This is a genomic window from Yersinia ruckeri ATCC 29473 (assembly GCF_000754815.1).
In the GTDB taxonomy this organism is placed as follows: domain Bacteria; phylum Pseudomonadota; class Gammaproteobacteria; order Enterobacterales; family Enterobacteriaceae; genus Yersinia; species Yersinia ruckeri.
The window spans coordinates 1130594-1245936 of record NZ_KN150747.1; the positions used below are offsets into that span (position 1 = coordinate 1130594).

The following is a 115343-nucleotide window of genomic DNA, read 5'->3' on the forward strand; positions in this document are numbered from 1 at the left end:
TTTTCCAAAGTGGTGGTAAACAACACCGAGTAAGCGAAGGTCAAACCGTTCGCTTGGAAAAGCTGGACATCGCAACTGGTGAAACAATTGAGTTTGACCAAGTTCTGATGATCGCTAACGGTGAAGAAATCAATATCGGCGCTCCTTTAGTCAATGGCGGTCTGGTCAAAGCTGAAGTAGTTGCTCACGGTCGTGGCGACAAAATCAAGATCGTTAAGTTCCGCCGTCGTAAGCATTACCGTAAGCAGCAAGGTCACCGTCAGTGGTTCACTGATGTTAAAATCACCGGTATCAGCGCTTAAGTTTTAGGAGAGCGGACAAATGGCACATAAAAAGGCTGGTGGCTCGACTCGTAACGGTCGTGACTCCGAAAGTAAACGTCTGGGCGTTAAGCGTTTTGGCGGCGAAGCAGTATTGGCTGGTAGCATCATCGTTCGTCAACGTGGTACTAAATTCCACGCTGGCATCAATGTGGGTTGCGGCAAAGATCACACTCTGTTTGCTTTGGCTGACGGTAAAGTCAAGTTCGAAGTTAAAGGCCCGAAAAACCGTAAATTTATCAGCATCGAAGCTGAATAAGTTTTTCGCGTCCTGCTAATAGATGTAAGCCCTGCAATTTTGTTGCGGGGCTTTTTACATTTCTGGGTTGACCTCACCTGAGCGAAGTAATGAATACGAAACAGCAGGCTGGTTTGGGCATTCTTCTGGCGTTAACGACTGCCGTATTCTGGGGGGTTTTGCCAATAGCGATGAAGCAAGTACTTGAAGTGATGGATCCTTTTACCATCGTCTGGTACCGCTTTACTCTCGCGTCTTTGGGGCTGGGGTTTATTCTGGCGTCAAGGCGGCAACTGCCTTCTCTTACTCTGTTCCGTCAACCTAAATGGTTATTACTGTTAGTCGTTGCCACTTGCGGTTTGCTGGGGAATTTTCTCTTTTTCAGTTCATCGTTACAATATCTTAGTCCGACAGCATCTCAGGTTATTGGGCAGTTATCACCGGTTGGGATGATGCTTGCCAGTGTGCTGATTTTAAAAGAGCGCATGCGAATTACTCAGGTTATCGGTGCGATGATGCTGATTTGTGGTTTGCTACTCTTTTTTAACACCAGCCTGCTGGAAATTTTTACCAGACTAACGGATTACACCCTTGGCGTAGCATTAGGTGTTTGTGCCGCTATGATCTGGGTGAGCTACGGTGTATCTCAGAAAGTGCTATTAAGACGTATGGCATCGCAACAGATTCTCGTCTTGTTGTACACTTTATGTGCACTCGCTCTGTTTCCACTGGCTAAACCCGGCGTTATTTTTCAACTGAGTGGATGGCAATTGGCGTGCCTGCTGTTCTGTGGTGTTAACACTTTGGTGGGATATGGCGCGCTGGCTGAGGCCATGGCGCGTTGGCAGGCGGCACAGGTAAGCGCGTTAATCACGCTTACCCCATTATTTACCCTGTTTTTTTCAAATTTATTAGCACTGGCATGGCCAGATATGTTTGCCGCACCTCCCCTTAATGCTGTGGGATATGTCGGGGCGTTTGTGGTGGTGGCAGGTGCAATGTTTTCCGCGATTGGTCATCGATGGTGGCCACGGCGGACAGAAACAAATCGGGTTGCTCCGTTGAAGCAGCTCGGTGAATGATTTACGGAGAGAGAAATGAAGTTTGTAGATGAAGCTGCGATTTTGGTTGTGGCCGGCGACGGTGGTAACGGTTGTGTAAGCTTCCGTCGTGAAAAATATATTCCTAATGGTGGCCCGGATGGCGGCGACGGTGGCGATGGTGGCGATATCTATCTGCTGGCCGACGAAAACCTGAATACTCTAATCGATTACCGCTTTGTAAAATCTTTCCGCGCCGAACGCGGTCAGAATGGTCAGAGCCGTGATTGTACCGGTAAACGCGGCAAAGATATCACCATTAAGGTTCCTGTCGGTACGCGCGTACTGGATCAGGATACCGGCGAAGTTATTGGTGATATGACGCGTCATCAGCAGCGCCTGATGGTAGCTAAAGGCGGATTCCACGGCTTGGGTAACGCTCGTTTCAAGTCCTCGGTTAACCGCGCACCGCGCCAGAAAACGATGGGAACGGAAGGTGAAACTCGTGAGCTGATGTTAGAGCTGTTGCTGCTGGCTGACGTGGGTATGTTAGGCTTGCCAAACGCGGGTAAATCGACCTTTATCCGCGCTGTTTCTGCTGCTAAACCTAAGGTTGCCGATTATCCGTTTACCACTCTGATCCCAAGTCTGGGCGTGGTACGTATGGATTATGAGCAAAGCTTTGTAGTTGCAGATATTCCTGGTTTGATCGAAGGGGCTTCCGAAGGCGCAGGTCTGGGGATTCGCTTCCTGAAACATTTGGAACGTTGCCGAGTGTTATTGCATCTGATCGACATCGCGCCGGTTGATGAATCTAATCCGATTGAAAATGCTAAAGTCATTATCAATGAGCTACAGCAATATAGCGCAAACCTGGCTGAGAAGCCTCGCTGGCTGGTATTCAATAAGGTTGACCTGATAGACCAGGCTGAAGCTGAAGAACGCGCCAAGGCCGTTGTAGATGCTCTGGGTTGGGAAGGTAAGTACTACATGATTTCAGCCGCTAACCGCGAAGGCGTTAATGCGCTGTGCTGGGACGTCATGAACTTCCTCAATACCCAACCAAAAGCGATGGCGATAGCAGAAACTGCGCCAGAGAAAGTTGAGTTCATGTGGGACGATTACCATCGTGAACAACTGGCTGAAGTGGAAGAAGAAGCGAAAGACGAATGGGATGATGATTGGAATGAAGAAGATGACGATGGCGTCGAATTCATTTACGAGCGTTAATCTCAATGGGTTATAAGCTGAAAAACCTCGATCCTGCGATCTCTGTTGGGGAAGACCGGTAGAAGAGTCAAGCGTCCGCGCCAGGGATGGCGCGGAACGAGCCGACAAGGACGTATTCACGGCGTCTTGACGATCTGCCGGTTTTCACCGCAGCGAGCACTTTGTCATTAACCCCAAAAAGGCTGCCTATGGCAGCTTTTTTTGTTATTTTTTTATGCTTATTGCCGATTCGGCAACCAGCATTGAGCATGCAGCCCCTGACGATCGCCACGATTCACCAGTGATAATTTACCTTGATGCAGTTGAATAATTCGCAACACGATATTTAAGCCAAGCCCACTGCCACCATAACGCTGATCCATGCGGCGAAATGCCTGGGTTAACTCACTGATTTGGTGCTCTTTGATTCCCGGCCCTTCATCTAACACCTGCAACAGCACACCGTTTTCTTCAGTGGTGAGTTGAACAGTAATGGTACTGCCAACAGGACTGTATCTATGGGCGTTCTCGACAAGATTACGTAGCATTAAGCGAATTAACGCAGACTCCCCCTGAACTTGTGTATGTTCGGGTAGAATCCATTGAAGATGCTGCTTACGTTGATCTGTCAACTCGGTTAATTCTCCCTGTAGAGGGAGCACTACGTCACTTATCCAATCCAGGTTCTGATATTGTCCGCTGGCAAAGTTTTGCCCAGCGCGAGACAACATCAGCAACTGTTCAATCGTATGCATCAGTGAATCAAGGCGGTTGATTAGTACCTGACTTTCCTCAACGCCGTTTTTCTCCATCAGTTCTAAATGAAGACGAATACCAGCCAACGGCGTACGCAATTCATGTGCCGCGTCTGCTGTGAAGCGTCTTTCTTGCTGAATGGTGTTGGATAGCCGTGAAAATAGCTGGTTTAGCGTGCCAGTAACGGCCACGATCTCCTGCATATCACTATTGATCTCAAGGGGAGTCAGATTATCCGCTGAACGTTCTGACAGTTTTTGCTGCAATTGATCTAATGGCCGAATAATCCAGCTGATTGCCCAAAATGAGGCCAACAGCGTAATACCCATCATCACCAAAGAAGGGGCGAGCAGAGAGGCGATGGCCTCGGCGATTTCGGTATCAACTTTCTCGTTTCTGACTTTAGCGGTGAGCGTTTCGTCCAGTAGAAATTTAATTTGCTCCTGGCTTTCATGCCATAGCCATAACGCACTGATAAGTTGAGTGATCAACAGAATTAATGCCAGCATCAGGATCAAGCGGCGACGCATACTGATCATGATAAAGACTCCAGCCGATAGCCAATCCCTCGCACTGTGCGAATACGCTCTTTACCCAGTTTTCGGCGCAGATTATGAACATGCACCTCGAGTGTATTGGAGCCAAGATCATCCTGCCAAGTATAAAGGTCCTGCTGGAGCAGTTCGCGATTGACTGTATGGCCAGCGCGCATAATCAGGCGCGACAGGATGGCGAATTCTTTCGGGGTGATTTCCAAAGGCTGTTGTCGCAGATAAACCTGCTGGGTTGAGAGATTGAGGCTTAAATCATCCTGCTGGAGGAAATTATCGCTCTGACCCTGATAACGGCGAATTAGCGCTCGCACACGAGCCAACAATTCGGCCAGTGCGAAAGGTTTAATCAAATAGTCATCAGCTCCAGCATCCAAGCCATCTACCCGGTCTTCCAGCGCGTCGCGGGCGGTCAGTATCAGCACTGGCAGGCTGATACTCTGGCGACGCCACTGGCGTAGCAGCGTCGCTCCATCTTGATCAGGCAAGCCGAGATCAAGAATAACCATGCTGTACTGACTGGTGATTATCAGACTATTTGCCTCTGCTGCGGTTCCAGCACAATCGCAGGCATAGCCTTCACGAGTCAGTGCCAAAGCGACCCCTTTTTGCAGTAAATCATCATCTTCAACAATCAGTAATTTCATGATTCTCAGTTATTTTGATAAATATCTTTATAGAGGCGACTTTCAAAACGCACCAGCGGTGCACGGCGATTCTTCTGGTCTTCCGGTGGTACGGCATAGCCAGACAGGAACTGCACGAAAGCCATACGCTGACCACTGGCCGTGGTGATAAAACCGGCCAGATTGTAAACGCCTTGCAGAGCACCGGTTTTAGCCGACACTTTGCCATCGACACCCGCTTCATGTAAGCCGCCGCGATAGCGTAGAGTACCGTCATAACCCGATAGCGGTAACATGGAGATAAAGTTGAGTTCCTGATCGTGTTGAGCAATATATTGCAGCGCCTGCATCATGGTGGCCGGTGCAATCAAATTATGGCGCGATAAACCGGAGCCATCCACCACGATGCTGTTACCGAGATCAACACCGGCCTTTTGGCGTAAAACTTGCCTCACTGCATCGGCTCCGGCACGCCAAGTGCCCGGAACGCCAAAACGTTGATGACCGATAGTGCGAAAAACGGTATCGGCGATCATATTGTCGGATTTTTTCAGCATGATTTTTAACAGGTCATGCAATGGTGCCGATTGTGCCTGTGCCAACACGCTGCCCGCTGCACTTGGGGTCGTTTGGCGTCGCAGGTTCCCCTCAATCTGAATATCGGCTTTCTTCAGCTCGTCTTTGAGAATGGCTCCGGCGTAGCTGGCACCATTCTGCACGGCAAAAGCTAGCGGCAAAGGCTCGCTACGTTGGGTCAGGCAGCCTGTGAGGGTAAAACGGTTGAGTTCACCGGGTACCACGTCCAGCTCGCAATATTGTGCATCTGGGGAACCTTTCGCCAAGGTGCGGACTTCGCTAAACATGTGTACTGGATAATAAGAGGCGACACGGATAAATGCCATATCTCCAGGATTAGGTGCACTGTACAGCGATACCGAGAAGCAGTTGCGATCCACAATAGCCGCAGCAGGAGGAGCACTGAAGCACTGAGTCATATCATTCCACGGCCAACCCGGTGCTTTATCATGGCTGGCAAATACCGACGTATCAATAATCAAGTCCCCGGTAACCTGACGTAGACCGGATTTTTTCAGGTTTGCTACCATATTACGCAGTTGTTGGCGGGTGAGCGTTGGATCGCCACCAAAACGAGCCACTAAATTACCGCGCAGTACACCGTCAGTAATCGGAGCATGGCTTTCCAGGGTGGTAACAAAACGGAAGTCAGGACCAAGTTGTAAAAGCGCGGCCAGCGCTGTGAGCACTTTTTGTGTACTGGCAGGCAGCGCCATTTGCTGGGCGTGATAGTCTATCGCTGGACTGGTTGCGCCGATCTTTTGTACCACTAAAGCGAGATTTGCTCCATCGGGTAGATATTGAGTGTAATCTTCCACCTGCGCCGCATGGGCATTAAATACGCTGATACTGATCGCAAAAACGCAGGCCAATTTACTGACAATTCGTGAAAAATGCATAATTTCGGTATAACTGCTGGGTAACGTACAGCCATACTACGGTGCAACGAGGGCGAAAGTAAACGATGACCCTAAAGGAACTCTACGTTAAAATGTTTATCAAAATGCAAAATTGATCCAAGCTCGGGGTTTTTGCTCCGAGAGTGGTTTTTTTTGTTAATCGCCTGGAGGCGGGTAGGATTGTAGGCTAGCCGTATTTTCATTCGAAAACGTCAGGATGACGATTATTTGAACAGGATAGATTTAGAGGTATTTAATAGATGAAACAGATTCCGATGACGATACGTGGCGCGGACCAATTGCGCGAAGAACTGGATTACTTGAAGGGTGTGCGCCGCCCAAAAATCATCGCCGACATTGCTGATGCGCGCGAACACGGTGATTTGAAAGAGAATGCCGAATACCATGCAGCCCGCGAGCAACAAGGGTTCTGTGAAGGGCGTATTCAGGAAATCGAAGCTAAACTTTCGAATGCACAGGTGATTGATATCACTAAGATGCCGAATAATGGCCGAGTTATTTTCGCTTCTACAGTGACGGTATTAAATCTGGACACTGAAGAACAGCAGACTTACCGCATTGTTGGTGATGACGAAGCTGATTTCAAACAAAATCTCATTTCAGTGAACTCACCCATTGCGCGCGGTCTTATCGGTAAAGAAGTCGATGATGTGGTGGTTATTCGTACACCGGGTGGTGATGTAGAATTTGAAATTCTGAAGGTCGAATATTTGTAATACGACCTGCTTTGAACAAAATATGCACATATTTTTGTAAAGAAAAGAAAAAAGGCCGCAAGCGGCCTTTTATCGGAACAAAGTGCATGGCACCTTTTCTTTAAAACGAGCGTCATTAACGCGGTAAAATAATCTTGCGCTCTTTCGCCGGGCGGTAGAGCACCAAAATATTACCGATGATTTGCACGTTAGCTGCACCGGTTTCACGCACGATGGCATCAGCGATCAAGGCTTTGGTTTCACGCTCTTCAGCAGTGATCTTTACCTTGATAAGCTCATGATGTTCAAGTGTTTGTTCGATCTCAGCCAGCACCCCTTCGGTCAAGCCGTTATTACCCAGCATGACGACTGGTTTTAACGGATGGGCCAAGCTTTTCAGGTGCTGTTTTTGTTTGTTATTCAGATTCATCGTCTTTTTTGCTTAAGTTGGGATTGAAAACGGTTCATTCTACCGCCATCTCATGTGTATCACCAAATCGGTCTTTCACCGGTTAGGGAGTCTACGCGAGCTAAGCAATAGATGCGCGGGCTCTTAATTAGGATAGTTGGAAAAAGAGATGGCCAATAAAAAGCGTTCAGCTAGCTCCAGTCGCTGGTTACAAGAACACTTTAGCGATAAATATGTGATTCAGGCGCAGAAAAAAGGGTTACGTTCGCGCGCCTGGTTTAAACTTGATGAAATACAACAAGGCGATAAACTTTTTAAACCGGGTATGACCGTTGTTGATCTGGGCGCTGCGCCAGGTGGCTGGTCTCAGTATGTTGTGACTCAAATCGGTGGCAAAGGTCGAATCATTGCTTGTGATCTTTTACCGATGGATCCTATCGTTGGAGTCGACTTCCTTCAAGGCGACTTTCGTGATGAACTGGTTCTGAAAGCGCTACTCGAGCGAGTCGGTGAGAAAAAAGTTCAGGTGGTTATGTCAGACATGGCCCCGAATATGAGTGGTACTCCGGCAGTCGATATTCCTAAATCGATGTATCTGGTTGAATTAGCGCTGGATATGTGTCGTGATGTATTAGCACCAGGCGGAAGTTTCCTGGTGAAAGTGTTCCAGGGAGATGGCTTTGATGAATACCTACGGGAAATTCGCTCCCTGTTTACGAAAGTTAAGATTCGTAAGCCAGACGCTTCTCGCGCACGATCGCGTGAAGTGTACATTGTAGCGACAGGGCGGAAACTGTAGTACCCTAACGCTGTTTGTTAACACAGTTGTAATATGAGGTTAATCCCTTGAGTGACATGGCGAAAAACCTAATTCTCTGGTTAGTTATTGCAGTCGTACTGATGTCTGTATTCCAGAGCTTTGGTCCCAGCGAATCGAATGGTCGTAGAGTGGATTACTCTACTTTCATCTCTGACGTATCCCAAGATCAGGTTCGTGAAGCGCGCATTAACGGGCGTGAAATTAATGTTAGTAAGAAAGATAACAGCAAATACACGACCTTTATTCCGGTTAATGACCCGAAGCTGCTTGATAATCTTCTGACTAAAAATGTGAAAGTTGTTGGTGAGCCACCGGAAGAACCGAGCTTGTTGACTTCTATCTTTATCTCCTGGTTCCCGATGCTGTTGCTGATTGGGGTCTGGATCTTCTTTATGCGTCAAATGCAAGGCGGCGGCGGCAAAGGGGCGATGTCCTTTGGCAAGAGCAAGGCTCGTATGTTGACTGAAGATCAGATTAAAACCTCTTTTGCCGATGTTGCTGGTTGCGACGAAGCTAAAGAAGAGGTAAGCGAACTGGTTGAGTATCTGCGTGAGCCAAGTCGTTTCCAGAAATTGGGCGGTAAAATTCCGAAAGGTGTATTGATGGTGGGTCCTCCAGGGACCGGTAAGACCTTGCTGGCTAAAGCCATTGCAGGGGAAGCCAAAGTGCCATTCTTTACCATTTCCGGTTCTGACTTCGTAGAAATGTTCGTTGGTGTGGGTGCATCCCGTGTCCGTGACATGTTCGAACAAGCCAAAAAAGCGGCACCATGTATCATCTTTATCGATGAAATAGATGCGGTAGGCCGCCAACGTGGCGCGGGTTTGGGCGGTGGTCACGATGAGCGTGAGCAAACTCTGAACCAAATGCTGGTTGAGATGGATGGCTTTGAAGGCAATGAAGGCATTATCGTTATTGCGGCAACTAACCGTCCGGATGTTCTGGATCCCGCGTTACTGCGTCCGGGTCGTTTTGACCGTCAGGTTGTCGTTGGCCTGCCGGATGTCCGTGGCCGTGAGCAGATTCTGAAAGTCCATATGCGCCGCGTGCCATTGGATATCGATATCGATGCGTCGGTCATTGCCCGCGGTACGCCAGGTTTCTCTGGTGCGGATTTGGCTAACCTGGTCAACGAAGCTGCGTTATTTGCCGCTCGTGGTAACAAGCGCGTTGTTTCAATGGTCGAGTTTGAGAAAGCCAAAGATAAAATCATGATGGGTGCAGAACGTCGCTCCATGGTGATGACAGAAGCACAGAAAGAATCTACGGCATACCACGAAGCTGGCCATGCGATTATCGGCCGCTTGGTACCGGAACACGATCCGGTACACAAAGTGACCATTATTCCTCGTGGTCGTGCGCTGGGTGTGACTTTCTTCTTACCTGAAGGTGATGCCATCAGTGCGAGCCGTCAGAAACTGGAAAGTCAGATTTCTACGTTGTACGGCGGTCGCCTCGCTGAGGAAATCATTTACGGCCCAGAGAAAGTCTCTACCGGCGCTTCAAATGATATCAAGGTCGCGACTTCCATTGCGCGCAACATGGTCACGCAATGGGGCTTCTCGGAAAAACTAGGCCCACTTCTTTATGCTGAAGAAGAAGGTGAAGTCTTCTTGGGACGCTCGGTAGCTAAAGCCAAGCATATGTCCGATGAAACAGCGCGTATTATCGATCAGGAAGTTAAATTACTGGTCGAGCGTAACTATGCTCGTGCCCGTAAGTTGTTGTTGGAAAACATGGATGTTCTGCATTCCATGAAAGATGCATTGATGAAATATGAAACTATTGATGCACCACAAATTGATGATCTGATGAATCGCAAAGAAGTTCGCCCGCCAGCAGGTTGGGACGATGCGGCGAAGAAAAAAACGTCAGATAGCGACAACACACCTCAGGCACCAACGTCTGCTGATGAGCCAGGCACACCAACGCCGGGTAATCCGCTGTCAGAACAGTTAGGTGATAAATAACCTGATTGTTGGCATCTATACCCAATAGACTTAGAGTTACGGCCAGAATAGCAGTGACTTGTAAGACGAAGGATATAAATGCGTTGTGATGAATCTAACCCCGGGCTTGCTCGGGGTTTTTCTTTTTGTCGCCAGTATGAATTGAAGCGCACAGCCACTTTTGAGGTAAATAACAATGCATCTCACTGTCAGAGATTTGACTCTTGATCTCTCCCATCCTCAGGTTATGGGGATTTTGAACGTGACTCCGGATTCGTTTTCCGATGGTGGTCGCCACAATAATCTTGAAAATGCCCTTCATCATGCTCAGGCCATGATTACTGCTGGTGCTACGTTAATTGATGTCGGTGGAGAATCCACTCGGGCGGGTGCTGCTGAAGTTAGCGAACAGGAAGAATTGGATCGGGTTATTCCGGTGGTAGAGGCTTTGGCCAAGCGCTTTGAGATTTTTATCTCGGTTGATACCTCAAAAGCCTCAGTGATGACCGAGTCTGCCAATGCAGGCGCTCATCTGATTAATGACATTCGTTCGCTGCAAGAACCTGGTGCTCTGGATGCGGCTGCGGCAACCGGTTTACCGGTTTGTCTAATGCATATGCAAGGGCAGCCACAGAGTATGCAACAGTCGCCTCATTACGATGATTTACTGGCGGATGTGAACCGATTTTTTGCCGATAACATTGAGCGGTGCGGTGCGGCAGGTATCGCAAAAAGTAAATTGTTACTCGATCCGGGATTCGGTTTTGGCAAGAATTTAGCGCATAATTACCAGCTATTGGCACGATTGGCAGAATTCCACCATTTTGGTCGGCCGTTATTGGTCGGGATGTCGAGAAAATCGATGATTGGTCAACTGCTTAATATACCGCCTCAGCAACGTGTTATTGGCAGCGTTGCCTGCGCTGTCATTGCAGCAATGCAAGGGGCGCAGATTATCAGAGTGCATGATGTCAAAGAAACCGTCGAGGCGATGCGTATCGTCGAGGCAACACTTTCAGCGAAGGAATAGAGATAATTATGAGTGACCGTAAATACTTTGGTACAGATGGCATTCGCGGAAAAGTAGGTGACAACCCGATTACGCCTGAGTTTGTATTAAAACTCGGTTGGGCTGCTGGGAAAGTCTTGGCTCGTCATGGCTCCCGCAAAATCATCATTGGCAAAGATACGCGAATTTCCGGTTACATGCTGGAGTCTGCTCTGGAAGCCGGTTTGGCAGCAGCGGGTTTGTCTGCATCATTTACCGGCCCGATGCCAACGCCTGCGGTGGCTTACCTGACTCGCGCTTTCCGTGCCGAAGCGGGCATTGTAATCTCAGCCTCTCATAACCCTTTTTATGATAACGGCATCAAGTTCTTTGATATTGATGGGGCTAAACTACCCGATGAAGTGGAAGAAGCCATTGAAGCTGAAATGGAAAAGCCACTGACCTGCGTCGAATCCTCCGAATTGGGTAAAGCGAGCCGTATTGTTGATGCAGCTGGCCGCTATATTGAGTTTTGTAAAGGTACTTTCCCGAACGAATTAAACCTCAATGGGTTGAAAATTGTGGTGGATTGCGCCAACGGGGCAACGTATCACATCGCCCCAAGCGTCCTGCGCGAATTAGGCGCGACAGTGATCTCCATTGGTTGTGAACCTAATGGGATGAACATCAACGAAGAATGCGGTGCTACGGATGTACGCATGCTGCAAGAGCGTGTATTGGCTGAAAAAGCACATGTCGGCCTGGCATTTGATGGCGATGGCGATCGTCTCATGATGGTTGATCATCTGGGTAATAAAGTTGATGGCGATCAGATTCTTTACATCATCGCTCGCGAAGGCTTGCGTCAGGGGCAGTTAAAAGGCGGTGCTGTTGGTACGCTGATGAGCAATATGGGGCTGGAACTAGCATTGAAACAGCTAGGCATTCCTTTTGCCCGTGCGAAAGTGGGTGACCGCTACGTACTGGAAAAAATGCAGGAAAATGGTTGGCGTATTGGTGCCGAAAACTCAGGTCACGTTATTCTGTTGGATAAAACCACTACCGGTGACGGCATTGTTGCAGGTTTGCAAGTGCTAACAGCGATGGTGCGTAATGACATGAGCCTGCATGATTTGTGTAGTGGGATGAAATTATTGCCTCAGATTTTAGTCAACGTTCGCTTCTCTGGTAATCATAATCCGTTGGAATCTGATGCCGTGTTAGCTGTCACCCAGCAGGTTGAAGCTGAGTTGGCGGGGCGTGGTCGTGTTCTGCTGCGTAAATCGGGTACAGAACCATTGATCCGCGTAATGGTTGAAGGTGACGATGAAGAAGAGCGGATCAAGTCTTTTGCTCATCGTATTGCTGATGCGGTAAAAGCGGCGGGTTAATGACTCTATGCGGGGAATATATTTCCTTTCCCCGCAAAATCACGCTTAAGTTTAATAACCTGGCTGTTTTTTCTGCAAATGAGCCGAGTTAATGAAATTGCTCTTGCGTGTATTAACCTCTTTGGTTAGTATTCACACCCGCTTAAGTGGGTGAATGAATTCCCGCTTGATGGGTGAAAAGCACTTTGCATGCGGTGACCCGCAAGGATACAGGTACAACTATGTACGAAGCTCTTCTGGTAATTTTCTTGCTGATTTCGATTGGGCTTGTGGCTCTGATCATGCTACAGCAAGGTAAAGGCGCGGATATGGGAGCCTCATTCGGAGCAGGTGCTTCTGCAACTCTGTTCGGTTCGAATGGTTCCGGTAACTTCATGACCCGTATGACGGCTGTATTGGCGACGTTGTTCTTCGTCATCAGTTTGATTTTGGGTAATATGAGCACCAACCAGGGCCGTCAAGGCAGCGAGTGGGAAAACCTGGGTCAGCCAGCTAAAGCTGTGCAGACTACAGCTCCGGTAGCACCAGCTAAACCGAGCAGCGATATCCCGCAGTAAGCAGTAACTTGTTGTAACGTCATAAGATAGTACAGAAAGAAAGTTATAGAATGGTTGTTGCACTTGGACAGTGAAGCAAGTCATTGATATCAGTGCCGTGGTGGTGGAATTGGTAGACACGCTACCTTGAGGTGGTAGTGCCCGATTGGGCTTACGGGTTCAAGTCCCGTCCTCGGTACCAAATAGATAGATAACTTGCTTTTTTATCGTTATCGACGTAGTATTTGCCACGTTTTCGGACGCGGGGTGGAGCAGCCTGGTAGCTCGTCGGGCTCATAACCCGAAGGTCGTCGGTTCAAATCCGGCCCCCGCAACCACTTTCCTAAAGTGTTTTTTTTCAAATAGTAGTATTCGCGGTCCTCAATACTTTCGATTTCAATTTGAAAAAAATACTTGTCAGAAAGTTGTACCGAAGCCGCTTAGCGGCAAACAGGGTCCAGTTGCATAAAGCCCCGAATTTCGGGGTTTTTTGTTATTTGGCAGCAGAATCACTGGGCTATTAAGCCCTTTTTTTATGTCTTGGGGGTGGGCTTGTCCACATTAGAACAAAAGTTAACAGAGATTATTTCAGCACCGGTCGAAGCATTAGGCTACGAATTAGTCGGCATCGAGTTCATCCGGGGGCGCCAATCGACGCTACGAATCTATATTGATAGTGAAGACGGGATCACTGTTGATGCTTGTGCTGATGTCAGCCACCAGGTCAGCGCTGTATTGGACGTAGAAGATCCAATTACAGTCGCTTACAACTTGGAAGTTTCCTCTCCGGGCCTTGATCGCCCTATGTTCACTGCTGAACACTATGCTCGTTACCTTGGTGAAACAGTCATCTTGGTGTTGCGTATGGCAATGCAAAATCGCCGGAAATGGCAGGGCATTATTAAAGCTGTTGATGGTGAAATGATCACGGTTACTGTGGATGGAAAAGATGAAGTGTTCGCGCTGAGCAACATCCAGAAAGCGAACCTGGTACCCCACTTTTAAAGTTTGGATGAGGCAACTAGGATGAACAAAGAGATTCTGGCTGTTGTAGAAGCAGTTTCCAATGAGAAATCCCTTCCGCGCGAGAAGATTTTTGAAGCGTTGGAAACCGCTCTAGCGACAGCGACCAAGAAAAAATACGAACAAGAAATTGAAGTTCGCGTCAGCATCGATCGTAAAACGGGTGATTTCGATACATTCCGTCGTTGGGTCGCTGTCGATGAAGTCACTATGCCAACGCGTGAAATCACGCTGGAGGCCGCTCAGTTTGAAGATCCAAGCACTCAACTGGGCGATTATGTTGAAGATCAGATTGAATCTGTCACCTTTGATCGCATCACTACACAAACGGCCAAGCAGGTTATCGTACAGAAAGTACGTGAAGCCGAACGCGCTATGGTGGTTGAACAATTCCGTCAGTATTTGGGCGAAATCGTTACTGGTACGGTTAAGAAAGTTAACCGTGACAGTATTGCTCTGGACTTGGGTAACAACGCTGAAGCGGTGATTGGCCGTGAAGATATGTTGCCACGTGAAAACTTCCGTCCGGGTGACCGTATTCGCGGTGTCCTGTACGATGTGCGTCCAGAAGCTCGCGGTGCCCAGCTGTTCGTCAGCCGCTCACGCTCTGAAATGCTGATTGAACTGTTCCGCATTGAAGTGCCAGAAATTGGTGAAGAGTTGATCGAAATTAAAGCCGCAGCCCGTGATCCGGGTTCTCGTGCTAAGATTGCGGTTAAAACCAACGATAAACGTATTGACCCAGTAGGTGCCTGTGTAGGCATGCGTGGTGCGCGAGTTCAGGCTGTTTCCAGCGAACTTGGTGGCGAGCGTATCGATATTGTATTGTGGGATGATAATCCAGCTCAGTTTGTTATCAATGCCATGGCACCCGCTGACGTTGCTTCAATCGTTGTTGATGAAGATCGACACACGATGGATGTTGCTGTTGAAGCTAGCAATCTGGCTCAGGCGATTGGTCGTAACGGTCAAAACGTCCGTTTGGCCTCACAGCTTAGTGGCTGGGAGCTGAACGTTATGACGGCGGATGATCTTCAGGCGAAACATCAGGCTGAAGCTCATGCGGCTATCGATACATTCACCAAACATCTTGATATTGATGAAGATTTCGCCACTGTATTGGTCGAAGAAGGTTTCTCTTCCCTGGAAGAATTGGCTTATGTGCCAATCAAAGAACTTTTGGAAATCGATGGCCTTGATGAAGATATGGTAGAAGCGCTGCGCGATCGCGCTAAAGCTGCATTGACCACGCTGGCCCTGGCACAAGAAGAAAGTCTTGGCGATCAGAAACCCGCAGATGACCTACTGAACCTGGAAGGTCTGGAACGTAGCATGGCATTTAAATTGGCTGCGCGCGGTGTGTGTACGCTGGAAGATCTTGCCGAGCAGGGTATCGACGATCTGGCAGATATTGAAGAGCTTAGCGATGAGCAAGCTGGCGAGCTGATTATGGCCGCACGTAATATCTGTTGGTTTGGCGATAACGCGTAATAAACTGTAGCAGGAAGGAACAGCATGACAGATGTAACCGTTAAATCGCTGGCAGCAGAGATTCAGACCCCGGTTGATCGCCTGGTACAGCAGTTTGCTGATGCAGGGATCAATAAATCTGAAGTAGACTCAGTTACCCAGCAAGAAAAAGAAACATTGTTGGCGCACTTGAACCGTGAACACGGTAGCGCGCCTAATAAACTCACGTTGCAACGCAAAACGCGTAGCACCTTGAATATTCCGAGCACCGGCGGAAAAAGTAAATCGGTGCAAATCGAGGTCCGCAAGAAACGCACTTATGTAAATACGCCGGAAGCTGAACAAGCGAAAGCGGAAGAGCAGGCACAGCGTGAAGCGGAAGAGCAGGCACAACGTGAAGCAGCAGCCGCAGCGCAGAAAATCGCTGAAGAAAATGCTAAACGTGCGGCCGAAGAACAAGCCAAACGTGAGGCCGCTGAAAAAGCTAAACGCCAAGCAGCGGAAAAAGAAAAAGTGACGAATCAACAAACCGACGAAAAAACCAAGCCAGCTCAGACTGATAAAGCACGCCGTGAAGCTGAAGCTGCCGAGCTGAAACGCTCTGTAGAAGAAGAAACACGCCGTAAGGTCGAAGAAGACGCGAAACGCGTTGCTGAAGAGGCCCGTAAAATGGCGGCTGAAAACGAAGGCAAATGGCCAGAACCTGTGACTGAACAGACTGAGTCTGCTGACTACCATGTAACCACGTCTCAACATGCACGCGCCGCTGAAGATGAAAACGACGCGAAAGTTGAAGGCGATCGCCGTAGTCGTACCCGTGGTGGTAAAGCGACCAAGCAGAAGAAAGGCAATAAACTCTCCGAGTCTAAAGCCGATCGCGAAGAAGCTCGTGCCGTTGGCCGTAAAGGCAAACGTAAGCCAAGTACTTTGCAGCAGAGCTTCAACAAGCCTGTTGTTGCGGTTAACCGTGACGTAGTCATTGGTGAGACTGTGACTGTGGCCGAACTGGCAAACAAAATGGCGGTTAAAGGCTCTCAGGTCATCAAAGCAATGATGAAGCTGGGTGCTATGGCAACCATTAACCAGGTTATCGATCAGGAAACAGCTCAGCTGGTTGCTGAAGAGATGGGCCACAAGGTTATCCTGCGTCGCGAAAACGAGCTGGAAGAAGCGCTGATGAGCGACCGTGATACCGCTACCGGTGTGGCAGCCGAGTCACGTGCTCCCGTGGTCACCATCATGGGCCACGTTGACCACGGTAAGACCTCTCTGCTGGATTACATCCGCTCCACTAAAGTGGCGTCGGGCGAAGCAGGGGGTATTACTCAGCACATCGGTGCTTATCACGTTGAAACTGAAAGCGGCATGATCACCTTCCTGGATACCCCAGGACACGCCGCGTTTACTTCAATGCGTGCCCGTGGTGCTCAGGCTACCGATATCGTTGTTCTGGTTGTTGCGGCAGACGATGGCGTGATGCCACAGACTATCGAAGCTATCCAGCATGCTAAAGCGGCGAAAGTGCCAGTTGTGGTTGCGGTTAACAAAATGGATAAGCCAGAAGCTGATCCAGACCGCGTTAAAACCGAGCTATCTCAGTACGGCGTCCAGCCGGAAGAGTGGGGCGGCGAGTCTCAGTTCATCAGCGTATCTGCGAAAGCCGGTACGGGTATCGACGAACTGTTGAACGCCATCTTGCTACAAGCTGAAGTTCTTGAACTGAAAGCGGTTCGCAGCGGTATGGCAAGTGGTGTCGTGATCGAGTCCTTCTTGGATAAAGGCCGTGGCCCAGTGGCTACCGTGCTGGTTCAACAAGGCACCCTGAATAAGGGCGATATTGTACTGTGTGGCTTCGAGTATGGCCGTGTACGTGCAATGCGTGACGAGTTAGGTCGCGATATCACTTCTGCTGGTCCGTCTATTCCGGTTGAGATCCTGGGTCTGTCCAGCGTTCCTGCTGCTGGTGATGAAGTGACGGTTGTTCGTGATGAGAAGAAAGCTCGTGAAGTTGCACTGTATCGTCAGGGCAAATTCCGCGAAGTTAAACTGGCTCGTCAGCAGAAATCCAAGCTGGAAAACATGTTCGCGAACATGACCGAAGGCGAAGTTTCTGAACTGAACATCGTGATTAAGTCTGACGTACAGGGTTCTTGTGAAGCAATCTGTGATTCACTGGAAAAACTGTCTACCGATGAAGTGAAAGTGCGCATTGTGGGTTCAGGCGTTGGTGGTATCACCGAAACTGACGCAACGCTGGCAGCCGCTTCTGGTGCTATCATCCTGGGCTTCAATGTTCGTGCTGATGCTTCCGCTCGTCGCGTAGTGGAAACCGAAGGTCTGGATCTGCGTTACTACTCTGTCATTTATAGCCTGATTGACGAAGTTAAACAGGCAATGAGCGGTATGTTGGCACCAGAATACAAACAACAAATCATCGGTCTGGCTGAAGTACGTGATGTATTCAAATCACCGAAATTTGGCGCCGTTGCTGGTTGTATGGTTACCGAGGGTGTGATTAAGCGTAATAACCCAATCCGTGTATTGCGTGACAACGTAGTTATCTACGAAGGCGAGCTGGAATCCCTGCGCCGCTTCAAAGATGACGTTAACGAAGTCCGTAATGGTATGGAATGTGGTATCGGCGTTAAGAACTACAACGATGTACGTACTGGCGATATGATCGAAGTATTTGAAATCATTGAAATCAAACGCACCATCGATTAACGACCTCTGATCTGCTTATATCCATTTGGGGGGCCTTGGCCCCCCAACTTGTCTGGAGAATCCAAATGGCAAAAGAATTCAGCCGCTCTCAGCGCGTTTCACAAGAAATGCAAAAAGAGATCGCAATCATTCTACAGCGTGAAATTAAAGATCCTCGTGTCGGTATGGCTACCGTATCTGGCATCGAACTTTCCCGTGATTTAGCCTATGCCAAGGTTTTTGTTACCTTTTTGAATGTATTAACTGACAACGCCGATCCTGATACGGTGAAAAATGGCATTAAAGCCCTGCAAGATGCTTCTGGCTTTATCCGTACCTTGTTGGGTAAAGCCATGCGTTTGCGCATTGTGCCAGAACTGACATTCGCCTATGACAACTCCCTGATTGAAGGGATGCGTATGTCCAACCTGGTTACCAACGTCATTAAGAATGATGTAGAACGTCAGGCTACTCCAGGCAGTGACGAGGAGAAGTAATGGGTCGTCCACGTCGTCGCGGCCGTGATATTAACGGCGTCCTGTTGTTGGACAAACCGTTAGGCCTTTCATCCAATGACGTTTTGCAGAAAGTGAAGCGTCTTTTCAGTGCCAACCGGGCCGGTCATACTGGTGCATTGGATCCATTGGCAACCGGTATGCTGCCAATCTGTCTGGGCGAAGCGACCAAATTTTCCCAATTCCTGCTGGATTCTGATAAACGCTACCGCGTAATTGCCCGCCTGGGCCAACGAACCGATACCTCTGATGCAGAGGGTGCGTTGATCAGTGAGCGAGATATCAATTTTACGCAGGAACAGTTGGATGCCGCACTGGAAAGTTTCCGCGGTGATACCCAGCAAGTCCCTTCCATGTACTCTGCGCTGAAACATCAGGGCAAACCGTTATACGAGTATGCTCGTCAGGGGATTGAAGTTGAGCGCGAAGCCCGTGATATCACGGTCTATGAGCTGCAATTTCTCCGTTGGGAAGGCACCGAGCTGGAGCTGGAAATCCATTGTTCCAAGGGCACCTATATTCGAACTATCATTGATGATTTGGGCGAATTGCTAGGTTGTGGTGCTCATGTCAGTTATCTGCGCCGCTTACAGGTGGCGACTTATCCGAGTGATCGGATGGTAACTCTGGAGCAGCTAAGCGCAATGGTTGCATTGGCTCAGGCCGAAGAGCGGTCACCTAATCCGGAATTGGATAAACTGCTGCTGCCAATGGATAGCGCAGTGTTGAATTTTCCGGAAGTGAATTTGTTGCCAATCGTTGCCGCTTATGTGAAGCAAGGCCAGCCAGTTCAAGTGGCAGGTGCACCAACCGAAGGTATGGTGCGGATGACGGAAGGTGAAGAGCGCAATTTCATTGGCATTGGTATTATTGCCGATGATGGCCGGGTCGCACCGAAACGTTTGGTCGTGGAATACACAGAGTAAGCCACCGTGGCCTATCTTGCGATTCCGCTGATCAAAGGGTAGAATAGTGCGGCTTACATATTGGGTTGCTGAATTAGAGATCGGCGCCTGTCTTATTTAATCTATTATTTGGAGTTGTATTATGTCTCTAAGTGTTGAAGCGAAAGCTAAAATTGTTGCTGACTTCGGTCGTGGTCCTAACGACACCGGTTCTAGCGAAGTTCAGGTTGCTCTGTTAACTGCACAAATTAACCATTTGCAGGGTCACTTCTCCGAGCACAAAAAAGATCACCACAGCCGTCGTGGTCTGCTGCGTATGGTATCCACGCGTCGTAAGCTGCTGGACTACCTGAAGCGTGAAGATGTAGCGCGTTATACTGCCCTGATCGAGCGTCTGGGTCTGCGTCGCTAAGTCTGCGAGTTTCAAGTAGAAAGGGGCCTATTTTGGCCCCTTTCTTCTAAGAATCGATGACAAAAAAAGTTAACGTATTGTTATTGTGTCTAAAATAGGATCTTCCGTTACAGCATTTCGCGCGGCTAATGAGAGACTTTAGCTTAATGATGAGTTAAGGATTGTCATTAGTCGCGAGGATGTAGTGTGAAGGTCGGTAAGTAACAGGCGGATCAGATCGTCAATACGATCGAGCGCCGATCAAGTTAAAGGATACTATTTTGCTGACTCCGATTATTCGTAAGTTCCAGTACGGCCAACACACCGTGACCATTGAAACCGGTATGATGGCTCGCCAGGCAACGGCTGCCGTTATGGTAAGCATGGATGACACTGCAGTATTTGTTACTGTTGTTGGCCAGAAAAAAGCCAAGCCAGGCCAAAGTTTCTTCCCTCTGACCGTTAACTATCAGGAGCGTACCTACGCTGCTGGTCGTATCCCGGGTAGCTTCTTCCGTCGTGAAGGCCGTCCGAGCGAAGGCGAAACCCTGACTTCTCGTCTGATTGACCGCCCGATTCGCCCTCTGTTCCCAGAAGGTTTCCTGAATGAAGTTCAGGTTATTGCGACTGTTGTTTCCGTTAACCCACAGGTTAACCCGGACATCGTTGCTCTGATCGGTGCTTCTGCGGCTCTGAGCCTGTCAGGTATTCCATTCAACGGCCCAATTGGTGCTGCACGTGTTGGTTTCATCAATGACCAATATGTTCTGAACCCAACGACCGATGAGCTGAAAGAAAGCCGTCTGGATCTGGTTGTTGCTGGTACTGCTGCGGCAGTATTAATGGTTGAATCTGAAGCTGACATTCTGAGCGAAGATCAAATGCTGGGTGCTGTTGTCTTTGGCCACGAACAGCAACAAGTTGTGATCGAAAACATCAATGCACTGGTTGCCGAAGCAGGCAAGCCTAAGTGGGATTGGCAGCCAGAAGTAGTTAACGAAGTGCTGTATGCACGCGTTAAAGAACTGGCAAGCGCACGTCTGGGTGATGCCTACCGCATCACTGAGAAACAAGAGCGTTACACTCAGGTTGATGCCATCAAAGCTAATGTAATCGAAGCGCTGTTGGCACAAGACGAAACTCTGGATACTTCTGAAATTCAGGACATTTTGGGTAGCGTCGAGAAAGACGTGGTTCGTAGCCGCGTTCTGCGTGGCGAGCCACGTATTGATGGTCGCGAAAAAGACATGATCCGTGGTCTGGACGTTCGTACTGGCGTATTGCCACGTACCCATGGTTCAGCACTGTTCACTCGTGGTGAAACTCAGGCGCTGGTTACCGCGACTTTGGGTACGGCACGTGACGCGCAAAATATTGATGAGCTGATGGGTGAGCGTACTGACTCATTCCTGCTACACTATAACTTCCCTCCTTACTCTGTTGGTGAAACAGGTATGGTCGGTTCACCGAAGCGTCGTGAGATTGGCCATGGCCGTCTGGCGAAACGCGGTGTATTGGCAGTTATGCCAAGCCCGAGCGAGTTCCCTTATACCATTCGTGTGGTTTCAGAAATCACGGAATCTAACGGTTCTTCCTCAATGGCTTCTGTTTGTGGCGCTTCTTTGGCTCTAATGGATGCCGGCGTACCAATTAAAGCAGCCGTTGCGGGTATCGCGATGGGTCTGGTTAAAGATGAAGAAAACTTTGTTGTCTTGTCCGACATCTTGGGTGATGAAGATCATCTGGGTGATATGGACTTTAAAGTAGCCGGTAGCCGTGAAGGTATTACTGCGTTACAGATGGACATCAAAATCGAAGGCATTACCCGTGAAATCATGCAAGAAGCGCTGAGCCAGGCCAAAGGTGCACGTTTGCACATTCTGGGCGTTATGGAACAGGCTATCAGCACACCGCGTGGTGATATCTCCGAGTTTGCTCCACGTATCTACACCATGAAGATCAACTCTGACAAAATCAAAGATGTGATCGGTAAAGGTGGTTCTGTGATTCGTGCGCTGACTGAAGAAACAGGGACGACCATCGAAATCGAAGATGATGGCACCATTAAGATTGCAGCAACTGATGGCGAAAAAGCGAAGCATGCTATCCGCCGTATCGAAGAAATTACTGCTGAAATCGAAGTGGGTCGTATTTACGCGGGTAAAGTGACTCGTATCGTTGATTTCGGTGCGTTTGTTGCTATCGGTGGCGGTAAAGAAGGTCTGGTTCATATTTCTCAAATCGCTGACAAGCGTGTAGAGAAAGTGACTGATTACCTGCAAATGGGCCAAGAAGTGCCAGTTAAGGTAATGGAAGTGGATCGTCAGGGTCGTATTCGTCTGAGCATTAAAGAAGCCACGACGCCTGATGCAGAAGCTCCAGCACCAGAAGCAGCAGAGTAATTAAGCATTTTTACCACTCTTTACCAACCAGGTAGGGAGTGGTACTTATCTCGAGGGCAGGATGCTCTTGTGTTAAACGAGCGGATGAAAGGATGTTTATCCAAATGTTTGTCTTCGGGAGTAGGAAATGAAGCCTTTCTTGCGCTGGTGTTACGTTGCGACAGCACTCATGCTGGCAGGATGCAGCAACCATGATTGGCGTAAGGACGAAGTTTTGGCTATCCCGTTGCAGCCTACGCTACAACAGGAAGTGATTCTGGCACGCATGGAACAGATCCTCGCAAGCCGGGCACTAACGGATGATGAGCGCGCACAGCTTTTATATGAGCGCGGAGTGCTGTATGATAGCCTCGGGCTACGGGCACTAGCGCGAAATGATTTTTCGCAAGCGTTAGCTATTCGTCCTGATATGCCAGAAGTTTTTAACTATCTGGGCATTTATTTAACGCAGGCAGGCAATTTTGATGCTGCCTATGAAGCGTTTGATTCTGTACTAGAGCTTGATCCAACTTACAATTACGCGCGTTTAAACCGGGGCATCGCACTTTATTATGGTGGTCGCTTCCCGTTGGCGCAGGATGATCTGCAGGCGTTTTATCAAGACGACCCAAATGATCCCTTCCGTTCGTTATGGCTGTACCTGGTGGAAAAAGAAATTGATCCCCAGGCTGCCGAAGTAGCGTTGAAACAGCGCTATGAAAAGTCGAACAGAGGGCAATGGGGATGGAATATTGTCGAATTCTACTTGGGGAATATCAGCGAGAAAACGCTGATGGAACGCCTCAAGATGGATGCAACGGATAACACTTCGCTCGCTGAGCATCTCAGTGAAACTGACTTCTATTTAGGTAAATATTACCTAAGTCTGGGGGACAAGAACACCGCTTCGGCGCTGTTCAAACTGACGGTAGCTAACAACGTTCATAATTTTGTTGAGCACCGCTATGCATTGTTGGAATTGGCGCTTTTGGGCCAAGAACAAGACGACCTATTGGAATCGGACCAGCAATAGCTGACGGACATCTATTAGCCTGATATACCTTGGTTTTTTGCCAATGTTTATCACCTTAACGGGTGATGGCCTTTTTGTTCGTTTTATAATCTAATTTGAGCCGGTTCACACTTTTCAATGAAAATGACTGAAAATTTTCTCGACGAGTTATGTAGACTGGCTGCCATTATTAATGAGGCACGTGTACATGACTACTGAGCTTGAAACCTCTTTTGCTGATCTGGGGCTGTCCGCTCCTATTCTTTCCGCCCTTACTGATCTGGGTTATGAAAAACCATCCCCAATTCAGTTGGAATGTATTCCACACCTGTTGAACGGCCGTGATGTTCTCGGCATGGCGCAAACCGGTAGTGGCAAAACAGCTGCTTTCGGGCTTCCGCTGTTGCACAACATTGATCCAACTCTGAAAGCACCACAGGTGCTGGTACTGGCTCCGACTCGTGAGCTGGCTGTTCAGGTTGCGGAAGCATTATCTAGCTTCTCTAAACACATAAGTGGCGTTAACGTGGTGGCCTTGTACGGCGGCCAGCGTTATGACGTTCAATTACGCGCTTTGCGCCAGGGGCCACAAGTTGTTGTCGGCACCCCAGGTCGTCTGTTAGACCACCTGAAACGCGGTACCCTTAACTTGTCCAACCTGAGCGGTTTAGTGTTGGATGAAGCAGATGAAATGCTGCGCATGGGCTTTATCGAAGACGTAGAAACCATCATGGCGCAGATCCCGGCTGAACATCAGACCGCGCTGTTCTCTGCAACTATGCCAGAAGCGATTCGTCGTATTACCCGTCGCTTTATGAAAGATCCGCAGGAAGTACGCATTCAGTCTAGCAATACAACTCGTCCAGACATCAGTCAGAGTTATTGGAAAGTTGGCGGTGGTTACCGTAAAAACGAAGCGCTGGTACGTTTCCTGGAATCTGAAGATTTCGATGCGGCAATCATTTTCGTGCGTACCAAAAATGCAACGCTGGAAGTGGCTGAAACTCTGGAGCGTAGTGGCTACAGCAGCGCAGCACTGAATGGTGACATGAACCAGTCCCTGCGTGAGCAGACTCTGGAGCGTTTACGCGATGGTCGCCTGGATATTCTGATTGCAACTGACGTGGCTGCTCGTGGTCTGGATGTTGAGCGTATCAGCTTGGTTGTAAACTATGATATCCCTATGGATTCAGAGTCTTATGTTCACCGTATCGGCCGTACTGGCCGTGCTGGTCGTGCTGGTCGCGCATTGCTGTTCGTTGAGAACCGTGAACGTCGCCTGTTGCAGAACATCGAACGCACCATGAAGCTGACCATTCCTGAAGTGATGTTGCCAAACGCAGAATTGCTGGGCGAACGTCGTCTGGCTAAATTTGCGGCTAAAGTCAGCCAACAACTGGAAAGCAGCGATCTGGATGTATACCGTGGTCTGTTGACTAAACTGCAACCAGAAGATGAGTTCGATATTGAAGCTCTGGCCGCAGCGTTACTGAAAATGGCACAGGGCGAACGTCCTCTGATTCTGCCACCAGAACCAGTACGTCGTCCGCAGCGTGAGTTCAGCCCGCGTGAAGACCGTGGCAACGATCGTGGTGATCGCCGTGAGCGTCGTCCTGAAAGCCGTGATGGTGCCGAGCGCCCAGCACGTCGCGAACGTCGTGACGTAGGTGAAATGGAACTGTACCGTATTGAAGTGGGTCGTGATGACGGTGTTGAAGTTCGTCATATCGTTGGCGCTATCGCTAACGAGGGTGATATCAGCAGCCGTTACATCGGTAACATTAAGCTGTTTGCTTCTCACTCTACTATTGAGCTGCCGAAAGGTATGCCGGGCGATATGCTGTCTCATTTCACCCGCACCCGTATCCTGAACAAGCCGCTGAACATGCAGCTGTTGGGTGATGCGCAGCCACACGAACGTCGTGAACGTGCTCCAGGTACAGCTGCTGGCGCAGGCGCGGAACGTCGTGGCGGTGGTCGTTCATTCGGTGGCGAACGTCGTGAAGGCGGCAACGGTGCTCCACGTCGTTCATTCGGTGGTGAGCGTCGTGAAGGTGGTAATGGTGGCGAACGTCGTCCAGCGGGCAACCGTGACGGTCAGCGTTCAGCTGCACCACGTCGTGAAGATGCTGCCGCTCCGGCCGCAGCACCTGCTCGTCGTCGTTTCGGTGACGCGTAAGTCATAACCATCTGAATGATGAGTAATAAAAACCAGCCTTCGGGCTGGTTTTTTTACGCCTATCATCAAGTGATATAGCTAGATAGTTACCGGAGAAATTAAATCTTGCTGCAAGTTAGCAATTATTTCGAAGGAATACAGCCGTGCCTGATGATCAAAAATCTGGCCATTAATCATCAATTCATCGGCTTGAGTTTCACGTAGCAACGAGAGCAGCCCGTGACGGACTTTGCTTTTATCACCAATAATCGACAGACGTAGCGCTTGATCCACACCAAACAGCTCTGCTGGCGAGCAGATGCTCGACATCGCCTGAACCGGTGGTGGAAGTTGTCCCGGTGTGCCACGACGCAGATTGACAAACTGCTGCTGCATTGAGGTAAACAGGAAACGAGCATCCCGCTCACTGTCGGCGGCGACGACGTTAACGCAAACAATAGCGTAAGGTTTTTGCCATGCGGTAGACGGTTTGAAATTCTCCCGATAAAGCTTCAGCGCCTGCAACAGCATGTCAGGCGCGAAGTGAGAAGCAAAAGCAAAAGGCAGTCCCATTGATGCGGCAAGCTGGGCACTATATAGGCTGGAGCCAAGCAACCATAGCGGTACCTGTAAACCTTGTCCCGGTACCGCCTGAACGGCTTGACCGGGCTGTACCTCGTCAAAGTAGTGCTGTAATTCACGGACATCAGCCGGGAAATCGTCCTCTCCAGACCGACGGCGGCGCAGTGCCATCATGGTGCGCTGATCACTGCCGGGCGCGCGGCCCAAGCCTAAATCTATCCTATTGGGATAAAGTGATGCCAATGTGCCAAATTGTTCGGCGATTACCAGCGGCGAGTGGTTGGGGAGCATGACACCACCGGAGCCGATACGGATTTTCTTGGTGCCTGATGCAATATAGCCAATTAATACCGAGGTCGCAGCGCTGGCGATGCCGGTCATATTATGATGCTCAGCCAGCCAATAGCGCTGATATCCCCATTCTTCCGCGTGCTGTGCTAAATCCAGCGAAGCATGAAAGGCATCTCGCGGTGTTTTACCCTCGGCAATGGGCGAGAGATCCAAAATAGAAAGGGGAATGATGTGGTTATCAGTCATAGAATCGTCCATCTTACCTTATGTCGGTTCGCTTGAAGGGCGAGCGCATGAATTAACGTTATATAATCAATACCTTGGCAGGTGGCGCGGAGTTTATGCCAAGTAGGTGATCGCCTTTAAAAGCATAATCGAAATGGTTAGTCGTGAAGGGGAAATAAATGCTCAGACTCATGCATAATCATCCTAACCTGTGGCTAGAAATGGCTTCATTGACTGGTGGATTCAGTCTTACCACCCATATTTTAACTTTTTGTTTAATTAGTAGTTATTTATGCTGAAATTAGGTTGTTAACTTAATCATTAAAATATTTTATGCTATTTCAATGGTTTTCATTTCATATTGTTGTGATGAAACCGTCAGAATGATGATTAACCATTTATTTTATATGGTTAACTATGTTTGACTAGAATCACAAAATCTTACGCGGCTATCGCGCTATGTATCATCGGTTAAATTAGGTTTTCCAGTCTATATTCTTAATAATCAATTGATTAGAATGAATGTATCGTTGTGGGCAGCATAAATGAGTACTGATGGTGTGTAGAGGGGGGATAGAATTTCAGGATAACCCTCTTTAGGTAGAATTATTTTCTATTAAGGCTGGCGAAAGACATGGATGTTAAAACAATATTCTCTGTATGCTGGCGTAATATAGCCAAAAGATAAAAACACCTGCCAATTTGATAATAAAACGTATATGGCGTTTATCAGATAATTTCTGACTCTGTACATTTTAATAACGATAAACCTACTAACAACCAGAGAATAAAGGCGAGAGCTATTATGGAAACGGCAAAATCGAATAATAAGAGTGTCATTTTAATTGACTCTCCTGCTGCACAGCGTGCCAATATGACTGAGAGTCAATGGCGTGAAGCCATTAAATTTGACAGTAAAGATTTTGGTTGGGTAATTATGAGTATCGGGATGGCAATTGGTGCCGGTATTGTTTTTTTACCGGTTCAGGTCGGATTGATGGGGTTATGGGTATTTTTACTGTCATCGATTATTGGTTATCCGGCAATGTATCTATTTCAGCGTTTATTTATTAATACTTTGGCCGAATCCCCAGAGTGCAAAGATTATCCTAGTGTGATTAGTGGTTATTTAGGAAAAAACTGGGGTATTGTATTAGGCGCACTTTATTTCATTATGTTAGTTATTTGGATGTTTGTTTATTCTACAGCCATCACTAATGATAGTGCCTCTTATTTACAGACGTTTGGTGTTACTGAAGGGCTACTCTCTGATAATCCATTTTACGGATTGGTGCTGATTTGTGTGTTGGTTGCTATTTCTTCACGCGGTGAACAGTTATTGTTCAAGCTATCCAGCTTTATGGTGATGACCAAACTGTTGGTTGTGGCGGCACTGGGTGTCTCTATGGTCGGTATGTGGCACTTGTACAATGTAGGCCTGCTACCACCTGTGGGGCTATTGATCAAGAATGCCATCATTACACTACCTTTCACGTTGACTTCTATTTTATTTATTCAAACATTAAGCCCGATGGTTATTTCTTATCGGGCGAAGGAAAAATCACTGGAAGTTGCTCGTCATAAAGCGCTTAGGGCGATGAATATTGCTTTTGGTATTCTGTTTTGTACCGTATTTTTCTACGCTGTTTCATTTACTCTGGCAATGGGACACGATGAAGCTGTTAAAGCCTACGAACAAAATATTTCGGCATTGGCCATCGCTGCCAAGTTTTTCCCTGGTGGATGGGCCACAGTCGTTAGTGTTATTTTAAATATCTTTGCGGTGATGACGGCATTCTTTGGTGTGTACTTAGGCTTCCGTGAGGCGACTCAGGGAATTGTCATGAATATATTGCGCCGTAAGATGCCGGCAGAAAAAATTAATCAGAAATGGGTTCAAAATGGAATAATGGTTTTTGCCGTATTATTGGCATGGGGAGCCATTATTCTAAATGCACCGGTATTGAGCTTTACTTCAATTTGTAGCCCGATATTTGGCCTGGTTGGCTGTTTGATTCCAGCTTATCTGGTTTATAAAGTTCCCGCGCTACATAAATATAAAGGTGTGTCTTTGATGATTATTATCATCACCGGTATTCTACTGTGTATCTCACCTTTCCTGGCGTTTTCATAAGTTAACGGCATCTGAATATTACCTGCTGTAAAGATTGAAGGTATTTATTATGAGTCACTCTAGTCATTCAGAATTATGGAATGAGTTTATTCGGGCGGTACGACAAGAGGTTCAGCCTGCCGTCGGTTGTACCGAGCCTATTTCGCTGGCACTGGCGGCCGCCATTGCGGCATCTCACTTGTCTGGCCCGGCAGAACGTATCGAGGCACGGGTTTCACCTAATCTGATGAAGAACGGAATGGGCGTTACGGTGCCGGGGACGGGCATGGTTGGCTTGCCGATTGCTGCAGCCGTGGGTGCCTTGGCGGGTGATGCACAGGCTGGATTGGAAGTTTTGCAGCTGATTTTGCCGGAAAAACTGGCGGCAGCCAAGGCCATGTTGGCGGCGGGTGTGGTGCAGGTCGCGATACAGGAGAGTGATAATATTCTGTTTTCCGAGGCTAAATTGTATCGCGGCAAAGAATGGGTGACGGCGACCATTGCCGGTGGTCATACGCGGCTGGTGAAGATTGAGAAGAACGGTGAAGTGCTGTTTGATATAAGCTGCGATGCTCAATGCAGCGAAAATCATGACGAGCCAGCATCCGCTCAGGGATATTGTCTGAAGCAGGCTAATGCTTATCGGGTTTATCAGTTTGCCACCGAGGTTCCTTTTGAACGCATTGCTTTCATTTTGCAGGCGGCCAAATTGAACGGAGCCTTATCCCATGAAGGGCTGAAGGGTCAGTATGGGTTGCACATTGGCGCAACCTTGGAGCGCCAACGGCTGCGTGGCTTGCTGGCGCGAGACTTGCTATCGGATATCATGATTCGTACCGCTTCTGCTTCAGATGCGCGCATGGGTGGCGCAACACTGCCAGCCATGAGTAATTCTGGTTCAGGTAATCAGGGTATTGCCGCGACGATGCCTGTGGTGGTGGTGGCCGAATATCTGGGGTCCAGTGAGGAACAGCTGGCGCGAGCGCTCATGTTATCCCATTTGATGGCGATTTATATCCATAGTCAGTTACCCGCATTGTCGGCGTTGTGTGCAGCAACAACGGCTTCTATGGGAGCCGCAGCAGGTATGGCATGGTTGATTGAACCGGGTTATGACACAGTAGCAATGGCAATTAGCAGCATGATTGGCGATATTAGCGGCATTATCTGCGACGGCGCGGCCAACAGTTGCGCGATGAAGGTTTCTACCAGTGCAACGGCGGCCTATAAAGCGGTGTTGATGGCATTGGATCACAGCGGTGTGACGGGTAATGAAGGTATCGTTGCTGGAGATGTAGACCAGTCTATCGCCAACCTGTGTGCCTTAGCCTGTGGTGCGATGCGGCAAACTGATAGCCAGATTATCGAAATTATGGCGCATAAGGCATGTGTTTGAAATTAGGCCAGTAAAATATAAAAAAGGGAGAGGCAGCGATGTCTCTCCCGATATATTCTGTTATGACTGCCGGTCAGGAAACCAGTTCCAATCCGGCAACCCGCCGCCAATAGCCGTTGCAATCGGCTTTATCGGCCAACGTCAGTGGAGACAGACCTTCCTCATTAGCGCGGAATTGATCAATCACACTCAGCGCCTCGGTATTATGAGGGGACAATCGCACGATATCCACCAACCCCTGCATGGAAATCAAATCATTACCCAGGTTATAACAGTAACCGCTTTGGGTCTGAATACCATTAAGTACAAAGACTTGCTGATTTTCTTGCGACAGTACTTTGCGCCCTTGTGGATATTTGATGCAGCAGGTTTCGCACTCGTCTTTAGCGCGATTCTCGGAACGTGCGGTAAAGCAGCGTGCCGAATACGCTAATGGCAAATAACCGTAAGCCAGAACCTCAACTTCAAATTTGTTGCGGAACCCCAGTTCGTTACACTGAATCAGCATGTTTTCCAGCCAGTCCCGCGACAACTCCACTGGCATACACCAGCGAGTCATGCCCTGACGGTGCAAAATACGCAAGGTATAGGCGTTATAACAATTAAGTGCATGGCCAGCGACAAAAGGTAACCCGCGTTCCACCGCCATGTTTATGGTGCCAAAGTCGTTGGCTTCCAACAAGAATTCGCCATTTTCTATATAGCGCTTCAGTTCGGTAAGCTCAGAGGGGGCTTGTAGCAAAGCCAGGGTCGAAATAACGACCTGCTTGCCGCTGGAGGCCACTTGTTTCGCCAGATCCAGCCAATCGGCCACTTTCATTTCACGTCTTTTGGCACAGACATTTTCGCCGAGATAAATAATATCAGCACGGCTTTGGCAGGCTTTTTGGTAGAAAGCCTCCATATCGCTTTTCGGCCAGTAATAAGGTACTGCGCCTAATGAATATTTCATGCGTTCTCCGCCTTACTGCCACTTACGATGATAAGCGCCCAGCGTGGTTTGGGTACCTTCCGACATGGAACCCAACTGTTCCATCCACTCCGCTTTCGCTTCGAACTTTGTCGGGTCGCGCTGATAACTGTCGATGGCCTGCCGCCAAACTTTGGCCACCTGGCTGACGTAGGCCGGGCTGCGTTGGCGGCCTTCGATTTTGACCGAAGCGATATTGGCGGCAAATAGCTCAGGCAGCAGTGCCAGCGTATTGAGGCTGGTTGGCTCTTCCAATGCGTGATAACGCTGTCCATCAACCAGATAGCGGCCTTTGCATAGCGTGGGGTAACCGGCATTTTCATCATCCTGATAACGGTCAATAAGCACTTCATTCAGACGAGATTCCATGCCTTCTGGCGTGTGTTGCCAGCGCACATAGCGGGCTGGCGAGCAGGCACCCACAGTATTCGGTGATTCACCCGTCAGATAGGAGGATAGATAACAGCGACCTTCCGCCATAATGCACAGACTGCCGAAAGCAAAAACTTCCAGCGGCACCGGGCTGGTGCGAGATAACTGTTTTACCTGATGCATGGATAGCACGCGGGGTAATACGACGCGGGCGACATCGAAGTTACGCTGATAAAAGCGTATTGCTTCATCATTAGTTGCAGAGGCCTGAACGGAAACGTGTCGTTCGACGTCGGGATAACGTTCGGCGGCATATTCCAGCATGGCCAGATCGGCCAGAATCAGAGCATCGGCTCCAAGCTGTGCCGCCATATCGACCGCGCGCTGCCAGCGGGAAAAACCGTCCGGATGTGCAAAGGTATTGATGGCAATATGCAGTTTACGTTTACGGTTATGAACGTAATTAACGGCTTCTTGCAGCTTTTTCTCGGTAAAATTCAGTCCGGCAAAATGGCGGGCATTGGTATCATCTTTTAGGCCGATGTACACGGCATCCGCACCGTTATCAACCGCGGCCTTCAGTGCGGGTAAGTTGCCCGCAGGACAAAGTAGCTCCATAGAAATTCCCTGAATAGCCAGCGGCAATAGCATTGCCACAGGCAATAGATAATCCTCATCCGAAGATGATCGTGGTGAATGGATAAATTTAATGAGGAGCAATTTTAGTTAACCTGCTGCAAACAGATCTTGATTTGGGGCAGTTTCTTCGGCATTGCTGGCAGTGTTCTGATATTCAACAAAGAAAGGCGATGTAATCTGGTGCAGAATTCAGCGAATGAGTCCATATGAGCATGCTGTTAGTGTGGCAAAATAGAGTCCGTTAAATTCAAAGGAGTCAGCCTGTGTTGCAAAAACTACGAGCGCATCTTGTGCGTCAAGGGCCGGCATTGTTGCGTGGCCCACTGAAAATCACGCCTTTTACCTTACAGCGTCAGGTGCTGGAACAGGTTCTGAGCTGGCAATTCCGTCAAGCACTTGCTGATGGTGATCTTGAGTTTCTCACTGACCGCTGGTTAAAGATTGAAGTGCGGGATCTCGCATTGCAATGGTTTATGACGGTAGAAAACGGTAGGCTGGTCGTGAGCCAACAGGCGGACGCTGACGTCAGCTTTAGTGGTGATGCCAACGATCTTGTTTTGATCGCTGCCCGTAAAGAAGATCCAGACACGCTGTTTTTTCAGCGTCGACTGCGTATTGAAGGGGATACCGAATTGGGCCTGTATGTGAAAAATCTGATGGATGCCATTGAGTTGGAATCCATGCCAATGTTGCTGCGAGTGGGTCTGCAACAGTTGGCTGATTTTATTGAAGCCGGACAACAAGAGGGCACGGAAAAAGTTTCCCGTGTCATGGTGTCGTGTTGATCCGTGTTGAGATCCCAGTAGATGCACCGGGGATCGATAAATTGCTGCGTGAAGCATTCCCTGGTGGTGGCGAAGCGCAGCTGGTGCAACAATTACGTGAAGACGGTTTATTGACTCTGGGTATCGTCGCGACCGACGATGAAGGTGGCGTCGTGGGTTATGCGGCGTTCAGCCCGGTAGATATTGAAGGTGAAGATCGCCAATGGGTCGGTTTGGCACCTCTGGCAGTAAAAGCGGAGCTACGTCGTCAGGGATTAGGTGAAAAACTGGTTTATGAAGGATTGGACGCGCTGAATGAATTTGGCTATGCCGCAGTAGTGGTACTCGGTGAGCCAGCATACTATCAGCGTTTCGGTTTTAAACCTGCGGCAGACGCCCAGTTGTATTGCCGCTGGCCAGGTTATGAAAGCGCCTTTCAGGTTTACACGCTGGCGGCCGATGCATTGATTGGGGTTACGGGACAAGTTAATTACGCTGAGGCGTTTAATCAGTTATAACCTTTGTCGCTGTTTTGGGTTGCAGTAAATCTGCCACACTGGAGGGCTGGTCGTGTACCAGCCTTTCTTTTTGCATTTTTGTCAGCTGTTTCAGGCGATATTCCAGTTTCAGGGCGATTGAACGCTCACCTGCCACACAATGAAATACCAGCGTCAGTTCTCCTTTTCCTCGTAATGCTTTTGCGCCTTTTCCTGCTTGATGTTGAGCTAGCCGCCGTAATACATCGGTAGTGATTCCAGTATATAAACTGCCTGCGGCGGTACGAATCAGATAAATAGACCAGATACTGTCAGACATCATGCTCTCTGCTGGGATTGATTGGTGGCAATATTATCGTTGGAATCTGAGCTGAGGCACGACTTTTTTGGTGAGAAACTGAAGGTAGAGGGAAAATGCGGACGGCAAGAAGATTGCCGTCCACAAAACGGTTTACTTTGTTTTATCTGCGAAGGCAAAACGAGGTGAAACCAGGCCGTAAAGTGTCCAGCCCAAGAAGGTCACGATCGCGCCCCACATCATGGCTTCCTGACCTGAGCTATACAGTGCATAGAAGCTGTACATTGCACCGATAAAGGCAATGATATTTGCCCGACGCGCTTTGGCTGCCGGTACGTTTGCGGCTTTTTGAATGATAACCAATGCTGCCATAGACAGAATGTATGGAATAATATTGGTTACAACGGCTAGATTGACCAGCACGTTGAACTGTTTGTTCAGTGACGGGCTAATGGTCATCAGAGACAGGGCGCTCTGAATGACGACGATAGTCAACATGCCTTTAATCGGCGCATTTGCCTTGCTGACTTTGGAGAAGATTTTCGGGAAGAAACCTTCGTCGGCAGAGGATTTGAATACTTGTGCAATGGTGAACTGCCAGCCGAGCAGAGAGCCGACGCAGGACATAATCATCAATGCCATGATGATCTTACCGACCGCCGGGGTAAACATGTAGGCAAAGGCCAAGCCGAAAGGTGCGGTAGAGTTTGCCAGATCCATGTTTGGAACGATACCGGCAATGACGTTGGTCGAAATAATGTAAATAAAGGCTGCACCCAGTGTGCCGCCGAGCACCGCAATAGGCACGTTGCGTTCAGGGTTTTCCACCGCATCGGTGTTGGCACAAGCTGATTCAAGACCGAGGAAGGCCCATAGAGTCATGGAAATGGAAGAGCCAATAGCTTCAAAAGTCGGGAAGCTGTGTGGGTTCCAAGCTGCGACATAGGCATCAGCGCTGAACCACCACCAACCGATAACAGAAATACCCACTACCGGAATAATGACGCCCCAGATGGTTACGCTACTGATTTGGCCGGTAATGCGTGCACCACCAAAGTTGGCAACGGTAGCGAGCCACAGCACACCGATGGTAGCCAGACAAATTCCAAATGGACTAAGGTTGGTGCCCAGTAATTCAGTACCGTAACCTACGGCGGAGATTGCGATGGCAATATTGGCGATCAGCAATGAGGCGCCATAGGTGTAGTTCGCCATAAAGTTGCCGGATTTACCAAAGGCATATTCGGCATAACCGCCCATACCGCCCGATTTTCGGCTGAACATACCGCACTGGGCAAAGGCATAGGCTAGCGCCATGGAACCTACAGCAGTAACCAACCACGAAATGATAGAAATTGTCCCAACTTCGGCAAGCTTGGTCGGTAGCATAATTATGCCAGAACCCATCATGTTTACCGCGGTCAGAATGGTTAACTGTACTACGCCCATCTTATTGTTAGATTTACTCATATTATTATCTCTTTTTATCTTTCAGAGACTGCGGTGATAAATATCACCGCAGGTTTGAGTGTTATTTTCGGTGTTGTATAAATAAAAGTTTATTACTGTTTCATCATATAACCGTAAGCGCGGTTCCAGCCGTCTTCATCGACTTGTAAATAAACGCCTTGTAATTCAGGAGCGAAACCAGGTAATAAATTGATACTTTCTTCTAATGCCAGGAAATAACGTTGTGCAGCGCCACCCCAAACTTCCCCTGGAACCACACACAATACTCCCGGTGGGTAAGGAAGTGCGCCTTCTGCCGCAATTCGACCTTCTGCTTTACATAATGGAACTAATTCAGCATTACCGCGGACGAATTCAATATTGGCATCCTGTGGATTCATGACCACTTTCGGGAAATATTGTTTACGGAACATTTCTTTTTGCAGTTGTTTTACATCGTAGCTGACATAAAGATCGTGCATTTCCTGACACAAACGGCCAATGGTATAATCTTTATAGCGGGCTTCATTATTGCGATAAACCGTCGGTAATACGTCGCACAATAATGCATCTTCTTCAATGAAACGTTCGAAACGGGCAATTTGTGCGACCAGATGCTGCATTTTTGCCAAATCTTCTGCCGGAGTTAATAAGAACAGAATAGAGTTAAGGTCGCATTTTTCCGGAACGATACCATTTTCACGTAGGAAGTTGGCCAGAATAGTGGCTGGAATACCTGAATGAGTATATTTGCCAGTATTGGTATCAATCCCTGGAGTCGTTAATAACAGTTTGCATGGATCAACGAAATATTGGGAAGTTTCGTATCCTTCAAACGCATGCCATTTTTCTCCAGGAATAAAGTTAAAGAAGCGAAGATCCTGTGCCATAGCATCAGTGTCATATTCTTGCCAAGGCTTGCCATCAACGGTATCCGGTACGAAAGGTTTAATCATCGTACAGGTATTCAATAGCATTTTACGGGCTTCGATACCGTTCTTAACGCATTCCAACCACATGCGGCGACCACTTTCCCCCTCATGCATTTTCGCATTCACATCTAGTGCAGCGAATAATGGATAGAATGGGCTGGTGGAGGCGTGCAGCATAAAGGCGTTATTAAAACGTTTATGGTTGCAGTAACGATCCTGACCTTTAATATGTTTGTCTTTCTTATGAATTTGTGACGTTTGAGAGAAACCGGCCTGCTGTTTATGTACGGATTGCGTCACGATAATGCCTGGATCGTTTTCATTCAGTTCCAGTAATAGTGGCGAGCAATCTTTCATCATTGGGATAAATTGTTCGTAGCCGACCCATGCGGAGTCAAACAGAATGTAGTCACACAGGTGGCCAATTTTATCAACAACCTGACGAGCGTTATAAATAGTACCGTCGTAAGTACCCAGTTGAATAATCGCTAAACGGAAAGGACGCGGTGCGTCAGCACGTTCAGGTGATACGCTACGTATTTGTTCACGAAGGTATTTTTCTTCAAAACAGTGGGCGTCGATACCACCGATAAAGCCAAATGGGTTACGGGCAGTTTCCAGATAAACGGGGGTTGCACCAGCTTGGATCAAAGCACCGTGATGGTTAGATTTATGATTGTTACGGTCAAACAGTACCAGATCACCACGTGCCAATATTGCGTTGGTGGCGACTTTATTGGAGGCCGAAGTACCATTCAGTACAAAGTAGGTTTTATCAGCATTGAAGACTTTGGCCGCGTGTTTTTGTGCATCACAAGGCGCGCCTTCGTGGATTAACAAGTCACCCAGTTTGACGTCAGCATTACACATATCTGAACGGAAGATAGTTTCACCGTAGAAATCAAAGAACTGACGGCCTGCAGGGTGCTTACGGAAGAATTGTCCACCTTGGTGACCTGGGCAGGCAAAGGTGGAGTTACCCATTTCAACGTATTTCGTCAGCGTATTAAAGAACGGTGGTAATAACTCGTTTTCGTATTTTTCAGCGGCTGACTCCAACTGCTTACCGTAAAAATCAGTGTTATCACCACAAAGTTCAAATACACCGTTCAGTGAGGGTAATACGTCATTATTCAGCTCTTCTTCACAGCATACAGCGGCGAAAATAGGAATATTAAACCCTAATGAATGAATAGACTCTATTACGCCGTTATTAATATCTTGTACGGATAAAACGACTGCTGAAATATCAGTGAAATCTGTATGTAAAACATCAACAACTTCCCGCTGGGTTTCAAAACAAGAGATTGCTGAAGCACTTGCGGCAATATTTAATTTTTTCATGTTAGCTCTCTTTTATTTAGGGTATATCAACCCGCCCAATTTTTGACCACATTGGATTTCGTGTTATTAAATTTTGTGTATAGCAATCCACATCAATGACGAAAGGTCATTAATTATTGGAAAATGCTATTTTTTAGCTGCGTCATTCCTCACCATAAAAATATGGCGAAAAATCCCCTGAATCAGTAAAATCTGAAGCAAGGTAACATCATGAATTAATTGGATTGTTAACTTTACGATTGCTTCACCTGAAATATTTTTTAATTCCGGTGATTAAATAAATCGTTAGTTAAATATCATTTATGAAAAAGCCAATAGTCAACCGACGACGAATGCATTAGCACTTTTCGCACCAGCCAAATATTGTTTTTATGACAATGACTATCCAATTAATACGGATGTCATCGCAGGAGGGATATTATCTATAATGAAAATAAGAGAAGTTAAAATAGCTACGATGAGCCGGCATCATGAGATGAGTGGTTCGCCTTATATGCGCCATTTTTTTGTTGTTATTTTCCATTTTCGTAACGTCTCTCTGTTTTTGAACAATGGGTTGATGCGAGCTATTCTAATCATAACGATGATTCATTCCGTGATGTATGTCACGTTTTATTAGGGTTTTAAAAATCACTTTGACTAAACTATGAATATATTTATTTTATTATTCATTTGGTTCGGTTTTTATTCATTTATTTGTCAATTAGTATTCAGGAAATGAGAGTTATATTTAACAAGGCAGATACATGGTTAAAGCAAAATAGAGTTATTGAGAGAGTTGAGAGCGCAATCACCACTAAATTGTTTTTTATTTGTTAACCATCATTAAATAAGTACTGTTTGTGATTTATCCTGTTTTTTTGCATATAAATGCAAATTACTTTTCTCTAATAAATGTTACCTAAATCACTATTAGATACAATTCTGTTGTGCTTCTATGCAGTCTGTACTGGTAACTAGCAGAATATTCGCTCAGTTTGCTGCCAAAGACGGCTGTGACAGTGCCATTTTTTCTGCTGCGCTTCAGTTACACTGTCTTGGGTGTCCAGAGGAGAATAGGGTGAATAATCCAGATGATTTACAGGTGATTAGCCAGTTTTTACAAAAACAGCATGTACTGACATTATGCGCCGCACATGCTGGTGAAATGTGGTGTGCTAACTGTTTTTATGTCTTTGATGGGCAACAAATGGCTCTTTATTTGATGACTGAGCGCCATACTCGCCATAGTGAATTGATGCAGCATAATCCGCGTGTGGTGGGGACTATCGCGACGCAGGCTCGCAGCGTGGCATTGATTAAAGGGGTGCAATACTGCGGTGATATCAAGTTGCTGAGCGATGAGGCCGATAACCTGGCACGCCAGCGTTACTGCAAGCGATTTCCGATAGCAACGCTGGCTTCGGCACCTATTTGGCAGTTGGATTTGCAAGAAATCAAAATGACGAATAACACCCTGGGTTTTGGCAAAAAACTGTACTGGATGCGCGATCCGGCATGAGCGTCACCGTCGTTTATTTTTAAGCTGTGCCATAGTGATGTAGGTAAAGGCGATTGGGTTTCAAGGTCTCGGTGCGATGATTTCTCTGATCGGTACAGATCCTGACGATTTTAATTTATTCATCGAGTTAAGGAGTGTTAATGGTGAAGGTGCTTTTATTGGGAGCCAGTGGTTTGGTGGGGGGAGAGTTATTGAGGTTGTTGCGATTGGATGCCCGAATTGCTGCCATTATCGCGCCTACCCGCCAGCCGCTACCGCTAATGAATAAATTAATTAACTCGCAGAGCGAAGATATTAGCGCTTTGCTAAAAACCTTCAATCAACCGGTGGATCTGGTTTTTTGTTGCCTGGGAACGACGCGCAAGCAAGCGGGAAGTCAGGCAGCCTTTCGGAAAGTTGATTACCGTCTGGTGGTTGAAACGGGAGAAACCGGGCGACGCTTGGGGGCGCACCATATGTTGGTTGTGAGCGCGATGGGAGCAAAAGCCAATTCATGGTTGTTTTATAACCGAACCAAAGGTGAAATGGAGCAAGCCTTGAGTCAGCAAGGTTGGCCGCAGCTGACGATATTTCGGCCTTCTATGTTGACTGGCATTCGCGCAACGCCGCGATTGATGGAAGGATTGAGTGCACCATTGTTTAAATTTTTCCCCAAAAGATGGCGGGCAATCGCCGGAAAAGAGGTGGCGCAAGCCATGCTACAACAGGCATTTTCCGCTAATCATAACGGTACGGTGATTATCGAATCAGATGCGATGCAGCCAGTGCATAAAGTGGCGAATAAATCTTTTAAAGAGTGACCACTTGATTGTCATAAGCCATTTCCATGCCGCCCGGCAGCGAGTGGCTGATTAGCCAGCAATCCAATTGGTGGCTGGCGTGGGTCAACAGCGTGCGGGCCGGGCGTAAACACTGGTGAATTTCCAGTGCTAAATTTACATCGTTATGATTCCGTGGCGCACGCGTTTGCGGTGGATGGCTGCAATCCATCACTAAAAGATCCAATGCTTGAGCGCGAAGAAAATCGGCGGTTTTCTCCGGTAAACCGACAGTATCGGTCAGGTAAGCCAGAGAATGTGACGGGCTTTGGAACAGATAGCCAAAAGTCGGTTTGGAATGATTTAGTGGCAGTGGAGTAATACGCAGGCCAGCTAACACGATCGGTTGAAATGGTGCGGGTGGTGGCTGAAAGTCCAAGATCCCTGAGTGTTTGAACAGATCATCGCAACCTTGAGGGTCGGGAGGGCCGTACACCGGAATGGGTTTAGAACAACCCCATCGTAACGGAAATAACCCCTGAACGTGATCCATGTGGTAATGTGTAAGCCAAAAACGCTGAATTTCCTCCGCTGAAAACCGCTCTCCTAACGTGGGTAATCCCGCATCAATAAAGCTGGTTTCCTTTTGATAGCGTAACATCGCGCTACAGGAACCACGCCTGAATGCGGGCTGCTGCCTGGCGCGTTGGCAGGCAGAACAATAGCAGCCAAATACCGGTATTTGCTGCGCGCCGCCGGTGCCAAGAAAGGTCAGCTGCATATTATTGTCCACCAATTGCCTCCTGCGAATGGAGATGAGTCGCTTCTTGAATCAGTGCCTGTAGCCTGAGCAGGGTATCCGTTAGTGGTCCATTATTTTCTAGTTGTGCACAGCGAATCGGCAAATGTTGCTGATAATCTTCTGCTCGTTGCAGGCGTTGGTAAATCTGGGCTGCATCCTCACGTCCACGTTGTTGCAGCCGTTGTTGCAATAGGGTTGATGACACTACCAGACAAACCGGCAGTAAGTGGTGACCATAGCGTTGTTGAGCGTGCTCAAGGTGTGCTCTTGAGCCGTTAACGACCACATCCAGACCCTTTTCCAGCCATAAATCTATTTCTACGCCTAAAGCATAATGATGTTGATGTGCCTGCCAACTGAGGGCGAACAGGCCTTGCGCCTGACGTTGAAAAAACTCGCTTTCGCTTAGCGCAATATGATTTTCCGCTCCAGCATCCGCCGAGCGTGTGATATAGCGGTGAGCCACCAGAATAGGATGTTTCCTATCGTTGCGCAGGGCGGAAAGCAGGCAATCTTTACCTGCACCGGATGGCCCCATCAAATAGATTAAGCGCGCCATTAGAATACCCGCACGCCTTGACGCCAAACATGGTGTACGTAGGTATGCTCACCTTGTGTATGCGCCAGAATCAAGTCTGCCCGTTTGCCCTCCTCAATCACGCCTCGGTCATGCAAACCCAGTGCGCGTGCCGGGTTTTTGGTCACCAGCGCGACCGCCTGCGGCAGAGTAAAATGATTGGTGCCATCTTGGGCAATACGAAACGCCGCATCCATCAAACTGGCTGGGTAGTAATCGGAAGAGAGTATATCCAATATGCCCAATGAGGCCAGCTGATGAGCCGCCACATTGCCGGAATGCGAGCCGCCACGCACGATATTGGGTGCGCCCATCAACACTTGCAGGCCGTGCTGATGGGATGCTCGCGCTGCGGCTTCGGTTGTTGGGAACTCGGCAATCACGCTGCCCAAGGTTTTGGATTCGGTGACATGTTCGGCGGTGGCGTCATCGTGGCTGGCCAATGCGATATTGCGCTGGCGACAGTGAGCCGCGATGGCGCTGCGGTTTGGTGCCGCCCAACGTGCGGACAGGCTGATTTGTTGTTCTTCAAACTCAGCCATTTTCTCATCATTCAGATGATATTTTCCCTGATAGTATTCCCGGTATTTCTCACGAGAAGCGAATTGCCGCTGACCCGGCGAATGGTCCATTAAGGAAACCAGCGACAGTTCTGGCTGATCCATCAATTGTTCAAACAATGGCAGGGTGGTGTGGTGGGGTAATTCACAGCGCAAATGAATGCGGTGTTCTGCCCGGTTTAACCCCAGACGTTGGCTATTGACCACGGCGTTAATGATTTTCTGCAAATTTTCCAAGCGATGGCCACCATCACGGACATCGCCAACGGCAACGGCATCCAGCACGGTAGTGATACCGTTGGCGATCATTAAAGCATCATGGCTGCTCATTGCCGAATGTGCTGGCCAGTCAACATTGGGGCGCGGGGTGAAAAATTTATCCAGATTATCGGTATGTAGCTCGATCAATCCCGGTAGTACCCAGCCACCCTGACCATCAATCGCCTGAGTCAGTTGGCTTGGGCTATCAGTAAAGCTGCGAATGATGCCATCCTCGATCTCCAGCGATCCGACGATCAGCTGATCTTCCAGCACCAGTTTTACATTATTGAGGATCATGCGGGGATCTCCAGGCCAGTATCGATCTGGGGTGGCATCATTATTTGTAGACGATCGCTGACATGCTGGCGTACCGCATCGTCATGGAAGATGCCGACAATGGCGGCTCCTCGCTGCTTGGCTTCATCAATCAGGCTGACGACGGCGGCGCTGTTGGTGCGATCCAGAGAGGCTGTCGGCTCATCCAGCAATAAAATAGGGTAATCGACGATAAAGCCGCGAGCAATATTGACCCGCTGCTGCTCACCACCGGAGAAGGTGGAGGGCGCGAGATTCCACAGGCGTTCGGGCACATTCAGTCGGCTGAGTAACTGCGCTGCCCGCTCCTGACAAACGCGACGTTCGATACCCAGCTCCAGCAACGGCTGCATCACCACATTCAGGGCGCTGATACGCGGAATCACCCGCAGGAACTGGCTCACCCAGCCCACAGTATGACGGCGTACCGACAGAATCTGGCGCGCCTCGGCGTGTACCATATCTACCCATTCACCTTGGTGTTTTACCCAGATATGGCCGCTGTCTGGCTGATAGTTGGCGTACAGAGAACGGAGCAAAGTGGATTTCCCACTACCTGAATGGCCGTGCAGTACGATGCATTCGCCGCTATTTACACTCAGTTCGGCCTGATGCAAAACCGGCAGGCGGATACCATGCTGGTGGTGCAGTACGAAAGTTTTACTCAGATTTTCAACCCGTAATTGCTGGTTCATCATCGTTCCCCGCGAGGTGGATTTATTCAGTATCGAGGCAACCATCAGTTTTGCAGCACCGATGACACCAACAGTTGGGTATACGCGTGGTGAGGATCATCCAGCACTCGATCGGTCAATCCGCTCTCAATGACTCTTCCTTCTTTCATGACCAGCAAACGGTGAGCCAGCAGACGGGCGACACCGAGATCATGAGTGACAATCACTACCGCCAATTGCATCTCTACCACTAGGCTACGCAGCAGATCCAGCAAGCGTGCCTGTACCGAGACATCCAGCCCACCAGTTGGCTCATCCATAAAGACCAATTTGGGATGTGTCACCAGATTACGGGCGATTTGCAGCCGTTGCTGCATGCCACCGGAAAAGGTGGTGGGCAGATCGTCCAAGCGAGATATCGGGATTTCTACGTCCTCTAGCCAGCGTCCGGCCTGCTGGCGAATGTCGCCATAATGGCGTTGGCCTATGGCCATCAGGCGTTCACCGATATTACCGCCAGCAGAAACCTGTGGGCGTAGACCGTCCAATGGGTGTTGGTGTACCACGCCCCAATCGGTACGTAATAAACGTCGACGCTGGCTTTCTGCTATCGCGTACAGATCTTGTTCTTGCTGCCCGTCGGGTCGATAAATGATTTGCCCCTGTTGGGGAGCCAGTCGCGCGGAAATGGATTTTAGCAGCGTGGTTTTCCCCGATCCGGATTCACCAACAATTCCCAGAACCTCACCGGGATAGAGCTGAAAAGACACATCGCTAAAACCTTTGCCTGGCGCATATAAATGGGTCAGATTTTCCACTGAAAGTAACGGAGTCGCGGCCAGTTGTGCAGGTTTCATCAGGCATTCACCTCGGATTGGCTGGCCGCAGCGGTATCGCTAAGCTGTTGTTGGCAATAATCGGTATCGGAACAAACAAACATGCGGTTGCCGAGATCATCCAAAACCACTTCATCCAGATAACTGTGGCGGGAACCACATAAGGCGCAGGGTTCTTCCCACTGTTGCACGGTGAAAGGATGATCGTCGAAGTCGAGGCTTTCTACTTTGGTAAACGGCGGTAACGCGTAGATACGTTTCTCACGGCCGGCACCGAATAACTGCAATGCTGGCATCATATGCATCTTTGGATTATCAAATTTTGGGATCGGGGACGGATCCATAACATAGCGATCGTTCACTTTCACCGGATAGGCGTAAGTGGTGGCGATATGGCCGTAACGAGCAATATCTTCATACAGTTTGACTTGCATGACGCCATATTCTTCCAGCGCATGCATTTTGCGGGTTTCGCTTTCACGCGGTTCGATAAAACGCAGTGGCTCAGGGATCGGTACCTGATAGATCAGAATCTGATCTTCGACCAGTGGGGTTTCGGGGATGCGATGACGGGTTTGGATCAAGGTGGCCGCGCTGGTTTTTTCGGTGGTTGCAACGCCGCTAACGCGCTGGAAGAAACGGCGAATCGACACGGCGTTGGTGGTGTCATCAGCGCCCTGATCGATGACTTTTAATACGTCGTAGCGACCTATCACACTGGCCGTTAGCTGAATTCCGCCCGTGCCCCAGCCATAAGGCATCGGCATCTCTCGCCCGCCAAAAGGCACCTGATAGCCGGGAATAGCGACGGCTTTCAGGATAGTGCGGCGGATCATGCGTTTAGTTTGTTCATCCAGATAACCCGGATTGTAACCAGTGAGAATGTCAGTCATGGTGCCGCTCCTGATACTCGCTACGCAGGCGTTTCAACAGTTCCAATTCGGCTTGAAAATCAACGTAATGGGGTAATTTTAGGTGGGAAACAAAACCAGCGGCTTCAACATTATCCGCATGGGATAATACAAACTCTTCGTCTTGCGCCGGACTGGTAACGTTTTCTCCGTATTCTTTGGTCTGCAAGGCGCGATCCAACAGCGCCATCGACATGGATTTTCGCTCGGAACGGCCAAATACCAAGCCATAACCACGGCTAAAGTGTGGTGGGCGATCTTCTGGATCGACAAAACCGTTAACCATTTCGCACTCGGTCAGCAGAATTTCACCGATATCAATGGCGAAACCGAGTTCTTCCGGTACCACTGATACCGTCAAATAACCGCTGCGGATCTCGCCGGCAAAGGGGTGAGTGCGGCCATAACCACGCTGAGTCGAATAGCTGAGTGCCAGTAGAAAACCTTCATCACCGCGAACCAATTGTTGTAAACGAGCCGATCTGTTGCCAGGGTAAACCGGCGGATTACGCGTAATATCATCAGGTTGTTGTCCATCATCCTGCTCGACCAGAGCTAACTGTTCTTGCGTGAGTAACTTAAAAACGTGAGTGCAGTTTTCCGGCAAGGTTTCGCAGCCTTTTGGCGGCAGCGGAGACTCACCAGAGGCCAGCAGGGTGAAATCCAGTAAACGGTGGGTGTAATCGTAAGTGGAACCAAGTACCTGTCCGCCCGGTAAATCTTTATAGATCGCAGAGATCCGGCGTTCCAAACGCATATCAGTGGTATTTAGCGGCTCGCTAACGGTAAGGCGAGGCAGCGTGGTGCGGTAAGCGCGCAGCAAGAATATCGCTTCGACCAAATCACCGCTGGCCTGTTTAATGGCTAAAGCGGCCAGTTCACGATCATAAATGCCGCCTTCAGTCATAACGCGATCGACTGCGAGACCTAGCTGTTGCTCGATCTGTTCACAATCGATCGCTGGAATATGGTTTTTTCCACGGCGCTGGTGGGCTAATAACTGATGGGCAGCTTCAATGGCTTTTTCGCCCCCTTTAACGGCTACATACATCAGCACACCTCCAGGTGGGTGGTTCGGGGAATGGCCATCAGGTTTTCTCCACAGGTGAATAGAAAATCAATGCCCATCGGGAAAGTCTTTGGTCGCGCGATCAGATAATTGAGTAATGCCGTGGGTAAGCAGGGCGAAATCTGGCGTTGCTGCTCGATTCCCGCGCCACGTAGCCGCAAAGGTGTACCTTGGTGCAGGCTGGCGATTTGGATCACCACGGTGACTGAACGCTCTGGAGAGACTTCATTGCCGGCAGGACAATGAGCCAGCTGCTCGGCAGTGATTTCTTGATGGAAAATGGCAAAATCTGCCTGCTGGAGGGAAGTGGCTGCCGCTGCACCGGTATGAAAACGCAGATTTTTCCAGATCGAATCGCTAGTTAAACCATCGGCCAAATAGACAGTGGTTTCCTGATCGGCCAGCGTCAGTAGTAGGCTGGTTGCCGCAGGATTTAGTTTTCCCCAACCTTGACGGTGTGGCAGTGTGACCTGTACGCCTGGTTCGCTCATCGCTTTCAAAATATGGCGGAAGGCTTGCTGAGAATCATTGATCGGGTGATTAAAATGACTGAGTAGTGTCATCAGTCTTCTCCCCGTACCAGAGTAAAGAAATCTACCTTACTGCTAGCAATAGCGCAGGCGCGTAGTTGGCGGCGCTCTTGTTGCAGAGCGGCGAGGGGAATGATGACTGATTTTTGCAGTAATTCCCCCAGTCCTTTTTGCTGGAGCAGCGCATCCAACAGAGCACAGTGCTCTGCATGGGGTTTATTACGACCAGCAATATAGCTGTAGCCATAAATATCATCACTTTCTACCAACTTTACGACCGCTCGGGTGATGGTCATATCGCCGAGAATAAAGCGGCGCCCCGTTCCCCCCATACGTGCCTGTAACTGATTTAAACCCATTTCCGGCGCGCGGATGACCTGATAACGCGGGTGCAAATTCAGTGGCTGCCAATGAGCAAGTAGATCGTCAGGCTGGCTGTGTGCCAGCACCGACATCCAATTTTGGCGGCTAGAGAGGCTTTCCATTCAAATGCTCCATGGTCAGTTCGATCATAGCGATGCGGGTCAGACTGACGGAGTACTCCGCCGCCTTTTTATTGCCGATATCGGTATTTCAAAGTGTGGATGCCAAGCTGCGTCCCATCAGTGGTCAGTTCCAGCCAACGGCTTGCTTTCGACTATGGGCAGTCACATCGTTGGCTAACATGGCATACACTTGTGAATAAACCGGAGCCTATGCTGGCAAACTTTAATGACAGTGGGGTTATGTTCAGATTGCACCTGCGTGAATCTTTTTTAGTCGAGAGATGAATCCGATGGAGGTGAAGAGAGCAGAACGGGGAAGCGGTATTTCAATACCACCTTTAGTGACAACTTCGCCAACTGATTATGGTAGATAAAGGCGGAAAAAAGCCTCCGCACACGGTTGGCGAAGGCGAGATTTCACGGGATGACTAACGTAGTTTATGAACCACCTGATTACTGCTTCCACGCCAAATCAGCGAGGGATCCTTCAGATCTTGCACAAATTTCCCATCGATTAGCACATTAATCAAATCGACTACCTGACGCTGTTCATCGCTGAGCTCTGCCAAAACATAGCCGGTCCATAACCAGATATCTTTGTTATCGCATTCCGCATGAACCCGTTTGATCAAATGCAAAATGGCGGAGAGATTGTTTGGATGCAAAGGATCGCCGCCGGAAAGGGAAAGTCCCTGACGACGGATGCGCGTGTCATTCAGATCCGCAATGATCTGATCTTCAATGTGTATTGTGAATGGTTTTCCCGAATTTAATCGCCAGGTGCTTTTGTTATAGCAACCGGGGCATTGATGCACACAGCCAGAAACAAACAGCGTACAGCGAGTGCCGGGGCCATTGATCACATCGACAGGATAGTATTGATGGTAATTGATGATCTTTGTCCACCGTTATTGGATTAGGTTCTCAGGGCGACCCATTTCACGCCCTGAGACGGTAAAAGCTAACCGGATTAGCCCAATTGGCCGCTAGCCAGATGCTTGACCCGACGTTTCACTTCTTCCTGCTTACCCGCGTTGAATGGGCGTGCATCCGGGCTTCCAAGGTAGCCACACACTCGACGGGTAACCGAAACTTTGGAAGGTTCATGGTTACCACATTTTGGGCAGGTAAAGCCTTTGCTGGTACAGGAAAACTCGCCAGTGAAGCCACATTCGTAGCATTCATCTATCGGCGTGTTAGTCCCATAGTAAGGCACGCGGTGGTAGCTATAATCCCAAACATCTTCAAGGGCTTTCAAGTTGTGCTGGAGATTAGGGTATTCGCCGTAGCAAATAAAACCGCCGTTAGCCAGAGGAGGATAAGGGGCTTCAAAATCCAGTTTGTCGTATGGATTAACCTTTTTCTCTACGTCTAAATGGAAGCTGTTGGTGTAGTAACCTTTATCTGTGACGCCAGGGACAATACCAAATTCGGCCGTATCCAGACGGCAGAAACGGTCACACAAGTTTTCACTTGGCGTGCTGTATAGGCTAAAAGCATAGCCAGTTTCATCTTTCCAGCTATCGGTGGCATCTTTCAGGCGTGACACGATGGCGATGGCTTTCTCACGTAGCTGTTGATCATCAAAAACATGGGTTTGATTGCCAAACAGCGCATTGACCGTTTCGTGGATACCAATATAGCCAAGTGAAATTGACGCTCGGCCATTCTTGAATATCTCCGAAATATTATCATCGGCTTGCAGGCGTACCCCGCAGGCACCTTCCATATATAAAATAGGTGCAACCCGAGCCTTGATGCCTTCCAAACGTGCAATACGTGTCATCAGCGCTTTTTTCGCCAGCAATAAACGTTCATCCAGCAACAGCCAGAAGCGGTTTTCATCGCCCTGTGATTCCAACGCAATACGTGGCAGGTTCAGGCTAATCACGCCAAGGTTGTTGCGACCATCGTGAATCTGCTTGCCATTCTCTTCATAAACCCCAAGGAAGCTACGGCAACCCATTGGCGTTTTAAACGAACCAGTGACTTTAACCACCTGATCGTAATTGAGAATATCCGGATACATGCGCTTAGTAGCACATTCCAGAGCCAGTTGTTTGATATCGTAATTCGGATCACCCAATTTATGATTCAGACCATCGCGGATGGCAAATACCAATTTAGGGAACACGGCCGTTTTGCGGTTTTTGCCTAAACCGGCAATGCGATTACGCAAAATCGCTTCCTGAATCATGCGGGATTCCCAGCAGGTTCCCAAACCGAAACCGAAGGTTACAAAGGGAGTCTGTCCATTAGCGGTATGCAACGTGTTGACTTCATATTCCAGTGACTGGAAAGCGTCGTAACATTCTTTTTCGGTGCGCGCCATGGCATAGCCTCGGGCATCGGGAATCTGCCATTCTTCGGCAACTTTCTGATTTTTTTTAAAACTTTCAGTGACGAAAGGCGCGAGTATTTCATCAATGCGGTTAATCGTGGTGCCGCCATAAATATGGCTGGCCACCTGCGCGATAATTTGAGCTGTCACCGCTGTCGCAGTGGAAATGGATTTTGGCGGTTCAATTTCGGCGTTACCCATTTTGAAACCCTGGGTCAACATGCCATCCAAATCAATCAACATACAGTTGAACATCGGGAAGAAGGGCGAGTAATCCAGATCGTGGTAGTGAATTTCGCCGCGTTCGTGAGCCAGTACCACATCGCGTGGCAAAATATGCTGTTTGGCGTAGTGTTTGGCCACAATACCGGCCAGCAAATCCCGTTGGGTAGGAATCACTTTGCTGTCTTTATTGGCATTTTCATTGAGCAGAGCCATATTGCTTTGCTCGACCAAACCCCGGATCTCTTGGTTTAGGCGACCGCGTAACTCACGGGACACATCGCGATCGTGGCGGTATTCGATATAGGCACGCGCCAGTTGTTTATAGTCACCCGCCATCAGTTGGTTTTCTACCGCTTCTTGAATTTCACGGATATCCACCTGCGCCAGTTTTTCCATTTTTTGAGCGACCACGCGGGCGACGGTTGCACAATAATCCGCGTCCACAACGTCAACAGCTAATGCTGCTCGTTCCACGGCTTCTTTAATGCGCACCTCATCAAAAGGTACCTGACAACCGTCCCGTTTAATCACTACTGGTTTCACGATGTGACTCCTGTTTTCCGTTGCACAATGTTATCCACAAGGCAATCCCGCAGCCAGACAGGGCTGCGGAGCAATGTGGATGAAATTGTGGATAACTACTACATATAGGTATTTTGCTTTTGATTAGCACTATATATGGGTTTTGATGGAAGTGATAGCTGACTTGTTTGACCTGGGACAAGGAAATATTCTTTAGGTTTATTCCCTGAACAGTCGGTCACAAATTTACATTTTTTAGTGGATTTTTTATCAAATGGTGGAAACGTTCTAGCAGAACGTCGGCATACGCCCGTGTGCTTTCGCTCCATGGATCGGAGCGAAAGCGCAGGCGTGAAAGGTGGTGATAAAAATGGCGGTGAATACAGTGTGTTAGTTGGCGGCGAGTGTGGCTACCATCACTGCCTTGATCGTATGTAACCGATTTTCGGCCTGATCAAAGACAATACTGTGCGCTGATTCAAACACTTCCTCGGTCACTTCCATTCCACCAGGTAGGTTGTATTGCTCGGCCATCTGCTTGCCCAAGACAGTCTGATCATCATGGAAAGCTGGCAGGCAGTGCAAGAACTTCACCTGTGGATTCCCGGTAAGCTTCACTACGCTCATATTGATCTGATAAGGCTTCAGTAACGCCACTCGCTCGTTCCAGACTTCTTTCGGTTCCCCCATGGATACCCAAACATCGGTATAAAGGAAATCAGCGTCTTTTACCCCTTCAGCAATATCCTCGGTCAACGTGATTTTAGCGCCGGTTTTTTGCGCCAGAGCCTGACAATCTGCGACTAACCGGGCATCTGGCCAGCAGGCTTTGGGGGCGACCAGGCGCAAGTCCATGCCGACTAAGGCTGCGGCTTCCAACATGGTATTACCCATATTGTTACGCGCATCACCCAGATAGGCGAAAGTCATATCACTCAGTTTTTTCTCCGGCAGATGTTCCTGCATGGTAAGCAAATCAGCCAGTAATTGAGTTGGATGGAATTCATCAGTTAATCCATTCCATACTGGAACACCGGCAAACTCGGCCAATGTTTCTACCACTTTCTGACCATAGCCACGGTATTGAATACCGTCATACATCCGACCCAATACTCGAGCGGTATCCTTAATTGATTCTTTATGCCCAATTTGACTACCGCCGGAGCCGAGATAAGTGACACGCGCGCCCTGATCATATGCGGCAACTTCGAAAGAGCATCGGGTACGGGTAGAGTCTTTTTCGAAGATGAGCGCAAGATTTTTTCCTACTAATTTCTGCTTCTCAGTGCCTGATTTCTTGGATTTTTTAAGTTCTATCGCTAAATCAAGCAGGGCGGTAATCTCTGCGGGAGTAAAATCCAGTAACCTCAAAAAGTGACGTTTGTAGAACTGACTCATAGCGCTTATCTCCATGCATTCAGAAAAAGTCTAATTGAATTTAAATTCAACTTATACGTATAAATATTCAATTGCAACTATAAAAGATAAATCTTTATCGTTTATAGTGGAGGCATTGGCGGTGGTGTGGGAAAATGACAGAATATAACGCCCATTGACTGAGGATAAAGGCATGGCAAACCGCGAAAAACTGGATGAACAACGTGACGAAACCCGCCTGATCATCGAAGAATTACTGGAAGATGGCAGCGATCCTGACGCGCTGTACACTATCGAACATCACCTTTCTTCTGAAAAATTTGAAGTCTTGGAGAAAGCGGCAGTAGAAGCCTTCAAACTGGGCTATGAAGTTACTGATGCGGAAGAGCTGGAAGTGGAAGATGGCTCAGTGGTCATGTGCTGCGATGTGATTAGTGAAGTGGCTTTGAATGCTGAACTGATTGATTCTCAAGTTGAACAGTTGGTTGCGCTGGCTGAAACCTGTGGCGTCAACTATGACGGCTGGGGGACTTATTATGAAGATCCTGACGGCGAAGATGACGAAGATGGCGAGCTTGATGACGAAGAACTGATTGATGAAGATGATGACGGAAAACGCCATTAATCTGATGTTTGATCGGTATTTTTCGTTTGGTCTCATAAGCCCGCACTTTCTACAGTGCGGGTTTTTTTAATGGGTTAACTCATTGCGGCGACTACAACACTTTTAACATGGTGACTTCACAATCTACATGGCCAGTAGTGCCCATCGGCCCATCAATATGCTCGAAACCCAGTTTTTCATATAAGGCCACCGCACGGGTCAAGCTGGCTGTTGTTTCCAGATAGCAGCGGGTGAAATCCTGTTGACGGGCAAACTCCAGCGCCTGTAATGCCAGCCGTTTTGCTAAACCTTGACCACGCAAGATGGGCAGAAAATACATTTTCTGTAATTCGCATACATCGGCTTCGCCGCATGACAACGGGGCTACGCCACCGCCACCGGCAATACGACCATCAACCTCAATAATCCAATACGCACTGCGTGGCTGGCTGTACAGTTCATATAAATGGTCCAGATTTGGATCGGAAACGGTATAGCCTTTATCCGCAGTCAGGCCGAATTCGGCTGAAACATCGCGGATAACATTGGCGATGGCGAAATTGTCTTCTGCCGTGATTGGACGAACCAGAAGTCGCAGGGAAGTTGCTGTGGTCATAGCGTGATTACTCGGCAAAATAAGTAGGAAAGCGTTTTCTGAGAACAGGAATCCAGCACAGCGAACCCGTAATAAACTGTAATACCATCTAACTGCGGATTAATGCAATGCTAAAAAGCAGCGGGTCATGATAGTGAATAATTATCATGACCCGCGGTTATCCCATTATGTTGCAAATTGCAGGTGACTTTCGTTGGCCACTTTCCTGCATGTTGAACGCTGTTGGGTATTGCTTGCGCTTATTATCCGATTAATTTACAACGCCGCGATAGTGGCCTGTTGTTCAATTAATTTCACCTTCGCTTCGGCGCAGGCTGCCATTCTCTCACGCTCTTTAGCCACAACGGCTTCAGGCGCGCGCGCCACGAAACCTTCGTTACTCAGTTTGCCTTCGATACGCTCGATTTCAGCGTCGAGTTTGGCAACTTCCTTGGCCAGACGATCCAGCTCGGAAGCTTTATCGATCAAACCAGCCATTGGGATCAGCACTTCCGCGCCTTCAACCAGTTTAGTGACAGACAGTGGCCCTTTCTCTCCTTCAGGTAGCACAGTGATCGACGAGAGACGAGCCAGTGACTGAATAAAACTCTGATTTTCCAGCACGCGGCGTTGAGCCTCGGCATTGGCGCTGCGCAGCAACACTTCCAGCGGTTTACCCGGCGCAATATTCATTTCTGCACGAATATTACGGACAGCAATGATCGTTTGCTTAATCCATTCCAAATCACTCAGGGCTTTTTCATCGACCTGACTGGCGTTATATTCCGGGAAAGGTTGCAGCATAATGGTGTCTGCAGTGATACCTTTCAGGCTTTTCACGCGCTGCCAGATGGTTTCCGTGATGTAAGGAATGATGGGGTGAGCCAGTCGCAGCAGGGCTTCCAGCACATTAATCAGAGTGTTACGCGTTCCGCGCAGCTCCGCTTCTGAACCGTTGTTCATCACCGGTTTAGTCAGTTCCAGATACCAGTCACAGAATTGGTTCCAGGTAAATTCATACAGAATACCTGCGGCCAAATCGAAGCGGTAAGTATCTAAGGCTTCACGGTAGGCTTTCACGGTTTGGTTAAATTCAGCCAGAATCCAGCGATCAGCCAGTGACAGCACCATTTCACCGCCGTTCTGACCACAATCTTGATCTTCGGTGTTCATCAATACGAAACGGCTGGCGTTCCACAGTTTGTTACAGAAGTTACGGTAACCTTCTAAACGTTTCATATCCCAGTTGATGTCGCGACCGGTAGAGGCTAATGCTGCCAGAGTGAAACGCAGGGCGTCAGTGCCGTGTGGTTCGATACCGTTCGGGAACTGTTTCTCGGTGCGCTTGCGGATTTTCTCAGCCAACTGTGGCTGCATCATGTTACCGGTTCGTTTTTCCAGCAGATCTTCCAGTGAGATACCGTCGACCATATCCAGAGGATCGATTACGTTACCTTTTGACTTGGACATTTTCTGCCCTTCGTCATCGCGGATCAGACCTGTCATATAGACGGTTTTAAACGGGACTTGCGGCTTGCCATTTTCATCTTTCATAAAGTGCATGGTCAGCATGATCATGCGAGCAATCCAGAAGAAAATGATATCGAAACCACTGACAACGACGCTGGTTGGGTGGAAGGTTTTCAGCGCTTCAGTCTGTTCTGGCCAACCCAGAGTAGAGAAAGTCCACAGACCGGAAGAGAACCAGGTATCCAGGACGTCTTCATCCTGACGCAATGCCACATCGGCAGCCAGATGGTTCTCGCGACGCACTTCTGCTTCATCACGTCCAACGTAGACTTTACCCGCTTCGTCATACCATGCTGGAATACGGTGACCCCACCATAGCTGACGCGAAATGCACCAATCCTGAATGTCACGCATCCATGAGTAGTACATGTTTTCGTATTGTTTCGGTACGAATTGAATCTCGCCGTTTTCGACCGCTTCAATCGCCACTTTAGCCAGCGGCGCGGTGCGCACGTACCATTGATCGGTCAGCATCGGTTCGATAACCACGCCACCACGGTCACCGTAAGGAACGGTCAGATCGTGCGGTTTGATTGCTTCCAACAGACCCAGTGCCTCAAACTCGGCTACCACGGCTTTACGGGCGGCAAAGCGCTCCAGACCCTGGAACTGTGCAGGAATCGCGCCGCTGCATACCTCGGTTGCTTCGCCATGGGTATCAAACACTTCGGCTTCGCTACGGATATCACCGTCGAAGGTCAGAATATTGATCATCGGTAGAGCGTGACGTTTACCCACTTCATAGTCATTAAAATCATGAGCTGGAGTGATTTTTACGCAGCCGGTGCCTTTTTCCATATCGGCGTGTTCATCACCGAGGATTGGAATACGGCGACCTACCAACGGCAAGATCACCTCTTTGCCGATCAGATCTTTATAGCGCGGATCTTCCGGGTTGACTGCGACGCCGGTATCACCCAGCACCGTTTCTGGACGGGTGGTAGCCACAACCAGATAATCTTTACCTTCAGCCGTTTTCGCACCGTCAGCCAACGGATAACGCAGGTGCCACATGGAACCTTTGGACTCACGGTTTTCTACTTCCAGATCCGAGATCGCCGTGCGCAGTTTAGGATCCCAGTTAACCAGACGTTTGCCACGGTAGATCAGATCTTCTTTGTGCAGACGGACAAACACTTCTTTCACTGCATTGGACAGACCATCGTCCATCGTGAAACGTTCGCGCTCCCAATCGACAGAGTTGCCCAGACGGCGCATTTGGCGGGTGATAGTGCCGCCAGATTCCCCTTTCCACTGCCAGATTTTGTCAATGAAGGCATCACGACCATAATCGTGACGAGTTTTGCCTTCTTCAGCCGCAATTTTACGCTCAACCACCATTTGGGTTGCGATACCGGCGTGATCAGTACCCGCTTGCCACAGGGTATTTTTCCCTTGCATCCGCTGGTAACGGATCAGGGTATCCATGATGGTTTGCTGGAAAGCATGTCCCATATGCAGGCTGCCAGTAACGTTTGGCGGCGGGATCATGATGCAGTAGCTTTCTTTGCTGGTATCGCCGTTCGGCTTAAAGTAACCCTGCTTTTCCCAGTGTTCGTAGAGCGGTTGCTCAATCTCAAGCGGACTGTATGTCTTGTCGAGGGAGTTGTTTGTCTTTTCCATTTTATTTATTTGTTCAATGAGTTGGCGGCGTAGCCGTAGTCAAATGGAAGCCGACGCTGCGATATGACTTATATCGGTCGCGCGCCAACTGTTTCAAAGTTTCTTCGTAAGGAACGAAGTCTATCACTTCATGGAAAGCGGTGGCAAAACCTGCGAACTCAGGTAGCAGGCTAATTAGCAGGTCGCGCGGTGAATTTCCACGCTTTTCCGGCCAGGCCAGTTCTACCGGTGCGCCATATTTTGGCCCTTCACCAGCCAAATTATGCGGTACAAATTGTTCCGGCGCTCGTTGCCATAAGGCTTCGTCCAGACGTTGAGCCTGTTCCCGACTTTCACATGCAATCAGCACCCGTTTGCCTGCCCGCCAGCGCTCAGCCGCCAGATCGCACGCCAAGGCTTCGTGGGCCCGCAGCTCGCCGGAGGATTGATCGTGATCGAGAAGATAGAAGGTTGCGTTTTTCATAGGCTCTCTACGACGTTAAGGGCACAACGTGTGCCCTTAAGATAACTCGGTATATACCCTGATGTATTTGGCGCTGCAAAGATTCGCTGCAACTCCAATGCGTTCGGGTATCTATCAAACGATTAATCGTCGCCGTTCAGACCTGCGCGGTTCAGCAAGAACTGCGACAGCATAGCAACCGGACGACCCGTCGCGCCTTTATTTTTCCCGGAGCGCCATGCAGTACCGGCAATATCCAGATGCGCCCAGGTATATTTGCGGGTAAAACGAGACAGGAAGCAGCCAGCAGTAATCGCACCACCCGCGCGGCCACCAATGTTTGCCATATCGGCAAAGTTGGAATCCAGTTGCTCGTAGTATTCGTCGCCCAGCGGCAAGCGCCATGCACGGTCACCGGCCTGCTCGGAAGCCCCAATCAACTCGTGAGCTAATGGATTGTGGTTCGACATCAATCCGGTAATGTGGTGACCCAGCGCCACGACGCAAGCGCCAGTTAACGTCGCAATATCAATGACCAGTTCTGGATCGAAACGCTCAACGTAAGTCAGGGTATCACACAATACCAAACGGCCTTCCGCATCGGTATTCAGCACTTCGACCGTTTGCCCTGACATGGTCGTCAGTACGTCGCCTGGGCGATAAGCCTGGCCACCCGGCATGTTTTCACAGCCCGCAAGCACGCCGATCACGTTAAGTGGTAGCTGCAATTCGGCGACAACACGCATCACGCCGTATACGGTAGCGGCACCACACATGTCATACTTCATTTCGTCCATGCCTTCGGCAGGCTTGATGGAGATACCGCCGGAGTCGAAGGTTAGACCTTTACCAACCAACACAATTGGCTTGGCATCTGGATTTGGATTACCTTTATATTCAATCACCGACATCAGGGATTCGTTTTTCGAACCTTGTCCCACTGCCAGATAGGAATGCATACCCAGCTCTTTCATCTGCTGTTCACCGATCACGCGGGTGATGATGTTTTTGCTGAATGCATCGGCCAATTGGCGAGCCTGAGAGGCCAGATAAGCGGCATTACAGATATTAGGCGGCATATTGCCCAGATCTTTGGCTGCTTTAATTCCTGAGGCCACAGCCAGACCATGCTGAATCGCGCGTTCACCGCTGGTCAGTTCGCGGCGGGTTGGCACGTTGAAGACCATTTTACGCAGTGGGCGGCGTGGCTCAACTTTATTACTTTTAAGCTGATCGAAGGTATAGAGCGCTTCTTTGGCTGTTTCCACCGCCTGGCGCACTTTCCAATAGGTATTGCGGCCTTTAACGTGGAGTTCGGTCAGGAAACAGACCGCTTCCATTGAACCTGTATCATTAAGCGTATTGATGGTGTTTTGGATCACTTGTTTATACTGGCGTTCATCGAGCTCGCGCTCTTTGCCACAGCCAATTAACAGGATTCGCTCGGAGAGAATATTAGGCACATGGTGCAGTAATAACGTCTGACCCACTTTGCCTTCAAGTTCACCGCGGCGCAATAATGCGCTGATGTATCCATCACTAATTTTGTCGAGTTGTTCGGCGATCGGGGATAGACGGCGAGGTTCAAAAACGCCGACTACAATACAGGCACTGCGCTGTTTTTCCGGGCTGCCGCTCTTTACACTGAACTCCATGCACTCTCCTGAATCTTAAAGACAAAGGCGGGAGCTACCGTTAGAATGTAGCGCTCCGCAACGATCTCTCTCCGTTGTGTTAACGACGTGTGTTAACCTTAACGGCATAAGTTGTTTTGTTTTGGCGACTATAAGCATGTTCCTATAGGACACCTAAACACTAGATGCTGTAATGCTATTTTAGCTGTGAAGGTTGCCATATGATGAGAATAAATGGCGGATTAACGATGAAACTATCGATTTTCCTGCAAAAAGACAAGTTTTCACAGGCGTATTAGCGTGATCATCATTAGATATCTGGTACGGGAAACACTCAAGAGTCAAATCGCGATCCTATTCATCCTGCTATTGATCTTTTTCAGTCAGAAATTAGTACGGGTGTTAGGTGCCGCCGTTGATGGTGAGATTCCGACAAATTTGGTTTTATCCCTCCTCGGATTAGGCGTGCCGGAAATGGCCCAGCTTATTCTGCCGTTGAGTCTATTTCTCGGCTTATTGATGACCTATGGCAAACTGTATACGGAGAGTGAAATCACCGTTATGCATGCCTGTGGGCTAGGTAAGCGGCCGCTGATTATTGCAGCATTGATTCTGTCTATGCTCACTTCAGGACTGGCTGCGGTTAACGCTATCTGGCTGGGCCCTTGGTCATCCAAACATCAGGATGAAGTCCTTAATGATGCCCGAGCCAACCCGAGCCTGGCTGCGCTGGTTGAAGGTCAGTTCCAATCGTCACAGGACGGCAACGCGGTACTGTTTGTTGGCAGTGTGAGCGGCAAAGAATTCCAGCGGGTCTTCTTGGCGCAACTTCGCCCTAGTGATAATCAGCGTCCCTCCGTGGTGGTGGCTGATAAAGGTCATATGGCTGAGCGTCCTGATGGTTCGCAAGTGGTGTTGTTGAATCAAGGCACTCGCTATGAAGGTACGGCATTACTGCGAGATTTCCGTATTACTGATTTTACCGATTATCAGGCCGTCATTGGTCACCAGGTCGCCCAGCAAGACAATAATATTGTTGAGCAGATGTCGATGGCTGCACTCTGGCATTCTAGCGAGCAAGATGCGCGCGCGGAATTCCACTGGCGGCTTACGCTCATCGTTTCTGTTGTCATCATGGCAATGCTGGTGGTTCCACTGAGCGTGGTCAACCCGCGTCAGGGCAGGGTACTCAGCATGCTGCCAGCAATGTTGCTCTATCTTATTTTCTTCCTGCTACAAAGTTCTCTGCGTTCGAATGGCGCTAAAGGCAAGCTGGATCCGATGGTCTGGATTTGGGTCGTTAACGGCGCTTATCTGGCGTTGGCACTTGTCCTCAACTTGTGGGATAGCTTGGCCGCCCGTAAATTACGAGCACGTTTGAGAGGGATAGCCTGATGTTTGGCGTATTAGACCGTTATATCGGACGCACCATTCTCAATACTATTTTGATGACGCTGTTTATGTTGGTGTCTCTATCAAGCATTATCAAATTTGTTGAGCAGCTACGAAAAGTGGGGCAGGGTGACTATTCTGCGATGAGCGCGGGTATGTATACTTTGCTCAGCGTGCCTAAAGATATTGAACTCTTCTTCCCGATGGCGGCACTGCTTGGCGCACTGCTTGGTTTAGGCACATTGGCAACCCGCAGCGAGCTGGTGGTGATGCAAGCTTCGGGCTTTACCCGGATGCAAATCGCCGCCGCCGTCATGAAAACGGCTATTCCTTTAGTGCTGCTGACTATGGCTATCGGTGAATGGGTTGCGCCGCAGGGCGAACAGATGGCGCGTGATTTCCGGGCGCAAAAGATGTATGGCGGCTCGTTGCTGTCGACTAAACGTGGATTGTGGGCTAAAGACGGATCTGATTTTATTTATATTCAGCGAGTCTCTGGTGAGAATGAATTGACTGGCATCAATATCTATCATTTTGATGATGCCGATCGTCTGCAATCCGTGCGTTATGCTGCGACGGCAACCTTCGAAGATAATCGATGGAAACTGTCACAGGTTGATGAATCCAACTTGAGCGATCCTAAGCAAATTACCGGCTCCCAGACCTTGACTGGAGAATGGAATACCAATCTAACGCCAGATAAACTGGGTGTGGTGGCCATGAATCCAGACTCGCTATCTATCAGTGGACTGCATAACTATATTAAATATCTGCAACAGAGTGGGCAAGAATCCAGCCGTTACCAGCTTAATATGTGGAGTAAGATATTTGCCCCGCTTTCGGTTGCGGTGATGATGCTGATGGCGCTGTCGTTCATCTTTGGGCCATTGCGTAGTGTTCCTATGGGTGTCAGGGTTGTTACTGGGATATGTTTCGGTTTTATCTTCTATGTACTGGATCAGATTTTTGGACCACTCAGCCTGGTATACAAAATTCCACCGGTACTTGGAGCCTTACTGCCGAGTATGCTTTTCCTGTTGATCAGCATCTATATGCTACTAAAACGGCGATAGCGGTGTTTTTTTCGGCACTTGAACCAAAGGCGGTGTAATAACAGTTGCATGCGGATCATAGGTAAGTATAATTCACCTCGTTCTCCGCATACTACTTCAGTGCCGAAGTGGCGAAATCGGTAGACGCAGTTGATTCAAAATCAACCGCCGCGAGGCATGCCGGTTCGATTCCGGCCTTCGGCACCAAAATCAATTAAATCCTTATTTTGTAAGGATTTTTTTGTTTTTGAACTTCAATATCGCGTAGCCCTCCTACAAAAGGGTATACGAGCGATGTCACAGCGTAAAAACCTCTATCGTCGAAGCAGCGGCATTTATGTCGTGCGCATTACCGTTCCTCAACGTTTTCGTCGATATGCAGGGCAGTGTGAGATTCACACTTCAACAGGCACACACGATCTTCATAAAGCAAAGCAGAAGTCCGCGCTCCTGTTGGCGGTCTGGTATCAGACCTTACAAGAGTATGAACAATTGGATTATCGAACTTTAAGTGACTGCGCCCCGCTGCTTGCTAGTGAGGGTATGATCTCGTTTTCAAACTTTGCTCAGTCAATCGAGCTGCCTGTTGCTCAGTTAATCCAGGCGGTGATGAACCGCAATCTGCCCGTGTTCTGGCTGTCGACGGGGCAGGCTGGCTTTTATGTTGCAGCTCTCTCTGAGGCTGAGCTAGACCCGCTTGATGGCAGTTACGTTCTTAATTATGGCGAAAAGCAGGGTATCGAGGGGGTTGCTAAAGGCTATCTGCAACTCACTGCGCAACCAGCGCATTTACGTAACATTATAAGCGACGGGTATTCAGAAGCTTCGGTGTTCAAAACTGTTGGAAGCGAAGCTAAAGGCGGTTGGTTTTTCACCTCCAGTTGCCCGGTAATTAAACCCGATACGCTGTTGATCAATAAAGTCCATGCAGAAAGTCTCAGACTTGATTGGCTGGCTAAGAGCACACCACCAGCGATTAGCGTTTCTCACGCTGCGCCTTTTACTGCTCCCGCTATTACTAACGAGTATGTTCACCGTAAACATTACGCCAAGAACCTTTCGTGGTTATGTTCTGAGTATGTAAAACATCGAAGTAAGGGCAAAGTGTCGGAGTCAGCGATTAGTGATATCCGCAACTACTTTGCCTTTATGATTGAAACGATGGGTGATATTCAGCTTGAAAAGCTTGATCGTGACTTCTTTCGGGCTTACGAGAGCAAGTTGCGCACAATCCCGGCAAACCGCAATTTGGTGAAAGCTAAATATGGGGTGAAAACGTTGGATGAGTTAATCGTTAAGGCGGCGGAATGTGGCGATAAGTTGATGACTGAGGAATCCGTCAGGAAGTATATCAACGGTCTCTATGGCGCAATGAAGTGGGCTGTTGATGATGGGAAGCTACTGAAATCGCCATGCGAAAACTTTTTCCCCCGTGACGATAAAGACGAGCGAGACCAGGATCACACTGACGTTTTCGAATCGCATGAGATTCAGGCGGTTTTCTCGTTACCTTGGTTTGTTGCTGGGACTGGAGAACGTAATGCGCAAAGGCGATTCCATCAATATTGCCCGTTTCATTACTGGGCACCTTTGCTGGGTTTGATTACGGGCGCGCGAGTTAATGAAATCGCTCAGTTACTGTTGGATGATGTTCTGGCAGACGATGGCGTCTATTATTTGAACCTTGAAAGCGATAGCGAAAGCGGAAAGAAACTAAAAAATGCTAATGCTCGCCGCAAGATTCCGATCCATTCCAAACTGATTAGTCTCGGTTTTATCGACTACGTTAAGGCCCTAAAAAATGCCGGGTATATCCGTCTCTTCCCCGAGCTTAAGCCGCATAAAACCAAAGGCTATGGCAGGCCAGTTTCCGCATGGTTCAATGAATCGCTACTGGCGCGTCGATTGAAAATTGAGAGGAACAGAGCCAAGTCTTTTCACTCGTTCCGCCACTCCGTCTCAACCTTACTTAAAGAGAAGGGCGTCAGCCCGGAACTACGTGCGCAGCTAGTCGGGCATGTGCGCGGCGAAACGGAAACGGAAGTGCGATATAGCAAAGACCTCAAACCGATCCATATGATTGAAGTCGTGGAGAAAATTGATTTTTTGTTGCCTGAGATAGCTAAATTCAACATTCCTGATGGGTTGGATGCTGTTAGAGATGCGCTACGAAGAAAGAGAGGTCAACAATCGGAATAAGCCTGTGACTATTCATTCGAGTGATGCTTAAACGCACCAGAAAGCCTTCTGCCGCGTTTAGTGTCAATAGTAGTAATAATATTGTGCGAAATTTGTGGCGTTTTCATAGAGCGGCTGGCGAAGTTTTACGAGATGAGCATATTTAACCGTGTATTCCTCATCAGCATAGTGACATCAAGTTCGAACAGGCATTGGAGGATGCATGAAGCATAAACAGTGGATCAGCACGCAAAAACATAAACAGCTCTATTTGGTTCGTATTGAGTTTGAGGAGTGGTGGATGGAAAGAGAGTGGGCGCATCCTTTTTCCCGCTTTATTCTCAAGACATCTGGATTTGTTATGCTGATCGTTCTGGGGGTTGCCTCTCTGTTTTTTGGTATTGGTTCACATAAAAAAGCCTTCCCAGAATTTCATCCTGAAGATAAACAATGCAGATAACAAATGGTGGTCCATCCTTACTATAAGGATGGGTTTGCCGAAGCCAAAGCTTTTAAACGCAATGCTTGAGAGGGAGGCTTTCAATCCTAGGAGATTGACTTTTTTACGTCCAAAAATTCTGGTGAGACAGAGAACCGGTATAGCAAAGATCATCCACCAGCAGCTCTCTATGCTGTTCTTGAGAGCGTTACGCTAGGGCTACCGGAAGTTGCTCCATTTATTTGCGTAGATGGTATAGATGCGGTAGCAGATGCACTACGAATTAAAAGAAATAATAAAGAACGAGATCTTAATCAATAAAAATAAGTTTTAGTGATTTTTTTAGCTTGCTGATTTAATTCGTTTTTTATAAAATCGCATCCCCCATAATAATTGGAGGATGCAGCTATCAGTTTTTCTGACAAACACTTACCATTTCATCATAATGAACTTTGTCAACTTCTTCTATCCACAAAAAGATGTCTCCGATTACGTTTGTGCCTTCACCTATTAAATTTTCAGCAATATCTTCATTCATTTCGATAACAGCACTGTGAGAATATTTGTTAATGAAACGATAAACCTTTTCTTTTTTATTACTATCAAAGACAACACAATTTTTTGCGGCAACATCCATTAGTTGTGATAAATCCGATCTATGTTTTGGATATTTGAAGTTTAAAAATGACTCTAACAATTTACGAGATAGATTTGCTGTTAAGAATGCCTGCTCACGAGTTAGTCTAGGATGTTCTTTATGCTTATACAAAGTGTCAAAAATATAATGATATTCTGAGTTATAATCAATTAAACTTGCGTCAGCATTACATATTGCAGATGATCGAGGTGTAACAGCATTGGGTTCAATAGTATAAAAAAATGCGTTTTCAATTTTTTCTTTTCTTTTTCTGTTTCTATTGTTTGTATTGAACCAGTCGCGAGCTAACTTGAAAAACGTAAAGTTATGAGTTAGTAAAAAAAGCTGCTTTGCGTCATTACAATACGTCTTTATAAATGAATATGAATGAAATAGATGGTTTGAGTCAAAACTCGAAACGGGATCATCGAAAACAATGATACTGTCGGATATTTTATTATCAATCTCTGTTAGTTTTGTAATAAAGTAAATTAAAGCTATAGCAGTTTTTTCACCCTCGCTAAGATTAGGTGCATGTCCAATTTGGTTATCTCTGAGTATTTCGTATCCATTTTTTTCTTTATTAAATTGGAGAGATAATTCTGAGCGACCAAGAAAACCGTGTAGATGTTTATTGAAAATATCTGCTGCTATGGTTTCATTTGATAACGAATCTTCAATGGATTTTATTTCTGCTTTTATTCCTTTTAGGTCATTATCGTTTGTCAGTAAATTTTTTGTTTCCGCGTCGCGGTTTGATATTTTCTTGAAGTAATCGAACGCGTTTACCTCCGATGCCGCATAATGTGACTCAAGTTTAGATTTTACCTTATTAGTTTCCTCTTTAAAGTCTTTGCATTTTTTATTATGTAACTCTATTATCTTATTAATTTCGGTTGCGGTTTGATTGAAGTTAACAAATAATGAATTTGGTATTTCAACGGCAAAGAGATCAATGTTGAAAGGGTTTATTATTTTTTCATCTAATGTTTTCTCCCATTCATTAATGTAACTGTTTATTTTTTTCAGCCTCATCTTTAAGGAGTGATGACTTTTCTTTTAGAAGATCTTTATGTTCGTCATAAATATCAATATCACTGTTGTTTACTAACACAATGAATTGGCTTGCTAACCATGTTTTAGCTTTGTCTAGGGTTTCTGAGAACTTTCTGTATTCATCATTAAAGTGTGCGTTTAATTCATCGATTCGCTCTTGTGATATCTTGTTCCCGCAAAAATGACAACTATCACTGCCTAGATTTAAATTCAACCCACTAAAAACCCAAGATTGTATATCTTGATTGTTTTTCAAACTCTCAATAACTTTATTTGTTACTGATTGTTTGAATAGTTCATTTAACCTATCTTGTGCTTTTTTTAGTAGGGAAGAATCTACGCTCGGAGTTTTGGTTGTAATTGCCGGTTTTTGTGTGGGATTTGCTGCTTTAGTTAGACTTGCCACTTCATTTATATCTAGGATTGAATCAGCCTTTTTTATTTGGTCAACATTTGATGTGATGAAGTTTTCAAGTTTTGTTCTGTTATAACTTAAAAATCTTGAGTCACTGGTATCAATGACTTGCAAGCTGGTTTTAGTTCTCTTAGCTGCATCCGTTAGGAACTTTTGAAGTTCTTCTGTAAGTTTGTCATTCGCTGTTTTTCGTCTAACATACTCTTTTGTTTTTTTATCAAAAGATGCTCTCAATTCTTCTAATTTTTTCTTCTCTTCAATTTTTTCCTGAGCTATCAATAAAATACTTTTTACTGAATTATTCCAGTCAATGTTTTTGTTTATGAAGCTTTGATTGAAGACTTTCAGATTTAAATTATTTGCGGAAATGTTATCTTTTGTTATCGTTCCTTGTTCGAAGGTTTTTATAGAAAAGGTTGAATTAGGGTATCTAGTGTTCTGACGGTTTTCTATCTGTTCAAAAAGCGATGATAATGTTGATTTTCCGCTTCCATTCCAGCCGTATATTAAATTAAGCCTTCCAAAATCTTTTGCATCAGTTTTGATGTAATTTCTGAAAATTCCGTAGTCTCTAAGTAAGTCAATGCGTTGCACCATAGTAGTAACCCCGAGTGATTATATCTATGCCAGTTTTTCTCATACAGACTTTACGAATAAAAAATACTCTATTATTTGTATGTGTTGCGATAGTTTTATGGTCCAATAATTTGATATATGCCAAAAAAACGTTATATCTTCGCAGTATCAAGGTCATTGTCCGTAAGTTTAGTAATAGCGATCTAACTTCCGCTACGGGTAACAGCCTGCGAATGAAGCACAACAAGAAATCGCGAAAAGAACCGCAACAGCCTGACTCTCTTTCTTGATCTAACGCGCTCAGAACGATTCTGGCGCGTTTTCTATTAAGGGTTGTAGATTTATAGTGCGAAATTTGGAGATGCTCAAAACGCGTTTGGTAAAACTTGATGACCTACAATTGCACCCGCAGCCCTTCCACGCTTTCTGATGGTAGATTCATCACTGTTTTAATGCTGGTTCCAATGCTGCGAATAATGTCTTCGCGTGGGCCGCTGCGCCAGTCATCGCTTGCATAAAAAGCATTGAGAACCGCAGTCATGCTTTCAGCACTGTCAAAGGCGCGAATAAGGTAGTAACAATCCGGGTCATGTAGCGAGTTACCAAACGAAACAACATCGATCCCGTGGCGTTGGTGTAGGGGAACGCTGATTTCCTGCATGGTGGCGTGAAAAGTGGCACCGCTGCCTTTGCGTAAGGTGTATTGCAGTATTTCGATGGTTTTCAAGCGTTATCTCCGTGTCGCCTCTGGGCGGCTCTTGGTTGATAGCAATAAAGTAAACCGGACTGGGCCATGAAGCTACTGCTAATCAGACAGTCATCCGTAAGCAAAAGCAGTAAGACCTCTCAGACGCGCTGGGAAGCCCTCTGGCGAGTTTTTTATAGAAGGTAGTGGAATCATGGTGCAGAATTCGCGGCGCTCTCATAGAATGGCTGGCGAAGACAAGGCTGTAAGGAATGCAGACATCGGCACCGCGCGGCCTGATATAACGATCGCTACCCACTACTGACGCGCTGGTTGAAACCCATTTCATGCTGTCGCGCAGTATATTGTGTATAGATATGGGCTGCGGATATTTAGGGAGGTTCACACATGGGTAAGCACTTTTTGGTCTGCATTTTCGCACTGTTTTCTTTTTCTGCCAGTGCCGGAAATGGTGGTGCTGGAGGTAAAGGCGGGGATGGCGGAAATGGTGGGTATATGGGCCAGTCTGGTAAAGCTGGTGCTGACGGAGGAAATGGCTCGGACGGAGGCAGTTCTGACAATTCACCGGGGCGAGCAGGATGTCCGGGAGGAACTGACCCTGATGAGAACGGCAATTTTTATCTCCCGGGAACAAAAGAACAATGCAATCCAGGTCCGCAGGACTCAGCGAAAAGTGGTAGTTCTCTTTAGAGCATAAGAGGCGATATGGTAATTACTTGCCGCCTCTATAAGGATTGTTGAGCAGCTGCGGAAATTTTCGGACGCAATGCCTGAGAGGGGGGCTGGCAAACCTAGGAGACCCACTTTTTCGCGCGACAATTTTTCCGGTAGCTTTTGTTGTATTGGTTGGGTGTTTCGGGTGGGGATTAAGCTGAAGTATCAAGACAGGAAGGTTTTTGTTTCTTAGTTGTTTTTTCTTCTTAACTTCTTGTTTTGTTATATATGTTTTATTAAACCTCTTCTCTGGGCCCCTGCTTGGATCGGCGATATGAGCTACTCTGCTTTAAAAAATACTCACCGGAGTAAGCCTTTTGCAAAACATGATAACTCACTATTGGGTATTGGTTATGCAAGTCCAAGACTCAGCACCCTGTATAACCTCACGCACTCTGGCATACGCCGCCTTTCGGAACTAGACCAGTGGGTAATAGTGCGACCCCTCTTTTCACCCCGGCTCCGCTACTCTAGCGGCAGAACCTTGTTGATGCGCCATTTCGGGTAAGCGTCTGTATACCAAAACCCCAAAATGTATACTGATTGAATAGACCCGGGTTTCGTAGACACTTTTTTGCCTCATAATGGAGGCCTAATGAAGGAGTGTTTATGTCAGTCAAAACGTTCACTGAAGAATTCAAAATTGAAGCTGTAAAACAGATTAACGAGCAGGGATACCCTGTTTCTGAGGTTGCGGCACGACTTGGTGTTTCCACCAATAGCCTTTACGCATGGATCAAGCGTTACCAAAAACCCGAACCACAGCGCAAGCAGGACGATGCCCTCCAGCACGAAGTAAAGCGCCTCAGGCAAGAACTTAAGCGGGTGACTGAAGAGCGAGATATTTTAAAAAAGGCCGCCGCGTACTTTGCAAGAACGTCAGGCTGAAGTACGCCTTCATTAAAAAAATGTCGACCTTTTATGCGGTACGCCGGTTGTGTCTGGTTCTTGGCCTCCATTACAGCGGTTATTACCAGTGGCTAAAACGGCCTCAATCTCTGCGCGCCAGGCAAGATGAGCGCCAAACAGGCCTCATTAAACAACTGTGGCTTGAAAGTGGTACGGTTTATGGTTATCGAAAAATCTGGCTCGACATGAAAGACTTGGGTGAGCGAGCTGGGCGTAACAGGATCGCGCGCCTAATGAGGCTTGCAGAGTTGGCTTCTCAAACCGGATATCGGAAACGCCGCTATTACGGCGGCGGAAAAACATCAGTTGCCAACCCTAATTACCTTGAACGCCAGTTCATTGTTCCTACCCCCAATACGCATTGGGTGAGTGACATGACCTATATCAGAACGCATGAGGGATGGTTGTATCTGGCCGTTGTTCTCGATCTTTTCTCGCGTCGGGTTATCGGCTGGAGTATGGGGGGGCGAATGACAGCAGAGCTGGTGATGGACGCGTTGTTGATGGCAGTGTGGCGACGTAAACCAACGGCAAAAGTACTAATCCATTCGGATCAGGGCTCGCAATATACGAGCGAAAGATGTCAGCATTTTATGACCGCTCACAATTTAAAAAGCAGCATGAGTCGCCGAGGTAATTGCCATGATAACGCGGTGGCTGAAAGCTTTTTTCAGTTGCTAAAACGAGAACGCATAAAGAAACGGATCTATAAAAATAGAGAAGAAGCGAAGGCGGATATCTTCGATTATGTAGAGATGTTTTATAATGCTAAACGGCGTCACAGTGCCTGTGAAGATCAACCACCTGCAGTTTATGAAAGTGCCTGGTTCATGAGGCACGCAACCGTCTAGGAAACTGGGGTCTATTCACTTAGGCCGTTGTGGCCAGCCTCGGTATCAGTTCAACTCTCCTGTAAAAAATGGTCAGCCCGACGTAGAACATGTGTGTCAGATGCATGATTTTTGTGTGAAGTTGCGTATCTCTAAGGCTGAAGTGGGTTCGTGCTGCGGCGTCACTTTCACAAGTAAAAATGACGCCGCGCACCAAACGCAGCAGGGCAGGCGCTAGCAGATGCCTTTCGGCATAGCAGAGCGCAGCCAGTAGCGTTTACTCTATTTTGGTGGTGATATGTCGGCTTTACTGATGAACAAGAGCCTCATGTGCATCTTTCATCAGAGCCGAATCGATGACGATTCATCATGGCCGTTTATAGTACCGCAGTCTCTCCCCTTTATTTTTTACTGTAGTGCAGACAGAAACCGTAAACACCGGCGTTGACATGCTGGGGAAGCCCTTACAGTACATTAATTTTCGATATCAAGACTGACCCCTCCTATGCCCTCGACATGTATGTAATAACATTATGAAACCATTTTCAGAGCTTGGTCACATTTTATAATTATTGTTATTGAAGTTTAACACCATCTAATCATTAATAATGAAGCTAAACTCCTTTCTGGTATTTACTCGTATAGGGATACAGATGAAAAAGTCCAAGAAGATGATGATTGCATTTTGTTTATCGATTGGTATTGCCAAATTAGGGTATGCGACAATGTTACCTGATATTCCTGAACCATTAAAAAATGGTACCGGGGCGGTTGATAAAAATGGCGTGATTTATGTCGGTATGGGTTCTGCTGGAACAGCCTGGTACAAAATCGATTTAAAAAACAAAGACAACGTATGGGAGCGTATTGAATCCTTTCCTGGCCGTGCCCGTGAACAATCGGTGTCGGCATTTTTAGATGGTGAACTGTATGTTTTTGGTGGTGTAGGAAAAGAAAATAATGAGTCAACATTGCAGGTTTTTAGTGATGTGTACAAATACTCGCCAAAAAATAACACATGGAAAAAAATTGATACTATATCTCCAGTCGGGTTGACGGGGCATACAGGAATAAAATTAAACGAAGAGATGATACTTATCACTGGAGGTGTTAATGAACATATCTTTGATAAGTATTTTATAGATTTGGAAACCAACAGTAATGATATTAAAGAAAAACAAAAAGTAATTGATAGCTACTTTAATAAGCCAGATAAAGATTATTTTTTTAATAAAATCACATTTATTTACAACGCAAAGGAAAATAAGTGGGAAAATGCTGGGGAATTGCCTGGAGCGGGAATGGCTGGTTCAGCATCAGTAGCTGAAAATAATCAACTAATGATTATTAATGGTGAACTTAAGCCGGGCTTGCGTACTGATATCGTTTATCATGCTATATGGAATAATGGAAAGTTAACTTGGCTTAAAAATAGTCATTTATCGCCACCTCCGGGTGAAAAGTATCAGGAGGGTCTGGCTGGTGCATTTTCTGGATACAGTCATGGTGTTGTACTTGTTGCAGGCGGAGCAAACTTCCCGGGGGCAAAACAAAATTATATCAATGGAAAATATTATTCTCATGAAGGAATAAGTAAAAAATGGCGCGATGAGATTTATGGCCTGATAAATGGACAATGGAAATATATGGGTAAAATGAAACAACCCCTTGGCTATGGTGTGTCAGTGAATTACGGCGATGAGATTTTCCTTATTGGTGGTGAAGATGTTCAAGGGAAACCCGTCTCGTCAATAACTACCTTTACTATACGTGATGGAAATTTATTAATGCAATAAATTTTCAAATACAATAAATAAAATTAATTAATAAAAGGATTATTTTTATGAAATTCAACAAATATCTCCAGTGTATAGCCTCATTAATGGTATTTTCATCATCTCTACAGGCGGCGACCCTCGACTACCGTCACGAGTATGCTGACAGAACAAGAATTAATAAAGATCGTATTGCTATTATTGAAACCTTACCTAACGGCATTGGTTTTTATGTCGATGCTAGTGTTAAGTCCGGTGGCGTAGATGGTGAGCAGGATAAATATTTAAGCGACTTGGTAACAAACGCAATAGAACTTGGGGCAAGTTACAACTATAAAATTACTGACCGCATAACTTTACAACCCGGATTTATATTTGAGAGTGGACAGGATACTTCAATTTATAAGCCTTATTTAAAGGTTCAGTACAATCTTGATTCGGGAGTTTATATCGCTGGTCGTTATCGTTATGATTATGCGAGAAAAACTGCGTATAATAATGATGACGAGAAAACCAACAGATTTGATACTTACATAGGATATACTTTTGATAAATTAAACTTAGGATATAATTTTACCTGGATGGATAGTAATCAAATAAAATATGACAATAAGAAAACAAATTATGAACATAATGTGGCGTTATCCTGGAAATTAAATAAGTCTTTCACGCCATACGCTGAAGTTGGAAATGTTGCAGTTAAAAATAACTCCGATGAAAGGCAAACTCGTTATCGTGTTGGGTTGCAATACAATTTCTGACCCCCATGTAAATAGTTATTAAATATAAACTTTATATATAATTAATAAAAGCAATATCATAATGAGTGGCTGCGTTATATTTCATCAGATTAATCTTTGTTTTGGCAAATATCACGTATATAACATAGCCACTCATGAAGACAAGAGACGATTAGGATTTGTTTTTCAGTCTCTAACTTAGGATGATTACCATATATTTCCGCTCGACAGCCATATTTATCATTCAAAAAATCAACTCAAGAAAAAACTGTATAAGTTAACTGATAATAAGAGTTTTATGGCTCTGTCGCATTAGCGTAAGCAAGTCAGCGGTGTCACTCTGCGCTGACACTCTCTCGCAACAGGAAACACATATGTCGGACGACACCTTCAACATGAGTCCCCCGCAGTGACATCTAATATCAAAACTATGACTTGTCGCACTGATTTCACATTGTCATTTCGTTTACTTTCGATGTCTTGATGTTGTCTTTCTTTTTGTTTCAATATTCGGTCTGTACTCAACTTTTTTGATGATGTTATCCGATATCGAATGTACAAGAGATGAATTGAGGTAACAGGTTATTCATGAGGGAGAATAAACGGCATATGCATAAAAAGATCTCAGGGAGTTGTCTGGTGGGCGTCGTTGTTGCAGGAACAATGATGGCCTGGGGATTCTCAGCCATGGCACAGGAATTGGCACCACAGTTTGATTTGCTGGCGCAGCGTTGGCAAACATCGCATATCGGTGTACCGGCGCAAGTGTTTGATGAGAATCAGCAGGAGGAAATTGCGCGTATTCAGAAAGAAGCTCAGCACTATCAGCAAACGTTACTGACAGCCGCCGATCGCACCACGTTGTGGGAGGATGTACCTTTAGATAACGCAGATAAAGTGCTATTAGGCGAAAATCTGCGTACTTCATTCCGCCGTTTATTGGTATTAGCGCGCGCTTATCATTTGCCTGGTGAATTATTCCAGCAACCTGAAACGATGCAAGCGATTGTCAGCAGTCTCGATTTCTTGACCACGTATTATTACCATCCAGATGCGATGGAATATGGCAATTGGTGGCCGTGGGAGATCGGCATTCCGAAGTTATTGAATGATGTGATCGCATTGACTTACCCACATCTCAGTCAGCAACAAATCACGGCATATTGTGCTGCCAGTCGCTATTTTTCTCCATCAGCAACGCAAAGTGGTATTTCACAAGGTGCGAAAGCCTCGACTAACCCACACCGGCGGATTTCTACCGGTGGTAATCGTACCGATATGGTTCAGGTCGTATTGGTGCGCGGTATTTTAGATCAAAATGAAACCGAAATTCGCCAGGCATTAGCAGCCTTACCTGATGTGATGAATATCGTGACTCAAGGTGATGGTTTTTATGTTGATCATTCGTTTATCCAGCATGAAGATATTCCTTACAGTGGCACTTACGGTAACGTATTACTGGAGGGGGTGGGTCGTGTTATGGCATTAATGGCGGGATCGGCATGGCCGGTTAATGATCCGCGCATGAAAGGGATCTATACCACACTACATAAATCATTTTTGCCGCTGATTTATCGTGGGCAGATGATGGATATGGTGAGTGGACGTGCAATCTCGCGCGTGGAACGTCAAAACCATGCAGAAGGGCATGCTGTGCTGGCATCTATGTTACGTTTTTTGCCTGCGGCTCCAGAATCTGAACGGCAAGCATTGGCTGCGGCGATTAAACGGGAACTCTTAGCGGATACGACTCGCGATTTTCTCCATGCCCAGCCGGATTTAGCGCTCTATTATCAGGCGAAAACCTTACTGAATGATCCACAGATCACCCCAGCAGATGACCCCGTCGACACTGTCTTTTATCCGGCAATGGATCGTCTGGTACAACGTACACCAAATCATGCATTCGCTCTGGCGTGGCATTCATACCGTACCGGTAATTTTGAATGTATGAATGATGAAAATCGTCATGGCTGGCTGACGGGTGATGGAGCAACTTATTTGTATGATGCGGATCTGACGCAATACACTGATTACTGGCCAGTGATCAACCCTTATCGTATTGCTGGAACAACAACTTATCTGGATCGTACACTTGCTGATTGCGTGAACAAAAAGCGTATTGGCAGCCGGGTGGGTAAAAATCGCAATACGCATATTCGCTGGGCGGGTGCTGCAACATTGAATGATGTTGCTGTTGCGGGTATGCAATTTTTTAACTTTGATGATTCATTACGGGCGAAAAAATCCTGGTTTTTATTTTCAGGAAAACTGGTGGCAATAGGCTCTGACATTGAAGGTGATGAGCATCAACGCATAGGTACTGTGGCAGATAACCGTAAATTACTCAGTGATGGCAGTAATCTCCTATACCTCAATGGAAAATCTGTCGATCTGAAAGGAAAACCTCTGACACAGAAGCTGCATAGTTTACATATCGCAGGGAATGACAAGGGCGCGGATGTGGGTTTTTGGTTTCCACAACAACCTGAAGTCTTATTGGAACCCGCGAAAACAGTCACTAACTGGTCGGTGATTGGTAAAAGTCAGCAACCGGTCAGTGGATATACCTTATCAACGACGTTACTGCATAAAAAGGCGTTGGCGGGTTATCAGTATGTGCTGTTAGCGGGAGTCTCGAAACAGCAACTTGAAGCCTATCTTCTCGCCCCGGATATACAGATTTTACAAGCTGACCATCTGGCGCATGCTGTTTTCCAGCCGCAAACACAGCAGCTTGCTTTGGCTAGCTGGGGTGAAGGAAAAGTGCAGATTGCGGGAGTGACGACAGAGAATGCGTTAGCGTTAGTGCGGCAAACTCAGTCAGAAAAAAGTGTGTTCAGCGTCAGCGATCCCACACAGTTACAATCCGTTGTGCAAATGGAGCTCAGTGGCTCATGGAAAATTATCGATGATCCGCAGCAGCGTGTGCATATGCAGCCGGGAGGGCAACTCTCCATTTCAACTGAGGGATTGCGTGGGCAGCCTTATACTTTTGTTCTAACTAAGTATTGATTTGATGTGGGTGGCTGATTAAGTGATGGCTTAGATCATCAGCCACTTTTTCTAACTATATTTGTGCCTGCGGAAACGATGGACTCTTCCTGAACATCAATTCTATTGGTGTTCTTTATCCTCTGCTTTTCTTATTCCCTGATTCACTCTGCGATGAGATGGGTTACTGATTTCTTCTTATGATTTCGAATGCTTGTTTTTTATTTTTTTTAAGGTTAATTCGAAAAAATGTGATTTCAGTTTGTAAAAAAAAGACTTTCAATGTGTTTTTTTGTGATCCATCGTAATGAAACGAAAGATTGTAAAAGATACTATTTCAATCAAGGTATACACCTTCACCAGGTTGACAAATAACACATATGACTTGTCCATACCTACTGTCCGGTCAACACTTTTTCCGGCGACGGAGCTATTGATGCAGGAGCCGTCTCTCCATATCCCGCAATGTAGCGTATCTCTATAATTATAAGGATTAGATGTCATTATGAAAGCGAAGTTGTTAGTTACTTCTGGAACGGCAGCCTGTCTGGGGATTATGGCTGCATTGCTACCTATAGATGCTGAGGCGGCGAAGATTAATGCGACGCTGAGTTGGGTAACCGGTGATTACGGTACATCCTACGATTATACTGGACCGCGTCTGGATATGAATATTAATCCAGATGGCTCTAACTGGTATTACGATTTAGGTTTTCGTAAGCAGTATCATGATTCTAATCAGCGCTATCAGCGTGCTGAATTCAGTGCTGCTTATCGTTTTCGTTTTGATGGCGGCTGGATTCAACCAGGCATTCGTATCCGTGAAGATCTAACCAATTACGAAAATGGCAACAGTAATACCACTGATTTTTATAACGCCAAACTGGCTGGACAATATCAACTATCTGAGCGTTTTACGTTTGCTGGTAGCATGATCATGGGAATCGAGCGTGAAGAGGTGAATACCGCAGCTAATCAGAGTGTTCGTAACTCAGACCGCCTAACCTGGGAAATAGAGCCGGGGATTCGTTTTAAGTCCAGTGCGAATACTTCAATGACAGTGAATTACTTCAATGCCGGTAAGCGTAGTGATAAAGGCGATACCTGGGGATTGACTGATGATTCTAAAAACCAGCAATTGCGTTTCTATTTTAACTGGAATACCCCGATTGGTTTAGTGTTAACACCGTATGCCCGTTACTCCCTTAACTATGCTGAAACATCAGGCTGGTTTGAAAGTGCATCATATAGCGAAACGAAAACCATGAGTAAAGTGAATCGTGTCGCGTTGCAATTAGCCTACCCATTATCGGATAGTTTCCGTATTCAGGCTGAATATTATATTGATGATGTAAAATACAAAGAGGGTTACTCCATGGGTAAAGAAGACTCATGGTCAAAATATATGAAATTGGGCATAAGAGCCACATTCTAATTGTATCGACACCCCAATAATAGATAGGCAAGATGATAAAAATATATTTTTATTTTTCCTGCTTGGTTTATTTTGAGTGCTCATCTTATATTTTATTTATTCCAGTCTGTTGGAAGGTTCGGTTATGAATAATAAATTTAAAAAGAATATTGTCGCCACCAGTATCTCTGCTATTTTATTATCAACTACATTTAACGTCATGGCTATTGATTGCTCACCAGATGCCCCGTTAGGCAGTTTATGTGATGCGATCATTGCTAATGATGGTAAAGGTGTTTCATTGTCATCAGATTTATATGTTACTGAGGGTAATGGTCTAACTTACACGGGTTCTAATTCATTTGTACCACAATATTTACGTAAAAATATTATTGTGACAGGTGATAATGCCTATGCAATTTATGCTGATGGAATGTCAAGTTTTAAAAATAATATTAATCTTGAAAAAGGGATTAATGTTATTAGTAAAAATGGTACTGCAATTAAAATTGAGGGTGCATTTGAGCATACCGGTGCGATACCTAATTTTGGTCTGGCGATAAAAGATGGCTCAGTTGTTCAGGGGAAAGAGACGGCGATTGATTTTTCCGGTGCCAAGACGGCTGTGCGGATGGATATCAATGGTAGTATTATTGGTAATGTGATTGGTAATGGCGCATCTGGCAATAAGATTAACTTTGCTTATCAGGGAGGAGCTAGCACGGCATTATTTGATGGTTACTCGATTTCTGGTGTGGAAAAAATAGAAAACTGGGGCAATCTTAGTATTGGGGCTAAAGATAAAACTATTATCTGGAGTGGTGATTTTACGAATAAAAAAGATGCCACACTAGATTTTAAAATTGGTAATGAGAGTGATTTAAGTTCACCAATCTTATTGGTTGAAGGTAAAACCGTATTTAATACCGGAAGCAAAGCTCTATTTTCTTACGTTGGCAGTAATATTAATGACATCGTCAATAAAGATATTGTGCTAATTCAATCTAATGGTGGGATGAGCGGCCCGGTGGATGTAACACAGAATGGCACACCAGCTGCTGGCGATCTTTCCCCATTATTAAAGCAGACTGATTCCTGGGTAACGTCGACAGATCCTGTCGTGAATGGTGGCATCAATGGCAATCAGCTGGTGGTACGTTATGGCGTCAACTATGAAGGAACGGTGAACTTTCTGAATCTGGCTGCTGGAGGTGGGGCAAGCATTTATCAGCTTGATGCGGCAAATTATATTGTGGATTATGCGTTAAGCCAATATAACAAAACGCAGTCTGATGCCAGTGGTCAACTATTGGGTTTATTGGCTTCTGCCGGTAATAGCGGTACTCAAATTGCTCAATTGGCAGACCAATTAACCCCAGATGCTGAAGGGAGTGAAGTACGGGCTGCCTTGCGTGTCGTGGATAAGATGCGTGAACAGGTGAACAATCGTAGTTTCTATTTGCGTAATCAATCTGCTGCGACACCATGGAATTTCTGGGCGCAAAGTTTATATGCACATGCGCGTCAGGGAAGTGAAGGTTTTGTTCCAGGATATCAGACAAACAGTTATGGCATTAATGCCGGGATGGATCGTCGCTTTAATGACGAAGGTCTGTTTGGCGTATCTTTTGGTTATCAAAATACCAATATTAATATTTATAATCACGGCAACAGCAAAGATGTAAATAGCTATGAAGCTATGGCTTACACCGGTTGGTTTAACGATCGTTACTTTATTAATAGTAACGTGAATATGGGCTACAACAGCAATAGCAGTACCCGTAATATTGGTATCGATACGGGATATCAGGGAAATACACAGGCCACCGCAGATTATAACAGTTTACAAATGGGTTATCAGGTGAGTGCTGGCATGATCTTTGATTTAAATGTCATTAAACTACAACCGCGTGCTGAATATAACTATCAATGGTTCCGTGTCGATGATTATGCTGAATCGGGTTCTCCGGCCAGTCTGGAGGTCGATCGTCAGTCTTATTCGGTGAAACATTTTGGTGCTGGCGTCACGGCATTTAATACCTATAACCTCTCTCTAGGCACATTGACTCCATCGTTATCATTAATGGGTTACCGTGATTTAAATACATCTGAAGTCATTACTGAAACTGCGGGTTTAGTGATGGATCAGGGTAAAGGTAAAGGGCGTTTTACTGTTAAAGGCGATAGCGTTGGCAATGACATTTTTGAAGCATCAATTAATTCTAATTTACAGATGAAAAATAATGTTAACCTCAATGGTAATGTTAATTATTATAAACGTGGTAGTTATAATGAAGGATATATTGGCCTGAGTGTTTCCAAACACTTCTAACCCACGTATTAGCAGGTTTTTTAATCGGTAATAAAGTGCAGGATACACATTTTTTTGTATCCTGCATGATAACTCCTTTATTTTTATGCTTCTGCATCCTTTTATTAGGTAGTGATGATTATGCATACACCTTCCAGACTTAAATTAATAGCTCTGACTATTGCTACATTATTAGGCACTGTCGCTTGTACGTCTCATGCCACAGGAAATAATACGAAGAGTGCGAAAAGTGAAATAAATAAAAAAGCACTGATGCAATCCTCGATTATTGATTTTGATGGTAAGCAGGTACCTGATTTTGTTTCTGCCAGCTCCGGTTCAGTACTGTCATTAAGTTCCGCCCGTTATGTGATGGGAAAACAGGCGCTAAAATGGGACTGGCATTCAGGCAGTACTGTGACGATACATCACCCGTTGAAACAGATTTCAGATCAACTGGCTTCTAAAACCTGGGGGCGAAAAGCCACTCAGGTACTCTCTTTCTGGATCTACAATGAGATACCTGTAGACGATTATATGATCGTGGATCTAGGCCGAGGTCTTGGATCGTCAGGATCGCCAGATGCCGGCATTAAAGTCAAAATGAATTTTAGTGGCTGGCGTGCGGTCGGAGTTTCTCTGCAAAATGATCTGGAAGGACGGGAGATCGAAGGTGTCGGGTTTAATGATAATGAAGTCGGTGAAAGCGGTGAACGAGCCACCATTGCCGGTGGTGTGAAAAACGATATGGACAGTATTCGTTTTCAGGCTCCGTTAAAAGCACCTTCAGGCACGTTTTATATTGATCGTATTATGTTATCTATCGATGATGCACGTTACCAATGGTCTGATGATCAAGTGACGACGCGTTATCAAATTCCAGAAATTGATTTTCGTTTACCTAAAACATTGCCAACGCCAACCGCCAGTGAAATTGCGGCCGCAGACGGTATTCGCGATGCGTTGGTGCGGGTCTTTACTCAGGGGAATAGTGGCGAGAACGGACTGGTTATTATCGATAATAATAATAAATTACACCGTGATTTTGCAGCATTACGTATTCAACGTGATGCTGATGGTAAATTATCGGGGCGTCATATTATTACCAATAAGCAAAAGGTGTTATATCAGCCGGAATTTATGAGTGCTGCTGATAAAAAACGTTTTGCTGATTATGTGGTTCTCGGTGACTACGCAACGCTAATGTTTAATATCAGCCGAGCCTATCAGCGTAGCACCTCCGCCACAGAGCGGCAGGAACTGGCTGATATGCATATTCTGATGACCCAACATTTATTGGATCAGGGTTATGTTGATGGTAGTGCTTTAGTGACCACTCATCATTGGGGATACAGCTCACGCTGGTGGTATATTTCAGCCATGCTGATGAGTCATGAACTGGATAAACATCAATTACGTCAGCAAGTTGCTGATGCACTGTTATGGTATTCCCGCGAGTTTAAAGCCAATTTTGATATGGTTCCAGGGCCAGAAAGTTCGGATCTGGACTACTTCAATACATTGTCGCGTCAGCATCTGGCATTGTTAATGCTGGAATCTGATCCCGCGAAACGAATTGCTTTACTGAAGCGTTTTGGTGAATACATCAATGTGGCTTTGTCGCAAATACCACCGGGTGGCCGGGATGGGTTACGTCCAGATGGTACAGCATGGCGACATGAAGGAAATTACCCTGGATATTCGTTCCCTGCATTTAAAAATGCTGGTCAATTAGTTTATATGTTGCATGGCACACCATTCGCCGTGAGTCAGGAGGGGCGTGCCTCACTGAAAAAAGCGATGTTATCAGCCTGGATTTACAGTAATCCCGCAACCTCTTTGGGGCTGGCAGGCCGTCATCCATTTAATTCGCCTAGTCTGACGTTATTTCAGGATTCTTTCCGTTGGTTAGCGTTAACCGGTAATCCAGAAACGGGTGACAAAGTCGATCACGAGCTGGCTGCTGTTTATCTGCAAGTCACGAATACACCGGAAAGTGAGAGTGAAGCTCTGTTTGGTCAGCGCATTACACCAGCCTCTTTACCGCAAGGAAACTGGACATTTAATGGCGGTGCTTTTGGTATTCACCGTTTTAATGACAAGATGGTTACCTTGAAAGCTTATAACAGTCATGTCTGGTCATCAGAGATTTACTATCGTGATAACCGTTATGGGCGTTACCAAAGCCATGGTGCGATACAAGTTTTACCCTATGGCAGTCAGAAAGAGAGAGGTTTTGTTCAGGATGGTTGGGACTGGAACCGCAACCCAGGTACCACCACCATTCATCTGCCTTTAGCTGAACTGGATAGTCCCAATACCCATACCTTGATGTTACGTGGCGATCAACCATTCAGCGGGCATTCATCACTGGGCGGTCAATATGGCATGTTTGCCTTTAAATTCAATGCCCCTTCGATGCCGAAGTTTGATAGTAGCTTTATGGCACGTAAGACGGCATTAGAGACAGAAAATCGTCTGGTGCTGCTGGGAAGTAATATCAGTAACACTACGACGCAATATGCGACAGAAACGACACTGTTCCAGCATGGTATTACGGATCAAGCCAGTGATCTGTGGGTGAATGGTGAACGTATTACAGCACTGCCTTATCAGCGTACATTGAGCGCGGGTGATTGGTTGATTGATGGTCATGGTAATGGTTATTTATTAACTGCAGATGCGAAAGGTGAAGTGCGTCGCCAGCACCAGATTTCCGCGAATGATAAAACTCGTGAACGGACCGAGGGTGATTTCAGTCTGGCCTGGTTGGATCATGGTACTCAGCCACAGAATGCACAATATGAATATTTGATGGTGCTGGATGCGACACCGGAAAGAATGCAGCAACTGGCTGCGGATTATCGTACAGGTAAAAAATTGTATGAGGTGCTGCGTAAGGACGATATAGCGCACATTGTGCGTGATAATGTGACGAAAACCACGGGTTATACGGCTTTTAGTGCAGTAACGCCAGATTCGGGTGTGGTGAAACACATTGCTCAACCAGCGATTGTTATGACACAGCCGCAAAATGATGGGCAGTTGAAGATCAGTGGGGTCACACCTGATTTGAATATGACACGAACAACCGTGGCAACACCGTTATCGATTGCGGTAACACTAAAAGGTCAGTGGCAGGTCACACAGAATAATCCGCATGTCAGCGTAAAACGGGTCGGGGAAAATACCGAATTGGCTTTTAGTAGCTACTTTGGCATGCCGCAAGAAGTGACAGTCAAACCAGTCGATTAAGCCACGATTATCGATGGGTGACCGTTGTCGATTAAAGATTATTGCAGTTAATTTTTTGATTTTTAAGTTAATAACAACAGGACACAATTTATGTGTCCTGTTTTATTTGTTAGGTAGAAAAGCAGAAATAATTTTGAGGGCGGCAATGAATAGCCGTGATTTTTTGATAGTAATAATAATCGATAGAAATAATGATCGTATTTTCGGTTACTCAGGATACATCTCTTTCAGGACAGACACCCTTTCCGGAAACAACCCGGAAAGGGAAATACAGAGGAGAAGAAGAAATAGCTAAGAGCGATCAGAGATAAGCATTGGCGGCATTGGCTGCCACTGCGCTTGGACGCCAGACATCACCAGAATGTTCTAGCCATGGTATAAGTTCTTCCGTTATCAGCGTATTAACCAATGACATATTTTCTGCTGCGATATTTTTCATCTGATAGGGATCGGTTTTATTATCATGCAAGGTATAGGTGAGTGGTTTCCCTATTTTACGGTCGATAACCAGAGTGTAGCGATCGGTACGTACACCTCGTTTTCCGTAAGATTGTCCACCGTAAGGCATAAAAGTGTAGAACTGTGAGGTCGGACGTTTATCACCAGGGCGACCCGCAACGGTATTCGAGAAATCAGTGCCTTCAACCCCATCTGGGATTTGGTCGCTCATACCCATTAGTCCGAGCAGTGTCGGGTAAATATCTGGTGCAGAGAACAAGAGATCATCGTGATGAGCGGGGAGTTTACCTGGCCAGCGGAACATCATTGGAATACGCATGGCTTCTTCATAATGCACATTTTTAGTCGGCTGGCCATTTGAGCCCATACAGCAACCGTGATCCGAGAAAAAGACAACCAGCGTATCTTTGTCTAGTTTCAACTGATCCAGTTCAGCCAGAATACGTCCAAATTGTTCATCAACGCCGTTTATCATCGCTATATATTCTTTAAAGTATTCAGGACCATAGCCTTCCTGATACGCTTTATCCCAAACTACATTCGGACGTTTGTTCAGGGAACGTGAGGTCTGGTCTTTAAAGCGATCGAGGTACTTTTGGGGCACTTGATCATACGGTGAATGAGGTGGGTTCATTGATACCACCAGAGCGAAAGGCTCGTCGTTGTTACGGTATTTTCCTCCTTCATTACGCAAATATTGTATCGCTATATCGGCTTCATGCTCTGGACTCCATTGATTAATTTTCAATGGCTTATCGCGTGGAGTATCATTGGTCCAATAGATAGGATTGAGATGCAGATCGTAAGTGCCGTAGCTGTACCAAAAATCAAAACCGTGGCGTTTTTCCGGTGGTGTCCAGTCATTCCAGTAACGTCCTTCAGCCGGGTTATTGTAGCTGGGGACAAAGGGTGCTTCAGGTGCATCAAGGTGCCACTTACCAATATACCCCATGCTATAACCTTGTTTTTTAAGGATGTCAGACCAGGTTATGGCTTCTTTTTTAAGTTCAATACCAAAATCTTTCCCCCCCCAATGACCTTCGGCACCGGTATGGCTATTACCTTGTAAGCCATTGCGATACGGGTATTGTCCTGTCATTAACATACCGCGAAAAGGTGTACATAACGGGTAGTTGGAGACCGCCTGTTTAAGAACCACACTCTGGCTGGCGAACTGGTTAAGAAAAGGAGTAATTGAAGGATCTTGTCCCATAAAGCCGAGCGATTGTGTGCGCATTTCATCGGGAAATATGATCAGCAGATTCGGTTTTTTGACCATTTCTTTTGTTGGAATGGGGGCATTTGCTGCGTGTGTGGCACTTAAGCCACCTGTTGCTGCTGCTGTTGCGCCCAGAGCACTTGAAGCCGCGAGTCCTTTGAGCAAATTTCTTCTTGTGAGTGACATGATTTTACTCCAGAGGGATATTAATCCTTCATTTTTCAGATGTTGTTATTTCTTTCGTTTTCCTACGTTATGATCTAATCGTAAGTAAATAAAATAAAATAGTTTGCATTTGTGATCTAAGTGAAAATTTTTTTCAAGGTTATCAACTCTTACTGATGTGTGGATTTCTGTTTTATTCATTTATTTAGGAAGTTTTTTTTGATTATTTAATTTAATTCGTTAAAAATCAGTCTGTTATTTTTATTGTGTGAGTTAAATTCGAAATGAATGATCTGATGCTATTTGTATTTTTTTTGTAACAAATAAAAAAATGAAAAATAATAAATGGTAAATAGAAAACATATATTTTCTATCTCCTTAAATGAAATTGATTATCATTATCTTGATTTTCGTGAAAGGTTATCGCGGATTAGGCGAGAAATTTTTGTCTTTGAGTTTCCTACTACAGCACATCAATGCTTTTTTTTGTGTTCTAAATTATATTTTAATTGATTGTTTTAATTTAATTTTATTGTTTTTTTTCCGTAAATGTATCTTTGTCTTGATATCACGGGTGTGGCGCTATTGGAAAGCGAGTCAGCTGCGGATATGATAAGAAGGGATATGTAAGTTTTAATAAACAAAAAAGCAATAAAACGAAGCTTTGTGAAAGAGATCATAACTTTTGCTTTTTTTCATTGAAGATAAACGTAAGCGTAGTAATCTTAATTCGAAGCCAAACGAATGATATTTGCTTGGTTTCGTAAGGAGACAGAAGTGAAAGCGGCAATCGAAAGGCGTATGGAAATTTTCAATATGGTTACCCAGCAAGGGAAAGCCCGTGTCGAAGATTTGGCCGAAAGATTCAATGTCTCAAGTGTCACCATTCGTAGTGACCTGAGTTTTTTAGAAAAAAACGGGTACATCATCAGATCGCACGGTTCGGCTATTCCGAACACTGGCGTGATTGCTGAACTGACCGTCCATGAAAAGCGTCGCCGTAACTCTGGCGTAAAATCGCTGATTGGGCAGGCAGCAGCAAAACTGATTAACAGTGGTGACACCGTCATTCTGGATTCAGGAACGACCACGCGGGAAATCGCTGCCAATTTAAAGTCAGTAGAAAACGTTGTGGTAATGACAAATGGTCTGGATGTGGCTGTGGAGTTAGCGTCAGCGCCCGGGGTGGAAGTACTCATTTCAGGTGGTGTGTTACGTAAGAGTGCGATGTCTTTTTCTGGTTCACAGGCTGAAGCCAGCCTGAAAAACTTTCGCTTTGATAAAGTTTTTCTGGGTGTTGATGGCTTTGACTTGCGGGTTGGTATTACCACACATAATGAGCAGGAAGCCAGTCTCAACCGCTTAATGTGTGATATTTCGGAACAGGTAATTGCGGTTGCTGATTCTACGAAGTTCGGGAAGCGCAGCTGCCATATGATTCGCGAATTTGGTGATATTGATATTTTGGTGACGGATTCGGATATTCCTGAAGAGTATGTACAACGCCTACGGGATATGCGAATCGAAGTTATCATCGCTGAAAAAGAGAAATAACACCCTAACTCCATGGTGACATTATCAATGTTAATTGTGGAGTTAGTTAATGCATCCGTTAGAAAAGCTTGTTCAGCGCCATAAAACCGGGGAACAAATTGGGATTTACTCTGTTTGTTCTGCCCATCCTCTTGTCATTGAAGCCGCACTAGAGCAGGCATTAGATAACGACTCAGAACTGTTAATCGAGGCAACGTCAAACCAGGTTGATCAATTTGGTGGTTATACCGGAATGACGCCTGCTGATTTTCGCGATTACGTTTTTGCTAAAGCGGATGCTCTGCATTTTCCTCTCGAAAAACTCATTTTAGGTGGCGACCATTTAGGTCCGAATCGCTGGCAGTATCTGCCTTCCAGTGAAGCAATGGCACAGGCTGAATATCTAATTGAGGCTTATGTTACCGCTGGCTTCAAAAAAATCCACCTCGATTGCAGTATGTCTTGCGCCGATGATCCCGTGCCTTTATCTGATGAAATCGTGGCTTCCCGTGCCGCTCGTTTAGCGGCGATTGCCGAAGCCACTGAATATAAGCATTTTAAAACCCACTCCACCGTGTATGTCATTGGGACTGAAGTCCCGGTTCCCGGTGGTGCGAAAGAGGAATTGAGTGAGATTGCAGTCACTTCCCCCGCAGCAGCGCGTAAAACCATTGAATGTCATCTGGAAGCTTTTGAAACCGCAGGTATAGCCGAGTGCTGGCCTCGGGTTATTGGTCTGGTGGTACAGCCGGGCGTGGAGTTTGATCACACCGGTGTGATTGATTTCTGCCCAGAAAAAGCCAGTGAGTTGAGCAAAGTCGTTGAAGATTACGACTATCAGTTATTTGAAGCCCATTCGACCGATTATCAGACTGACATCGCTTATCGCGCTTTGGTGCGGGGGCATTTCGCCATTTTGAAAGTCGGTCCTGCCTTGACGTTTGCATTGCGTGAAGCGTTGTTCAGCTTATGCCATATCGAAGAAGAGTTATTCCCAGCAGAACAATGTTCCTGTCTACGTCAGGTGATGGAAAAGACCATGCTGAACTCACCGGATTACTGGAAAAAATATTATCTCGGTGATGCTGATCAGATGCGTTTGGCTCGTCGTTATAGCTTCAGTGATCGTATGCGTTATTACTGGCCACAGGAAGAAGTGCAAGCGGCACAAAAGAAACTGTTTGCCAACCTGAATAGTGTGCCGATTCCGTTGCCGCTGTTGAGCCAATATATGCCACGCCAATTTACAGCAGTGCGTGAAGGCAAACTGCCTTTTGAGCCAGCCGCACTCGTCAAACAACAAATTAAACAAACTCTTATTGGCTATGCCAATGCGTGCCACCTTGCTTAACAGGAATCGATCAAAATGACGCAATATTTAGGATATAACCTAGAAGAACTGACGAGTTTGCACGCCAACTGGACGGCACAGGAAATTGAACAGCAGCCCGTCTGCTGGGAAAAAACGCAACGTATCGTGGCGGAAAATCAGGCTGTCATTAATGAATTTTTGCAGTTGGCATTAGCGGCAGAGAATACCCGTATTATCTTCACCGGAGCGGGGACATCAGCTTTCGCCGGACGCGCGTTAGTTCCATTACTGACGCCTTATGTTTCCCAGCGTATCGAAGCGATTGCCAACACCGATTTGGTGGCAACGCCGGAACAATATTTTGCACAAGACGTTCCGACCTTACTGGTTTCATTTGCTCGTTCAGGTAATAGCCCAGAAAGCGTGGCGGCGTTGCAAGTGGCCTCTGAGTGTCTGAGTCATTGTTTTCATTTAGTATTAACCTGTAATCAGAAAGGACAACTATATCAGTATTGCCAGACAGCTCCAGGAGCACTGGCGGTATTGATGCCTGCGGAAACCAATGATCAGTCATTGGCAATGACCTCCAGTTTTTCCTCCATGATGCTGGCCGCCGTAGCTATTTTTGCGGGTATTGATAAGTACCCGAAAGAAATTGAAAGATTTTGTAAGGAATCTGCGGATTGGTTCAAAGAAATTAACCGCAAAATTATTGATAATACTAAGAAATCCCAATACAAAAGAGTTATCTACTTAGGTAGTGGGGGATTGCAGGGGTTGGCTCAGGAGTCAGCACTGAAATTACTCGAATTAACAGCAGGTAAAGTTGTGGCCGGTTTTGATACACCGTTAGGATTCCGACATGGTCCGAAATCAATTGTTAATCCGGATACCCTGGTTGTCGTTTATATCTCTAATGATCCTTACACCCGTCAATATGATCTCGATCTGCTCGCTGAGATTCGTGCCAACAATGTTGCCAGCAAGATCATCGCTGTAGCAGCACAATCCGATGCTCAGGTTACCGCTGGTGACCATATTTTAGTTCCGGGCATGGCTGATAGCTCTGATTTAGGATTGCTGTTTGCTTATCTGATGTTCGCTCAAGCTTTCGCTTTTCATAGTTCAGTCGCCTTGAACAATACACCCGACTGCCCGTCACCCACGGGCGAAATTAATCGCGTGGTGCAAGGTGTGACTATTTATCCTTTTAAAAAATAACACACAGGAATATCTCTATGACTCAGCCAAATATTGTCTGGACCCGTATTGACGAGCGTTTACTTCACGGCCAGATCCGCATTACCTGGGGAAAACACACGGAAGCCAATTTGATTCTGGTGGCCAATGATGATGCAGCAGAGGGTCCGAATGCGGCTTTTATGCAGGCAGGAATGAAAGCCTCAGCAGGCGGTGAATACGCCGTGCGTTTCTTCAGTATTCAGAAAACCATTGATGTGATTCATAAAGCTTCTCCGCAACAGAAAGTCTTTATTCTGTGCAATAACCCGACGGATGTCGCCCGTCTGGTTGATGGCGGAGTGCCCATTACACATTGCAATGTCGGCAATATGCATTTTCATGAAGGCAAGCGTCAGATCGCTAAAACCGTTTCTGTCGACCAAGAAGATCTGGAGGCTTTCCATCGGATGGTCGGGCGTGGTGTGACTTGCACTGTACAGAATACACCAGATCAAACCCCAGTGAATGTGATTGAGCTGGCTGCCAGCGCATGAATTCATGAAGTATTACGTCAAGACATACGGCAATAAAGGAAGACATTATGCTGTTTGAAGCAACTTTAGTTGGTATCTGGGCCTTCTTGTGCGGTATCGACAAGTATGACGTAGCCCTGAATATTCACCGTCCCTTAATTACCGGGCCAGTTGTTGGCCTGATTATGGGCAATATGGAAGTGGGATTGATCGCTGGGGCAACGTTGGAACTGGCCTGGTTAGGTCTGGTGCCTAACGCCGGTGCTCAGCCACCCGATGTGACCATGGGAACCATCGCTGCGGTTGCCTTTGCGATAATGACCGGTCAGTCACCTGAGGTGGCGATGGGCGTTGGCATGCCGATAGCTGTTCTGATGCAGATGATTATTATCGGATTCTTTGCAATAACTGCTTTCACGATGGGTAAAGCGGATAAATGCGCTGAACAGGCAGATGCCGCGGGCATATCCCGTTTACTGATCGGGACGTTAATCACTCGCTCCATGCTCTATTTTGTTGTCGCCTTTGTGACCGTCTATTTCGGTGAACATGCTGCAACCTGGATCGATGAAAATACACCAACTGTGCTGCTAGAAGGTCTGGGGATTGGTGCGAAGATGGTGCCAGCCATTGGTTTTGCCATGTTGTTGAAAATCATGTGGTCGAAAGAAGTGGCGGGAGTGTTCTTTATCGGTTTTGTGATGACCACTTACCTGAAGTTGCCAATTATGGCGGTGGCCATTCTGGGGGCATCCGCTGCCGTTCTGTACTACTTCTTCAGTGGAAAAAACAGCAATAACAATAACAAACAAGCAGAGGACTTCGAAGATGGCATCTGATATCACCGCAGACAAAGGCAGAGTAGCGGAAGTCAAAGCTGACAACCTGATAGATAAAATTGATGCTTATCAGGATACCGAAGTCCGTAACGTGATCACCCGCAAAGACCTCTGGAAATGTGCATTCCGTGGCTTGTTTATGGAAGGCAACTTTAACTTCGAACGTATGCAGGGGGGAGGATTTGCATACTCCATTATCCCCGCACTACAGAAGATCCACGGTAATAACCGTGCTGATCTGGCGAAATCTCTGAAGAACCATCTACAGTTCTTCAATGCCAGTCCCAAGCTGTTCACCTTCCTGTTGGGTACAGCTGTTGCCATGGAAGAGAATAAAGAAAAACCTTCGACTATTAACGTGATGAAAGTGGCAGGCATGGGACCAACAGGCGGTATTGGTGATGCTATCGATCATATGACACTGATGCCACTGACACTGGCTCTGGGTGCCTCTATTGCGATTGAGGGTTCGATTGCCGGTCCGTTTGTGTTCTTTATTCTGTACCAGATTGTGCATTTCCTCGCCTATTTCGGCCTGATGTTTATGGGATACCGTGCCGGCACTGCCGCGATGGTGAGCATGAGTGATGCCACTGAAAAGTTGGCAAAAGCCGCCAATATCATGGGTATCTTTGTTATCGGGGCTTTGTGCGCCACCTTTATCAGGCTACAGACCACCGCGGCGATAGATCTTGGCGGGAAAACAGTGGAGCTACAAACGGCCCTGTTTGACAAGATCATGCCGAATTTGCTCCCGCTGGCATTAGTGTTCTTTATGTTCAAGATGGTGAAAGGAACCGGTTTTTGGGCGAAACCGCCGGTGCTGATTTTCGCTACCTTGGCGGCAGGTGTTGTGGGTCATCTGCTGGGCATTATTTGATTGCTTGAATGGTTAAAGCGTCATTCTGCATGCCGTATCCGTTCAGTGGTGATCACATCAGACCGGATACGGTGTTAGCAGAATGCTCCTGACGATCATCAAGGTGAGGAGGTTGTAAATGATTGGAATTGTTGTTTCTGGCCACATTAATTTTGCTTCCGGTATGGCCTCGGCAGTACGTGCGATTGCTGGTGAGCAGCCACAAATGGCTTTTATCGATTTCGTTGAAAGCATGTCTACAGATCGGTTGGAAGATGAACTGCGTCGCGCGGCAGATAGTGTTGATAGCGATGAGGGCGTGCTGTTTTTAATCGATATTCCAGGGGGTTCACCGTGTAACCGCGCACTGAATATCCTGATGAAGGGCCGCAACGTTGAACTGCTGGCAGGAGTGAATCTACCGATGATCGCTAATGCCGCCTTTGAGCGTGACGGCGTTTCGTTAGCTGAATTAGTGGAAATTCTGATGGATATCGGTGCCTCCAGTGTACAGAACCTGCGTACTGAACTGGCCACCGTCATGGCTACTGATGACAGTGAGAATGGAGACGGACTCTGATGAGTGGTATTGCCTATCTTGCTGATCGCACTTTTACGCCACAAGGTATTGAAGTTGGCGTCGCAGTGGTGGTGGAAGACGGCAAGATTGTGGCAGTGACTCGTGAAATTCCTGAGCAGACTGCGGTGGTTGAACTGCCGGGTAAGACGTTGATTCCGGGTCTGATTGATATCCATATTCATGGTCGCCAGGGTGCCGATGTGATGGATGCGTCAGCGGATGCTTTGCAGACCATTGCTCAGGCGTTACCACAAACTGGCGTCGTTGCTTGGGTGGGAACGACGGTGAGCGCACCCATGGCCGATATTTTTGCCGCATTGGAACAGGTGCGTGATTTTATGGCTGATCCGGTTTATGCCGCTGATCCACATGCTGCAACATTGCTGGGCAGTTTTCTTGAAGGGCCTTATTTCACCGCCCCTTTTCGGGGCTCGCACCCGGAAAAATATCTGACAACACCGACCGTGGATGAGCTGGAACAGTTGCTGTGCTCGGCAGGGAATACCTTATTACGTGCCGCAGTTGCCCCAGAGTCACCGGCGGCGATTGCTGCTGTGCGCTGGTTTGTTGATCACGGAATAAAAACCTCGGTTGCTCATACTGCCGCTAATTTTGCACAGGTTACAGAAGCTTTTGAGCAGGGCGCTGATTGTGGCGTGCATTTATATAACGGCATGTCAGGGTTGCATCACCGTAAGCCGGGATGTTGTGGCGCGGTTTTATATCACGACATGCTGGTCGAGCTGATCGCCGATGGCATTCATGTACACCCGGTAATGATGAATTTGGCGTATCGCATGAAAGGTTATCGTCATATGGCGCTGATTACGGACTGCATGCGAGCGGGTGGGCTGGGCGAAGGCCGTTATTTACTGGGTGCTCAGTACATTACGGTGCGACAAGGTGAAGCTCGCACAGATGATGGTTCGCTGGCAGGAAGCACCTGTAGTCTGGATCAGGCATTGCGCAATATGATCCAACTGGCGCAGGTACCAGAATGGGAAGCCGTACAAATGGCTAGCGCCGTGCCTGCTGCTTATCTCGGAATGGAGGCTGAATGGGGGGCGATTCAGGTCGGTGCTCACGCCAGCATGGTGGTGATGAATCCTGATTTTACAGTGGCAGGTACGCTGCTTAAAGGGCAATGGGCCTATCGTAACCGTCACCACGGCGGCTAAGCACTTTTCTGAACATGATTTTGAGCAGGGTTCTAAATAACAGGAAAGCAGGCATGTTTACTCGTTCCAGGATGAGTAGCAAGCGAGGTTATTAGTACGCTGAATATCACTTTTTATTCGTGAAGTATGAGGTAGCAGTTAATGGAAATTCGTCAGCCGATTCATAGCGCACATGCAAAGATGTTAGATACCGCAGGATTACGTGAACAGTTCCTGATTGATAATCTGTTTTCGTCGGCGGAAATCACCTGGGTTTACAGTCACATTGATCGCATTATTATTGGTGGTGTGGTTCCAGGTACCGCACCGGTCGCCCTGGTAGGAGGTAAAGAAATCGGGGTTGATTATTTCCTTGAGCGTCGTGAACTGGGTGTGATCAACATTGGTGACGCCGGGATTATCTGTGTTGATGGTGTGACATATGAACTGGCCGCGCGTGAAGCGCTTTATATTGGTAAAGAGGCAAAAGAGGTTACATTTGCCAGCATCAGTGCTGAGAAACCCGCCCGCTTTTATCTTAATTGCGCGCCAGCACACCATACTTATCCGACACGCATGATTACTCGTGAACAGGCCTCACCGGAAACGTTGGGAAATAGCGAAAACTGTAATGTGCGTACGATTTATAAATATCTACATCCTTCGGTATTGCCGACCTGCCAGTTGGTGATGGGAATGACTGAATTGGCATCAGGCAGTCTGTGGAACACCATGCCGTGCCATACCCATGAGCGCCGTATGGAAGTGTATCTCTATTTTGATGTGAAGCCGGACAATCTGGTGTTTCATTATATGGGTGAGCCAACAGAAACCCGCCATTTAGTGGTCCGCAATGAGCAGGCGGTGATCAGCCCAAGCTGGTCAATTCACTCCGGTGTGGGAACTTCAGCTTACACCTTTATCTGGGGCATGGTCGGTGAAAACCAAACTTTCCACGATATGGATCACGTACCGATGGCCGATCTGAAATAGCGGTTTTGGCTCCTCTTTTATACCCAACAGGTCGCAGGTGGTAAGTCACCGATACACGACCTGACATTGATCGGGATTAAGCATGATGCTGCTGTTGTGATGGGCGGTGGGCATCATGCACCCTAAATATAGGAAGAAGTTAAATGCAATTATTTGATTTGAAAGGAAAAGTAGCCATTATCACCGGGTGTAATACCGGATTGGGTCAGGGTATGGCGATCGGTCTGGCAAACGCCGGTGCTGATATTGTCGGTGTAGGGGTGGTTGGGGCAGCGGAAACTCAGGCTCAAGTTGAAGCGCTGGGGCGTAAATTCCATTACATCACGGCTGATCTGATGAAGCAGGATAATATCGATAGCATCGTCAACGAGGCTGTCGAAGTGATGGGGCATATTGATATTCTGGTCAACAATGCGGGCATTATTCGTCGTCAGGATCTATTGGAGTTCAGTAACAAAGACTGGGATGACGTGATCAATATTAACCAAAAGAGTGTGTTTTTCTTATCTCAAGCTGTTGCCAGAGAATTGGTAAAACAAGGTAAAGGCGGCAAGATTATTAATATCGCCTCGATGTTGTCATTCCAGGGCGGGATTCGTGTGCCGTCTTACACTGCCAGTAAATCTGCGGTAATGGGCTTAACCCGTGCGTTGGCGAATGAGTTGTCACAGTACAACATTAATGTGAATGCGATAGCACCGGGTTATATGGCGACCGATAACACCGCGGCGCTGCGGGCTGATGCTGCACGTAATGATGCGATCCTGGAACGTATTCCTGCAGGGCGTTGGGGAACTCCGGATGATCTGGCCGGCCCTGTTATTTTCTTGGCCTCTTCTGCCAGCGATTATGTCACAGGTTACACATTGGCTGTTGATGGTGGCTGGTTGGCGCGTTAAATAAGAGAGAGGAGCATCATCATGGGCAATATGACACCGCAGACTCGTGCTCAGCAGGCGCGTGAAACGATGAAACGGGTTTATCGTTATCAAGCCGCACATCAGACGCGGAAAGTGATCCGCCGTAGTGGCAAAACACGTTTTATCAAAGATACCGACTGGGAGCGTGGCGTATTCTGGTCTTGTGTGGCAGCGGCTTGGCTGGCAACCGATGATCAGGAATATTTGGATGGCGTGATGAATTACACGCTGCATACCGGCTTCCGTCCGGGTCCTAATTTACGCTTTGCGGATGATTTGATCTGTTGTCAGGCGTATCTGGATGTCTGGCCGGTGATTGCCATACCAGAAGCCCTAGAGCCGACGATTAAAGCGGTGTCCGCCATGTTGGATGAACCCAAAGCTGGACGTGAAGATTGGTGGTGGTGCGATGCTTTATTTATGGCTCCGGCAACGTTTGCCGCATTAAGTGAACGAACTGGCGATCCCCGTTATCTGGCCTATATGGAACACGCCTTCTGGGATGCGGTTGAGCATTTACGCGATCCAGACAGTGGCCTGTTCTATCGTGATCATCGCTATATACCTGATGGTAACGGCGGTGAATTGCGCGAAGAAAACGGTGAGAAAGTGTTCTGGAGTCGAGGTATTGGCTGGGTACTCGCTGCTATCCCGCGTTTGCTGGCACGGATGTCAGAGGATTATGCGGGCCGTCAGCGTTACCTTGATCTGTTTATGGATTTGGCGGACAAAGTGACGAGGTATCAGCAAGCCGATGGCTTATGGCGCACTAGCCTACTTGATCCACAGCGTTTTCCCGCCCCTGAAAGCAGTGCCACCGCCTTGTTTTGTTACGGACTCTGTTGGGGCGTGAATCAGGGAATTCTGGCAGAAGATATTTATCTGCCGGTTGTTGAGAAAGCCTGGGATGCACTGCAAGGCTGTATTCACGATAACGGGATGATTGGCTGGGTTCAACTGCCAGCGTTCAATCCGCGTGATGTGAAGTTTGAGCATAATATTGATTACGGTGCCGGGGCTTATTTACTGGCGGCGACAGAAGTGATGCATTTGAAGTAATACTTTTCTCGCTGGTATCTGATACCTATGCCGCTTTGTGCTTCATGCATTCCGATATAGTGCATGAGGCTAATGACAAAGTACTCGCCGCGGTGAAAACCGGCAGATCGTCAAGACGCCGTGAATACGTCCTTGTCGGCTCGTTCCGCGCCATCTCTGGCGCGGATTCTTCTCCCGCTATTCCCCCCATCAGAGATCGCAGGCTCGAGGTTTGTCAGCAGTCTGGTGCATCTAACGATGCATTTTTTTATCTACGGCACCAAACTTCCGTTTTGTTGCTTATTTATTTTCATTAACTTTCATATTTGTGATTTAACGCCTTTTAGTGGTCGTTTTATTTGCGTAAATTAGTCGGTATTGTTTCATTTTACCGGAACGTATTTTTAATGACGGTGCCACAGACTCAACCAGCCTATTTCCACATGATGGCCAAACCGACCAGTTATCGTTGCAATCTGCGTTGTGAATATTGCTTTTATCTTGAAAAAGAAACGTTGCTGAGTGCGCAGAAAAGCCCGAATCAGTCGATGAGCGACAGCATGCTGCGTCGTTATATTCGTGATTATTTGCACTCTCATGCTGGCGATACGGTCGATTTTGCTTGGCAGGGGGGGGAGCCTACGTTGGCTGGACTGGATTTTTATCGTAAAGCCGTAGCGTATCAGCAGCAATATGCTGAGGGAAAAACGGTGACTAACAGTTTTCAAACCAATGCTATTGCGATTAACCGTCAGTGGGCGGAGTTTTTTGCTGAGCATCGTTTTCTGATCGGCGTGTCTGTCGATGGTATTGCTGAGATCCATGATAAATACCGTATTACTGTTAACGGCCAGCCAACGTTTGAGCGCATAAAAAAAGCCATTAATTTGCTATCTGAATACAACGTGGATTTCAACACGCTAACGGTAGTGAATGATCAAAATTGGGATAAAGGGCGGGAAACTTATCAGGCGCTCAAGGCATTAGGTTCTACTTTTTTACAGTTTATCCCGATCGTGGAAGTCGATGCGCGCTGTATGACGCACGAAAATGGTCATTATTCACCGCCTGCTGATGCCACATTGGCTCCTTTTAGTGTCCCTGCTGAGGGCTACGGGCATTTTATGAATGCCGTGTTTGATGCGTGGGTAACAGAGGATGTCGGCTCTATCTATGTGCGTGAGTTTGACAGTTTGCTGGGTACCTGGATGGGATATCTGGCATCAACCTGTGTGCAATCTGCCACTTGCGGTCAGGCGCTGATTATTGAAGCGAACGGTGATATTTACAGCTGTGACCACTATGTCTATTCGGCGAATCGGCTGGGTAATATTACCGAGACACCTTTGGTAAAACTGGCTACTTCACGCCAGCAGCAGAGCTTTGGCAACGCTAAACAGAAGACGCTGACGCAAACGTGCCAGCAATGCTCAGTTAAAGCCTTGTGTCATGGTGGTTGTCCAAAGCATCGCATCATTCCGCTGGCGGGAGAAAAGCATAAGCACAATTATCTGTGCACATCCTATAAACACTTCTTCTATCACACGGCTCCGGTCATGCAGGCAATGAGCCAGATTATTCAAGGTGGTGGAGTCGCGGCGGACATTATGCCGTTACTGGCACAATCTAAATAACTACCGAGGATCGCATAACAATGAAGTTATTTGCAGGAAAAAGAACCCTGTTAGCTGGCATGATCGCCGCCGTGTATCTCACTGCGACACCCGGAGTGTCAGCGGTGGAAAATGGCGAAAAACCCAATGTGTTGCTGGTGATCATGGACGATCTAGGCACCGGTCAGTTTGATTTCACGCTAAATAGTCTGGATAAAAAACGCTTAAGCCAGCGCCCGGTATCTGTACGTTATCAGGGGGATCTGGACAAGATGATCGATGCGGCGCAACGGGCGATGCCCCATGTGGCACAGCTAGCAAAAAACGGGGTCAAAATGACCAATGCGTTTGTGGCGCATCCCGTATGTGGCCCTTCACGGGCGGGGATTTATACTGGCCGCTATCCTGCTGATTTTGGTACTTACAGTAATGATGATGCCATCAACGGGGTTCCGCTGGACATTAAATTGCTGCCGGAACTGTTTCAAGAAAATGGCTACGCCACAGCCAATATTGGTAAATGGCATAACTCACGTATTGATAAAAAGAATTTCGTTTCTGATGATGTGAAAAGCCGTGATTATCATGACAACATGATCTCCATCAGTGAGCCGGGTTATGAGCCAGAGAAACGCGGTTTTGATTACTCTTACAGTTATTATGCTTCTGGAGCGGCATTGTGGAATTCTCCGGCAATTTGGCGCAACAGCCAGAATATTTCCGCTCCTGGCTATCTGACACATCATCTCACCGATGAAACCCTGAAATTTATTGATCAGGCAGGAAAAAAACCTTTCTTTGTCAGTCTGGCATACAGCGTGCCACATATTCCGTTAGAGCAAGCGTCTCCGGCTAAATATATGGATCGGTTTAATACTGGAAACTTGGAAGCTGATAAATATTTTGCGGCGATCAATGCGGCCGATGAAGGGATTGGCAAAATAGTGCAACACTTGAAAGAAAAAGGTGAGCTGGATAATACGCTGATTTTCTTTATTTCCGATAACGGTGCAGTACATGAATCGCCAATGCCAATGAATGGCATGGATCGTGGGTATAAAGGTCAGATGTATAACGGTGGGGTGCATATTCCATTTGTGGCGTATTGGCCAAAACAAATTCCTGCTGGCTCGCAGAGTGATGTGTTGGTGAGCGCATTGGATATTTTACCGACCGCACTACAGGCAGCGGGTATTACTATTCCAAATGAAATGAACCTTGATGGGAAAGATATTCTACCGGTGCTTGCCGGAAAAACGCAGACCTCACCTCATCAATATATGTACTGGGCAGGGCCAGGAGCGAAACATTATAGTGAGGAAAATCAGCCATTCTGGCACGGTTACTGGAAATGGATTACGTACGATAATAAGTCAGCTCCTAAAAATCCAAATTTAGAAAAACTGTCAAAAGCCTCTTGGGCGATCCGCGATCAACACTGGGCACTCTATTTTTACGATGATGGTACCAATACGCCAAAATTGTTTAATGACCAACAAGATCCGATGGAGTCTGAAGATCTGGCGGCGCAATATCCTGAACGGGTAAAAGCGATGAAAGCCGCTTTCTATCAGTGGATAAAAGATAAGCCCAAGCCTGTTGCCTGGGGACAAGATCGTTTCCATATTCTGGAAGAATCTGCGAAAAGCTGAGTCTTTAGTTATTCGCTTTTTAAAAAAAGTCGTTGAAAAGCGAAGGCATCGCAGGTGAACAACGTCAGAGATCGGGGGGCTTACTGCTGACCTCTGACGACTTTTATGACCCTCTTCTTATTCTTTTCTGATTCTTTCTTTTTTCTTATTCTGACTTTCAGGTACGTTGATCATGAGTGTGGAAATCAGTGCTAAACCCCGTCCGATTATTCCCTACGAACATCCAGACGCAGCGATGTATTACCAACTGTTTAAGCAACATATGATTCGACAATGGCATAAAAAGCGACCCTATGGCATCCACGATATGCGTTTGCAGGGTTTGTTCCAGGATCCTCAGATCTCGTTGCAACATCTGTGTGATTATCTGGTGCGCTATGTGGCTGAAGCTTTCGAACACTATGCGGTTTGGGATCATACCCATGCCTATTATCCGGGGCGTCCCAGCCAGCAAAATGCACGTATTGATGCTTTAGAAGGGGTTAGCCGAGTATTACCGATTCTGGCTGCCTGGTTGCGGAATCAACCCGCTGGAAAGGGACGTATGGCGGATCTCAAAGGGGGAACGCTGGATATTGCAGCGATTTTAAAACAGGCATTTTTAGCCGGAACCGATCCCGCTCACCGTGGCTATTGGGGCGTATTGCATGATTACGATCAGCGTATTTGTGAAAGTGCGGATCTGGCTCTGGCGTTATGGCTTTGCCGGCAATCGGTTTGGGATCATTTTACCCCCGCTCAGCAGCAGCAGATCAGCCGCTGGTTTAACCAAGTCAGTACCGTGCAGACTGTCGATAATAACTGGCATTTGTTTCCGCTAACGGTGCAGTTTGTGATGCGGGCATTGAATGGGTTCGGTGATGTCAGCGCTGAAAAATATCAACGTATCAAAGAATTTCAGGTAGGTGGTGGCTGGTTTCGTGATGGAGCGCGCGGTAATTACGACTATTACAATGCTTGGGGATTTCACTATTCATTGTATTGGCTTGATCAGATCGATCCTGAATATGATCGACAGTTTATTCGTTCCTGCATGGCGGAGTTTGTCTCGACTTACCGTTATTTAATCACACCGCAAGGCATTCCTTTTTTTGGTCGTAGTGCCTGTTATCGTCTGGCTGTTTCAGCACCATTGCTGGCTGCTGCCAGCCATTCAAGAGATAACCTGCATATCGGAGAAGCGAAGCGCGCACTGGAAAGTACTCTGCGTTATTTTATCGGCAATGGCGCAATGCGTTTTGGTGCGCCGACACAGGGATTATTTGCTGATGATGAGCGCTTGGTCGATAACTACAGCGGACCAGCCAGTAGTTTTTGGTCACTGCGCGCCCTGAATATTGCATGGTATTGCGCAGATGATATTGGCCTGTGGACAAATGAAAGTCGTCAGTTACCGATCGAAACTCAGGATTTCAGTTTCAGTATTGAGCCTATTGATTTGTTTGTGATTGGAACTTTCGAAACGAAAGAAGTAGTGGCCACTTTTCGCAGTGATTATACCCAGCAACAGACACCATTAACTCGCCGCCTTTCTTCTTCCTCCTGGCCTGCACGCTTAAAAGAGAGACTTATCGGGCGCGCAGAACGGCCTAAAAACAATTTATTGCGCAAAGGTGTAACCAGCTACAGTTCTAAGATGACCTCCTTTTTTTAGCTACGTTTGTTTTCGATATGAGATACTTGTCTTTTATTTGATTTCTTTTTGTTTTTATAATCTTTTTTATATGATTAAATGAAAGGAAATGAAATCACTGGAGGTTCAGTCATGTTTTTGGTTTCTTCACGCGAAATGTTATATCAGGCTCAGGTTGGCGGTTATGCTATCCCTGCATTCAATATCCATAATCTGGAAACCATTCAGGTTGTGGTTGAAACTGCCGCTGAAATGGGTTCTCCGATGATTCTGGCGGGCACTCCGGGGACGTTCTCCTACGCTGGAACAGAGTATCTGGTGCAGATTTGTCAGGAAGCGGCACGTCATTACCGTATGCCGTTTGCTCTGCATCTGGATCATCATGAATCTTATGATGACATTTGTCAGAAAGTGGCTGCGGGGGTCAAATCCACCATGGTCGACGGTTCTCACTTCAATTTTGAACAGAATATCGCGCTGACACGTCAGGTTGTTGAGTATTGCCACCGTTGGGATTGTACGGTTGAAGCTGAACTGGGACGTCTGGGTGGACAAGAAGATGATCTGAATGTGGATGCTAAAGATGCGCTGTATACCGATCCTGATTCTGCGGCGCGCTTTGTGCAGGCTACTGGCATTGACTCGCTGGCGATTGCCATTGGAACCGCTCATGGAATGTATAAAACGACTCCCCATCTCGACTTTGATCGTTTAGCCATCATTCGTCGTAATACCGATATTCCTCTGGTATTGCATGGTGCTTCGGGCATTCCTGATGAAGATGTGCGTCGTTGTATCGAATTAGGCATCAGTAAAGTGAATGTGGCGACTGAGCTGAAAATTGCGTTTTCCGATGCGCTGAAAACCTATTTTGTCAAAAATCCCGGTGCCAACGATCCACGTCATTATATGGAACCAGCCAAAGCCGCGATGAAAAAAGTGATCCAAGACAAAATTCATGTTTGTGGTAGTGCTGGCAAATTGTAAACGTCGGGTGAGGATGAGAAATAATGACGAAACGTGTTGCTGTATTGCTGGCTCATGGTTTTGAAGAAGCAGAAGCGGTTATTTTTATAGATATTATGCGCCGTTTAGAGATTCAAGTGGATATTCTTGCTTGTGAAGATACGGTTGAGCTGAATTCATATTTTGCAACGCCGATCCGGGCTGACTCGACATTAACGGCCTGTCAGGATCATTTGTATGATGCGGTGATGATGCCGGGTGGTCCTAAAGGGACAGACAGTCTGAGCTTCAATCCGCAGGTGATTGCGTTTTTAAAACGTCACATCGCTGAAGACAAATATATTTGTGCGTTGTGTTCATCCGGAGCCAAAGTGCTGGCTGCACATCAGCTACTGGCAGGACGGACTTACAGTACTGGTGATAAACTGGCCGATAAATTTTCTGATGGTGTTTATCTGGATCAGGATGTGGTGGTAGATGGCAAATTTATTACTGCCAAAGGGTTGGGTGTCAGCTTTGAATTTTCCTTTACTGTTGCGCGTCATTTGTTAATGGATAATCCACAGATTGTCGATCATCAGGCGAGCCATATTTATTTTAAACATTGGCCTCTTTCTGTCTGAGAGGAATTCAGTTGAGTCGGTGTACTTGCTGGAGTGAAATCAGGCGGTTCTTAGCTATCGTAGCTTATCGTCACGACCCTCAGTGTGTCATTTATTTTCAGCGCCGTTTTCGGCGCTGTTTTTTTATTTTATGCACTATAAAATTTTGATCTTTTTAGGCTATTTGAATAAAAAGGTTTGACCCTGTTTTAACACTAAATCACAGGCTTTGGTTTTTATCTTTTCAGTTATCTGTGAGGTACCAAGATCGTTCAGATTGAGGCTTTTTCCTTCACTTGTTTTGAGTAAACCCCCCAGTCCATCCTGATAATCTTGGCTTTTCGCATTTTCAGTACTGGAAATGCCCAGCTTACTGATCAATTGATCTTTAATCGCAGTTGTCCCCTTGGCTGACAGCACATTATTTTTGACGCAGTATTGTAAAATACCTGCTGCATTGGTTATGGTTCCTGCGCTGAGAGCCGTATCACCACCATTGAGTAATCCTGTCAGCGATGATAACGAAGGTGAACTACCCTCGGATTTACTGTACTCATCTGCCACATTTTTTACTGAATCGAACAAACTGTTGGCCTGAGCGCTGCCTGTGGCTATAGTGCCAGATAAGGCCAAAACCAGTAATAAACGAGTGGTATACATATAAGCTCCTATTTCATGATTGCTCGTATGATATAGCCAAAGCGGCGGTTAGCTATTAATTTTCCTGGCAACATTAATGGAAAAATCAGCTCGGAGAGTCTGTTATAGTAGGCCGATATCAGTGAGGTGAATCGAGATGGGGCACCATCGGGCAGATTAAACATTGCGTTGATTTGTTTTGACGATGATTTCTGACATATTGATACTCAAAAATGATTGCCATACAGTAAATTGCTGATATAGCATAATTGCCCTTATCTTTTGTTGCCTAAAATGGCGCATCCTAATGATGAATACGTCAAATAAGACCCAACCCCACAATGGGCAACGTTTAGAACCATTATCTGCTGCAATTATTCCCGAAATTTTGCGCAATAAAGATAATGTTCAACGTATCCTGATTATAAAATTACGCCACTTCGGCGATGTGTTATTGACTACACCGGTGCTGAATACGTTACGTGCGAATTACCCCAACGCATTGATTGATATACTACTTTATAGTGGTACAGAAGCGATATTGGCCGCTAATGATGCAATAAACCATGTTTATACTGTGGATCGTCAACTCAAGCATGCCGGTTTGAAAGCGCAATTTATGGGAGAAAAAGCGTTATTTAACACACTTAAACAGCAGCGATACGATGTCATTCTTAATCTGTCCGATCAATGGCGAGCTGGCGTATATTGTCGTTTACTACAACCTAAATTAAGCATTGGCCTGAGTTATCCGAAGCGACAGAATAGGCTATGGCGTTATTGTCATTCTCTGTTAGTGACTATTTTTCAGGCGGAAGAACAGCATACTGTGCTGAATAATCTGGCGATTCTGGAACCTCTTCAGCTTTCTGAAATAAGTGTGGATGTCACCATGGCTTATGGTGAAAAGGATGCGCAACGAACCAAAGAGATCTGCCAACAACATAATATTGACAGCTATGTGTTGATTCAGCCTTCCGCCCGTTGGAAATTCAAAACCTGGTCGAGTATTTATTGCAGCCAATTGATTAACTATCTGACTGAAAAAGGGGAGAGCGTTATTATAACCGGCGGTAAAGATCGCGCTGAATTAGACTATATAGCGGAGATTCTTTCCCAATGTTCTCAGCCAGAAAGGATAGTCAATCTTGCCGGTACGCTAAATTTGACGGAGCTGGCGGCATTAATTGATCAGGCAAAATTATTTATTGGCGTTGATTCCGTGGCCATGCATATGGCGGCAGCATTGCAAACACCGTCAGTCGTACTCTTCGGTCCCAGTAATCTGAAGCAATGGCATCCTTGGAAATCCCCTCATTCATTATTGTGGGCCGGGAGTTACGCACAGATTCCTGAGCCTAGACAGATTGATACCAATACATCGGAACGCTACCTGGATTCTATTCCTGTCATCGAAGTACAGCGATCGGTTGATTTCTGGTTATCCGGTGAAGGAATCAAAGATTGGGAAATTCGTAGTCCCTTTAATCATCATAACTGAGAGTTCTATGATCACAACATCGACCAGCCCAGATACTCTGGTTACTAATCGTCTTAGTCACTTATTGGCGGGATTAGCCGCTTTTCTATTGGGGATTGCTCTGCCAACAGCCACCGCGTTGGTGAATATTTCGCTGGTTTTGATTGTTATCTGTCTGATTATTCAGCGGGATAGGCTACAAATTAAAGCATTGGTGACTAACCCGATTATTTATTTGCCAGTGGTGATGTTCCTATTACTAGCAGCCTCTTTGTTGTCTCACCATAATGATTATGGTTCTGAGATGGTCAGCAAAATGAAGAAGCTGCTTTATATATTGCCTTTGGCATTATTCTTCTTGCAGCAGCCTCGGTTGCTCAAATGGTTCGTGATTGGATTTTTGGCCGCTAATGCGGTCATTCTTATGGCTTCGTTGCTGGTAGGGGTTTTACATATTCCACTGGGTACCATTGATCCCGGCAATCCATACGTTTTCAAATTGCAGATTACCCAAAACTTCTTTATGGCATTATCCGCGGTACTGTGGTTAATGTTGGCATTTCAAAGTACTGGCTGGAAGCGTATTGGATACGGCATCTTAGTTGCTGCAGCCTGTTATAGCGTATTGTTTTTGGTGCTGGGGCGCACCGGCTATGTGGCACTAATCGTAGGGTTAGGGACGTTACTCTTTTTCTCTCTAGGCAATCGAGAACGTCTGGGCTTGATTATCTTGGCGGTTATCGCTTTTTGCGCAATTGCATTGATTCCCAATCGGGCCACTGATCGTATTATGCAGGGGGTGAACGAGATTCAGGCCTGCGTTTTACCCACCTCCGGTGATATTTATCAGGCGTGTGATTCTTCTATGGGACTGCGTTCGGCTTTTGTCATTGAAGCTGTGCGGTTGATCAAGCAGGCTCCGATTTTGGGTAATGGTTCTGGCGGTTTTTCTTATTCTAACCCTGAGACGGGTTACCATATTAACAATCCACATAATCAATATTTACTGGAAACTATCCAGTCAGGTGTCGTTGGTTTAGTGATTTTCCTTGCTTGGCTTGTTTGTTGCCTGCGTACAGCTTGGCTGCAAGAGCCAAAATTACGCAACCTGCTGTTGGCTTTGCTGTGCAGCTATATGGCCTGTAATTTCTTTAACTCATTTCTTTTGGATTATTCTGAAGGGATGTTGTTTGTCATTCTTGCTGCGGTTATTGCCGGATATTCAATATCAGCGAAGCCGGTCAGCAATCAGGTGACAAACTAAAGTCTTGTCCGGTTTGTTCGGCAAAAAACCGGTGCTCAAGAGCGATGCCGCTCGTTTAACAACGAGCGGCTGAGGTTAATGACAAAGTCCGCTAAAAACCGGCCGCTCGTCACTTACGTCAGTAATACGTCTTTGTCGGCGTGAACCGCGCCATCCCCCCAGTATTTTCCCCCAAGCGCCATAGAAATTCTTACTGTATGAGATGTATTAGTCATCCCTCGGTTGACAATATTTTAGAAAAGGACTGCGCGGTAAAATACGTTTATACGGCAGTATTTCTAGTCATTGTCACATTAATGACTCTTTTTGCTTTTCAAAACAGCGAAGTGGTGAAGCTTTCGCTACTCTTTACTAAGGTAACTCTGCCTGTTTCGTTACTGATCGTATTGGTTTACTTTCTGGGTATGTTGACGGGCGGCATTTTTCTGACGTAGATGAACAGGTTGGTACACAAGATGATGAAAAAAATGATAAAAATACCGTCGGTGATGTGCGGTAACCATTAAGTTAGGCAGAATGTCAATTTGATGGTGTTACGCTGGCAGTATGGGTAGCCCATAGCACCGTAGCTTTGATGGCCATGTCATCATATTTTCACTTTTTAAGCTGATTCTTTGCTGGTGCGTTTCAACCGTTGTTGCGCAATTACAACTCAACCACTTGATTTGATGAGATATTATAGTGAAGATAAAAACTGTAGTTACCCTGCTGATAACTTTGCTGCTTACTGCTTGTGATAAGCCAACGCCAGAAGTTGTTGAAAGCGTGCGTCCGGTAAAAATATTTACGGTTGAAGACAGCGGCCAAAATGGCGTGCGTTATTTCCCTGCCCGCTTGCAGGCCGGTGATGAAACTCAACTGTCGTTTAAACGCTCTGGGCAGCTACAACAACTGTTAGTGCGTGAAGGCGAGCGGGTTAAAAAGGGTCAAAACATTGCGATGTTGAATACCACCGATCTGACGTTGAGAGTGCGTGATCGTCAATCGACCTTTAATCTTGCCCGCGATCAATTCAATCGTTTTAACACGTTACAGGGCCGAAATGCCATTTCCCGTGCTGAGTTGGATATTCGTCGAGCTGAACTTGAATCAGCTCAGGCGGCACTGGATATCGCCAGAAAAGAATTGAGCGATGGAACCATTACCGCGCCTTTTGATGGCGTCATCGCCAACGTTGCGGTGCGGAACCATCAGGTGATGGCTCCGGGGCAAGTGGTGGCTACTTTGAGTGCGTTGGACTCACTGGATGTGGTGTTCAGCGTACCGGAACGTTTGTTTACTGCGCTGGATATCGGCAACAAGGATTATCACCCGATGGTTCGCTTAAATCACTTGCCAGACCGCGAATTCGTTGCCCAGTATAAAGAACACACCACCAGTACCAGCGCCGGTTCTATGACGTTCCAGGTGACGCTGACCATGAAGCGTCCTCCCGATTTACCGCTATTGTCTGGTATCAGTGGCAGTGTGCGTATCAATACCAATAAACTGACCGGTTCAGCGCATCCGTCCATTATCGTGCCCGTTGAAGCAGTATTTAACCCTGATAGCAGCCAGTTGAATGATGCACGGGTCTGGGTAGTCAAAGAGGATAAGGGCCAACTTCACGTTGAAGAACGCAAAGTGCAGGTGGGGCAACTGACGGCGAATGGCATTCTGATCACTTCCGGGCTGGCCGATGGCGAACAGATTGTTGCTGCTGGTACCAGTGAACTTCGTCCACAGCAACTGGTGCGGGCGTGGGTCCGTGAGCGGGGTCTGTAATGAAGCTAACGGATAATTTCATCAACAATAATACGCGAATCTGGCTAACGATTCTGTTGTTGGGAATCGGCGGGTTGATCGCCTATCTCAATATTGGTCGCTTGGAAGATCCGGCGTTTACCATTAAAACTGCCGTAGTCGTGACCCGTTATGAAGGGGCATCGGCACAACAGGTGGAAGAGGAAGTGACTCTTCCGCTGGAAAATGCCATTCAGGAATTGTCATATGTTGATGATGTAAGGTCGATTTCCAGTGCTGGTTTATCGCAAATTACCATTAACGTCGGTTCGCAATATGGGCCGAACGAGTTACCGCAAATTTGGGATGAATTACGGAGAAAAATCAGCGATAACAGTGCCCGTTTGCCGCCGGGAGCGGGAACTCCGCTGGTGAATGATGATTTTGGCGATGTGTATGGTTTCTTCTTCTCCCTATCAGGAGAGGGTTATACCAACCAGGATTTGCGTAATTTTGCCGAGCAGTTACGACGTGAGCTGGTGCTGGTTAACGGCGTTGGCAAAGTGGGTATCGCCGGTATTTTACCGGAAGAGATCCAGGTTGATATTTCACGGGCGCAAATGACCGCCGCCGGTATTATCCCGCAGCATCTGGCGGATTTGCTGAGTCGCCAAAATGTGGTTTCCAACTCAGGGCAACTTTTGGTTGGCAGCGAGTCGATCCGCCTGCATCCGACCGGTGAATTTAATAATGTGCAGGAGTTAGGCAACTTATTGATTAGCGAGCCGGGCAGCCCGAAAAGCGTTTATCTGCGTGATATCGCCACGGTAAGGCAAGGTGTTTCCCATTCTCCAACCAATATTTACCGTTCTAATGGCCAACCCGCTTTAGGCGTGGGGATTTCTTTTGCACCCAATGTCAATGTGGTTACGGTCGGTGAAGCCGTCAAGGCTCGTCTGGCACAGCTTGAGCCTGACCGACCATCGGGCATGCACATCAGTATTTTCTACGATCAATCCCATGAAGTGGAAGGGGCGGTAAACGGTTTTATCCTTAATTTCCTGCTGGCCCTGTTGATCGTCATTGTCACTTTGTTGATCTTTATGGGCGCGCGCAGCGGCATTGTGATCGCGATTTCTCTGGCATTGAACGTGCTGGGAACATTACTGATCATGTGGCTGTTTAATATTGAGCTACAGCGTATCTCTTTGGGTGCGTTGATCATTGCTCTCAGTATGTTGGTGGATAACGCCATTGTCGTGGTTGAAGGTGTACTGGTAGGGCGTCAGCGCGGAGAAAATATCCTCTCGGCTATCAGCAATGTAGTGAAACGTTCAATGCTACCGCTGTTAGGGGCAACCATTATTGCGATTCTGGCCTTTGCGCCAATCGGTCTATCCAATGATGCTACTGGTGAATATTGTCGTTCACTATTTGAAGTACTGATGATTTCACTGATGCTGAGTTGGTTCACGGCACTGACGTTAACGCCAGTGTTTGCAAAGTGGGCATTTCAGAATCAGAAAATTCCTCCCGTGGATGAAAATCAGCCGGTTAAACAACCGTATGACGGTTGGCTGTTCCGCAACTATCGGCGGGTGCTGAACCAACTGTTACAGCACCGCAGCATAACATTGGTCATATTGAGCGGGCTGTTGGTGGCGTCAATCTATGGCTTTAGTGGCGTACGCCAGAGTTTCTTCCCTGCATCGAATACACCGATTTTCTTTGTTGATGTCTGGCTGCCTTACGGTACCGATATTGGTTATACCGAAAGCGTCACGGCAGAAATCGAAAAGCATATTAAACAGCAGAAAGGCGTTACCGATACTGTCGGCACTATTGGCCAGGGCGCAATGCGCTTTATGCTGACCTACAATGCCGAGCGCCAATATGCCAACTATGCGCAAATTATGGTACGCACCGATCGACTGGATCGTATCCCCGGATTGATCGACGAAATCGAACAGTTTATTCAGGATGAGTATCCGCAGGTCAATGTGCGGCTGAAACGTATTATGTTTGGGCCATCGAATAACAGTTCGATAGAAGCGCGCTTTAACGGACCAGATCCTGATGTATTACGTTCTCTGGCGAACGAGGCCGAAAAATTGATTGTGGCCGATCCTTTGGCCGATGGCGCACGTCACGATTGGCAGGATCGCAGCAAAATGATTCGTCCACAGTTCTCGGACTATCTGGGTCGCGAACTGGGTGTGGATAAGCGCGAAGTGGACAACACCTTGCGCATGAGTTTCGGTGGTTTACCTGTCGGTCTGTATCGTGATGGGACGCGTCTAATGCCGATAGTGCTACGTACGCCAGACGCTGAGCGACTGAATGCTGAAAGATTGAATGATGTGATGGTATGGAGCCAGGCTCGTCAGGCATTCATTCCGATTGATAATGTAGTCACCAGTTTCGAAACCGAATGGGAAGATCCGCTGATTATGCGACTGGATCGTAAGCGCACGCTGACGGTGCAAACCGATCCGACATCCCTGGGTGGCGAAACTTCAGCCGAACTGTTGCAGCGGATCAAACCGAGTATCGAAGCGATCAAACTGCCGCAAGGTTATCAATTGGAGTGGGGCGGCGATTATGAAAGTACCAAAGAAGCACAGCAGGGAATCTTCACCAGTTTGCCGGTTGCTTTCATTATCATGTTTGTGGTGACGGTGCTGATGTTCAGCTCGGTTCGTAACGCTTTGGCGATTTGGCTGACAGTACCGCTGGCACTAATTGGCGTGACCGTTGGTTTCCTGTTGACGGGAATTCCGTTTGGTTTCATGGCGTTGTTGGGTCTGTTAAGCCTCAGCGGTATGTTGATCCGTAATGGTATCGTGTTGGTAGAAGAGATCAGCTTACAGCGGCAGGAAAAACCGCTGCGAGAGGCGATTATCGAAGCCTCCACGGCCCGTTTACGGCCGATCATGCTCACCGCCTTTACAACGGTTTTGGGGTTGGCACCGCTGTTGAGTGATGCCTTCTTCCAGAGCATGGCGGTGGTCATTATGTTCGGTCTGGGCTTCGCTACGGTACTGACTTTACTGGTGTTGCCAGTGATTTACAGTTGTATGAATCCAGAACCTAAACCACAGCCAGTTAACGAATAATTTATCTTTTTTACTGAAAAACCGTCCAGTCACTTTAGTTGGGCGGTTTTTTTTCGCGTATTAGAAAAACACCCGTTAAAAAGCATTTTTCCGCAGTTGCGCAACTTTCCAGCTTGTGCGCCAGCTCTCTTCTTGCCTCAGTTAGTGCTTCCTATTGTTTCATAACGAAACGCTATTTTCTTTTCTATGTTCCATATTGAAACATTTCATTCATTGATAACTAAGTTGTTTTTCTCGCCTTATAGTGGTTTTAGCCAAAGTCAAACCGTCTCCTGCCATCGGCGAATCCGAGACGTCACCTTTTAAAATACATTTACACTTCAGGAGTCAGATATGCTTAAAGTCATTCAATCTCCGTCTAAATATATACAAGGCGCTAACGCACTCCAGTCTATTGGTAAGTTCGCTAAGCTATTGGCAAATAATTATTTCGTCATTGCTGATGACTTTGTCATGAAGTTGACTGCGGATACCGTTGGTAGCAGTTTACAGACCAGCGATATCAAGCACCATTTCAGCCAGTTCCACGGTGAATGTTCACGTCATGAAATTGAGCGTCTGACCGTAGAGCTGAAAAAACACAGCTGTAACGGTGTGATCGGTATCGGCGGTGGTAAAACGCTGGATACGGCAAAAGCCATTGCCCATTACCAACATATTCCAGTGGTTGTGGTACCAACGATTGCCTCAACGGATGCGCCGACCAGTGCACTGTCGGTGATTTATACCGAAGAAGGGGAATTTGCCGAGTATCTGATTTACCCGAAAAACCCGGATATCGTGCTGATGGACAGCGCCATTATTGCCAAAGCACCGGTGCGTTTGTTGGTGTCCGGTATGGGTGACGCGCTTTCTACCTATTTTGAAGCCCAAGCTTGTTTTGATGCCAAAGCGATCAGCATGGCTGGCGGCGCATCAACCTTGGCGGCGGTAACGCTGGCGCGCTTGTGTTATGAAACGCTGCTAGAAGAAGGCTACAAAGCCAAACTGGCCGTGGAAGCGGGTGTGGTGACTGAAGCGGTGGAACGTATCATTGAAGCTAATACTTATCTGAGCGGCATTGGTTTCGAAAGTAGCGGTCTGGCCGCCGCTCACGCGATCCATAATGGTTTCACCGTGCTGGAAGAGTGTCATCATTTATATCACGGCGAAAAAGTGGCCTTCGGGACTTTGGCTCAATTAGTGCTGCAAAATAGCAGCATGGAGCAAATCAATACGGTTCTTGATTTCTGCCAGCAGTTGGGTTTACCGATTACGCTGGGGGAAATGGGCGTTCACCAAGATATTGAGAAGAAAATCCGTGCCGTTGCCGAAGCCAGCGTTGCCGAAGGCGAAACCATCCACAATATGCCATTTGCCGTTACGGCAGACAGTGTGTACGCAGCGATTCTGGTGGCTGATAGTCTGGGACGGGCTTTCCTCAACTAAGCTGATTTTTTGTGATACGAACCGGGTTGCCAGTCGGTCACCCGGTTGTGGATGCCACCCTTTATAACCCAGCCTCTGTACGGAGTGCAGCATGAAAAAACTCATTAATAGCGTTGAAAGTGTTTTACAGGAACAGATTCAAGGTTTAGTGGATGCTCATCCAGAGCTGAACTTGCATCAGGAACCACTATTTGTCACCCGCCAGGATGCGCCGATTAAAGGCAAGGTGGCGTTGATGTCTGGTGGTGGCAGCGGCCATGAACCCATGCACTGCGGCTTTATTGGCGTAGGGATGCTGGACGGTGCCTGCCCCGGTGAAATTTTCACCTCACCGACGCCGGATCAAATGTTCGAATGCGGACAGGCTATCGACGGCGGCGAAGGCGTGTTGATGCTGATTAAAAACTACACCGGTGACATCCTCAACTTTGAAACTGCCGCCGAGTTGCTTCACAGCGAAGGCACTGCCGTTGCCACGTTGGTCATTGATGATGATGTGGCCGTCAAAGACAGCCTGTATACCGCAGGTCGCCGCGGGGTTGCCAATACCGTACTGATTGAAAAATTACTGGGCGCAGCCACCGAACGTGGTGATTCACTGGATGAATGCGTGGCGCTGGGTCAAAAAATCAATAATCAGGGTCATTCCATTGGGATTGCATTGGGGGCTTGTACGGTACCGGCGGCGGGTAAACCGTCCTTTATTCTGGCAGAAAATGAAATGGAATTCGGCGTGGGTATTCACGGTGAGCCAGGTATTGAACGCCGTCCGTTTGTTTCACTGGATACGACTGTTGATGCTATGTTCCAAACGCTGCTCGACCACGGAAAATACCAACGCACGCTGCGCCATTGGGATCGTCAATTGGGCGACTGGCAGGAAACCCGCCAGAGTAAACAACCCCTGGCCGCTGGCGATCGAGTGGTGGTGCTGGTAAATAATCTGGGGGCGACACCGCTCTCCGAGCTTTATGGTGTCTGGCACCGTTTAGCCGGGCTTTGCGAGAAATTCGGCCTGAAAATTGAACGTAAACTGATTGGCTCTTACTGCACCTCACTGGATATGCAGGGTATGTCGATCACCGTCCTGAAAGTGGATGACGAATTACTGGAACTGTGGGATGCACCAGTCAATACCCCGGCGCTGCGTTGGGGTTGCTAAATGTCGGAGAAAACAATGGGATTAACCAAACAAGATATCGTCAATTGGCTGCAACTCTGCGCTGAGGTTTTTACCCAGCAACGGGATTTTCTTACCCAACTGGATACCGAGATTGGTGACGGAGACCACGGTCTGAACATGAACCGTGGTTTTAACAAGGTGCTGGAGAAGTTACCTTCAGTGGCGGACAAAGATATTGGTTTCATCCTGAAAAATACCGGCATGACACTGTTGTCCAGTGTTGGTGGGGCCAGCGGCCCATTATTTGGGACTTTCTTTATCCGTGCGGCGCAAAGCACCAATGCCAAACAAACTCTCGATCTACCCGCCTTGTGCCTGATGTTTAAAGACGGTGTGGAAGGTGTGGTGATGCGCGGTAAGGCTGAACCCGGCGATAAAACCATGTGCGATGTTTGGTGGGCGGTAGTGGATCAGCTTGAACAAGCCAATCGACAGGAGTTATCGGTGGTGGATGCGTTACAGCAAACGTTCGAACGTTCGCAGCAGGCGCTAGCCAGCACCATTACCATGCAGGCACGCAAAGGTCGCGCCAGCTATCTTGGTGAACGCAGTATTGGCCATCAAGATCCCGGAGCAACTTCGGCAATGTTAATGATGCAGGCACTATTACAGGTGGCCAGCCATTAATTGCATCGTGATCGGACTGCGGTGACCAGCGTCGTGCAGAATCAGATTCCAGGAGGAAAGATGGTCAATATCGTGGTAGTTTCCCACAGTGCGTTACTGGCTCAGGGTGTTGCCGAGCTGGCGCAGCAAATGGCGCAGGGCGGGTGCCAATTGGCTCTCGCCGCCGGGGTGGACGATGTGGATCATCCCATCGGCACTGATGCCATTAAAGTGATGAGTGCTATTGAATCGGTTTATGATCCAACTGGCGTATTGGTATTAATGGATTTGGGTAGTGCGGTATTAAGTGCTGAAACCGCGTTGGAGTTACTGGATCCAGAGATGGCGACCCATGTGTCGTTGTGCGCTGCACCGCTGGTAGAAGGAACGCTGGCTGCGGTAGTGGCAGCATCAGCGGGGGCATCGTTGCAACAGGTTCGCGCCGAAGCCATGGGTGCATTGGCGGCGAAGATCAACCAACTGGGCGAAGAGACGGAGCAGGAAACCACGGGCAGCACGCCAGCGCTGGGTATGGATGCCAAAAGCGTCAGTTGGCTGGTGCAGAATCCCAATGGTCTTCATGTCCGTCCGGCGGCCAAACTGGTCGAGACGTTAGCTCCCTTTGATGCGGAGTTATTGCTGGAGAAAAATGGCCAGTGCGTTAATCCTCGTAGCTTGAATCAACTGGCTATTTTGCAGGTACGTAAAGGCGATACGATTCGTTTGCTGGCCAGTGGGATCCAGGCTGAACAGGTATTGGCGGCCTTTAGCCAACTTGCCCAGCAACATTTCGGTGAGTCGGTTGCAGAGGAAGATAAGCGTGAACTGGCTGGTGTCATGGTGCCGACCGGAACCGTGCGTGGCCCGATAATGCACGGGCTGCCAGCCATGACGGCCTTTATTCCACGAACCATTAGTCTCGATCAGGTACTGACCGAGCAGCAACGTTTGCAACAAGCATTACTGCGGACAGTGGCGGATTTAGAGGGATTGGCAGCGCAGGTTGCCGCAACGGTTGGGGATGAACTGGGCGCCATCTTTAGCGCTCATGCTTTGCTGATTGGTGACGAAGAGCTCCAGCAGGCCGTGGAACAACGCATTGCCAGTGAACGAGTGTGTGCGGAGTCCGCTTTGCAAAGTGAATTAATGGCCATAGCTGCGGATTATCTGGCATTGGATGATGAATATCTGCGAGTCAGGGAGCTGGATATCCGTGACATTCTTAATCGCGTACTGGGATATTTAACCGGTTTACCTGTGGCATCTCTTCAGATTGAAGGTGGCGTGTTATTGCTGGCTAAAGAACTGATGCCATCGGCATTAGCCAGCTTGAATCGCCATGATGTGAAAGGAATCTGTTTAAGTCATGGCAGCATGTTGTCCCACAGCGCCATTTTATCTCGTGCTCTGGCTATTCCGATGGCGGTGGGTGTCAGCGGATGTTTGGATGTGACTCATAATGGCATGCTGGGTGAGTTGGATACCGTCAGTGGTGTGCTGCGTATCAAAGTGTAGTCAATCTGACGCTATCTCGATAGGGAGCCTTATCTGGCTCCTTTTTATCGCATCCTAAACTACCTCTCCACCTTTAAACTGGCTAATATCCAGCCGATACCGTTTGATCTTCCGCCATAAGGTGGTGCGCCCAATACCCAGCAATATCGCCATTTCGTGAAGTTGTCCCTGGCATACCAACGCCGCGCGGATAATCGCCTGCCGCTCCAGTTCTAATAGGGATAAAACCGGCTGTGGCTGCGGAGCATCCGGCTCCAGTAATAATCTTTCCCCGAGCAAATGTTCCGGCAGATCGTTTAAGCGAATTCGGTTATGGCGGCATGACATGGCGGCACGTTCAACGACACTTTTCAGTTCTTGATCGTTACCTGGCCACGGGTATTGGTTTAACTGGCGGGTGACATCTTCATCGGTCTGGTACTGGCAGTGAAAATGTTGCCCCAGACCGTTCAGGCTATGTTGTACCAATAAGGGGATATCCTGCTGGCGCTGGCGCAGTGGTGGAATATGCAGTTCAAAGGATTGCAGGGTATAGAATAGTTGGCGGCGAAAGCGCCCTTGTTTTACCAATAGCGGCAAATCTGCGCCGGTAGCAGCGATAATACGTACATCTACGGGAATCACCCGATTGGAATTTACCCGCATTAACATGCCGGTTTTGACGATCTGCAACAGGGCGGATTGCATCTCCGGCGACAGATACTCCACCTGCTCCAAATACAGGGTTCCACCATTGGCCAGTTCGAATTTACTCGGCTGCCCAGCTTCGCCTTCGCTGGCATCACTGCCGAGAAATTCTTGTGCCATGACACTTTGCGATAAAGCCTGACAATTTAATGCAATATAAGGGCCATTGGCTCGCTCGCTGGCATTGTGAATAGCTTGCCCGAGCCGCTGTTTGCCGACGCCTTCCTCGCCGTGCAGCAAAATAGGATGTTGCCCTTTGGCTGCTTGTTTGCCGTAACGGACTAAACGGCGTATCTCCAGCGAACCCATTGGCATCTCATCGAAGGTGTGGCTGGCACGTCCTAACTGATTGTGTACCATTTTGCGCAGTAGCTCCTGCGGATGCAGCAAGGCGATGAAACCGCAGCGGTCACCGTCGGGGATCGGTTTCAGCGTTAACAATGCCGGAATAAAATGCTGTTGGCTCTCAAACGTCACTTCCACATGGCTAAGTGGACTACGTTGATGAATCGCGTGGGTGAGCAGGGCAGGTAAGGTTAATAATTGGCTGACCGGTTTTCCCAGACTATTCGCTTCATCCAATCGTAAAATCGTGGCGGCGCGCCGATTGAGATATTGTAAACAGCCCCGCTGATCCCAGGCAAGTACGCCATCTTCCATGCCATCCAGTAGGGCATTCAACTCATTCAAATGGCGGTTGGTTTCAGCCAGCAAACTATCGGTATGCAGAGAGTTACCTATTTCCCGTGCAATGGCCAATGTCAGCGGTAAATCACTGGCGGCTTTTTCCGTTAACAGGCAGCCCAGCACAATGACGGCTCGTTGCCGCCCACTGTTGTCATATACCGGCGTTGCACAGAAATGCCACGGATGTAGTGCCTGTTTGAAATGTTGCAACCCGCTGACCTGCGTAGGGTTACCTTCGGCAATAGCCAATGCTGGCGCATTGGTTCCAATCAGTCCTTCGGCCCAATAGCTGCCTTCGGCAAAGCCTAATTGTGTCAATTGGTTAAGCGTTTTTGCATGACCGCATTGCCATAGCGTACAGCCGCTTTCGTCCAGAATCAGCAGGCTACATTCACGGGATTCCATATACTCATAAGCATCTTCCAGCGCCGCCTGTCCCAAGACCAAAAGATCGTTTTTACGCTGACAAATGGATTTGAACGTTGTACCCACCGCCCGGTGAGGCGTCCGCCAAATGGCGGGCTGCATCAGTTTATGACAGCGTTGCCAGGAATCTTGCAATGCTGGCGTGATAGTTAATAGTTTGGAAACAGGAAAGACTTCAGCAACGGCTAGGGACGATTTTGACGCCAAAATATATTTACCTCACAAGGGTGAAGAGGAATGCTATTAACGCCGATTATTGCGCATATTGCTGTGAAGTTGCAGGCAAATGCGGCTTTAGCCTAATGTGGATCAGTTT

97 protein-coding genes and 3 tRNA genes (1 of these 100 cut by a window edge) are annotated in these 115343 nt (G+C 47.2%); 67 read left to right on the top strand and 33 right to left on the bottom strand.

Annotation, left to right across the window (positions count from 1 at the left end):
- The 4 genes from rplU to cgtA all read left to right on the top strand — a co-directional run.
- Positions 1-302: the 3' portion of a 50S ribosomal protein L21 gene (gene rplU / locus DJ39_RS05025; protein ID WP_004722998.1), read on the top strand. Its footprint begins 10 nt before the window's first position; the window shows 302 of its 312 coding nt (coding positions 11-312); its start codon lies beyond the left edge, outside the window; the stop codon is at positions 300-302.
- A gap of 19 nt (positions 303-321) precedes the next feature.
- Positions 322-579, top strand: coding sequence for a 50S ribosomal protein L27 (gene rpmA, locus DJ39_RS05030; RefSeq protein WP_002210179.1), 258 nt, complete (start codon positions 322-324; stop codon positions 577-579).
- An 89-nt stretch (positions 580-668) separates the two neighbouring features.
- The gene (locus DJ39_RS05035) at positions 669-1640 is read left to right on the top strand and encodes a DMT family transporter (RefSeq protein ID WP_004722996.1); all 972 of its coding nucleotides are present in this window, start codon (positions 669-671) and stop codon (positions 1638-1640) included.
- 15 nt (positions 1641-1655) lie between these two features.
- Positions 1656-2828, top strand: a complete 1173-nt coding sequence (gene cgtA, locus DJ39_RS05040; RefSeq protein WP_004722994.1) for an Obg family GTPase CgtA — start codon at positions 1656-1658, stop codon at positions 2826-2828.
- A 218-nt stretch (positions 2829-3046) separates the two neighbouring features.
- Here the strand turns inward: cgtA and pmrB are convergent, their stop codons facing one another.
- From pmrB to dacB, 3 genes are read right to left on the bottom strand one after another with little or no spacing between them, the layout of a single operon-like run.
- Positions 3047-4102 (bottom strand): two-component system sensor histidine kinase PmrB, encoded by a 1056-nt coding sequence (gene pmrB, locus DJ39_RS05045; protein ID WP_038251201.1) that lies wholly within the window; start codon positions 4100-4102, stop codon positions 3047-3049.
- Positions 4099-4761: a two-component system response regulator PmrA gene (gene pmrA, locus DJ39_RS05050; RefSeq protein ID WP_004720375.1), complete on the bottom strand. Its 663-nt coding sequence runs from the start codon at positions 4759-4761 to the stop codon at positions 4099-4101. Before pmrA ends, pmrB begins: the two co-directional genes overlap by 4 nt.
- Positions 4762-4766: 5 nt before the next feature.
- Positions 4767-6215 (bottom strand): serine-type D-Ala-D-Ala carboxypeptidase, encoded by a 1449-nt coding sequence (gene dacB, locus DJ39_RS05055; protein ID WP_004720377.1) that lies wholly within the window; start codon positions 6213-6215, stop codon positions 4767-4769.
- A 260-nt stretch (positions 6216-6475) separates the two neighbouring features.
- Here dacB and greA point away from each other — a divergent pair, with 260 nt between their 5' ends.
- Positions 6476-6952 carry a transcription elongation factor GreA gene (greA, locus tag DJ39_RS05060; protein WP_004720379.1) on the top strand — a complete coding sequence of 159 codons (477 nt, stop codon included), beginning with the start codon at positions 6476-6478 and terminating at the stop codon, positions 6950-6952.
- 115 nt (positions 6953-7067) lie between these two features.
- Here greA and yhbY read toward each other — a convergent pair whose 3' ends face one another.
- Positions 7068-7361: a ribosome assembly RNA-binding protein YhbY gene (yhbY, locus tag DJ39_RS05065; protein WP_004720382.1), complete on the bottom strand. Its 294-nt coding sequence runs from the start codon at positions 7359-7361 to the stop codon at positions 7068-7070.
- Positions 7362-7509: 148 nt separating this feature from the next.
- Here yhbY and rlmE point away from each other — a divergent pair, with 148 nt between their 5' ends.
- From rlmE to DJ39_RS05145, 17 genes are all read left to right on the top strand, one after another.
- The gene (gene rlmE, locus DJ39_RS05070; RefSeq protein ID WP_038241799.1) at positions 7510-8139 is read left to right on the top strand and encodes a 23S rRNA (uridine(2552)-2'-O)-methyltransferase RlmE; all 630 of its coding nucleotides are present in this window, start codon (positions 7510-7512) and stop codon (positions 8137-8139) included.
- A gap of 56 nt (positions 8140-8195) precedes the next feature.
- Positions 8196-10130: an ATP-dependent zinc metalloprotease FtsH gene (gene ftsH, locus DJ39_RS05075; RefSeq protein WP_004720385.1), complete on the top strand. Its 1935-nt coding sequence runs from the start codon at positions 8196-8198 to the stop codon at positions 10128-10130.
- A 175-nt stretch (positions 10131-10305) separates the two neighbouring features.
- Positions 10306-11139 carry a dihydropteroate synthase gene (gene folP / locus DJ39_RS05080; RefSeq protein WP_004720387.1) on the top strand — a complete coding sequence of 278 codons (834 nt, stop codon included), beginning with the start codon at positions 10306-10308 and terminating at the stop codon, positions 11137-11139.
- An 8-nt stretch (positions 11140-11147) separates the two neighbouring features.
- A complete protein-coding gene (gene glmM, locus DJ39_RS05085) occupies positions 11148-12488 on the top strand; it encodes a phosphoglucosamine mutase (RefSeq protein WP_004720389.1) in 1341 nt (446 codons plus the stop codon).
- Positions 12489-12709: 221 nt separating this feature from the next.
- The gene (gene secG / locus DJ39_RS05090) at positions 12710-13045 is read left to right on the top strand and encodes a preprotein translocase subunit SecG (RefSeq protein ID WP_038241794.1); all 336 of its coding nucleotides are present in this window, start codon (positions 12710-12712) and stop codon (positions 13043-13045) included.
- Positions 13046-13139: 94 nt separating this feature from the next.
- Positions 13140-13226: transfer RNA gene (locus DJ39_RS05095), tRNA-Leu, on the top strand.
- A gap of 59 nt (positions 13227-13285) precedes the next feature.
- Positions 13286-13362 (top strand) — tRNA-Met (locus DJ39_RS05100).
- Between the two features lie 214 nt (positions 13363-13576).
- A complete protein-coding gene (gene rimP, locus DJ39_RS05105) occupies positions 13577-14029 on the top strand; it encodes a ribosome maturation factor RimP (RefSeq protein ID WP_038241792.1) in 453 nt (150 codons plus the stop codon).
- Between the two features lie 21 nt (positions 14030-14050).
- Positions 14051-15538, top strand: coding sequence for a transcription termination factor NusA (gene nusA / locus DJ39_RS05110; protein WP_004720396.1), 1488 nt, complete (start codon positions 14051-14053; stop codon positions 15536-15538).
- 24 nt (positions 15539-15562) lie between these two features.
- Positions 15563-18241: a translation initiation factor IF-2 gene (gene infB / locus DJ39_RS05115; protein ID WP_004720397.1), complete on the top strand. Its 2679-nt coding sequence runs from the start codon at positions 15563-15565 to the stop codon at positions 18239-18241.
- Positions 18242-18306: 65 nt separating this feature from the next.
- Positions 18307-18717: a 30S ribosome-binding factor RbfA gene (gene rbfA / locus DJ39_RS05120; RefSeq protein ID WP_038241790.1), complete on the top strand. Its 411-nt coding sequence runs from the start codon at positions 18307-18309 to the stop codon at positions 18715-18717.
- Complete coding sequence (gene truB / locus DJ39_RS05125) at positions 18717-19661, top strand: tRNA pseudouridine(55) synthase TruB (RefSeq protein WP_004720400.1); 945 nt, start codon at positions 18717-18719, stop codon at positions 19659-19661. The genes rbfA and truB overlap by 1 nt, the downstream gene beginning before the upstream one ends.
- 121 nt (positions 19662-19782) lie before the next feature.
- Complete coding sequence (gene rpsO / locus DJ39_RS05130; RefSeq protein WP_004720402.1) at positions 19783-20052, top strand: 30S ribosomal protein S15; 270 nt, start codon at positions 19783-19785, stop codon at positions 20050-20052.
- Between the two features lie 260 nt (positions 20053-20312).
- The gene (gene pnp / locus DJ39_RS05135; protein ID WP_004720403.1) at positions 20313-22433 is read left to right on the top strand and encodes a polyribonucleotide nucleotidyltransferase; all 2121 of its coding nucleotides are present in this window, start codon (positions 20313-20315) and stop codon (positions 22431-22433) included.
- 127 nt (positions 22434-22560) lie between these two features.
- Positions 22561-23445, top strand: a complete 885-nt coding sequence (gene nlpI / locus DJ39_RS05140) for a lipoprotein NlpI (RefSeq protein ID WP_004720405.1) — start codon at positions 22561-22563, stop codon at positions 23443-23445.
- 123 nt (positions 23446-23568) lie between these two features.
- A complete protein-coding gene (yrbN, locus tag DJ39_RS18440) occupies positions 23569-23643 on the top strand; it encodes a protein YrbN (RefSeq protein WP_223499600.1) in 75 nt (24 codons plus the stop codon).
- Complete coding sequence (locus DJ39_RS05145; protein ID WP_004720407.1) at positions 23633-25603, top strand: DEAD/DEAH family ATP-dependent RNA helicase; 1971 nt, start codon at positions 23633-23635, stop codon at positions 25601-25603. The genes yrbN and DJ39_RS05145 overlap by 11 nt, the downstream gene beginning before the upstream one ends.
- A 78-nt stretch (positions 25604-25681) precedes the next feature.
- On the opposite strand, the gene DJ39_RS05150 is transcribed toward DJ39_RS05145, so the two are convergent.
- A complete protein-coding gene (locus DJ39_RS05150; RefSeq protein WP_049688107.1) occupies positions 25682-26713 on the bottom strand; it encodes a luciferase-like monooxygenase in 1032 nt (343 codons plus the stop codon).
- A 772-nt stretch (positions 26714-27485) separates the two neighbouring features.
- On the opposite strand from DJ39_RS05150, the gene DJ39_RS05155 reads away from it, so the two are divergent.
- Together DJ39_RS05155 and DJ39_RS05160 are read left to right on the top strand one after the other, a co-directional pair.
- Positions 27486-28814, top strand: coding sequence for an SLC5/6 family protein (locus DJ39_RS05155; protein ID WP_004720410.1), 1329 nt, complete (start codon positions 27486-27488; stop codon positions 28812-28814).
- A gap of 49 nt (positions 28815-28863) precedes the next feature.
- Positions 28864-30189, top strand: a complete 1326-nt coding sequence (locus DJ39_RS05160; protein WP_004720413.1) for an L-cysteine desulfidase family protein — start codon at positions 28864-28866, stop codon at positions 30187-30189.
- Between the two features lie 73 nt (positions 30190-30262).
- Here the strand turns inward: DJ39_RS05160 and DJ39_RS05165 are convergent, their stop codons facing one another.
- Together DJ39_RS05165 and ubiU are read right to left on the bottom strand one after the other, a co-directional pair.
- Complete coding sequence (locus DJ39_RS05165) at positions 30263-31141, bottom strand: U32 family peptidase (protein ID WP_004720414.1); 879 nt, start codon at positions 31139-31141, stop codon at positions 30263-30265.
- A gap of 12 nt (positions 31142-31153) precedes the next feature.
- Complete coding sequence (ubiU, locus tag DJ39_RS05170; protein ID WP_038251669.1) at positions 31154-32149, bottom strand: ubiquinone anaerobic biosynthesis protein UbiU; 996 nt, start codon at positions 32147-32149, stop codon at positions 31154-31156.
- A 284-nt stretch (positions 32150-32433) separates the two neighbouring features.
- Here ubiU and ubiT point away from each other — a divergent pair, with 284 nt between their 5' ends.
- Both ubiT and DJ39_RS05180 read left to right on the top strand, forming a co-directional pair.
- A complete protein-coding gene (gene ubiT, locus DJ39_RS05175) occupies positions 32434-32955 on the top strand; it encodes a ubiquinone anaerobic biosynthesis accessory factor UbiT (protein WP_038241778.1) in 522 nt (173 codons plus the stop codon).
- Positions 32949-33452, top strand: a complete 504-nt coding sequence (locus tag DJ39_RS05180; protein ID WP_038241774.1) for a GNAT family N-acetyltransferase — start codon at positions 32949-32951, stop codon at positions 33450-33452. Before ubiT ends, DJ39_RS05180 begins: the two co-directional genes overlap by 7 nt.
- Here the strand turns inward: DJ39_RS05180 and DJ39_RS05185 are convergent.
- The 4 genes from DJ39_RS05185 to speFL form a co-directional block, all read right to left on the bottom strand.
- Positions 33439-33750, bottom strand: coding sequence for a GIY-YIG nuclease family protein (locus DJ39_RS05185; RefSeq protein ID WP_038241771.1), 312 nt, complete (start codon positions 33748-33750; stop codon positions 33439-33441). The two genes, DJ39_RS05180 and DJ39_RS05185, sit on opposite strands and share 14 nt — an antisense overlap.
- Before the next feature lie 132 nt (positions 33751-33882).
- A complete protein-coding gene (potE, locus tag DJ39_RS05190) occupies positions 33883-35199 on the bottom strand; it encodes a putrescine-ornithine antiporter (RefSeq protein ID WP_038241768.1) in 1317 nt (438 codons plus the stop codon).
- Positions 35200-35291: 92 nt separating this feature from the next.
- Positions 35292-37454, bottom strand: coding sequence for an ornithine decarboxylase SpeF (gene speF / locus DJ39_RS05195; RefSeq protein WP_004720425.1), 2163 nt, complete (start codon positions 37452-37454; stop codon positions 35292-35294).
- Between the two features lie 418 nt (positions 37455-37872).
- The gene (gene speFL / locus DJ39_RS17855; RefSeq protein WP_115175270.1) at positions 37873-37977 is read right to left on the bottom strand and encodes a leader peptide SpeFL; all 105 of its coding nucleotides are present in this window, start codon (positions 37975-37977) and stop codon (positions 37873-37875) included.
- A gap of 537 nt (positions 37978-38514) precedes the next feature.
- Between speFL and DJ39_RS05200 the strand changes: the two genes are divergently transcribed.
- Positions 38515-38955 carry a YhbP family protein gene (locus tag DJ39_RS05200; protein WP_038251203.1) on the top strand — a complete coding sequence of 147 codons (441 nt, stop codon included), beginning with the start codon at positions 38515-38517 and terminating at the stop codon, positions 38953-38955.
- Positions 38956-39095: 140 nt separating this feature from the next.
- A complete protein-coding gene (locus tag DJ39_RS05205) occupies positions 39096-39755 on the top strand; it encodes a Rossmann-fold NAD(P)-binding domain-containing protein (RefSeq protein ID WP_004720430.1) in 660 nt (219 codons plus the stop codon).
- Here the strand turns inward: DJ39_RS05205 and phnP are convergent.
- The 12 genes from phnP to argF form a co-directional block, all read right to left on the bottom strand.
- The gene (gene phnP, locus DJ39_RS05210) at positions 39745-40494 is read right to left on the bottom strand and encodes a phosphonate metabolism protein PhnP (protein ID WP_038251670.1); all 750 of its coding nucleotides are present in this window, start codon (positions 40492-40494) and stop codon (positions 39745-39747) included. The two genes, DJ39_RS05205 and phnP, sit on opposite strands and share 11 nt — an antisense overlap.
- Position 40495: 1 nt before the next feature.
- Entirely contained in the window at positions 40496-41074 is a 579-nt protein-coding gene (gene phnN, locus DJ39_RS05215; protein WP_038241759.1) for a ribose 1,5-bisphosphokinase, read from the bottom strand.
- Positions 41074-42210, bottom strand: coding sequence for an alpha-D-ribose 1-methylphosphonate 5-triphosphate diphosphatase (gene phnM, locus DJ39_RS05220; RefSeq protein WP_038251206.1), 1137 nt, complete (start codon positions 42208-42210; stop codon positions 41074-41076). Before phnM ends, phnN begins: the two co-directional genes overlap by 1 nt.
- Positions 42207-42926, bottom strand: coding sequence for a phosphonate C-P lyase system protein PhnL (phnL, locus tag DJ39_RS05225; protein ID WP_038251671.1), 720 nt, complete (start codon positions 42924-42926; stop codon positions 42207-42209). Before phnL ends, phnM begins: the two co-directional genes overlap by 4 nt.
- 41 nt (positions 42927-42967) lie before the next feature.
- Positions 42968-43759 (bottom strand): phosphonate C-P lyase system protein PhnK, encoded by a 792-nt coding sequence (gene phnK, locus DJ39_RS05230; protein WP_038241755.1) that lies wholly within the window; start codon positions 43757-43759, stop codon positions 42968-42970.
- Complete coding sequence (locus DJ39_RS05235; protein ID WP_038251208.1) at positions 43759-44631, bottom strand: alpha-D-ribose 1-methylphosphonate 5-phosphate C-P-lyase PhnJ; 873 nt, start codon at positions 44629-44631, stop codon at positions 43759-43761. The genes phnK and DJ39_RS05235 overlap by 1 nt, the downstream gene beginning before the upstream one ends.
- Positions 44624-45700, bottom strand: coding sequence for a carbon-phosphorus lyase complex subunit (locus tag DJ39_RS05240; RefSeq protein ID WP_004720437.1), 1077 nt, complete (start codon positions 45698-45700; stop codon positions 44624-44626). The genes DJ39_RS05235 and DJ39_RS05240 overlap by 8 nt, the downstream gene beginning before the upstream one ends.
- Complete coding sequence (phnH, locus tag DJ39_RS05245) at positions 45700-46281, bottom strand: phosphonate C-P lyase system protein PhnH (protein ID WP_038241745.1); 582 nt, start codon at positions 46279-46281, stop codon at positions 45700-45702. Before phnH ends, DJ39_RS05240 begins: the two co-directional genes overlap by 1 nt.
- Positions 46281-46733, bottom strand: coding sequence for a phosphonate C-P lyase system protein PhnG (gene phnG / locus DJ39_RS05250; protein WP_038241743.1), 453 nt, complete (start codon positions 46731-46733; stop codon positions 46281-46283). Before phnG ends, phnH begins: the two co-directional genes overlap by 1 nt.
- A gap of 428 nt (positions 46734-47161) precedes the next feature.
- Positions 47162-47626: an anaerobic ribonucleoside-triphosphate reductase-activating protein gene (gene nrdG, locus DJ39_RS05255; protein ID WP_038241742.1), complete on the bottom strand. Its 465-nt coding sequence runs from the start codon at positions 47624-47626 to the stop codon at positions 47162-47164.
- Positions 47627-47703: 77 nt separating this feature from the next.
- The gene (nrdD, locus tag DJ39_RS05260) at positions 47704-49842 is read right to left on the bottom strand and encodes an anaerobic ribonucleoside-triphosphate reductase (RefSeq protein ID WP_004720441.1); all 2139 of its coding nucleotides are present in this window, start codon (positions 49840-49842) and stop codon (positions 47704-47706) included.
- A 369-nt stretch (positions 49843-50211) separates the two neighbouring features.
- Entirely contained in the window at positions 50212-51219 is a 1008-nt protein-coding gene (gene argF / locus DJ39_RS05265) for an ornithine carbamoyltransferase (protein WP_004720443.1), read from the bottom strand.
- Between the two features lie 172 nt (positions 51220-51391).
- On the opposite strand from argF, the gene rraB reads away from it, so the two are divergent.
- Entirely contained in the window at positions 51392-51823 is a 432-nt protein-coding gene (gene rraB / locus DJ39_RS05270; RefSeq protein WP_038241737.1) for a ribonuclease E inhibitor RraB, read from the top strand.
- A 91-nt stretch (positions 51824-51914) separates the two neighbouring features.
- Here the strand turns inward: rraB and DJ39_RS05275 are convergent, their stop codons facing one another.
- The 4 genes from DJ39_RS05275 to pepA form a co-directional block, all read right to left on the bottom strand.
- Positions 51915-52418, bottom strand: coding sequence for a GNAT family N-acetyltransferase (locus tag DJ39_RS05275; protein WP_004720447.1), 504 nt, complete (start codon positions 52416-52418; stop codon positions 51915-51917).
- A 255-nt stretch (positions 52419-52673) separates the two neighbouring features.
- Positions 52674-55550 (bottom strand): valine--tRNA ligase, encoded by a 2877-nt coding sequence (locus tag DJ39_RS05280; protein WP_004720449.1) that lies wholly within the window; start codon positions 55548-55550, stop codon positions 52674-52676.
- Between the two features lie 13 nt (positions 55551-55563).
- Entirely contained in the window at positions 55564-56013 is a 450-nt protein-coding gene (locus DJ39_RS05285; protein ID WP_004720451.1) for a DNA polymerase III subunit chi, read from the bottom strand.
- Positions 56014-56135: 122 nt separating this feature from the next.
- Positions 56136-57647: a leucyl aminopeptidase gene (gene pepA / locus DJ39_RS05290; RefSeq protein WP_004720452.1), complete on the bottom strand. Its 1512-nt coding sequence runs from the start codon at positions 57645-57647 to the stop codon at positions 56136-56138.
- A gap of 279 nt (positions 57648-57926) precedes the next feature.
- Between pepA and lptF the strand changes: the two genes are divergently transcribed.
- The 5 genes from lptF (at position 57927) to DJ39_RS05315 (ending at position 62708) form a co-directional block, all read left to right on the top strand.
- Positions 57927-59021: an LPS export ABC transporter permease LptF gene (lptF, locus tag DJ39_RS05295; protein ID WP_004720454.1), complete on the top strand. Its 1095-nt coding sequence runs from the start codon at positions 57927-57929 to the stop codon at positions 59019-59021.
- Entirely contained in the window at positions 59021-60091 is a 1071-nt protein-coding gene (lptG, locus tag DJ39_RS05300) for an LPS export ABC transporter permease LptG (protein ID WP_038241732.1), read from the top strand. The genes lptF and lptG overlap by 1 nt, the downstream gene beginning before the upstream one ends.
- 101 nt (positions 60092-60192) lie before the next feature.
- Positions 60193-60277, top strand: a tRNA-Leu gene (locus tag DJ39_RS05305).
- 87 nt (positions 60278-60364) lie between these two features.
- Positions 60365-62269 carry a site-specific integrase gene (locus tag DJ39_RS05310; RefSeq protein ID WP_038251672.1) on the top strand — a complete coding sequence of 635 codons (1905 nt, stop codon included), beginning with the start codon at positions 60365-60367 and terminating at the stop codon, positions 62267-62269.
- Between the two features lie 202 nt (positions 62270-62471).
- Positions 62472-62708 carry a hypothetical protein gene (locus DJ39_RS05315; RefSeq protein ID WP_004720456.1) on the top strand — a complete coding sequence of 79 codons (237 nt, stop codon included), beginning with the start codon at positions 62472-62474 and terminating at the stop codon, positions 62706-62708.
- A gap of 388 nt (positions 62709-63096) precedes the next feature.
- On the opposite strand, the gene DJ39_RS18225 is transcribed toward DJ39_RS05315, so the two are convergent.
- From DJ39_RS18225 to DJ39_RS05325, 3 genes are all read right to left on the bottom strand, one after another.
- Complete coding sequence (locus tag DJ39_RS18225; protein ID WP_234055430.1) at positions 63097-64359, bottom strand: AAA family ATPase; 1263 nt, start codon at positions 64357-64359, stop codon at positions 63097-63099.
- Entirely contained in the window at positions 64328-65392 is a 1065-nt protein-coding gene (locus DJ39_RS18230) for an AAA family ATPase (RefSeq protein WP_004720459.1), read from the bottom strand. Before DJ39_RS18230 ends, DJ39_RS18225 begins: the two co-directional genes overlap by 32 nt.
- Positions 65393-65765: 373 nt before the next feature.
- Positions 65766-66098 (bottom strand): NIPSNAP family protein, encoded by a 333-nt coding sequence (locus DJ39_RS05325; protein WP_004720461.1) that lies wholly within the window; start codon positions 66096-66098, stop codon positions 65766-65768.
- Positions 66099-66464: 366 nt separating this feature from the next.
- Here DJ39_RS05325 and DJ39_RS05330 point away from each other — a divergent pair, with 366 nt between their 5' ends.
- The 8 genes from DJ39_RS05330 to DJ39_RS05370 all read left to right on the top strand — a co-directional run bounded on the left by DJ39_RS05330 (position 66465) and on the right by DJ39_RS05370 (position 81019).
- Entirely contained in the window at positions 66465-66767 is a 303-nt protein-coding gene (locus tag DJ39_RS05330) for a hypothetical protein (RefSeq protein ID WP_071815380.1), read from the top strand.
- 633 nt (positions 66768-67400) lie between these two features.
- A protein-coding gene (locus tag DJ39_RS05340) for an IS3 family transposase (RefSeq protein WP_087931031.1) occupies positions 67401-68551 on the top strand; the annotation gives its coding sequence in 2 pieces (ribosomal slippage) (positions 67401-67638 and positions 67638-68551; 1152 coding nt in all).
- A gap of 620 nt (positions 68552-69171) precedes the next feature.
- Positions 69172-70326: an N-acetylneuraminate epimerase gene (locus tag DJ39_RS05345; protein ID WP_038245380.1), complete on the top strand. Its 1155-nt coding sequence runs from the start codon at positions 69172-69174 to the stop codon at positions 70324-70326.
- Positions 70327-70373: 47 nt separating this feature from the next.
- The gene (locus DJ39_RS05350) at positions 70374-71066 is read left to right on the top strand and encodes an oligogalacturonate-specific porin KdgM family protein (protein ID WP_038245321.1); all 693 of its coding nucleotides are present in this window, start codon (positions 70374-70376) and stop codon (positions 71064-71066) included.
- 588 nt (positions 71067-71654) lie between these two features.
- Entirely contained in the window at positions 71655-74060 is a 2406-nt protein-coding gene (locus DJ39_RS05355; RefSeq protein ID WP_004722807.1) for a polysaccharide lyase 8 family protein, read from the top strand.
- A gap of 484 nt (positions 74061-74544) precedes the next feature.
- Positions 74545-75474: an OmpG porin family protein gene (locus tag DJ39_RS05360; RefSeq protein ID WP_004722810.1), complete on the top strand. Its 930-nt coding sequence runs from the start codon at positions 74545-74547 to the stop codon at positions 75472-75474.
- A gap of 124 nt (positions 75475-75598) precedes the next feature.
- Positions 75599-77785 carry an autotransporter family protein gene (locus DJ39_RS05365; protein ID WP_004722812.1) on the top strand — a complete coding sequence of 729 codons (2187 nt, stop codon included), beginning with the start codon at positions 75599-75601 and terminating at the stop codon, positions 77783-77785.
- A 120-nt stretch (positions 77786-77905) separates the two neighbouring features.
- Positions 77906-81019 carry a chondroitinase family polysaccharide lyase gene (locus tag DJ39_RS05370; RefSeq protein ID WP_038251209.1) on the top strand — a complete coding sequence of 1038 codons (3114 nt, stop codon included), beginning with the start codon at positions 77906-77908 and terminating at the stop codon, positions 81017-81019.
- 301 nt (positions 81020-81320) lie between these two features.
- Here the strand turns inward: DJ39_RS05370 and DJ39_RS05375 are convergent, their stop codons facing one another.
- The gene (locus DJ39_RS05375) at positions 81321-82883 is read right to left on the bottom strand and encodes a sulfatase family protein (RefSeq protein ID WP_038245325.1); all 1563 of its coding nucleotides are present in this window, start codon (positions 82881-82883) and stop codon (positions 81321-81323) included.
- A 756-nt stretch (positions 82884-83639) separates the two neighbouring features.
- Here DJ39_RS05375 and agaR point away from each other — a divergent pair.
- From agaR to DJ39_RS05460, 16 genes are all read left to right on the top strand, one after another.
- Complete coding sequence (gene agaR, locus DJ39_RS05385) at positions 83640-84416, top strand: transcriptional repressor AgaR (protein ID WP_038245331.1); 777 nt, start codon at positions 83640-83642, stop codon at positions 84414-84416.
- A 49-nt stretch (positions 84417-84465) separates the two neighbouring features.
- Positions 84466-85746 carry a tagatose-bisphosphate aldolase subunit KbaZ gene (kbaZ, locus tag DJ39_RS05390; protein ID WP_004722820.1) on the top strand — a complete coding sequence of 427 codons (1281 nt, stop codon included), beginning with the start codon at positions 84466-84468 and terminating at the stop codon, positions 85744-85746.
- 15 nt (positions 85747-85761) lie between these two features.
- Positions 85762-86928, top strand: a complete 1167-nt coding sequence (locus tag DJ39_RS05395) for an SIS domain-containing protein (RefSeq protein WP_004722822.1) — start codon at positions 85762-85764, stop codon at positions 86926-86928.
- A 17-nt stretch (positions 86929-86945) separates the two neighbouring features.
- The gene (gene agaV, locus DJ39_RS05400) at positions 86946-87443 is read left to right on the top strand and encodes a PTS N-acetylgalactosamine transporter subunit IIB (protein WP_004722823.1); all 498 of its coding nucleotides are present in this window, start codon (positions 86946-86948) and stop codon (positions 87441-87443) included.
- A gap of 47 nt (positions 87444-87490) precedes the next feature.
- Positions 87491-88261 (top strand): PTS N-acetylgalactosamine transporter subunit IIC, encoded by a 771-nt coding sequence (gene agaW, locus DJ39_RS05405; RefSeq protein WP_004722825.1) that lies wholly within the window; start codon positions 87491-87493, stop codon positions 88259-88261.
- On the top strand, positions 88251-89141 hold the full coding sequence (locus DJ39_RS05410; protein WP_038245337.1) for a PTS system mannose/fructose/sorbose family transporter subunit IID: 891 nt from the start codon (positions 88251-88253) through the stop codon (positions 89139-89141). The genes agaW and DJ39_RS05410 overlap by 11 nt, the downstream gene beginning before the upstream one ends.
- Positions 89142-89259: 118 nt before the next feature.
- Positions 89260-89700, top strand: coding sequence for a PTS galactosamine/N-acetylgalactosamine transporter subunit IIA (agaF, locus tag DJ39_RS05415; RefSeq protein ID WP_038245339.1), 441 nt, complete (start codon positions 89260-89262; stop codon positions 89698-89700).
- Positions 89700-90878, top strand: a complete 1179-nt coding sequence (gene nagA, locus DJ39_RS05420; protein ID WP_004722829.1) for an N-acetylglucosamine-6-phosphate deacetylase — start codon at positions 89700-89702, stop codon at positions 90876-90878. Before agaF ends, nagA begins: the two co-directional genes overlap by 1 nt.
- A 141-nt stretch (positions 90879-91019) precedes the next feature.
- A complete protein-coding gene (kduI, locus tag DJ39_RS05425) occupies positions 91020-91850 on the top strand; it encodes a 5-dehydro-4-deoxy-D-glucuronate isomerase (protein ID WP_004722830.1) in 831 nt (276 codons plus the stop codon).
- Between the two features lie 143 nt (positions 91851-91993).
- Positions 91994-92749, top strand: a complete 756-nt coding sequence (kduD, locus tag DJ39_RS05430; RefSeq protein WP_004722833.1) for a 2-dehydro-3-deoxy-D-gluconate 5-dehydrogenase KduD — start codon at positions 91994-91996, stop codon at positions 92747-92749.
- A gap of 21 nt (positions 92750-92770) precedes the next feature.
- Positions 92771-93829 (top strand): glycoside hydrolase family 88/105 protein, encoded by a 1059-nt coding sequence (locus DJ39_RS05435; protein ID WP_004722834.1) that lies wholly within the window; start codon positions 92771-92773, stop codon positions 93827-93829.
- 386 nt (positions 93830-94215) lie between these two features.
- Complete coding sequence (locus DJ39_RS05440) at positions 94216-95442, top strand: anaerobic sulfatase maturase (protein ID WP_038251211.1); 1227 nt, start codon at positions 94216-94218, stop codon at positions 95440-95442.
- Between the two features lie 20 nt (positions 95443-95462).
- A complete protein-coding gene (locus DJ39_RS05445) occupies positions 95463-97073 on the top strand; it encodes a sulfatase family protein (protein ID WP_004722932.1) in 1611 nt (536 codons plus the stop codon).
- 172 nt (positions 97074-97245) lie between these two features.
- Positions 97246-98727 carry a DUF2264 domain-containing protein gene (locus DJ39_RS05450; protein WP_004722929.1) on the top strand — a complete coding sequence of 494 codons (1482 nt, stop codon included), beginning with the start codon at positions 97246-97248 and terminating at the stop codon, positions 98725-98727.
- Between the two features lie 111 nt (positions 98728-98838).
- Positions 98839-99693: a tagatose bisphosphate family class II aldolase gene (locus DJ39_RS05455; protein ID WP_038245349.1), complete on the top strand. Its 855-nt coding sequence runs from the start codon at positions 98839-98841 to the stop codon at positions 99691-99693.
- A gap of 23 nt (positions 99694-99716) precedes the next feature.
- Positions 99717-100295 (top strand): DJ-1/PfpI family protein, encoded by a 579-nt coding sequence (locus DJ39_RS05460; protein WP_004722923.1) that lies wholly within the window; start codon positions 99717-99719, stop codon positions 100293-100295.
- A gap of 159 nt (positions 100296-100454) precedes the next feature.
- On the opposite strand, the gene DJ39_RS05465 is transcribed toward DJ39_RS05460, so the two are convergent.
- Positions 100455-100934, bottom strand: coding sequence for a YjjA family protein (locus tag DJ39_RS05465; protein WP_004722921.1), 480 nt, complete (start codon positions 100932-100934; stop codon positions 100455-100457).
- 286 nt (positions 100935-101220) lie between these two features.
- Here DJ39_RS05465 and rfaQ point away from each other — a divergent pair, with 286 nt between their 5' ends.
- The 9 genes from rfaQ to dhaM all read left to right on the top strand — a co-directional run bounded on the left by rfaQ (position 101221) and on the right by dhaM (position 113227).
- Positions 101221-102414 (top strand): putative lipopolysaccharide heptosyltransferase III, encoded by a 1194-nt coding sequence (gene rfaQ / locus DJ39_RS05470; protein WP_004722919.1) that lies wholly within the window; start codon positions 101221-101223, stop codon positions 102412-102414.
- 7 nt (positions 102415-102421) lie between these two features.
- Positions 102422-103657 carry an O-antigen ligase family protein gene (locus tag DJ39_RS05475; protein ID WP_004722918.1) on the top strand — a complete coding sequence of 412 codons (1236 nt, stop codon included), beginning with the start codon at positions 102422-102424 and terminating at the stop codon, positions 103655-103657.
- Positions 103658-103854: 197 nt separating this feature from the next.
- Entirely contained in the window at positions 103855-104091 is a 237-nt protein-coding gene (locus DJ39_RS18360; protein ID WP_042527269.1) for a lipopolysaccharide assembly protein LapA domain-containing protein, read from the top strand.
- Between the two features lie 247 nt (positions 104092-104338).
- Positions 104339-105421, top strand: a complete 1083-nt coding sequence (locus DJ39_RS05485) for an efflux RND transporter periplasmic adaptor subunit (protein ID WP_038245354.1) — start codon at positions 104339-104341, stop codon at positions 105419-105421.
- Positions 105421-108495 carry an efflux RND transporter permease subunit gene (locus tag DJ39_RS05490; RefSeq protein ID WP_004722914.1) on the top strand — a complete coding sequence of 1025 codons (3075 nt, stop codon included), beginning with the start codon at positions 105421-105423 and terminating at the stop codon, positions 108493-108495. The genes DJ39_RS05485 and DJ39_RS05490 overlap by 1 nt, the downstream gene beginning before the upstream one ends.
- A 333-nt stretch (positions 108496-108828) precedes the next feature.
- On the top strand, positions 108829-109923 hold the full coding sequence (locus tag DJ39_RS05495; protein ID WP_004722911.1) for a glycerol dehydrogenase: 1095 nt from the start codon (positions 108829-108831) through the stop codon (positions 109921-109923).
- 91 nt (positions 109924-110014) lie between these two features.
- Entirely contained in the window at positions 110015-111085 is a 1071-nt protein-coding gene (dhaK, locus tag DJ39_RS05500) for a dihydroxyacetone kinase subunit DhaK (RefSeq protein WP_004722909.1), read from the top strand.
- A 15-nt stretch (positions 111086-111100) separates the two neighbouring features.
- Complete coding sequence (gene dhaL, locus DJ39_RS05505) at positions 111101-111733, top strand: dihydroxyacetone kinase subunit DhaL (RefSeq protein ID WP_038245358.1); 633 nt, start codon at positions 111101-111103, stop codon at positions 111731-111733.
- Positions 111734-111793: 60 nt separating this feature from the next.
- Complete coding sequence (gene dhaM / locus DJ39_RS05510; RefSeq protein ID WP_038245360.1) at positions 111794-113227, top strand: dihydroxyacetone kinase phosphoryl donor subunit DhaM; 1434 nt, start codon at positions 111794-111796, stop codon at positions 113225-113227.
- 54 nt (positions 113228-113281) lie between these two features.
- On the opposite strand, the gene dhaR is transcribed toward dhaM, so the two are convergent.
- Positions 113282-115174, bottom strand: a complete 1893-nt coding sequence (dhaR, locus tag DJ39_RS05515) for a dihydroxyacetone kinase operon transcriptional regulator DhaR (protein ID WP_038245388.1) — start codon at positions 115172-115174, stop codon at positions 113282-113284.
- Positions 115175-115343 lie beyond the last annotated feature (169 nt).

Excerpts from the sequence above, each read along its gene's own strand:
- secG (WP_038241794.1), top strand. The coding sequence starts at position 12,710 with ATGTACGAAGCTCTTCTGGTAATTTTCTTGCTGATTTCGATTGGGCTT.
- pmrA (WP_004720375.1), bottom strand. The coding sequence starts at position 4,761 with ATGAAATTACTGATTGTTGAAGATGATGATTTACTGCAAAAAGGGGTC.
- lptG (WP_038241732.1), top strand. The coding sequence starts at position 59,021 with ATGTTTGGCGTATTAGACCGTTATATCGGACGCACCATTCTCAATACT.
- agaW (WP_004722825.1), top strand. The coding sequence starts at position 87,491 with ATGCTGTTTGAAGCAACTTTAGTTGGTATCTGGGCCTTCTTGTGCGGT.
- DJ39_RS05375 (WP_038245325.1), bottom strand. The coding sequence starts at position 82,883 with ATGTCACTCACAAGAAGAAATTTGCTCAAAGGACTCGCGGCTTCAAGT.
- rraB (WP_038241737.1), top strand. The coding sequence starts at position 51,392 with ATGGCAAACCGCGAAAAACTGGATGAACAACGTGACGAAACCCGCCTG.
- argF (WP_004720443.1), bottom strand. The coding sequence starts at position 51,219 with ATGAGTCAGTTCTACAAACGTCACTTTTTGAGGTTACTGGATTTTACT.
- rpsO (WP_004720402.1), top strand. The coding sequence starts at position 19,783 with ATGTCTCTAAGTGTTGAAGCGAAAGCTAAAATTGTTGCTGACTTCGGT.
- DJ39_RS05330 (WP_071815380.1), top strand. The coding sequence starts at position 66,465 with ATGGGTAAGCACTTTTTGGTCTGCATTTTCGCACTGTTTTCTTTTTCT.
- DJ39_RS05455 (WP_038245349.1), top strand. The coding sequence starts at position 98,839 with ATGTTTTTGGTTTCTTCACGCGAAATGTTATATCAGGCTCAGGTTGGC.
- dhaL (WP_038245358.1), top strand. The coding sequence starts at position 111,101 with ATGGGATTAACCAAACAAGATATCGTCAATTGGCTGCAACTCTGCGCT.
- ubiU (WP_038251669.1), bottom strand. The coding sequence starts at position 32,149 with ATGGAGCTACTTTGTCCTGCGGGCAACTTACCCGCACTGAAGGCCGCG.
- DJ39_RS05165 (WP_004720414.1), bottom strand. The coding sequence starts at position 31,141 with ATGAAATATTCATTAGGCGCAGTACCTTATTACTGGCCGAAAAGCGAT.
- DJ39_RS05460 (WP_004722923.1), top strand. The coding sequence starts at position 99,717 with ATGACGAAACGTGTTGCTGTATTGCTGGCTCATGGTTTTGAAGAAGCA.
- nagA (WP_004722829.1), top strand. The coding sequence starts at position 89,700 with ATGAGTGGTATTGCCTATCTTGCTGATCGCACTTTTACGCCACAAGGT.
- rlmE (WP_038241799.1), top strand. The coding sequence starts at position 7,510 with ATGGCCAATAAAAAGCGTTCAGCTAGCTCCAGTCGCTGGTTACAAGAA.
- DJ39_RS18225 (WP_234055430.1), bottom strand. The coding sequence starts at position 64,359 with ATGAGGCTGAAAAAAATAAACAGTTACATTAATGAATGGGAGAAAACA.
- DJ39_RS05360 (WP_004722810.1), top strand. The coding sequence starts at position 74,545 with ATGAAAGCGAAGTTGTTAGTTACTTCTGGAACGGCAGCCTGTCTGGGG.
- DJ39_RS05395 (WP_004722822.1), top strand. The coding sequence starts at position 85,762 with ATGACGCAATATTTAGGATATAACCTAGAAGAACTGACGAGTTTGCAC.
- DJ39_RS05160 (WP_004720413.1), top strand. The coding sequence starts at position 28,864 with ATGAGTCACTCTAGTCATTCAGAATTATGGAATGAGTTTATTCGGGCG.
- cgtA (WP_004722994.1), top strand. The coding sequence starts at position 1,656 with ATGAAGTTTGTAGATGAAGCTGCGATTTTGGTTGTGGCCGGCGACGGT.
- DJ39_RS05310 (WP_038251672.1), top strand. The coding sequence starts at position 60,365 with ATGTCACAGCGTAAAAACCTCTATCGTCGAAGCAGCGGCATTTATGTC.
- phnH (WP_038241745.1), bottom strand. The coding sequence starts at position 46,281 with ATGACACTACTCAGTCATTTTAATCACCCGATCAATGATTCTCAGCAA.
- phnK (WP_038241755.1), bottom strand. The coding sequence starts at position 43,759 with ATGAAACCTGCACAACTGGCCGCGACTCCGTTACTTTCAGTGGAAAAT.
- DJ39_RS18360 (WP_042527269.1), top strand. The coding sequence starts at position 103,855 with ATGAGATGTATTAGTCATCCCTCGGTTGACAATATTTTAGAAAAGGAC.
- yhbY (WP_004720382.1), bottom strand. The coding sequence starts at position 7,361 with ATGAATCTGAATAACAAACAAAAACAGCACCTGAAAAGCTTGGCCCAT.
- kduD (WP_004722833.1), top strand. The coding sequence starts at position 91,994 with ATGCAATTATTTGATTTGAAAGGAAAAGTAGCCATTATCACCGGGTGT.
- DJ39_RS05145 (WP_004720407.1), top strand. The coding sequence starts at position 23,633 with ATGACTACTGAGCTTGAAACCTCTTTTGCTGATCTGGGGCTGTCCGCT.
- pmrB (WP_038251201.1), bottom strand. The coding sequence starts at position 4,102 with ATGATCAGTATGCGTCGCCGCTTGATCCTGATGCTGGCATTAATTCTG.
- folP (WP_004720387.1), top strand. The coding sequence starts at position 10,306 with ATGCATCTCACTGTCAGAGATTTGACTCTTGATCTCTCCCATCCTCAG.
- rbfA (WP_038241790.1), top strand. The coding sequence starts at position 18,307 with ATGGCAAAAGAATTCAGCCGCTCTCAGCGCGTTTCACAAGAAATGCAA.
- DJ39_RS05495 (WP_004722911.1), top strand. The coding sequence starts at position 108,829 with ATGCTTAAAGTCATTCAATCTCCGTCTAAATATATACAAGGCGCTAAC.
- rpmA (WP_002210179.1), top strand. The coding sequence starts at position 322 with ATGGCACATAAAAAGGCTGGTGGCTCGACTCGTAACGGTCGTGACTCC.
- DJ39_RS05150 (WP_049688107.1), bottom strand. The coding sequence starts at position 26,713 with ATGGACGATTCTATGACTGATAACCACATCATTCCCCTTTCTATTTTG.
- DJ39_RS05410 (WP_038245337.1), top strand. The coding sequence starts at position 88,251 with ATGGCATCTGATATCACCGCAGACAAAGGCAGAGTAGCGGAAGTCAAA.
- DJ39_RS05440 (WP_038251211.1), top strand. The coding sequence starts at position 94,216 with ATGACGGTGCCACAGACTCAACCAGCCTATTTCCACATGATGGCCAAA.
- phnG (WP_038241743.1), bottom strand. The coding sequence starts at position 46,733 with ATGGAAAGCCTCTCTAGCCGCCAAAATTGGATGTCGGTGCTGGCACAC.
- phnP (WP_038251670.1), bottom strand. The coding sequence starts at position 40,494 with ATGCAGCTGACCTTTCTTGGCACCGGCGGCGCGCAGCAAATACCGGTA.
- DJ39_RS05280 (WP_004720449.1), bottom strand. The coding sequence starts at position 55,550 with ATGGAAAAGACAAACAACTCCCTCGACAAGACATACAGTCCGCTTGAG.
- pepA (WP_004720452.1), bottom strand. The coding sequence starts at position 57,647 with ATGGAGTTCAGTGTAAAGAGCGGCAGCCCGGAAAAACAGCGCAGTGCC.
- DJ39_RS05275 (WP_004720447.1), bottom strand. The coding sequence starts at position 52,418 with ATGACCACAGCAACTTCCCTGCGACTTCTGGTTCGTCCAATCACGGCA.
- speF (WP_004720425.1), bottom strand. The coding sequence starts at position 37,454 with ATGAAAAAATTAAATATTGCCGCAAGTGCTTCAGCAATCTCTTGTTTT.
- dhaK (WP_004722909.1), top strand. The coding sequence starts at position 110,015 with ATGAAAAAACTCATTAATAGCGTTGAAAGTGTTTTACAGGAACAGATT.
- DJ39_RS05240 (WP_004720437.1), bottom strand. The coding sequence starts at position 45,700 with ATGTATGTAGCCGTTAAAGGGGGCGAAAAAGCCATTGAAGCTGCCCAT.
- DJ39_RS05315 (WP_004720456.1), top strand. The coding sequence starts at position 62,472 with ATGAAGCATAAACAGTGGATCAGCACGCAAAAACATAAACAGCTCTAT.
- DJ39_RS05235 (WP_038251208.1), bottom strand. The coding sequence starts at position 44,631 with ATGACTGACATTCTCACTGGTTACAATCCGGGTTATCTGGATGAACAA.
- kbaZ (WP_004722820.1), top strand. The coding sequence starts at position 84,466 with ATGCATCCGTTAGAAAAGCTTGTTCAGCGCCATAAAACCGGGGAACAA.
- DJ39_RS05465 (WP_004722921.1), bottom strand. The coding sequence starts at position 100,934 with ATGTATACCACTCGTTTATTACTGGTTTTGGCCTTATCTGGCACTATA.
- DJ39_RS05365 (WP_004722812.1), top strand. The coding sequence starts at position 75,599 with ATGAATAATAAATTTAAAAAGAATATTGTCGCCACCAGTATCTCTGCT.
- DJ39_RS05355 (WP_004722807.1), top strand. The coding sequence starts at position 71,655 with ATGCATAAAAAGATCTCAGGGAGTTGTCTGGTGGGCGTCGTTGTTGCA.
- ftsH (WP_004720385.1), top strand. The coding sequence starts at position 8,196 with ATGGCGAAAAACCTAATTCTCTGGTTAGTTATTGCAGTCGTACTGATG.
- DJ39_RS05490 (WP_004722914.1), top strand. The coding sequence starts at position 105,421 with ATGAAGCTAACGGATAATTTCATCAACAATAATACGCGAATCTGGCTA.
- phnN (WP_038241759.1), bottom strand. The coding sequence starts at position 41,074 with ATGGCGCGCTTAATCTATTTGATGGGGCCATCCGGTGCAGGTAAAGAT.
- DJ39_RS05445 (WP_004722932.1), top strand. The coding sequence starts at position 95,463 with ATGAAGTTATTTGCAGGAAAAAGAACCCTGTTAGCTGGCATGATCGCC.
- agaF (WP_038245339.1), top strand. The coding sequence starts at position 89,260 with ATGATTGGAATTGTTGTTTCTGGCCACATTAATTTTGCTTCCGGTATG.
- phnM (WP_038251206.1), bottom strand. The coding sequence starts at position 42,210 with ATGATCCTCAATAATGTAAAACTGGTGCTGGAAGATCAGCTGATCGTC.
- DJ39_RS18230 (WP_004720459.1), bottom strand. The coding sequence starts at position 65,392 with ATGGTGCAACGCATTGACTTACTTAGAGACTACGGAATTTTCAGAAAT.
- DJ39_RS05185 (WP_038241771.1), bottom strand. The coding sequence starts at position 33,750 with ATGTCTGACAGTATCTGGTCTATTTATCTGATTCGTACCGCCGCAGGC.
- speFL (WP_115175270.1), bottom strand. The coding sequence starts at position 37,977 with ATGGAAAATAACAACAAAAAAATGGCGCATATAAGGCGAACCACTCAT.
- DJ39_RS05285 (WP_004720451.1), bottom strand. The coding sequence starts at position 56,013 with ATGAAAAACGCAACCTTCTATCTTCTCGATCACGATCAATCCTCCGGC.
- kduI (WP_004722830.1), top strand. The coding sequence starts at position 91,020 with ATGGAAATTCGTCAGCCGATTCATAGCGCACATGCAAAGATGTTAGAT.
- truB (WP_004720400.1), top strand. The coding sequence starts at position 18,717 with ATGGGTCGTCCACGTCGTCGCGGCCGTGATATTAACGGCGTCCTGTTG.
- agaV (WP_004722823.1), top strand. The coding sequence starts at position 86,946 with ATGACTCAGCCAAATATTGTCTGGACCCGTATTGACGAGCGTTTACTT.
- DJ39_RS05435 (WP_004722834.1), top strand. The coding sequence starts at position 92,771 with ATGGGCAATATGACACCGCAGACTCGTGCTCAGCAGGCGCGTGAAACG.
- potE (WP_038241768.1), bottom strand. The coding sequence starts at position 35,199 with ATGAGTAAATCTAACAATAAGATGGGCGTAGTACAGTTAACCATTCTG.
- rfaQ (WP_004722919.1), top strand. The coding sequence starts at position 101,221 with ATGATGAATACGTCAAATAAGACCCAACCCCACAATGGGCAACGTTTA.
- dhaM (WP_038245360.1), top strand. The coding sequence starts at position 111,794 with ATGGTCAATATCGTGGTAGTTTCCCACAGTGCGTTACTGGCTCAGGGT.
- infB (WP_004720397.1), top strand. The coding sequence starts at position 15,563 with ATGACAGATGTAACCGTTAAATCGCTGGCAGCAGAGATTCAGACCCCG.
- DJ39_RS05205 (WP_004720430.1), top strand. The coding sequence starts at position 39,096 with ATGGTGAAGGTGCTTTTATTGGGAGCCAGTGGTTTGGTGGGGGGAGAG.
- DJ39_RS05035 (WP_004722996.1), top strand. The coding sequence starts at position 669 with ATGAATACGAAACAGCAGGCTGGTTTGGGCATTCTTCTGGCGTTAACG.
- glmM (WP_004720389.1), top strand. The coding sequence starts at position 11,148 with ATGAGTGACCGTAAATACTTTGGTACAGATGGCATTCGCGGAAAAGTA.
- DJ39_RS05350 (WP_038245321.1), top strand. The coding sequence starts at position 70,374 with ATGAAATTCAACAAATATCTCCAGTGTATAGCCTCATTAATGGTATTT.
- DJ39_RS05370 (WP_038251209.1), top strand. The coding sequence starts at position 77,906 with ATGCATACACCTTCCAGACTTAAATTAATAGCTCTGACTATTGCTACA.
- nusA (WP_004720396.1), top strand. The coding sequence starts at position 14,051 with ATGAACAAAGAGATTCTGGCTGTTGTAGAAGCAGTTTCCAATGAGAAA.
- dacB (WP_004720377.1), bottom strand. The coding sequence starts at position 6,215 with ATGCATTTTTCACGAATTGTCAGTAAATTGGCCTGCGTTTTTGCGATC.
- DJ39_RS05475 (WP_004722918.1), top strand. The coding sequence starts at position 102,422 with ATGATCACAACATCGACCAGCCCAGATACTCTGGTTACTAATCGTCTT.
- greA (WP_004720379.1), top strand. The coding sequence starts at position 6,476 with ATGAAACAGATTCCGATGACGATACGTGGCGCGGACCAATTGCGCGAA.
- DJ39_RS05450 (WP_004722929.1), top strand. The coding sequence starts at position 97,246 with ATGAGTGTGGAAATCAGTGCTAAACCCCGTCCGATTATTCCCTACGAA.
- DJ39_RS05155 (WP_004720410.1), top strand. The coding sequence starts at position 27,486 with ATGGAAACGGCAAAATCGAATAATAAGAGTGTCATTTTAATTGACTCT.
- nlpI (WP_004720405.1), top strand. The coding sequence starts at position 22,561 with ATGAAGCCTTTCTTGCGCTGGTGTTACGTTGCGACAGCACTCATGCTG.
- phnL (WP_038251671.1), bottom strand. The coding sequence starts at position 42,926 with ATGATGAACCAGCAATTACGGGTTGAAAATCTGAGTAAAACTTTCGTA.